The organism is Caballeronia sp. LjRoot34 (assembly GCF_964253815.1).
Taxonomy (GTDB): domain Bacteria; phylum Pseudomonadota; class Gammaproteobacteria; order Burkholderiales; family Burkholderiaceae; genus Caballeronia.
In genome coordinates, this window is sequence record NZ_CAXUSB020000003.1 from 1493157 (window position 1) to 1608499 (window position 115343).

General features: G+C 58.7%; 94 protein-coding genes and 5 pseudogenes (1 of these 99 only partly in view). 56 read left to right on the forward strand and 43 right to left on the reverse strand.

What is annotated here, in order from left to right:
• The 8 genes in view from ACSQ36_RS37610 to ACSQ36_RS37645 are tightly spaced (at most 54 nt apart) and all read right to left on the reverse strand, a layout consistent with a single transcriptional unit that may run on beyond the window.
• A protein-coding gene (locus tag ACSQ36_RS37610; RefSeq protein WP_436186035.1) for an acyl-CoA thioester hydrolase/BAAT C-terminal domain-containing protein crosses the window boundary here: on the reverse strand, window positions 1-205 show its start. 1142 nt of this gene lie to the left of the window's left edge; the window shows 205 of its 1347 coding nt (coding positions 1-205); its start codon is at window positions 203-205; its stop codon lies off the left edge, out of view.
• A 7-nt stretch (window positions 206-212) separates the two neighbouring features.
• Window positions 213-1790, reverse strand: a complete 1578-nt coding sequence (locus tag ACSQ36_RS37615; protein WP_436186036.1) for an ABC transporter substrate-binding protein — start codon at window positions 1788-1790, stop codon at window positions 213-215.
• 54 nt (window positions 1791-1844) lie between these two features.
• Window positions 1845-2858, reverse strand: coding sequence for an ABC transporter ATP-binding protein (locus tag ACSQ36_RS37620; RefSeq protein WP_436186037.1), 1014 nt, complete (start codon window positions 2856-2858; stop codon window positions 1845-1847).
• Entirely contained in the window at window positions 2855-3901 is a 1047-nt protein-coding gene (locus tag ACSQ36_RS37625) for an ABC transporter ATP-binding protein (protein ID WP_436186038.1), read from the reverse strand. The genes ACSQ36_RS37620 and ACSQ36_RS37625 overlap by 4 nt, the downstream gene beginning before the upstream one ends.
• On the reverse strand, window positions 3898-4833 hold the full coding sequence (locus ACSQ36_RS37630; protein ID WP_436186039.1) for an ABC transporter permease: 936 nt from the start codon (window positions 4831-4833) through the stop codon (window positions 3898-3900). The genes ACSQ36_RS37625 and ACSQ36_RS37630 overlap by 4 nt, the downstream gene beginning before the upstream one ends.
• Window positions 4830-5804, reverse strand: a complete 975-nt coding sequence (locus tag ACSQ36_RS37635) for an ABC transporter permease (RefSeq protein WP_436186040.1) — start codon at window positions 5802-5804, stop codon at window positions 4830-4832. The genes ACSQ36_RS37630 and ACSQ36_RS37635 overlap by 4 nt, the downstream gene beginning before the upstream one ends.
• Window positions 5801-7276: an NAD(P)-binding domain-containing protein gene (locus tag ACSQ36_RS37640; RefSeq protein ID WP_436186041.1), complete on the reverse strand. Its 1476-nt coding sequence runs from the start codon at window positions 7274-7276 to the stop codon at window positions 5801-5803. The genes ACSQ36_RS37635 and ACSQ36_RS37640 overlap by 4 nt, the downstream gene beginning before the upstream one ends.
• On the reverse strand, window positions 7273-8262 hold the full coding sequence (locus ACSQ36_RS37645) for a LysR family transcriptional regulator (RefSeq protein WP_436186042.1): 990 nt from the start codon (window positions 8260-8262) through the stop codon (window positions 7273-7275). Before ACSQ36_RS37645 ends, ACSQ36_RS37640 begins: the two co-directional genes overlap by 4 nt.
• A 523-nt stretch (window positions 8263-8785) precedes the next feature.
• Here ACSQ36_RS37645 and ACSQ36_RS37650 point away from each other — a divergent pair.
• Together ACSQ36_RS37650 and ACSQ36_RS37655 are read left to right on the forward strand one after the other, a co-directional pair.
• Window positions 8786-10840, forward strand: coding sequence for an alkyl/aryl-sulfatase (locus tag ACSQ36_RS37650; RefSeq protein WP_436186043.1), 2055 nt, complete (start codon window positions 8786-8788; stop codon window positions 10838-10840).
• A gap of 43 nt (window positions 10841-10883) precedes the next feature.
• Window positions 10884-11423: a hypothetical protein gene (locus tag ACSQ36_RS37655; RefSeq protein WP_436186044.1), complete on the forward strand. Its 540-nt coding sequence runs from the start codon at window positions 10884-10886 to the stop codon at window positions 11421-11423.
• Between the two features lie 478 nt (window positions 11424-11901).
• Here the strand turns inward: ACSQ36_RS37655 and ACSQ36_RS37660 are convergent, their stop codons facing one another.
• Window positions 11902-13371: an NAD-dependent succinate-semialdehyde dehydrogenase gene (locus tag ACSQ36_RS37660; RefSeq protein ID WP_436186045.1), complete on the reverse strand. Its 1470-nt coding sequence runs from the start codon at window positions 13369-13371 to the stop codon at window positions 11902-11904.
• On the reverse strand, window positions 13368-14651 hold the full coding sequence (gene gabT / locus ACSQ36_RS37665; RefSeq protein WP_436186466.1) for a 4-aminobutyrate--2-oxoglutarate transaminase: 1284 nt from the start codon (window positions 14649-14651) through the stop codon (window positions 13368-13370). Before gabT ends, ACSQ36_RS37660 begins: the two co-directional genes overlap by 4 nt.
• Before the next feature lie 125 nt (window positions 14652-14776).
• On the opposite strand from gabT, the gene ACSQ36_RS37670 reads away from it, so the two are divergent.
• Window positions 14777-16264, forward strand: a complete 1488-nt coding sequence (locus ACSQ36_RS37670) for a PLP-dependent aminotransferase family protein (RefSeq protein ID WP_436186467.1) — start codon at window positions 14777-14779, stop codon at window positions 16262-16264.
• Between the two features lie 36 nt (window positions 16265-16300).
• On the opposite strand, the gene ACSQ36_RS37675 is transcribed toward ACSQ36_RS37670, so the two are convergent.
• Window positions 16301-16633 (reverse strand): helix-turn-helix domain-containing protein, encoded by a 333-nt coding sequence (locus ACSQ36_RS37675; RefSeq protein ID WP_213765957.1) that lies wholly within the window; start codon window positions 16631-16633, stop codon window positions 16301-16303.
• Window positions 16630-16975 (reverse strand): annotated as a pseudogene (locus ACSQ36_RS37680) (type II toxin-antitoxin system RelE/ParE family toxin). Before ACSQ36_RS37680 ends, ACSQ36_RS37675 begins: the two are co-directional and overlap by 4 nt.
• 201 nt (window positions 16976-17176) lie before the next feature.
• Between ACSQ36_RS37680 and ACSQ36_RS37685 the strand changes: the two are divergent.
• Window positions 17177-17647: a MarR family winged helix-turn-helix transcriptional regulator gene (locus tag ACSQ36_RS37685; RefSeq protein WP_213765958.1), complete on the forward strand. Its 471-nt coding sequence runs from the start codon at window positions 17177-17179 to the stop codon at window positions 17645-17647.
• Window positions 17648-17684: 37 nt separating this feature from the next.
• Here the strand turns inward: ACSQ36_RS37685 and ACSQ36_RS37690 are convergent, their stop codons facing one another.
• The 5 genes from ACSQ36_RS37690 to ACSQ36_RS37710 form a co-directional block, all read right to left on the reverse strand.
• The gene (locus ACSQ36_RS37690; RefSeq protein WP_436186046.1) at window positions 17685-19955 is read right to left on the reverse strand and encodes a molybdopterin cofactor-binding domain-containing protein; all 2271 of its coding nucleotides are present in this window, start codon (window positions 19953-19955) and stop codon (window positions 17685-17687) included.
• Between the two features lie 129 nt (window positions 19956-20084).
• Window positions 20085-20729 carry an N-carbamoylsarcosine amidohydrolase gene (locus tag ACSQ36_RS37695; RefSeq protein WP_213765960.1) on the reverse strand — a complete coding sequence of 215 codons (645 nt, stop codon included), beginning with the start codon at window positions 20727-20729 and terminating at the stop codon, window positions 20085-20087.
• Window positions 20730-20754: 25 nt separating this feature from the next.
• Window positions 20755-21789 carry a 2,5-dihydroxypyridine 5,6-dioxygenase gene (locus ACSQ36_RS37700; RefSeq protein WP_436186047.1) on the reverse strand — a complete coding sequence of 345 codons (1035 nt, stop codon included), beginning with the start codon at window positions 21787-21789 and terminating at the stop codon, window positions 20755-20757.
• Between the two features lie 49 nt (window positions 21790-21838).
• On the reverse strand, window positions 21839-22666 hold the full coding sequence (locus tag ACSQ36_RS37705) for an alpha/beta fold hydrolase (protein WP_436186048.1): 828 nt from the start codon (window positions 22664-22666) through the stop codon (window positions 21839-21841).
• Window positions 22667-22744: 78 nt separating this feature from the next.
• Window positions 22745-23497 carry a maleate cis-trans isomerase family protein gene (locus ACSQ36_RS37710; protein WP_436186049.1) on the reverse strand — a complete coding sequence of 251 codons (753 nt, stop codon included), beginning with the start codon at window positions 23495-23497 and terminating at the stop codon, window positions 22745-22747.
• Between the two features lie 318 nt (window positions 23498-23815).
• On the opposite strand from ACSQ36_RS37710, the gene ACSQ36_RS37715 reads away from it, so the two are divergent.
• From ACSQ36_RS37715 to ACSQ36_RS37765, 11 genes are all read left to right on the forward strand, one after another.
• Window positions 23816-24976: an FAD-dependent monooxygenase gene (locus ACSQ36_RS37715; protein WP_218627348.1), complete on the forward strand. Its 1161-nt coding sequence runs from the start codon at window positions 23816-23818 to the stop codon at window positions 24974-24976.
• A gap of 89 nt (window positions 24977-25065) precedes the next feature.
• Window positions 25066-25575 (forward strand): (2Fe-2S)-binding protein, encoded by a 510-nt coding sequence (locus ACSQ36_RS37720; protein WP_436186050.1) that lies wholly within the window; start codon window positions 25066-25068, stop codon window positions 25573-25575.
• Window positions 25576-25621: 46 nt separating this feature from the next.
• Complete coding sequence (locus ACSQ36_RS37725; RefSeq protein ID WP_436186051.1) at window positions 25622-28396, forward strand: c-type cytochrome; 2775 nt, start codon at window positions 25622-25624, stop codon at window positions 28394-28396.
• Between the two features lie 106 nt (window positions 28397-28502).
• Window positions 28503-28985 carry a MarR family winged helix-turn-helix transcriptional regulator gene (locus ACSQ36_RS37730; RefSeq protein WP_436186052.1) on the forward strand — a complete coding sequence of 161 codons (483 nt, stop codon included), beginning with the start codon at window positions 28503-28505 and terminating at the stop codon, window positions 28983-28985.
• A gap of 397 nt (window positions 28986-29382) precedes the next feature.
• Window positions 29383-31305 (forward strand): ABC transporter permease, encoded by a 1923-nt coding sequence (locus tag ACSQ36_RS37735; protein WP_436186053.1) that lies wholly within the window; start codon window positions 29383-29385, stop codon window positions 31303-31305.
• Window positions 31302-32087 (forward strand): ABC transporter ATP-binding protein, encoded by a 786-nt coding sequence (locus ACSQ36_RS37740; protein WP_213765967.1) that lies wholly within the window; start codon window positions 31302-31304, stop codon window positions 32085-32087. Before ACSQ36_RS37735 ends, ACSQ36_RS37740 begins: the two co-directional genes overlap by 4 nt.
• The gene (locus tag ACSQ36_RS37745) at window positions 32087-32815 is read left to right on the forward strand and encodes an ABC transporter ATP-binding protein (protein ID WP_213765968.1); all 729 of its coding nucleotides are present in this window, start codon (window positions 32087-32089) and stop codon (window positions 32813-32815) included. The genes ACSQ36_RS37740 and ACSQ36_RS37745 overlap by 1 nt, the downstream gene beginning before the upstream one ends.
• Before the next feature lie 100 nt (window positions 32816-32915).
• Window positions 32916-34133 carry an ABC transporter substrate-binding protein gene (locus ACSQ36_RS37750; RefSeq protein WP_436186054.1) on the forward strand — a complete coding sequence of 406 codons (1218 nt, stop codon included), beginning with the start codon at window positions 32916-32918 and terminating at the stop codon, window positions 34131-34133.
• Between the two features lie 120 nt (window positions 34134-34253).
• Window positions 34254-34544 carry a nucleotidyltransferase family protein gene (locus tag ACSQ36_RS37755; protein ID WP_436186055.1) on the forward strand — a complete coding sequence of 97 codons (291 nt, stop codon included), beginning with the start codon at window positions 34254-34256 and terminating at the stop codon, window positions 34542-34544.
• Window positions 34545-34673: 129 nt separating this feature from the next.
• Entirely contained in the window at window positions 34674-34994 is a 321-nt protein-coding gene (locus ACSQ36_RS37760; protein WP_255631508.1) for a toxin-antitoxin system TumE family protein, read from the forward strand.
• Entirely contained in the window at window positions 34991-35332 is a 342-nt protein-coding gene (locus ACSQ36_RS37765) for an HVO_A0114 family putative DNA-binding protein (protein ID WP_213765971.1), read from the forward strand. Before ACSQ36_RS37760 ends, ACSQ36_RS37765 begins: the two co-directional genes overlap by 4 nt.
• A gap of 225 nt (window positions 35333-35557) precedes the next feature.
• Here the strand turns inward: ACSQ36_RS37765 and ACSQ36_RS37770 are convergent, their stop codons facing one another.
• The 3 genes from ACSQ36_RS37770 to ACSQ36_RS37780 form a co-directional block, all read right to left on the reverse strand.
• Window positions 35558-36121, reverse strand: coding sequence for a YSC84-related protein (locus ACSQ36_RS37770; RefSeq protein ID WP_436186056.1), 564 nt, complete (start codon window positions 36119-36121; stop codon window positions 35558-35560).
• 392 nt (window positions 36122-36513) lie between these two features.
• On the reverse strand, window positions 36514-36780 hold the full coding sequence (locus ACSQ36_RS37775) for a hypothetical protein (RefSeq protein WP_213765973.1): 267 nt from the start codon (window positions 36778-36780) through the stop codon (window positions 36514-36516).
• Window positions 36781-36999: 219 nt separating this feature from the next.
• A complete protein-coding gene (locus ACSQ36_RS37780; protein WP_436186468.1) occupies window positions 37000-39366 on the reverse strand; it encodes a DNA polymerase II in 2367 nt (788 codons plus the stop codon).
• Window positions 39367-39650: 284 nt separating this feature from the next.
• On the opposite strand from ACSQ36_RS37780, the gene ACSQ36_RS37785 reads away from it, so the two are divergent.
• Genes ACSQ36_RS37785 through ACSQ36_RS37800 form a run of 4 tightly spaced genes read left to right on the forward strand, consistent with a single transcriptional unit; the run spans window position 39651 to window position 44893 of the window.
• The gene (locus ACSQ36_RS37785; RefSeq protein WP_436186057.1) at window positions 39651-41324 is read left to right on the forward strand and encodes an ABC transporter substrate-binding protein; all 1674 of its coding nucleotides are present in this window, start codon (window positions 39651-39653) and stop codon (window positions 41322-41324) included.
• A 1-nt stretch (window position 41325) separates the two neighbouring features.
• On the forward strand, window positions 41326-42255 hold the full coding sequence (locus ACSQ36_RS37790) for an ABC transporter permease (RefSeq protein WP_436186058.1): 930 nt from the start codon (window positions 41326-41328) through the stop codon (window positions 42253-42255).
• Window positions 42252-43115, forward strand: a complete 864-nt coding sequence (locus ACSQ36_RS37795) for an ABC transporter permease (RefSeq protein ID WP_436186059.1) — start codon at window positions 42252-42254, stop codon at window positions 43113-43115. Before ACSQ36_RS37790 ends, ACSQ36_RS37795 begins: the two co-directional genes overlap by 4 nt.
• Entirely contained in the window at window positions 43112-44893 is a 1782-nt protein-coding gene (locus tag ACSQ36_RS37800; protein ID WP_436186060.1) for a dipeptide ABC transporter ATP-binding protein, read from the forward strand. Before ACSQ36_RS37795 ends, ACSQ36_RS37800 begins: the two co-directional genes overlap by 4 nt.
• 75 nt (window positions 44894-44968) lie before the next feature.
• On the opposite strand, the gene ACSQ36_RS37805 is transcribed toward ACSQ36_RS37800, so the two are convergent.
• Together ACSQ36_RS37805 and ACSQ36_RS37810 are read right to left on the reverse strand one after the other, a co-directional pair.
• The gene (locus ACSQ36_RS37805; RefSeq protein WP_436186061.1) at window positions 44969-46333 is read right to left on the reverse strand and encodes an LLM class flavin-dependent oxidoreductase; all 1365 of its coding nucleotides are present in this window, start codon (window positions 46331-46333) and stop codon (window positions 44969-44971) included.
• Window positions 46334-46405: 72 nt separating this feature from the next.
• Window positions 46406-47758 carry an LLM class flavin-dependent oxidoreductase gene (locus ACSQ36_RS37810; protein WP_436186062.1) on the reverse strand — a complete coding sequence of 451 codons (1353 nt, stop codon included), beginning with the start codon at window positions 47756-47758 and terminating at the stop codon, window positions 46406-46408.
• Between the two features lie 1267 nt (window positions 47759-49025).
• Here ACSQ36_RS37810 and ACSQ36_RS37815 point away from each other — a divergent pair.
• Complete coding sequence (locus tag ACSQ36_RS37815) at window positions 49026-50324, forward strand: acyl-CoA dehydrogenase family protein (protein WP_436186063.1); 1299 nt, start codon at window positions 49026-49028, stop codon at window positions 50322-50324.
• A gap of 173 nt (window positions 50325-50497) precedes the next feature.
• Here the strand turns inward: ACSQ36_RS37815 and ACSQ36_RS37820 are convergent, their stop codons facing one another.
• Window positions 50498-50701, reverse strand: a complete 204-nt coding sequence (locus tag ACSQ36_RS37820) for a cold-shock protein (RefSeq protein WP_031356584.1) — start codon at window positions 50699-50701, stop codon at window positions 50498-50500.
• A gap of 147 nt (window positions 50702-50848) precedes the next feature.
• Here ACSQ36_RS37820 and ACSQ36_RS37825 point away from each other — a divergent pair, with 147 nt between their 5' ends.
• Window positions 50849-51118 carry a hypothetical protein gene (locus ACSQ36_RS37825; RefSeq protein ID WP_436186064.1) on the forward strand — a complete coding sequence of 90 codons (270 nt, stop codon included), beginning with the start codon at window positions 50849-50851 and terminating at the stop codon, window positions 51116-51118.
• A 205-nt stretch (window positions 51119-51323) separates the two neighbouring features.
• Window positions 51324-51635, forward strand: coding sequence for a hypothetical protein (locus ACSQ36_RS37830; RefSeq protein ID WP_436186065.1), 312 nt, complete (start codon window positions 51324-51326; stop codon window positions 51633-51635).
• Between the two features lie 669 nt (window positions 51636-52304).
• On the opposite strand, the gene ACSQ36_RS37835 is transcribed toward ACSQ36_RS37830, so the two are convergent.
• The 4 genes from ACSQ36_RS37835 to ACSQ36_RS37850 all read right to left on the reverse strand — a co-directional run bounded on the left by ACSQ36_RS37835 (window position 52305) and on the right by ACSQ36_RS37850 (window position 57498).
• The gene (locus tag ACSQ36_RS37835) at window positions 52305-52889 is read right to left on the reverse strand and encodes a carboxypeptidase regulatory-like domain-containing protein (RefSeq protein ID WP_436186066.1); all 585 of its coding nucleotides are present in this window, start codon (window positions 52887-52889) and stop codon (window positions 52305-52307) included.
• 257 nt (window positions 52890-53146) lie between these two features.
• A complete protein-coding gene (locus ACSQ36_RS37840) occupies window positions 53147-55405 on the reverse strand; it encodes a YjbH domain-containing protein (RefSeq protein WP_436186067.1) in 2259 nt (752 codons plus the stop codon).
• Window positions 55406-56381: 976 nt separating this feature from the next.
• The gene (locus ACSQ36_RS37845; protein WP_436186068.1) at window positions 56382-57104 is read right to left on the reverse strand and encodes a flagellar brake protein; all 723 of its coding nucleotides are present in this window, start codon (window positions 57102-57104) and stop codon (window positions 56382-56384) included.
• Between the two features lie 7 nt (window positions 57105-57111).
• Window positions 57112-57498: a flagellar transcriptional regulator FlhD gene (locus ACSQ36_RS37850; protein WP_436186069.1), complete on the reverse strand. Its 387-nt coding sequence runs from the start codon at window positions 57496-57498 to the stop codon at window positions 57112-57114.
• 441 nt (window positions 57499-57939) lie between these two features.
• On the opposite strand from ACSQ36_RS37850, the gene ACSQ36_RS37855 reads away from it, so the two are divergent.
• From ACSQ36_RS37855 to ACSQ36_RS37890, 8 genes and pseudogenes are all read left to right on the forward strand, one after another.
• Window positions 57940-59355 (forward strand): undecaprenyl-phosphate glucose phosphotransferase, encoded by a 1416-nt coding sequence (locus ACSQ36_RS37855; RefSeq protein ID WP_436186469.1) that lies wholly within the window; start codon window positions 57940-57942, stop codon window positions 59353-59355.
• A gap of 120 nt (window positions 59356-59475) precedes the next feature.
• Window positions 59476-60552: a dTDP-glucose 4,6-dehydratase gene (gene rfbB, locus ACSQ36_RS37860; RefSeq protein WP_436186070.1), complete on the forward strand. Its 1077-nt coding sequence runs from the start codon at window positions 59476-59478 to the stop codon at window positions 60550-60552.
• A 2-nt stretch (window positions 60553-60554) separates the two neighbouring features.
• On the forward strand, window positions 60555-61448 hold the full coding sequence (gene rfbA, locus ACSQ36_RS37865; protein WP_436186071.1) for a glucose-1-phosphate thymidylyltransferase RfbA: 894 nt from the start codon (window positions 60555-60557) through the stop codon (window positions 61446-61448).
• Window positions 61433-61984 carry a dTDP-4-dehydrorhamnose 3,5-epimerase gene (gene rfbC, locus ACSQ36_RS37870; RefSeq protein ID WP_436186072.1) on the forward strand — a complete coding sequence of 184 codons (552 nt, stop codon included), beginning with the start codon at window positions 61433-61435 and terminating at the stop codon, window positions 61982-61984. The genes rfbA and rfbC overlap by 16 nt, the downstream gene beginning before the upstream one ends.
• The gene (gene rfbD, locus ACSQ36_RS37875) at window positions 61981-62886 is read left to right on the forward strand and encodes a dTDP-4-dehydrorhamnose reductase (protein ID WP_436186073.1); all 906 of its coding nucleotides are present in this window, start codon (window positions 61981-61983) and stop codon (window positions 62884-62886) included. Before rfbC ends, rfbD begins: the two co-directional genes overlap by 4 nt.
• A 144-nt stretch (window positions 62887-63030) precedes the next feature.
• The gene (locus ACSQ36_RS37880; RefSeq protein WP_436186470.1) at window positions 63031-64200 is read left to right on the forward strand and encodes a DUF1972 domain-containing protein; all 1170 of its coding nucleotides are present in this window, start codon (window positions 63031-63033) and stop codon (window positions 64198-64200) included.
• 148 nt (window positions 64201-64348) lie between these two features.
• Window positions 64349-65779 (forward strand): mannose-1-phosphate guanylyltransferase/mannose-6-phosphate isomerase, encoded by a 1431-nt coding sequence (locus tag ACSQ36_RS37885; protein ID WP_436186074.1) that lies wholly within the window; start codon window positions 64349-64351, stop codon window positions 65777-65779.
• Window positions 65780-65846: 67 nt separating this feature from the next.
• Window positions 65847-66348: pseudogene (locus ACSQ36_RS37890) on the forward strand (transposase); the annotation flags it as partial.
• 372 nt (window positions 66349-66720) lie between these two features.
• On the opposite strand, the gene ACSQ36_RS37895 reads toward ACSQ36_RS37890, so the two are convergent.
• Complete coding sequence (locus tag ACSQ36_RS37895) at window positions 66721-66927, reverse strand: hypothetical protein (RefSeq protein WP_436186075.1); 207 nt, start codon at window positions 66925-66927, stop codon at window positions 66721-66723.
• A 265-nt stretch (window positions 66928-67192) separates the two neighbouring features.
• On the opposite strand from ACSQ36_RS37895, the gene ACSQ36_RS37900 reads away from it, so the two are divergent.
• The 15 genes and pseudogenes from ACSQ36_RS37900 to ACSQ36_RS37970 all read left to right on the forward strand — a co-directional run.
• Window positions 67193-67666: a hypothetical protein gene (locus ACSQ36_RS37900; protein ID WP_436186076.1), complete on the forward strand. Its 474-nt coding sequence runs from the start codon at window positions 67193-67195 to the stop codon at window positions 67664-67666.
• Between the two features lie 329 nt (window positions 67667-67995).
• Complete coding sequence (locus ACSQ36_RS37905) at window positions 67996-68811, forward strand: glycosyltransferase family 4 protein (protein WP_436186077.1); 816 nt, start codon at window positions 67996-67998, stop codon at window positions 68809-68811.
• A gap of 289 nt (window positions 68812-69100) precedes the next feature.
• The gene (locus ACSQ36_RS37910; RefSeq protein ID WP_436186078.1) at window positions 69101-70282 is read left to right on the forward strand and encodes a polysaccharide biosynthesis/export family protein; all 1182 of its coding nucleotides are present in this window, start codon (window positions 69101-69103) and stop codon (window positions 70280-70282) included.
• A gap of 11 nt (window positions 70283-70293) precedes the next feature.
• Complete coding sequence (locus ACSQ36_RS37915; protein WP_436186079.1) at window positions 70294-70737, forward strand: low molecular weight protein-tyrosine-phosphatase; 444 nt, start codon at window positions 70294-70296, stop codon at window positions 70735-70737.
• Between the two features lie 11 nt (window positions 70738-70748).
• On the forward strand, window positions 70749-73010 hold the full coding sequence (locus ACSQ36_RS37920; RefSeq protein WP_436186080.1) for a polysaccharide biosynthesis tyrosine autokinase: 2262 nt from the start codon (window positions 70749-70751) through the stop codon (window positions 73008-73010).
• 26 nt (window positions 73011-73036) lie between these two features.
• Window positions 73037-74470 carry an O-antigen ligase family protein gene (locus ACSQ36_RS37925; RefSeq protein ID WP_436186081.1) on the forward strand — a complete coding sequence of 478 codons (1434 nt, stop codon included), beginning with the start codon at window positions 73037-73039 and terminating at the stop codon, window positions 74468-74470.
• Window positions 74471-74489: 19 nt separating this feature from the next.
• Complete coding sequence (locus ACSQ36_RS37930) at window positions 74490-75716, forward strand: lipopolysaccharide biosynthesis protein (RefSeq protein ID WP_436186471.1); 1227 nt, start codon at window positions 74490-74492, stop codon at window positions 75714-75716.
• 226 nt (window positions 75717-75942) lie between these two features.
• Entirely contained in the window at window positions 75943-77187 is a 1245-nt protein-coding gene (locus ACSQ36_RS37935) for a polysaccharide pyruvyl transferase family protein (RefSeq protein WP_436186082.1), read from the forward strand.
• Window positions 77168-78364 (forward strand): Coenzyme F420 hydrogenase/dehydrogenase, beta subunit C-terminal domain, encoded by a 1197-nt coding sequence (locus tag ACSQ36_RS37940; protein WP_436186083.1) that lies wholly within the window; start codon window positions 77168-77170, stop codon window positions 78362-78364. Before ACSQ36_RS37935 ends, ACSQ36_RS37940 begins: the two co-directional genes overlap by 20 nt.
• A gap of 47 nt (window positions 78365-78411) precedes the next feature.
• Window positions 78412-79503 (forward strand): glycosyltransferase family 2 protein, encoded by a 1092-nt coding sequence (locus ACSQ36_RS37945; protein WP_436186084.1) that lies wholly within the window; start codon window positions 78412-78414, stop codon window positions 79501-79503.
• 143 nt (window positions 79504-79646) lie between these two features.
• Complete coding sequence (locus ACSQ36_RS37950; RefSeq protein ID WP_436186085.1) at window positions 79647-80795, forward strand: glycosyltransferase; 1149 nt, start codon at window positions 79647-79649, stop codon at window positions 80793-80795.
• Between the two features lie 8 nt (window positions 80796-80803).
• Entirely contained in the window at window positions 80804-81925 is a 1122-nt protein-coding gene (locus tag ACSQ36_RS37955; RefSeq protein ID WP_436186086.1) for a glycoside hydrolase family 99-like domain-containing protein, read from the forward strand.
• A 429-nt stretch (window positions 81926-82354) separates the two neighbouring features.
• Complete coding sequence (locus ACSQ36_RS37960; RefSeq protein ID WP_436186087.1) at window positions 82355-83674, forward strand: IS5 family transposase; 1320 nt, start codon at window positions 82355-82357, stop codon at window positions 83672-83674.
• A gap of 424 nt (window positions 83675-84098) precedes the next feature.
• Window positions 84099-84332 (forward strand): hypothetical protein, encoded by a 234-nt coding sequence (locus tag ACSQ36_RS37965; RefSeq protein WP_436186088.1) that lies wholly within the window; start codon window positions 84099-84101, stop codon window positions 84330-84332.
• Between the two features lie 137 nt (window positions 84333-84469).
• Window positions 84470-84652, forward strand: a pseudogene (locus ACSQ36_RS37970) (dTDP-glucose 4,6-dehydratase); the annotation flags it as partial.
• 77 nt (window positions 84653-84729) lie between these two features.
• Here ACSQ36_RS37970 and ACSQ36_RS37975 read toward each other — a convergent pair.
• The 3 genes from ACSQ36_RS37975 to ACSQ36_RS37985 form a co-directional block, all read right to left on the reverse strand.
• The gene (locus ACSQ36_RS37975) at window positions 84730-85425 is read right to left on the reverse strand and encodes a hypothetical protein (RefSeq protein WP_436186496.1); all 696 of its coding nucleotides are present in this window, start codon (window positions 85423-85425) and stop codon (window positions 84730-84732) included.
• Window positions 85426-85427: 2 nt separating this feature from the next.
• A complete protein-coding gene (locus ACSQ36_RS37980; protein ID WP_436186089.1) occupies window positions 85428-86507 on the reverse strand; it encodes an acyltransferase family protein in 1080 nt (359 codons plus the stop codon).
• 659 nt (window positions 86508-87166) lie between these two features.
• Window positions 87167-89215: an acyltransferase family protein gene (locus tag ACSQ36_RS37985; RefSeq protein WP_436186090.1), complete on the reverse strand. Its 2049-nt coding sequence runs from the start codon at window positions 89213-89215 to the stop codon at window positions 87167-87169.
• A 326-nt stretch (window positions 89216-89541) separates the two neighbouring features.
• Between ACSQ36_RS37985 and ACSQ36_RS37990 the strand changes: the two are divergent.
• The 3 genes and pseudogenes from ACSQ36_RS37990 to ACSQ36_RS38000 all read left to right on the forward strand — a co-directional run.
• A pseudogene (locus ACSQ36_RS37990) lies at window positions 89542-89835 on the forward strand (IS5/IS1182 family transposase); the annotation flags it as partial.
• Between the two features lie 1732 nt (window positions 89836-91567).
• Window positions 91568-92683 carry a helix-turn-helix domain-containing protein gene (locus ACSQ36_RS37995; protein ID WP_436186091.1) on the forward strand — a complete coding sequence of 372 codons (1116 nt, stop codon included), beginning with the start codon at window positions 91568-91570 and terminating at the stop codon, window positions 92681-92683.
• A gap of 321 nt (window positions 92684-93004) precedes the next feature.
• Complete coding sequence (locus ACSQ36_RS38000; RefSeq protein WP_213765995.1) at window positions 93005-93250, forward strand: hypothetical protein; 246 nt, start codon at window positions 93005-93007, stop codon at window positions 93248-93250.
• 87 nt (window positions 93251-93337) lie between these two features.
• Here the strand turns inward: ACSQ36_RS38000 and ACSQ36_RS38005 are convergent.
• Together ACSQ36_RS38005 and ACSQ36_RS38010 are read right to left on the reverse strand one after the other, a co-directional pair.
• Window positions 93338-93697 (reverse strand): annotated as a pseudogene (locus tag ACSQ36_RS38005) (sugar phosphate nucleotidyltransferase); the annotation flags it as partial.
• Between the two features lie 92 nt (window positions 93698-93789).
• Window positions 93790-94815: a GlxA family transcriptional regulator gene (locus ACSQ36_RS38010; RefSeq protein ID WP_436186092.1), complete on the reverse strand. Its 1026-nt coding sequence runs from the start codon at window positions 94813-94815 to the stop codon at window positions 93790-93792.
• A 423-nt stretch (window positions 94816-95238) separates the two neighbouring features.
• On the opposite strand from ACSQ36_RS38010, the gene ACSQ36_RS38015 reads away from it, so the two are divergent.
• The 3 genes from ACSQ36_RS38015 (at window position 95239) to ACSQ36_RS38025 (ending at window position 97986) form a co-directional block, all read left to right on the forward strand.
• On the forward strand, window positions 95239-96213 hold the full coding sequence (locus tag ACSQ36_RS38015) for a hypothetical protein (protein ID WP_436186093.1): 975 nt from the start codon (window positions 95239-95241) through the stop codon (window positions 96211-96213).
• Between the two features lie 179 nt (window positions 96214-96392).
• Window positions 96393-96701, forward strand: coding sequence for a hypothetical protein (locus tag ACSQ36_RS38020; RefSeq protein WP_213765999.1), 309 nt, complete (start codon window positions 96393-96395; stop codon window positions 96699-96701).
• A gap of 439 nt (window positions 96702-97140) precedes the next feature.
• Window positions 97141-97986 carry a protein-L-isoaspartate O-methyltransferase family protein gene (locus tag ACSQ36_RS38025; protein ID WP_436186094.1) on the forward strand — a complete coding sequence of 282 codons (846 nt, stop codon included), beginning with the start codon at window positions 97141-97143 and terminating at the stop codon, window positions 97984-97986.
• Between the two features lie 22 nt (window positions 97987-98008).
• Here the strand turns inward: ACSQ36_RS38025 and ACSQ36_RS38030 are convergent, their stop codons facing one another.
• Window positions 98009-99415: an FAD/NAD(P)-binding protein gene (locus ACSQ36_RS38030; protein WP_436186095.1), complete on the reverse strand. Its 1407-nt coding sequence runs from the start codon at window positions 99413-99415 to the stop codon at window positions 98009-98011.
• Window positions 99416-99717: 302 nt separating this feature from the next.
• The gene (locus ACSQ36_RS38035) at window positions 99718-101097 is read right to left on the reverse strand and encodes an LLM class flavin-dependent oxidoreductase (RefSeq protein ID WP_213766002.1); all 1380 of its coding nucleotides are present in this window, start codon (window positions 101095-101097) and stop codon (window positions 99718-99720) included.
• A gap of 306 nt (window positions 101098-101403) precedes the next feature.
• Here ACSQ36_RS38035 and ACSQ36_RS38040 point away from each other — a divergent pair, with 306 nt between their 5' ends.
• Window positions 101404-101742, forward strand: a complete 339-nt coding sequence (locus ACSQ36_RS38040) for an HU family DNA-binding protein (RefSeq protein WP_301952118.1) — start codon at window positions 101404-101406, stop codon at window positions 101740-101742.
• Window positions 101743-101847: 105 nt separating this feature from the next.
• On the opposite strand, the gene ACSQ36_RS38045 is transcribed toward ACSQ36_RS38040, so the two are convergent.
• The 3 genes from ACSQ36_RS38045 to ACSQ36_RS38055 are packed head-to-tail and all read right to left on the reverse strand — an operon-like array spanning window position 101848 to window position 105314.
• Entirely contained in the window at window positions 101848-103026 is a 1179-nt protein-coding gene (locus ACSQ36_RS38045; protein WP_436186096.1) for a fumarylacetoacetate hydrolase family protein, read from the reverse strand.
• 54 nt (window positions 103027-103080) lie between these two features.
• Window positions 103081-104898 (reverse strand): IlvD/Edd family dehydratase, encoded by a 1818-nt coding sequence (locus ACSQ36_RS38050; protein ID WP_213766004.1) that lies wholly within the window; start codon window positions 104896-104898, stop codon window positions 103081-103083.
• Window positions 104899-104945: 47 nt separating this feature from the next.
• Window positions 104946-105314 carry an NAD(P)-dependent oxidoreductase gene (locus tag ACSQ36_RS38055; protein WP_436186097.1) on the reverse strand — a complete coding sequence of 123 codons (369 nt, stop codon included), beginning with the start codon at window positions 105312-105314 and terminating at the stop codon, window positions 104946-104948.
• Between the two features lie 350 nt (window positions 105315-105664).
• Between ACSQ36_RS38055 and ACSQ36_RS38060 the strand changes: the two genes are divergently transcribed.
• The 4 genes from ACSQ36_RS38060 to ACSQ36_RS38075 all read left to right on the forward strand — a co-directional run bounded on the left by ACSQ36_RS38060 (window position 105665) and on the right by ACSQ36_RS38075 (window position 110469).
• Window positions 105665-107062: an MFS transporter gene (locus tag ACSQ36_RS38060; protein ID WP_436186098.1), complete on the forward strand. Its 1398-nt coding sequence runs from the start codon at window positions 105665-105667 to the stop codon at window positions 107060-107062.
• Between the two features lie 105 nt (window positions 107063-107167).
• Complete coding sequence (locus ACSQ36_RS38065) at window positions 107168-108163, forward strand: LacI family DNA-binding transcriptional regulator (protein ID WP_213766036.1); 996 nt, start codon at window positions 107168-107170, stop codon at window positions 108161-108163.
• Between the two features lie 149 nt (window positions 108164-108312).
• The gene (locus ACSQ36_RS38070) at window positions 108313-109056 is read left to right on the forward strand and encodes a FadR/GntR family transcriptional regulator (protein ID WP_346730554.1); all 744 of its coding nucleotides are present in this window, start codon (window positions 108313-108315) and stop codon (window positions 109054-109056) included.
• Complete coding sequence (locus ACSQ36_RS38075; protein ID WP_436186099.1) at window positions 109057-110469, forward strand: FAD-binding oxidoreductase; 1413 nt, start codon at window positions 109057-109059, stop codon at window positions 110467-110469. It begins immediately after the preceding gene.
• A gap of 252 nt (window positions 110470-110721) precedes the next feature.
• Here the strand turns inward: ACSQ36_RS38075 and ACSQ36_RS38080 are convergent, their stop codons facing one another.
• From ACSQ36_RS38080 to tam, 5 genes are all read right to left on the reverse strand, one after another.
• The gene (locus tag ACSQ36_RS38080; RefSeq protein ID WP_436186472.1) at window positions 110722-111729 is read right to left on the reverse strand and encodes a ketopantoate reductase family protein; all 1008 of its coding nucleotides are present in this window, start codon (window positions 111727-111729) and stop codon (window positions 110722-110724) included.
• A 2-nt stretch (window positions 111730-111731) separates the two neighbouring features.
• Window positions 111732-112805 carry an alpha/beta fold hydrolase gene (locus ACSQ36_RS38085; RefSeq protein ID WP_436186100.1) on the reverse strand — a complete coding sequence of 358 codons (1074 nt, stop codon included), beginning with the start codon at window positions 112803-112805 and terminating at the stop codon, window positions 111732-111734.
• Window positions 112802-113836: a M14 family zinc carboxypeptidase gene (locus tag ACSQ36_RS38090; protein ID WP_436186101.1), complete on the reverse strand. Its 1035-nt coding sequence runs from the start codon at window positions 113834-113836 to the stop codon at window positions 112802-112804. The genes ACSQ36_RS38085 and ACSQ36_RS38090 overlap by 4 nt, the downstream gene beginning before the upstream one ends.
• A 73-nt stretch (window positions 113837-113909) precedes the next feature.
• Complete coding sequence (locus ACSQ36_RS38095; protein WP_436186102.1) at window positions 113910-114359, reverse strand: hypothetical protein; 450 nt, start codon at window positions 114357-114359, stop codon at window positions 113910-113912.
• Window positions 114360-114495: 136 nt separating this feature from the next.
• On the reverse strand, window positions 114496-115266 hold the full coding sequence (tam, locus tag ACSQ36_RS38100; protein ID WP_436186103.1) for a trans-aconitate 2-methyltransferase: 771 nt from the start codon (window positions 115264-115266) through the stop codon (window positions 114496-114498).
• Between the last annotated feature and the right edge of the window lie 77 nt (window positions 115267-115343).

Consider the following 115343-nt stretch of genomic DNA (forward strand, 5'->3'; position numbering starts at 1 on the left):
CACCTTCGACCGGCACATCCCGGGCAACGTCGATGACGCCGTGATCATCGGCACGAAAGACCGCGCGACTTGTCCAGACCGTGCCCGCGCCGCGTACGGTCTGCGTGCGAAGGGTCAGCAATGTACCCGCGCGCGCGCCGGTTACTGCAATGCGCCGCGCAACGTCAATCAGATCGTCGTCCGGCGTAGCCGTGATGTTGATCATGATGGCCTCAACTTCCGCTGCGCGTAACCATCATCGCGGTCGTGCGGTCGCTCACTATCGGCGTCACTTTCAGGCCTTTCTTTGCAGCCCAGATGTTTTCGTAGTGAAAGAGCGGAATGATGCCAACGTCGTCGCTTACCACCTTCACTGACTGCTGCAAGATGGCCTCACGTTTCGCTGAATCGAACTCGGCCGTGGCGGCGTCGAGCGCGTGGTCAACGGCCGGGCTGCTATAACGGCCCCAGTTCGACGAACCAATGCCCTTCTTTGGATCAACGGTGCCGAGAATATTGACGAGCGCATAGCTTGCTTCGCCCGTGCCGTTACCCCACGCAATCATGCTCACCGCAAACTCATTCTTGTTCGCGCGGCTGGCGTAACTGGCCCACGGCATGACCTCGACCTTCGTCTTCACACCAATGCGCGTCCAGAATTGCGCCACGGCCTGCGCCGTTTCGGGCGCTTGTGGATAACGATCGTTAGGCACGCTGAGCGTCAACTGGAAGCCGTCCGGGAAGCCTGCTTCGGCCAGCAGTTTCTTTGCCTGGACCGGGTCGTTCGGGATGTCCTTGACGTCCGGGTTATAACCGAAGGTCTTGGCCGGCATCCACTGGTTGGCGACCGTTGCGGCGCCCTGGAGGATGCGGTCGGTGATGGCGGGACGATTGATCGCGAGCGACAACGCGCGACGCACGCGCACATCGAGCAGCGGGTTCCTGGCCAACGGCTTGCCGGCATTGTCAGTAATGTACGGGCTCGGGCCTTCACGGAAACTTGGCTGAAGTATCAGCACACGCAGGCCCGGATACGCGAACACCGATATCTTCGGCGATTGCTTGAGACGCGGGAGATCGGAGACCGAGACTTTATCGATCACGTCTACGTCGCCCGACAACAACGCCGCCGTACGTGCCGCCGCATTGCTCACGTAGCGATAATTGACCTTGTCCCAGATCGGCTTCGTGCCCCAGTACGCGTCGTTACGCGTCATCACCACGCGGTCGCCCGGCGTGTACGAAACGAATTTGTACGGCCCTGAGCCGATCATCGCGCGACCGGAGTTGTAGTCTTCCGTCGTCGCCTTCTCGCCCACGTGCTTGCTCACAATATGTACCGATGTCAAATTCAGCGGCAGGTCCGGCGTGGGCGAGCTGGTCTTGATGATCAACGTGTACGGATCAGGCGCCGTGGCGGACGCGATAGTGCGCAGATACCCCGCGAAGGTCGCGATGGTCCCCGGCACGTTGCGGGCGCGCTGATACGAATAGATCACGTCGTCCGCGGTGAACGGCGTGCCGTCTTGCCACTTGACGTCGTGTCGCAGCTTGAATTCCCACGTGTCGTTGCCGGTTGACTTCCAGCTTGTCGCGAGGCCGGGCGCAAGGACGTTGTTGTGATTCTCGACCAGCAGATCCCAGAAGTGCAGGTCGACGGAACGGTCGCCCGCGTAGTTGTTCAGTTGCGGATCGAGCGACGAGAGCGGATCGGCAAACGCAATATTGAGCGTTTGCGCTGATGCACCTGAACTGAACAACGCCGCAGTGGCGAGCGTGGCGGTCAGCGTGGAAAGGACCAGGCGTTTCACGATGCAATTCCTTTTTATTGAGTGTGTTCTGGATTGAAACTTGGTGAGCGTCGTTTAGTGAGCGTCGTTCAGGTGACACGCGCTGACATGCCCGATGGCGATGCCACGCAAGCGCGGCACTTCGGTTGTGCAACGCGGCATGGCATGCGGACAGCGCGGATGGAAATGGCAACCCGACGGTGGTGAAAGCGGGCTCGGCATTTCGCCGCGAATAGCGGTGAAGTGCTTCTTGCGCGCATCTATACGCGGAATTTCGGCCAGCAAGGTCTGCGTGTAAGGATGATTCGGATGCCGGAATATTTCTTCCACGGGAGCGATTTCCACCACCCGTCCGAGATACATGATCACCACGCGATCCGACAATTGTTCGACCACGCCCAGGTCGTGGCTGATGAACAGGTACGTGAGATTAAGTTGCTCGCGCAGGTCCATGAAGAGATTCAGGATCTGCGCTTGTATCGATACATCGAGGGCGGCCACCGCTTCGTCGCAGACGAGCATGGACGGGTTGACCGCGAGCGCTCTCGCAATGCCGATGCGCTGCCGCTGACCACCGCTGAACTCGTGCGGATAACGGTCGGCGAGCGACGGGTCGAGGCCCGCGCGTTTTAACTGCGCCGCCACGTAGGCGTCGAGATCGCTGCGCTCGATCATGCCGTGAACAAGCGGTGCCTCGCCGACGATATCGCGGATACGCCTTCTCGGATTCAGGCTGGAATACGGGTCCTGGAAGATCATCTGGATCGCGAGCCGCGCGGCACGGAGTGCCGCCAGTGACATCGTTGCGCGGTCCTGTCCATCGACCAGCACGTCGCCTTCGGTCGGCGCGATGAGACCCGAGACAATACGGCCGAGCGTCGACTTTCCGCAGCCTGATTCGCCGACCAGCCCGACCACTTCGCCCGGCGTGATCGCAAGATCGACATGTTCGACTGCTCGTGTGACCGCTTGCGCCGCAAGCACGTTGCGCTCACGTAACCAGCGTGTTGCGGCGTTCTCGTCGCGTTCGCCGAAGCGCTGGCTGACCCCGCGCAGTTCAACGAGCGCGCGTGTTTTGATCTCGCTCATGCGGTTGTCTCCGTGCGGACATTGGTTTGCCGGCCGGGATGAAAACAGCGCACGAGATGCGTGCCATGCTCGGACGCTTGTGCGGCCGGTGAGGGTCCAAGCGCCGGGGGCGTCGAGCAGACCGACGTGGCTCGCGTGCAGCGCGCAGCGAACGCACAGCCCGGCGGCAATGAACGCAGGTCCGGCGTGATGCCTGCAATCTGCGTGAGCCTTTTGCCACGCGTGTTGAGGCTCGGCAAGCTGTCGATCAGACCCGCCGTGTACGGATGCTGCGGACGGTCGAGCACCGCATCCACGGTGCCCTGTTCAACGATCCGGCCCGCATACATCACGGCGATGTCATCAGCGAGGCCCGCCACCACGGACAGGTCATGCGTGATCCAGATCAGCGACGTGCCTTGCGTGCGCACGAGCGTTTGCACTTCGGACAGAATCTGCGCCTGGATGGTGACATCGAGCGCGGTAGTCGGTTCGTCGGCGATGATCAGGTCCGGCTTGTGCAGCATCGCAATCGCGATTGCCACACGCTGGCGCATGCCGCCCGACAATTGATGCGGATACGCGCGCAGCCGTTCGTCGGGACTGGCAATGCCCATGGCCGCCAGCGCTTCGCTTGCCTGCTCGCGCGCGGCGCGCCGGCTCACGTCGCGATGCGCGCGCACCGCTTCGATCATCTGTGCGTCCACGCGCTGCACCGGATTTAGCGTGGACATGGGGTCCTGGAACACCATCGCGATACGGCTGCCGCGCAGGCGCCGCATCTCCGCTTCGGGCAAGCCAACAAGGTTTTTCCCCTTGAACAGGATCTCGCCGCCGACCACGCGGCCAGGGGCATCGATCAGTCCCATGATCGAGAAACCGGTCACCGATTTCCCCGATCCCGATTCGCCGACCAGACCCAGCACGCGACCGCGCGCGAGCGTCAGCGAAACGTCTTCGACAGCGGGCAATTCGCCTTCGCGCGTGAAGAAGCGCGTTCGCAGATGGCGGACTTCGAGCGTGTTGTCCGCGGTATGGAAATCATGGAAAGCAGCGGCGCTCATTTCACGAACCTCGGATTGAGCAACTCGCGCAGACGGTCGCCGACCATGTTGATCGACACCAGCATGGCGAGCAACGCAAGACCCGGATAGACGCTGGTCCAGTATTCGCCCGAGAGCATGGTCTGGTAACCATTGGCAATCAGCAGTCCGAGCGAGGGTTCCGTGATCGGCACGCCGAGGCCCAGGAACGACAGCGTTGCTTCAAGCGTGATCGCGCGCGCGACTTGCAGCGTGCCGACCACGATCAGCGGCGGCAGGCAGTTCGGCAGGATGTGAACGAGCACGATGCGCCAGTTGGGGATCGCGAGACTGCGCGCGGCTTCAACATATTCGCGCCGTGCTTCGACAAGCGCTTGCGCTCGCGCAGTGCGTGCGTAATATGCCCATTCGATCAGCACCAGCGTGAGCACGACGTTGGTCACGCTCTTCCCCAGGAACGCGAGCAGCATCATGGCGACGAGGATGGACGGGAAGGCGAGCAGCAGGTCCACGAGCCGCATGATGAGGCTGTCGACCTTGCCGCCGGCGTAAGCCGCGATCAGCCCGAACACGGTGCCGACCACGCCCGCGATCACAGCCGATCCGAGGCCTACGGACAAGCTCAGGCGCAGGCCGTAGAGCATCGCTGAATACAGATCACGACCTTGTCCGTCGGTGCCTAGCCAATACGCATGCGTGCCGGCGCCGTTCATCGAACCGGGGGGGAGGCGGGCATCGAGTACATCGAGCTGCAGCAGGTCGTAGGGATTTTGCGGCGTGATCAGCGGCGCAAAAATGGCCGCGAGCACTAGCAGTATCGCGACGATCAACGCGGCCATGGCTGCGGGCGAACGGCCAAAATCCGCGACGAGCTGACGCCACGGAGACTGACGGCGTTTGAGCGCGCCGCGCACGGGCTCTCCCGTTTTGGGAATCAATGGAGCCGTGCTCATCGCGCACCCTCCAGCCGTACGCGCGGATCAAGGAACTTGTAGAGGATATCGACGAACAGATTCAGCGAGACGAACATGCAGACGACTACGATCATGTACGACAGGATCACCGGACGATCGAGTGCGTTGATGCTGTCGAGTATCAGCTTGCCCGCGCCCGGCCACGAGAACACGATCTCGGTGACGACCGCGAATGCGATGGTCGAACCGAACTCCAGGCCGATCACCGTGATGAGCGGAATCAGCGTATTGCGCAGGATGTGAACGAGCACGATGCGCGTAGGCGACAACCCCTTGGCGCGGGCAAAACGCACGTGTTCCATCGGCGTGACTTCACGCACGCCGGCACTCGTCAGACGCAAGACCAGCGAGATCTTGAAGAGCGAGAGATTCAGCGCGGGCAGGATCAGGTGGCGCAAGCCGTCGAGCGTGAGCCACGACCACTGGACGCCGAACAGGCTCGCAGTCGCGCCGCGTCCGCTGGCGGGCAGCCAGCCGAGCTTCACGCTGAACAGCATGATGAGCATCAGGCCGACCCAGAACGTAGGCAGGGAAAAGCCGACAATACTGCCTGTCATCAGCATCTTCGAGAGCGGATTGCGCGGATGCAGCCCAGCGAATAACCCCAGCGGAATACCAATCACGAGCGCCAGCAGCAGCGCCGAAACAGCGAGTTCCAAGGTCGCGGGAAGGCGTTGCAGAATCAGGCGGATCGCGGGTTCGTTATAGACGAAACTGTTGCCGAGGTCGCCATGAATCGCACTCGCGAGGAAGGCCAGATACTGTTTCCAGAGCGGCTGGTCGAGGCCCAGTTGGGCGATGATGCGTGCCCGGTCGACCTGATCGACGTCCTGCCCGATAAGGATATCGATAGGATTGCCAATCGCATGCAGACCGACGAACACGATCAGCGTCATCAGCAGCACGACGAACGCCGCCTGCGCGATTCGGCGAATGAGCCAGCCGCTCATTGGTCCTCCGCATACTGTGGCGGTGCTTCGGCCGGTTGCCATTCATCGCCGTAGAGTTCGGGTTCGGCATACGCCTCCAGTGCTGCGTAATGCTGCTCAACGTCCTCGCGATACAGGAGGCTTGCTATACCTTGGGCAAGCCGTTTTGCACCTGTGCTGATCGCGGGGATATCGCCGGAGACAGCGCCTTGCGAGAGCGACGCGGGATAGCAGAAGCAGTGGATGCGCGACAAGCCGGGGCAATCGCCGGGCGATTTCTCGATGAATTCAAATGCCGGTCCGACATCGGGCGAGTCGGACAACTCGGTATCTTCGTCGCCGGGGGGCGGTGTGTAGCGATCGGCCCAGGTGCGGATATAGGCGCTAAACGCGGCGAATTCCGGGCGCGCGGACCAGTCGACCTTGAAGCCCGTGGAGACCACGAGGAAATCGGCCGCGAAAGTGCCTCTGGGCGTGTGGATCGAGAGACCGCTCTCCGTGCTTTCAACCGACAACACCGGGCATCCAAGGTTAAAACGTGCATTCGGATGACGCGATACCCGCAACGTACTGCCGCGCGGCGGCGGTACCTGCAGGGTATTGATGTAGTGGCGGATCTTCCATTTCCACGCATCGGGCAGGGTCTGGTGGCCATGCGTGAGGCCCGGATTACCTGCCCCCTTACCCTTGTTTATGCGTGGAAGATCCTCCCGCCTAATCAGCAAATCGACGCTGGCCGCGCCCGCTTCGAGCGCCGTGGCGGCGCTGTCCATGGCGGAAGATCCGCCGCCGACCACGGCCACGCGCTTGCCGGCCAGCGTGGTGTAGTCAGTGGTGTCCGATGAATGCGCCCAGCGATTGCGCGGCAATCCTTCGACAAACTCCGGCAACGCAGGCCCGCCCAATCCGTCGCGTCCGGTAGCGAGCACGACGCGTCGCGCATAGACCTCGAAGCGGCGATCGGACGTTCGTATACTTAATACGACGAGACCATCGGCACGCGGCGTCACGGCTTCAATAGTGTGTCCGTTGCGGACATCGAGTGCGAGCACGCGGCGATACCAGATCAGATATTGCATCCATTGCAGGCGGTCGATCTTGTCGAGCGCTTGCCATGCCGGCGTGCCGAATTGAGACTCGAACCACGCGCGAAACGTCAACGCAGGCAGCCCTAAAGCGGGGCCTGTCAATTGCTTCGGTGAGCGTAGCGTTTCCATGCGGGCGGTCGTGGCCCAGGGGCCCTCCAGTCCCTGCGGCGAGCGGTCAAAGATAATCGCCCGCACGCCCAGCAACTTGAGCGCGGCGGACGCGGCCAACCCCGCTATGCCGCCGCCGATCACCGCGACGTCCAGCACTTCGTTACCGTTGTGCGTCTTGCCCGGCACCCATTCGCGCGCGGGCAATTCGAGCAGGGACAGGTCTTCCGCGAGGCGCGCTTCGAGCGCCGCGAGGCCGGTCGGATGTGTCGATGATACGTTTTTGTCGAGGCTCACGTCGCGGGCTCTTCGGTCGGATTAGGGGTGTCTTCGGGCTCGCCGTAAAGCGCTTGAAGAATGGCGCTGTGCTGGTTTGCCTCGTGGAGGACAAAGTCGGGCAGGATCTCGGCGGCAGCTTGCGCCAGTGCTTGAGTCGCGGCGAGGGCCGCTGCATTCGGCGGCCGGAACTCAGGTGTGATGACGCCGAACAGGAACGCGATGCGGATATCCAGCGGACGGATCACTACGCCATCGACAGGCAATCCAAGTGCGGTCACCGGCTCGAGCACGGCGAGGCCGAGTCCTGCGCGCACCGCGCCGAGCGCGTTCAGCGACGAGTTGGTTTCGATCACGCCGGCCGTGCGCACGCCCGCGTGCGCGAATGCCGAGTCGAGCCTTGGCCGCAGGCGGTAAGGGTTCTGCATTGTGACGAGCCGGCGATTCGCAAAATCGCTCAACGCGATGTGCGGCGCGCGCGCGAGCGGATCGTCGGCGCGCACGGCGGCAACACACGCGGCTTCGCCAATCCAGTGCACGAGCACGCCGCGATGTTCGAGGGGCAGGCTTGAGACACCTATATCGACGATGCCGCTCAGCACGGCATCGACTACCTGTTCGGGGGCGGCGCTACGCAGATGCACGGACTCGAGCGGATGGTCCTCGTTGAGCAAGGCTAGCGCGCGAGGCACAAGCCCGGCGGCAAGCGCCGCTGTGGCGGCAATGGTGAGCGGAGGTGGTGCTTGCCGTGCGATCTGTTCGGCGCGCAATTTCACCTGACGCAAGCTTGCCAGCGTGCGTTCGACGTCCTGGTAAAGCTCGGATGCCTCGCGCGTGGGTGCAACACGCGGCCCGAAACGCTGGAATAGCGGATAGCCGATTTCGGCTTCCAGCTCCTGGATCGAGCGCGATACCGCGGGTTGCGAGCGCCCGAGCAAACGCCCGGCGGCAGTGACGCTTCCGGCGGACATGACAGCGGCAAACGCTTCCAGTTGACGGATTTCCATGGGTGCGCGACGGTCGACCGGTTAGATCGATGAATGCATAAAACGCATTCTTACGCGCCTAGCATGTAAAATGCAAATGATCAAAAATGCTTTACATAGTGCTCGATCTGGGAAGCTGCTGCAAAGGGCCGCGGGTGCTCATCAGAACCGCTTGGCGCGACCGACCTCGAATGCTGCAAAAAGGAAAACGCCGGCGCGAATGGTTTATCACTACAGCTCTATTAAATTTTTTTAACGTTTCAGCGACCCATTGCAAGCGCTAGGCGAAACGAGCGTAAATATCAAGAGAAAAATTTTTCGCCAATCTCACCCAAACGCTGCGAAAAAACGATATTGGTCGAGGCAGATTTCAAGGCATCCCAATGCACCTTATCAAACGCTTGATCAGGGATTGAATCAGTTTGTTCGGTGTACTGATACAAGTTTGCAACAATTGATAAAGCATTGATTGCAGGACGTTAATTACAAGTGCCTATCAGGCGATCTGCCAGTAGGACAATCGGAAACCCAGGAGGTAATTCATATGTCCGACGAAAAAATACCGGCTTCCGTGAGCAAGCGTAGAGAGTTTCTTCGGGGTGTTGTCACGGTGGGCGTTGCATCAGGTTTAAGCGCGGTAGGCGGCGAGGCGCTGGCGCAAGGCGCCTCGCCCGCCATGCCAACCGGGATTGGTTCAAAGCCACCGACCAAGGCAACGCTGGAAGCAAATTCGGTTTATGCCAATCAATTAGCTTTCAATGACACCCAGGATTTCAAGGATGCGAGCCGTGGTTTGATCGCCACGTTGCCTAGCCCCGGCATTATTCCGAGTTCCAAGGGCGGCGCGGCCTGGGACCTGGGGCAGTTTGCGTTTATTACGGGTGGTCCGGAAAATAACGCACCGGATTCAGTCAATCCCAGTCTTTGGCGAAATGCCAAGCTGAACATGAATCACGGTCTGTTCGAAGTGGTTGACGGTATCTGGCAGGTCCGGGGTTATGACCTTTCGGTGATGAGTATTATCCGCGGGGATACCGGCTGGATTGTCATTGATCCTTTGATGACCGCGGATGTATCGGTTGTAGTATGGAAGCAACTGGTAATACCGCATCTTGGCGACCGGCCGATTACGCACGTTATTTATACGCACAGCCATGCGGACCATTATGGTGGCATCCGCGGTATTGTCGACGAAGCCGATCTGAAAGCGGGCAAGGTAAAGATATACGCTCCGGCTGGGTTCACCGAGGCTGCAGTGGGCGAAAACGTCATCGCGGGTAACGCGATGAGCCGGCGGGCCGCGTACATGTACGGCAATTTGTTGCCGCGAGGCGTGGACGGTGTGGTCGACGCGGGACTGGGCAAAACGACGTCCATTGGCGCGATTACGTTGCTGGTGCCGACCGACTTCGCCACCGAGACTGGTCAGAAGCTGACGTTGGATGGCATTGAAATGACGGTCATCATGGCGCCGGAATCCGAGGCGCCGTCGGAATTCATGTTCTACATTCCGAAATACAAGGCATTCTGCGCCGCTGAAGACGCCACTCACACGCTGCATAACCTGTATACATTGCGCGGTGCAAAAGTACGCGATGCCTTGTTGTGGTCGAAGTACCTTCAGGCTGCTATTGATATGTTCGGCAGCGACATGCAGGTGTTGTTTGCTTCGCATTACTGGCCGACGTGGGGTAATGACCGGATCATTGCCTTCCTGAAAGCGCAGCGTGACATGTACCGGTATTTGCATGACCAGACCATGCGCCTGGCCAATACCGGCTACACGCCTCTTGAGATAGGGGAGATGCTGCGGTTGCCTGACACTCTGGCAAAACAATGGTACTGCCGTAGTTATTACGGCACTGTTTTCCATGATGTGGTTGCGCAATACAACTTGCGCCTGGGCTTTTTCGATGGTGTGCCCGCAAATCTTCATAGATTGCCGCCTGTTGAGAACGGCAAGCGTTACGTGGAATTTATGGGTGGCGCAGATGCCGTCTTGCAGAAGGCGCAGAAATACTACGACAAGGGCGAGTACCGCTGGGTTGCTGAAGTGGTGAACCACGTTGTGTTTGCCGATCCACAAAACGTCGCTGCCAAGCACATGCTCGCTGACGCGTATGAGCAACTTGGTTACCAGTCGGAGGCATCGAGCTGGCGCAATTTCTATCTGACTGGCGCCATGGAACTGCGTAATGGCGTGCATAAGGTGCCGTTTGGCAGTTCACAAAGTCCTGACACGATCCGGGCGATGCCGCTGGAAATGTTCCTGGATTACCAGGGTGTTCGCTTGAATGCAGAACGCGCGGCGGGCAAGTCGATTTCATTCAACTTCATCATGACCGACACGCAGGAGAGTTATCTGGTCGGTGTGGAGAATTCGGCGCTGCACTACTCGAAGGGCAAGACTTCGGACACCGCCGACGCTTCCGTGACCATGTCCCGGACCGATCTTAACGACGTGATGATGGGCGTCACGACGATGCAGAAGCAGATTATTGCGGGCAAGGCGAAGATTACCGGCAACACGCAGAAGCTGGGGGAATTCGTATCGTGGCTGGATAACTTCGACTTCTGGTTCAACATCGTGACGCCATGAGGCCCATTTAGGTTCATGCGGCGCTTGCAAAGGAATTGAGACAATGTGCTCTATCTGTGACCTCAAGATTGAATTTAATGTGGATCATCCCGGATCGCTGACGGTGGCGGTCGCCACTCGCGAAGCGATTGATGCGGGGGTGCTGCCGGAAAAAGTTTTCGATGGTCCGCTAGCCAATGTGAAGTTGCGCGTGGCGGCCATTGATACGTTGAAAGCGTTGCAGCACCGGCTCGAGTCGTCCATGCCGGTGAGCGAGTTGATGGCGCTGCCGGATTTCTATGTTTTGCTGATTGAAATAGGGACGTGGGGATTTTTCCATGCGACGGAGACCGGGTTTGATCCTGACTGCAGTCCGGAGCCGCCTGATGTGACTGCGGAAAACCAGGAGGACCGGGACGTCGTCTTTATTGCAACGGAAATTGCGATGGAGGCGGTGATCGAGGGTAGGCTTTCGCTAGAGAAGGCCTTTGCGGACAACCTGATCGTGCTGGACGCGGGGGCTGCGCATGCAGCGTTGCTGCATGCGGCGCTCAATACGACGTTCCCGGTAGAGAGCACGGAGCGGGTTACGGTTGAGGTTTGAACAGAGCGGTACTGCGGCATACCCGTGCCGCAAGTACCGCTGATGGTAGGCTGCGCGCTGCTCCGGGTACGCGTATCGGAGGGCGGTTCTCCGCGGATAGCGCGGGGTGCCCCTTGGGCAGGTTCAATCACTGGTGGCGAAGCGTGTGGGTATCCGTGTTCGGAGAAAGAGGGGTTCACACATCCTCCGCTCTGGCGAGCACCGTGCTTTTGGGGCACCTATGAATCAAAACTGCACGCTGTGGACACTTAGGGTAGCGTGTTTGAAAGCGCTTTCTTTGCTTCGTTTCTTTGTCGCTTTGGACAAAGAAATGACGTGCCGCCACGCACAGTGGCTAACAGTGATAAAGAGAAAATCCGACTCTCGCAGACCACTAACGCCGAAAGCATCAACCCGGCATCAACCCCGACCGTCCGCCCCGAAGAACCCCAGCCCAAACCACCCCAGCCCAAGCCACCCCCTCAAGTGCGAACGTCCCTCAAACGGCCATACACAAATACTTGATCACCAGATAGTCATCGATCCCATACCGCGACCCTTCTCGCCCGAGCCCTGACTGCTTAACCCCGCCAAACGGCGCGACTTCGTTAGAAATGAGTCCGGTATTAATCCCGACCATGCCATATTCCAGCGCTTCGGCGACACGCCAAACTCTACCGATATCGCGGCTATAAAAATACGCGGCTAATCCAAACTCGGTATCGTTAGCCATGCGAATCACTTCGTCATCGGAAGAAAACCGGAACAACGGTGCGAGCGGCCCAAACGTTTCTTCCTTCGCGATCTTCATCTCTGAAGTCACTCCAGCCAACACGGTCGGTTCAAAGAAGCCGAACCCAAGCGCGTGCCGCTTGCCGCCAACTACGACCTTGGCGCCTTTGTCCAGCGCGTCATGAATATGCGATTCGACCTTCTGCACGGCGGCGTCGTTAATAAGCGGTCCGAGCAAAACCCCGCTATCCAACCCATTGCCCACCGTGAGCTTCGCAACGGCCGCGCCCAGCTTGGCGGAAAATTCGTCATACACCCGGTCATGAATATAAAACCGGTTCGTACACACGCAAGTTTGCCCACTGTTGCGATACTTCGACGCAATAGCACCCTCGACTGCGGCATCAATATCGGCGTCATCGAAAACGATAAACGGCGCATTGCCGCCCAGTTCCAGCGACACTTTCTTGACCGTCGGCGCGCTTTGCGCCATCAACAGACGGCCGACCTGCGTTGATCCTGTGAACGACAGCTTCCTGACGATAGGATTGCCAGTCAGCTCGGCGCCGATCGACTTCGGGTCACCCGTCACGATATTCAGCACCCCCTTGGGCAACCCCGCGCGCTCGGCCAGCACGGCCATGGCGAAGGCGGAAAACGGCGTTGCCTCCGCGGGCTTGACGACGATCGAACAACCGGCTGCGAGTGCCGGACCTACCTTGCGCGTGATCATCGCGCTCGGAAAATTCCACGGGGTAATAGCCGCGCAGACGCCGATCGGCTCCTTGGTCACCACGATGCGTTTATCGGCGGCGGGCGATGCCAGCGTGTCACCCGCGACGCGTTTGCCTTCCTCCGCGAACCACTCGATAAACGATGCCGCGTAGACGATCTCACCCCGCGCTTCGGCGAGCGGCTTGCCTTGCTCGCGGGTGAGGATCATGGCGAGATCATCGGCGTGTTCCAGCATCAGTTCATACCAGCGGCGCAAGACGGCCGCACGTTCCTTCGCGGTCTTCTTGCGCCAGAGCGGCCACGCGGTGTTCGCCGCATCGATCGCGCGACGCGTTTCCGCCGCGCCCATCCTGGGCACATGACCGAGCGACTGACCGTTCGCCGGGTCGATGACTTCGAAGGTGGAGGCGTCGTCGGCGCCTTGCCACTCGCCGTCGATGAACGCGTCGTGACGCAGCAGCGCCGGGTCTTTTAACAGCATGGGTGAACGTTGCGCGCTCATGCTGCGACCCCCACTTCTTCTGTCAGGACACGTTCGAGAATAGCGAGTGCTTCATCAAACACGGCGTCCTGAATGGTCAGCGGAAACAGGAACCGGATCACGTTGCTGTACACGCCGCAGATCAGCAAAAGCAGGCCACGTTCAAGCGCCAGGGTCTGCACGCGCTTGGCGAAAGCGGCATCGGCTTCGCTGGTGCCCGGCTTGCAGAATTCAACGGCGATCATGCCGCCGGGGCCGCGCACATCGGCGATCTGGGGTACGTCTGCCTTAATCGATGACAGCCGCGACTTCAGCTTGTCGCCCAGTCGCACGGCACGCTCGCAAAGCTTCTCTTCATCGATGATCTCAAGCACCGCATGCGCCGACGCCACCGCCAGCGGATTGCCGGCATACGTGCCGCCAAGACCACCGGGCGCTACCGCGTCCATCACATCGGCACGGCCGACCACGCCCGACAGCGGCATACCGCCCGCCAGGCTTTTGGCGATGGTCATCAGGTCCGGCACGACGTCGTAATGTTGCATCGCGAACAACTTGCCCGTGCGCGCGAAGCCGGTTTGCACTTCATCGGCGATCAGCAGGATGCCGTGGGTGTCGCAGAGCTTGCGTAACGCGCGGACGAATTCCACGGGTGCCTGATAGAAACCGCCTTCACCCTGAACCGGTTCGAAGATGATCGCGGCAACGCGCTTGGCCTCGATATCCGCCGCGAAAAGATGCTCGATAGCGCGCAGCGAATCTTCCGTCGTGATGCCGCGCAGCGGGTTCGGGAACGGGGCGTGGAATACGTCGGACGGGAACGGCCCGAAGCCGATCTTGTAGGGTGCTACCTTGCCCGTCAGCGCCATGCCCATGAACGTGCGGCCGTGGAACCCGCCCGTGAACGCGATCACGCCCGGCCGGCCCGTCGCGGCGCGCGCGATCTTGATGGCGTTTTCGACGGCTTCCGCGCCGGTCGTGAAGAACGCGGCCTTCTTTGCATAGTCACCGGGTGCGCGCGCGATGATCTTCTCGGCGAGCGAAACATACGATTCGTAAGGGACGATCTGATACGCCGTATGCGTGAAGCGCTCGAGTTGCGCGCGCATGGCCGCGACAATTTTCGGGTGCCGATGTCCCGTGTTGCAAACCGCGATGCCCGCCGCGAAGTCGATGAAACGGCGGCCTTCCACATCCCACAGCTCGGCGTTTTCCGCACGTTCGGCGTAGAAATCGCACATCACGCCGACACCGCGCGGCGTGGCGGCATCTTTGCGGGCTTTAAGGTCGGCGTTCTTCAGGGTCTGGCTCACGGGCATCGCTCCTTGGCGGGTTTTTAGGCGGTGCCTCGACTATAGTAAGATTTGGCTCTTTCAATCAGAGCCATTTCCGCGTTTTTATAGGAGCCAATTATTCGATGGCCGCGATGCGTGCAAGCATGTTGTCCGACTGGCTCGCTCAGCGGATTGAACGAACGGGCGGGCTGCCCATTTATCGGCAGTTGTATGGCTTGTTGCAGCAGGCCATTCTGTCGCGGGAATTGCCGGCGGGAACCAAAGTGCCGTCGTCCCGATTGCTAGCGAGCGAGCTGGGTCTCGGCCGTAATACGGTCACGCAGGTGTACGAGCAACTCGCGCTGGAAGGCTACGTGTGGTCGGCAACCGGGCAGGGCACGTTTGTCTCGGACAGCGCGCCGGACGATATAGTGGGCGCGGAATCCACGGCGCCCGATGCGGCCCCGGCGGAACCGCGTGTGCTGTCCGCGCGCGGCGCACGGTTGTTGCAAGGGGCGGGTGTGTCGCAGCGGCAAGGCGGCGCGTTCATGCCCGGCGTGCCCGATGTGTCGCGGTTTCCAGCGGCCGTCTGGAGCCGCTTGCAATCCAAATACTGGCGTCGCTTGCCGCCCGATCTGCTGACCTACGCGCCCGGCGGCGGTTTGCCCAAGCTGCGTCAAGTGCTCGCCGATTATTTGCGGACCTCGCGGTCGGTGCGTTGCACGCCGGAGCAAATTATCGTGACGACGGGGATTCATCAGTCCATCGATCTCGCCGTGCGCCTGCTGTCCGATTCAGGCGATGTCATCTGGACCGAAGACCCGTGCTACTGGGGCGTGCGTAGCGTGTTGCAAGTGTCCGGGCTATCGCTCAAGGCCATTCCCGTGGATGCAGAGGGCATCAATCCTTCTGTGGACGATCTTGCAGACCCGCCCAAGCTGATGCTGGTCACGCCGTCGCATCAATACCCGCTCGGCATGGTGATGAGTCTCGCGCGGCGGCGGATGCTGCTGGAGTTCGCGCGGCAAAACGGCTGCTGGATCATCGAGGACGATTACGACAGCGAGTTTCGATACGGCAGCCGGCCGCTCGCGTCGCTGCAAGGACTCGATACATCGGGTCAGGTGATCTACGTGGGCAGCTTCGGCAAGACGCTTTTCCCGGGGCTGCGGATTGGCTATATCGTGGTGCCCGAGGGGTTGTCGACGAGCTTTGCGACGGCTTCCGCCGAGTTGTATCGCGAGGGGCAGTTGTTGCAGCAGGCGGTGCTGGCCGAGTTCATCGCGGAGGGGCATTTCACATCGCATATCCGGCGGATGCGCGGAATCTACGGGCAGCGTCGCCAGATCCTGCTGGACACAATCAGGAAGCGGTATGGCGACGCGTTGCAGATTGTCGGTGGCGATGCAGGGCTGCATCTCGTGCTGCGTTTGCCTGATGGTGTGGATGATCGCGAAGTGGCGAAAGCGGCGCTCGCGGTCAATATTGTGGTGCGGCCGCTATCGGGTTATTTCTTGAGGCCGGGCGAGGGGATGTCGGGCTTGCTGATTGGGTACGGCTGCGTGGCCGAAGAGGAAATCGAGCCGGCGTTTGAAAAGCTGGCGACGGTGCTTGACCCGGCGTTGGGCATTAGCGGGTAACACGGTCCCGACTTTCCCATTCCCAAGATTCGGCGATTAACCGATTGCCAGCCGGACCGGCTTTCCCACTCTGCTTAGCATCTCGACCAACGTATCGATAGTGAACTTGGCCGTCTTCTTGTTCACCACGTCGGATACACGAGGCCGCGACACCATCAGGATCTTTGCTGCCTCCGCCTGCTTGAGATGATGCTGCTCGATCCATTCAGCAAGCTCCGACATCAATTGTTCCTTGAGCTGCTGCGTGTCGTTGATTTGCTTGCGCGAAGCGGCCTGAAGCAGCTTGGCTTCCTCGACCGAAAACCCGAGTTCACGGAACAGATTTGCGCCCGGTTTTGTCACATGGCGGATTTCAGTATCGATCGTCATTGATTGATCTTCCTTGCGTTGGCCACGGCGCGATAGCGCGCCTCGGCGATTTCTTTATCCCGCTTGCTGGTTGCCTGGGTTTTCTTCTGGAAGCAGTGCAGGACATATACCGCTTCCTCGAACTTTGGCTACGTACATCACCCGGAAAATGCCGCTGCTGTCCCTGATACGGATTTCCCGAGCTCCAGCACCCACCTCCCCAAACGGCTTCCAGTCCTCGGGGTCCAACCCAGACTGAACCTTGCTCAACTGGAAGCCGGCATCCCTACGTGGCTCCTCTGGAAACTCCAGTAGGTCGTCGTAGGCGGACCCTACCCAACGGATTTCTTTCTCCGGCGTCATGGCGTCCTTATGTATAAAATTTTATACTATTTTCGCCGGAACTCAAGGGTTTGTCATCGTGGCGTTCTGACGCGGGTCGGAACACCCAGGGCAGGGCGTTACAACGCCGCTATGATAAAAAGGGAAGCACGGTAGGACTGGAGAAAACGGTGCGCCGCCGTAATCGAAGCATAATAGAACGTGTACCCTACAATTCTTCCCATGTCCAAAAAACCGCCCACCCCTGCGGATGTTTCCGCGAGCGAGGAGTATCACTTCTCCGAGCAGATCGGCCACTTGCTGCGACGCGCGTACCAGCGCCACGTCGCCATCTTCCAGGCGGCCATTCCAGATTCCGACCTGACCGCGGCGCAGTTCGTTACGCTGTGCGCGGTCAAGGAGCAGCAATCCTGTTCGCTTAACGACATCGTCAAGGCGACAGCAATCGACCAGGCCACCATTCGCGGCGTAGTCGAGCGTTTGAAAGCGCGTTCGCTGATCGTGGTCTCGCCTGATCCGCTCGACGGCCGCAAGCTGCTGGTGCGTACCACACCGGAAGGCCTCGCGCTGATCGACCAGACCGTGCCCTTTGCCCGGCAAGTAAGCGAGCAAACGTATGGGGGGTTGAACCCGGCGGAGCGGGTTGCCATTGTGTATCTGTTGCGCGCCATGACGCGGGCGGAAGATAGCTGAGCTTGTGCGTATCGATAGACAAGCCGCTGCTACGCGCTTATCGGTGCTCGACAGGCACCCGCGCTGCGGCGGCCTGCAGCGTGGCCCTGACCGCGTCTGGCGTGAATGGCGGTTCGCGGAAGCGCACGCCGGTTGCATCGAATAACGCATTGGAAATAGCAGGCGCACCGGGGAGCGAAGCGGACTCGCCGGCGCCGAGCGGCGGCTCGCCTTGCCGGTCCACCAGCACCACGTCCACGGGGGGCAGTTCGGGGAATGTCAGGATCGGATAGCTGCCCCATTCCTTGCTTGCGACCAGACCGTCGGTAAAGCGCACACGCTCCTTCATCGTGCGGCTCAGCGTCTGGATCACATTGCCGTGGATCTGATGGCGCACGCCGTCGGGATTGATCACGGTGCCCGTGTCCTGACCGACCGTCACTCGCTTGATGCGGATTTCTCCGCTGACTGTATCGACTTCCAGATCGACGATCCACGCCGACCAGGCCGCACCGAAACCGGGAAAGCGGCTATGCACATACCGTGCGTACGCCACGCCGCGCCCTTGAAGCACGCGTTCGCCGGTATCGCGAGATGGACGGCGTCCGGCACGGGCTTGCCAGCCTGCGCGTTCGGCAACCGCTTCAAGCAACGCCACGGCCCGCTCGTCCTTCAGATGACGCAACCGGAATGCCAGAGGATCGGCGCCGGTCTCGAACGCGAGTTCATCGATGAATACATCGTGGGCGAAGGAGTTCGGCAGCGCGGAAACACCTCTGAACCACGACGCCCTGACGAGCGGCGCCAGGTCGTGGCAGACGAAACGGCGATGCGCGAAGGTGTAGGGCGTCACCGCGGTCCGGTCACCCATTTCAAAGATGCGCGGCTCGGCCGGCGTCGCGCCGGTGAGCAGCAGGGCGAGCATGGGCGCATCGTTCGACGGATAGCGCGAGGCGAAGGTATAGCCCAGCGTGTCGCCGCTGCGTGACACCGTGCCGGTGACATCCACAACTTGCGCCGTGCCCTTGGGCTCCCACTGATGTTCGTCAGCGCGCGACAACTGGACCCGCACCGGCTGGCCCATGGCACGCGAGAGCAGGAGCGCGTCGCCGGCAACGTCGTCGGCGCAATTGCGGCCATAGCACCCAGAGGCCTCCATGCGGACGATATCGATATCAGCTTCGTCCCGCTCGACCAGACGCGACAAGTCGTAGCGCAAGGTCTGCGGGTTCTGCGTGCCCGACCATACCGTGATGCGCCCGTCCTGATAGTCCGCGAGGGCGCAGGACGGCCCGATCGAGCCATGCATCTGGTACGGCCAGACATAACTGCGTGTAAGCGTCGTCGTGCCGGCTTGGTCCTGCACGCTCTCCACGTCGCCCTCTTCGAGCAGCAGGCGCCGCTGGGCCGGAGCCTGAGCGATGGCCTCTGCAGGGTTATCGAGGGAGGGCAGCGGCGGCAGCGGGCGCCAGCGGACACGCAGCGCACGGGCCGCGCGAATCGCCTGTTCCTCGCGCTCGGCCACCACCCCGACGAAGTCACCGATCACGACCACGCCGCGCACGCCCGGCAGCGTATCGACCGATGAACGGTCCACGTCGATCAGCGTCTTGCCGACGAACGCACCGCCATCGTGTCCGGCATACGGTGGCCGCACGACGCGCCCGTGCAGCATGCCGGGCACGCGCATGTCGTGGACGAAGGTCAGGGTGCCGGTGGCCTTGGCGGGCAGATCGACGCGCGGTGTCGCCCGCCCGACAATCCGGTAGGTTGACGGGTCCTTAACCGCGACGGATGAGTCGATGGGAAGCGAGATTCGCTGCCCCTGTAGCAGCTCGCCGAAGCTAATGCGGGTCTTGTCCGGAGCAATGACATAACCGTCATCGGTGGCAAGGCTGGCGGCATCGAGCCCCCAGCGCTCTGCTGCCAGCCCGATCAACACGAGCCGTGCTTGCGCCGCGGCAAACCTGAGCGGCACGGCGGATATCTGGATGGTCGCGCTGGCGATGGTCGGGCCCTGGTTGGGCACTTGAGCGGAGTCGCCGAGGATCATCTTGACGCGCGGGGCCGGCACGTCGAGTTCCTCCGCCACGATCTGCGCGAGCGACGTGCGGATGCCAGTGCCAAGGTCGACGTGACCGTTGAACGCCAGGATGCTGCCATCGTCGAGCACCGCGACGAAAATTTCCGGCGAGTCCTGAACGTAGGAAGACCCGCTGCCCGGTTGACCGGGCGCGGGTTTTACCGGCGCGAGCGGCTGCCTGACGATAGTCAGGCAGCCGCTACGCGCGAGCAGTTCACCTCGGGTGAGCGCTGCTGCAGTGGGCATGATGGTCCCTGAAAATGCCGCTTCATTCGACTAAACCGCTTCAACGATTAGCTTCAACGCTTGGGGCTTCAAGATCAACGATACGCTTTCGCATCGTACCCGCTAGCGTTATCTCTGCAAATCCTGCGCTCAGGCGTGCCGTTGCTCTATCGTGGAAAGGGCTTCGTCGAGCGTCATGACAGCGGCATATTTTTGTTGCATGTCGAAGAGATTCGCATCGTGCGGGCCGATCGCCCGGTCGCCGACGCAGTCCGACACAACCAGCGGACGGAAACCATGCGACATCGCATCGACCACGCTTGCGCGTACGCATCCGCTCGTGACTGCACCCGCCACGATCAACGTTTGCACCGCACGCTGCGATAACCACGGCGCGAGTTGCGTGCCGAAGAACGCGGAAGGCACGGTCTTGCGCACGACCAGTTCGCCCGCTGCTGGCGTCAGCTCAGGCACGATCGCGCTGTTCGGATGGTCTTCGGTGAGCGTCGCCATGCCTGGCACTTTCAGCGAAAACACGTTGTCGTCGCTACCATCCGCTGCGTACACAATGCGGCTGTGCGCAACCGGCCAGCCATGCCGGCGCGCGGCGGCCAGCAGGTGTACCGTGCGTTCGATAGCCGGTCCGATGTTGCCGCCGCCGAAGGTCTTGGGGTCCGCGAAGCCGACCACGAAGTCGACAATCAGCAAGCCGATATTGCCTTTCACAGGCAAGGGCGTGCCGAATCCCTGCTGTTTGTACACGCCCGATTCGGCGTGGCTCTGGATGTCGCTCATTCAAACTCTCCGCATGGTGGTTGTTCTATCGGTCCATTACCACGCCATCGCGGACCACGGCTTCGCCATCGAGCATCACGTCGCAATGGCGCAGGGGGATGTCGATGTGACACGTGGTCGTACGCTTGCCGCCCGCTTCATTGTTGGGGCCGAGCGAAAACAGGAAGTTGCCTTCGAACGCGCGCGCATCCATGCCGATGGTCGCCTCGCGGTCATACAGTCCGAGCGTCGACCAACGTGCACGCGGCTGTAAACCCCAGCCGATATGCGAGATTGCGTAGCCTTCCGGATCGTTGAACGAGGCCATGTAGTCGCTTAGCAAGGCCGCGTCCACGCCGCCGTCAATGCGCGTGGCGTAACCGTTCTCGACCGTCAGCGTGATCGGGTCGTTCACGTACTTTTTCTGCGGCAGCAAGATGTCACCGCGATCGATCACGATCTGGCCGCTCGCTTGTCCGTCGTTCGGGAACGTGAGCACAAAACCGCTTGGCCAATGATCCCAACGGCCGGGTTCATCGACGAAACCGTACTCGGAGATAGCGGGGAACTCGCCCAGCGGACACACCAGTTCCGTGCCCGCTTTTGACTTGACGCGCATTTCGCGCGACGCCTTGATCCGCTCGGCCGCTGCCCGCACGCGGGTGCGATCGGCTTCAGTCGGCACGAGCCGCGCGAGCACTTCGGGCGGTTCGACAGCGAGCAGGATCTTCGTGCCGGTCGCGAGGATCTCGTGCTGCTCAGGCGAGAACAACAAGGTCATCAGGTCGAGTACGAGATCGCTCGCCTTCAACGCAGCGATAGCGGCCAGGTTGCCGGTCAGAGGCGTGGTGCCGAGATACGCGAGGGAGTCGCGGCTCAGGGCTTTTTCGCCATTCACCGGCAGGAGGTCCAGCCGGTTGACGATCGCGCCCATGGACTGCGTCGCGATCAGCGCGCTTGAAAGCGTTTGCGGATGCGTGGATGCGCTGGTGAGGATGGTGACGGTCTGGCCCGCTTGCAACTTCGACAACGTCAGTACCTGCTTCCATGCTGCGATCATTTCGTAATCGCTGATTGGCATGTTGACTCCTGAAGAATAAGTGTCAGTGTCGGCTTGTCTTGCGTTGCACTTAGACGAGCTTTGCGCCGAGGAAATCGCCGAAGGCTTCATAGAAGCCGGCTTCGTTGTCCCACGGAATCATGTGGCCTGCATTCGGTACGCGCGTATGCAGCAATCCGGGGCTAAGCGTCTGCATTTCCTGCACGTCTTCGTCGAGCACCACGTCGCCGCGCGCGGCGGTGATCAGCAGTGAAGGTACGCGAAGCAGGGGCAGGTCGGCGTGGATGTCGTCAGTATGGAAACCTTCGAACGACGTCAGCATGCCGCGTTCATCGCAGGTATGCAGCCATTGCGCGCGTGTACGCAACTGGTCTTCGGTCCAGGTCGGGCAGAAAGCGCGCATGCCGTCGGCGTCGATGCCTTTCAAAGCCAGGCGGATTGAATCAACGTACCACGACAGCTTCGCCGGATACGCGCGGCGGCCCGGACCCGACACCGGCGGATCGACGAGCACCGTGTGCGTCAGGCCCTTTGGCGCGCTGCGGGCGGCGCGGATCGCGATGCGTGCGCCCATTGAATGCCCGACAAGCGCATAGTGTTCAAGGCCAAGCGCTTCAGCGAGCGCGATGACGTCGGCGGCTTGCGCATCGAGGCTGTAGTCGAGCGTCGACGATGCTTCTGATAAACCGCGGCCGCGTACATCGAGCACGTAGGTATCGAACTGGCGGCCAAGCGTTTCGCCGACAAAGCCCCACGTGACCGCCGGGCTGGTAATGCCCGGAATCAGGATCACGGCGGGACGGCCGGCACGCACGCCCTCTGTACCTCCGTAGCGCAGGTAATGCTGGCGAATGCCGTTGGCGTTGATGTTCGCGCCGTAGAGAAGAGTTGAGTTCATCGCGGAGTCCGTGGATGGATCGAAAGCTAGGTGTCGAAAGCGATTGGTAATCGATCATTCAGCCGATCGTTAAGCCGCTCAATAAGCGCCGGAGAGCAGTGCGCCCGCGCCTGGCACCACACGCTCGAGATCCAGCTCGCGCAGCATGGCGTAGGTCGTGGCAATGGCAGCGGTGATGACCGGCTTGCCTGTCATTGCCTCGACTTGCGGCACTGCGGCAAGCGATGGCATCTGCACGCAGGCCGACAAGACGATCGCATCCACATCTTGATAGGGCAGGGTTTTCACGATGTCCGGCAACAGCCGGGGATCGTGGCGGCCGACATCCAGATTGTCGGGAATCTCGAGCGCCCGGTAGGCGACGACTTCAAAACCCTCATTGCGGATGTAGTCCACGACCAGTTCGGTCAGCGGTTTCATATAAGGCGCGACCACCACGATGCGCTTGGCCTTGATGACCTTCAATGCATCGACCAGGGCGCCCGCACTGGTGATGACCGGCGCGGCGCCGCCGTTCTCGACGGTGCGCTCATGCAGCCGCTTTTGCGACACGCGGTGGTAGCCGTGTCCCATCGCCATGATTGCTACCAGGCACGCATAACCGATCACGTCCACGCGCGCGTCGCTAAGTTCCAGCGCGCATCGGTCCGATTCCGCATCCATGGCCGCGAGCTCTTCCTTGACCACCTTCTTCATGCGCATGCGGCTGGAATGAAACGTGAAACGCTCCGGGCGGATGGCTTGGCGGGCGAGCAGCATGGCCGGAATTTCCGTTTCCATCGTCGTGTTCGAACTCGGCACGATCTGGCCGATGCGCAAGGTCTTCGTCATCTAGTCGACTCCGTATGTCTTGGGCCGCCCGCGGCGGCGTTGTTGGTCTGGCAAGCGATGCAACAATTTGATTCGATAAAGTCTAGTGTACACATTGGAATTTAACAAGATTCCGAAAACATTTTTTAATGGTGCAAGTATGCTTTAGATTGGTGAAAACCCTTATTAAATGCACATATAAAGGGATAAAGCGCACCTGTATAGACTCAATGCAAATTTTCTTTACTCAAAAAAATTCAATGTGTACACTCAATATAGGTTTATTCAACAGGCTCGGCTGAACGACTTTCGGCGAGCGCCAGACATGGAGAGATCATCATGAGCAAACCCCGTATCGCGATCATTGGCGCGGGCCTTGGCGGGACAGCAGCAGCGGCGTTGATGCAACGCGCCGGGTATTCGGTTCGCCTTTACGAGCAGGCTCCCTCATTTTCGCGTCTCGGCGCGGGCATTCACCTCGGCCCCAACGTGATGAAGATCATGCGCCGCATGGACTGTGAAGACGCGCTGAACGTCATGGGTTCGCACCCGGACTTCTGGTACAGCCGCGACTGGAAAACGGGCGAAGCCATCGCGCAGATTCCGCTGGGCGATTTCGCGTTGAAAGAATATGGCGCGTCGTACCTGACCGTGCATCGCGGTGACTTCCATGCGCTGATGACCGAAGCGGTTGCGCCTGGCACGATCGAGTTCAACAAGTGCCTGAGCGGAATTGAAGAGGTGGACAACGAAGTGCGGCTGACGTTCGCCGACGGCAGTGTTGAGACCGCGGACATTGTGATTGGCGCGGACGGCGTGAACTCGAAGATCCGCGACCATCTGCTCGGCGCGGAACCGCCGCGTTATACGGGTTATGTTGCGCATCGCGCGGTATTTCCCGCGTCGCTGCTCGGCTCCGATCCTTTCGATCTGTGTGTAAAGTGGTGGTCGGAAGATCGGCACATGATGGTGTATTACGTGACGTCCAGGCGCGATGAAATCTACTACGTGACTGGCGTTCCACAGGCTGAGTGGCCGGCAGGGCAGTCGGTTGCGCCCAGCAGCCGTGACGAAATGCGCGAGGCGTTCGCGGGCTATCATCCGTCGGTGCAGAAGCTGATCGACGCCACGCCCGAAGTCACGAAGTGGCCGCTGCTGGAACGTGATCCGCTGCCGTTGTGGAGCCGCGGCCGACTGGTGCTGCTCGGCGACGCATGCCATCCGATGAAACCGCATATGGCGCAGGGCGCGGCCATGGCGATCGAGGATGCGGCAATGCTGACTCGCTGCCTGGACGAAGTCGGTGCAACCGATTACGCCGGAGTGTTCGCGTTGTATGAAGCGAATCGTGCGGAGCGTGCATCGAAGGTGCAACTGGTCTCGCATAACAACACGTGGCTGCGCACTAACGAAGATCCGGCATGGGTGTTCGCTTATGACGTGTTCAACGAGCCCTTGAAGTCGCCGTCGGCCAAGCAGGCAACAACTGCCGCCGCCTGATATTTCGACCCGGCTGCGCGCGGCAGTGTCTGGATAAGCTGCCTGTCTAGAGACATCGCCGCGCGCGGTCTTGATTCGATGACTTGAAAATGAGCGTGTCTGCTTCCGCAACACCGGTTTCCGGACCGTTGACGCTGACCGTCAACGGCAGCACGCGCACGGTCGATGTGACCCGCGACACGCCCTTGTTGTATGTGCTGCGCAACGACTTCGAACTGAACGGGCCGAAGTACGGTTGCGGTCTCGGCCAGTGCGGTGCGTGCACGGTGCTGCTGGACGGCGGCCCTGCACGTTCGTGCGTCGTGCCGGTTGCGGCGGCTATTGGACGTGAAACGCTCACGCTGGAAGGGCTCGGAACGCTGGACGCGCTGCACCCGATCCAGCGGGCTTTCATCGATGAACAAGCAGCGCAATGCGGCTACTGCCTTAACGGCATGATCATGAGCACGAAGGCGCTGCTCGATCGCAACCCCACGCCCGATGACGACGACATCCGCGACGCGCTGCGCTTCAACCTGTGCCGTTGCGGCACGCACATTGAAATCATGAAGGCCGTGCATCGCGCGGCCGAATATCTGAAACGCGAACAAAAACGCTGATTCATTGGATCCCCTGTAATGGACGCCCTGTAATGGACCCGATGTAATGGACGCCGTGCATGAAGGAAGTTCTGGCGGACCCGTGCTGATGCCCGAGTCGATGCTTCACGCGTGCGTGCTGGGAAATGCCGACGCTGCGCTGCTCGCGTTTGGGCACAAGCTGGAGGTGCAAGCTGGTGTGCGCTGGGTGGTTGTGGGCAACGTGGCCGCGTTCGTGGCGGAGCGTTTCGAGCAGGCACACGACGCTGCTTGCCGGCTGGTGTTATCGACTCGTGCGCAGCATGCCGGCGACACCGCCTCGTTACCCGTGCAACACTCAGGCTTGCAGCAGGAAGCGCATTACATATGGCCGATTCCGGCGGACAGGTTGGTGCCGTGCGAGGCCATTGCGCGCAACGAGGCCGGGAGTATCGCGGTCTGGAGCAGTGCTCCCGAGACTGCGGATCTACGGGCGAAGCTTGCCGCTATCACGGGCCTGTTGCCCGACCGCTTTGCGCTGCATTCCCTCGATGAGTACGGTGATCCGCTAATCGCCACGCATGCCGCGCTTGCTGCGGTTGTTTTGATGGCGGAGACTGGCCGGGCGATATGCGTTGGCGGTTATATCTCGGTGTCTCAGGTCAGGGAGGCAGAAGTATGCGTCGCGGCGTCGCTGGACGGCGAAGGCGCGCTGCTCGACTGGCGCTACATGGCGCGAACGCCGGGCTTAACCGGCGGAGAAGCCGTTGCGCAAGATCCCGGTCCTTATTCGTCATCCCGTGCCACGTCGCTTGTCGATGACCCCGCCGCGCTGATTCCCGGCTCGGCGCATACCTTTGCACGCGAGTCTTTCGTCGATGAAATCGCGCGCGATCATCATCGCGATCCGGTTTCGTTTCGTCTCGATCACCTCGATCCGGTGGAGTATGGCGGCGCGAGGGAACTGATCGACACGGTGGCGCAGCGGGCAGCGTGGAACGCCGGTAAGCCGGATCGCAAGACTCGCCGCGCGAACAACGAAGTCGCACATGGCCGCGGTTTCGCGTTCGACAAACACGATGCCGCATCCGGCGATAACCCGACGCCCGACTATTCGGCGTGGATCGTCGATCTCGATGTAAACCGCCTGACCGGTGACGTTGCGCTTAAGCGGGTGGTAGCGGGGCGGGCGAGCGGCCGGCGCAGGATTGGCCGGTTGAATGGAATTCCGGCCCGGCAGATCGCTGCTGTGGCTTCGCGTGCCCTGGGTCTGCAACTCACCGCGCGACCCTCGCACGACGAGACGCCGGGTGCGCAAGCCGTATCGCATGAACTTGCTCCCGCATCGGCGGCGAGCAGCGAGGTCGCTACGCAGGTGACGGCCAATGATCGTCTGGAAATCGATGTCTCGCCAGCGGCAGCGGCTATCGCCAATGCGCTTTACGATGCAACCGGTGTGCGTTTTCGGGCGCCGCCCTTCACGCCGGAACGCGTGCTTGCGGCGCTTGGGCGTACCCGCGAGCCGGAAGGGGCGATCGGCAGCGGACTGAGGCGCGTAAAACGCTCGCTGTGGACCGCGCTCGCGGCCGGTGGGGTGGGCAGCCTGATCGGGTTGGCCTGCGCCGCGTGGCCCCTGCGTGCTCCGATTGAAGCGATCGCCCGCCCGGCTGCATCGACCTGGTCCGATGCCACCATCGCCCGCGGCCGCCAGATTGCCGAGTTCGGAGATTGCGCGGTCTGTCATACGGCGCCCGGCGGCGTGGTCAATGCCGGTGGCCTGGGCCTGGAAACGCCTTTCGGCATGGTCTACACGACCAACCTGACGCCCGATCCGAAGACGGGTATCGGCAACTGGTCGTTCGCCGCGTTCGACCGGGCGATGCGCCAGGGCATTTCACGCGACGGCCATCATCTATATCCGGCATTCCCCTACACCGCGTTCACGAAGATGAGCGAGGCCGACATGACCGCGCTGTACGCGTATTTGATGTCGCAGCCGGCGGTCGAAAATACGCCGCCCGCCACGCGCTTGCCGTTTCCGCTGAATCAGCGCGCACTGGTCGCTGGATGGAATGCGCTCTATCTGAAACAGGGCGAGTTCAAGCCCGACCCAACGCGTTCGGCGTTGTGGAATCGCGGCGCGTATCTCGTGGATGGCGCCGGACATTGCAGCGCGTGCCATTCGCCGCGCAATGCATTCGGGGCGGAGAAGGGCGGTCGCTTGTACCTGACAGGCGGGAGCGCCGAAGGCTGGGTGGCGCCGTCGCTTGTCGCCAATTCGAAAGCGCCTGTGCGATGGACCGAGCAGGCGTTGTACGACTATCTGAAGACGGGCTTCTCGCATGAACATGGCGTCGCGGCTGGCCCGATGGCGCCGGTCGTCGCGGGCTTGTCGACGCTGCCGGAAGAGGACGTGCGCGCGATGGCGCATTACGTGGCGTCGCTGTCGCCGCAGCCGGCCGCTGTTCCCGCTGCTGTTCCTGTTTCAAAACCCACGCACGATCCCGCCACGGACGCCGTGACCCTGCAGGGACTCGATAGCGGCCGGCGGATCTTTGAGGGCGCATGCGCCGTCTGTCATGCTGCGACGGGTGGCGTCGGCAACTTCGGCGTGCGTCCGCTGCTCTCGCTGAACACCAGCGTGAGCGAAGCGACGCCGGACAATCTGCTGAACGTCATCCAGAATGGCATTGATGCGCCCGCAACCGATGCGCTTGGTTACATGCCGGGCTTCAAGGATTCATTCGACGACCATCAGATTGCCGATCTCGTGTCTTATATCCGGGCTTCATTCGCACCGAATGAAGCGTCGTGGAAAGACGTGGCTCAGGCGTCGGCGCGAATCCGGAAACACGTGCATTAGCGCCAGGGAGAATGTTGCTCCGGTTACCTTGACGAATTGCGCCGGCCGGTCCGCGCGAGCGGCTATCCCCGTCCCACCATTCCACCTCACCGACATTCGAACTATCATGGCGCCTTCGAAGCTTCCTTCCGGTTCATCGCAAGCTGCACAGGACGCCGTGTCCCGCTATGAGGTGTCGGAGCAGATCGGGCATCTGCTTCGCAAGGCCTATCAGCGCCATCTCGCCATCTTCAGCCAGACCATCGACGACCCTCAACTGACCGCCGTGCAGTTTGCGGTATTGAGTGCCAGCCGAAGGCTAGGACCATCTTCAATGAGCGACCTGGGCAAGGCGACCGCGATCGATGCAGCCACAGTGCGCGGCATAATTGAACGTCTGAGGACACGCGAGTTGATCGAGTTGCAGACAAATCCCGACGACCGCAGAAAGGTGACGGTGCAACTGACGCGGGCGGGTGAAAGCCTGGTTGAGCAGATCACGCCAACCGCCTTGCGTATCAGCGAACTGACCATGGGCGAGCTGAACGAAGCGGAGCGAGTGGCCGTGCTCTATTTGCTGCGCAAGCTAAGTGCGCCCGATGCCGAGTAAGCGCGATTGTGTTCAGTGCGTTTGCGCGGTTATGGCCGCGCTTAATATTTAGCCGCTTCATTTGGTGCAATGTCATCCGCTGCTTCCTCGCATTGCACCAATAGCGGGACCGTCGCACCGGAAAAGCGATTATGGCGTGTACGCTGATTTTATAAGGTGCAGCACAACCAGCATCCTTGCATGGCTGTCAGCTTAGCGTTAGCTATAAAGCCCGATAAAACAAGGGATAAACGCCACGATACCTAGTACAAGTCACTAGCTATAAAGTGGGCATGGTCATTGCATAGAAGACTAGAATTAGAGTGTGTACATTTGTATCAGCAGGCAAAGACATCGCTGTAAAAAGCAAGCTTGCGGACATGTACACCTTGATGAATCTCGAGCGATAGAGGCGTCGATGCTTTCGAATCTGGCTATACAACTCATCAACGGACTAGCGGACGCCTGCGCCATGTTTCTTGTCGCGTCCGGTTTGTCGTTGATCTTCGGCGTGACGCGAATCGTCAACTTCGCGCACGGCTCGTTCTACATGCTTGGCGTGTACGTGGCCTATAGCATCGCCAGCCGGTTTGGTTCGACCGTCGCCGGTTTCTGGCTTTCGATGCTTGCAGCCGCGCTCGTCGTTGCCGTGCTGGGTGCGCTGGTCGAAGTGATCGTGCTCCGTCGCATTTATCAGGCACCCGAGTTATTCCACCTTCTGGCGACCTTTGCGCTGGTGCTGATCTTTCGCGACGCCGCGCTGTACATCTGGGGCCCGGAAGACCTGTTCGGGCCGCGCGCTCCGCTGCTCGGCGGCGCAGTCAATCTGCTTGGCCACGCATTGCCCACCTACGACATTGCATTGATCGTGATCGGTCCCGTGGTGCTGGCTATCCTCTGGTTCGGTCTGACTAAAACGCGCTGGGGCACGCTCGTGCGCGCGGCGACCGGTGACCGGGAAATGCTTGGTGCACTCGGTATCAACCAGGCCTGGCTATTTACGGGCGTGTTTTTTATCGGCGCATTTCTCGCGGGTCTTGGCGGCGCGCTTCAGGTGCCGCGCATGTCGGCGAATCTGTCGCTTGATATCGATACGATCGGCAATGCGTTCGTCGTGGTGGTGGTCGGCGGAATGGGCTCGATTCCCGGCGCGTTCGTGGCCGCGTTGCTGATCGCGGAGATCAAGGCGCTATGCATTGGCATAGGCGACGTCACCATTGGCGGCGTGGTGTTTTCGTTGAGCAAGTTTACGCTGGTGGCCGAGTTCGTAGTGATGGCTATCGTGCTAGTCGTGCGGCCGTGGGGTCTGCTCGGCCGCGCGCAGGCCGCGGTTCGCACCATGGCCGCCGCTGAAACACCACTGCGTCCCGCCGATACCCGCCTGAAAATTTTCGCTGGTCTTGTGCTCGCCGTACTTGTGCTCGCACCGCTGCTTTCAGGCGTGTTTCCCTACATGCCCGTGCTGCTTGTCGAGATCCTGATCGCGGTTTTGTTTGCGACGAGCCTGCATTTCATCATGGGTCCGGGCGGCATGCATTCGTTCGGTCATGCCGCGTATTTCGGCCTGGGCGCGTATGGCGCAGCGTTATTCCTGAAGGTCCTGAACCTGCCGATGGAGGCCGCGCTCGTGCTCGGCCCTTTGCTTGCGGGCGTCGGGGCGATCGTGTTCGGATGGTTCTGTGTGCGCTTGTCGGGCGTCTATCTCGCGATGCTGACGCTGGCCTTCGCGCAGATCGTCTGGTCGATCGTGTTCCAGTGGGACGCGGTGACCGGTGGCAGCAACGGCATTCTCAATCTGTGGCCGTCGAGCTGGCTCAGCTCGACGGTGGCGTATTACTACGTGACCCTGGTGTTCGCTGTCCTGGGCGTCTGGCTCCTGAGGCGAATGTTGTTCTCGCCCCTCGGTTATGCCATGCGTGCCTCTCGCGATTCCACTTTGCGCGCTGAAGCCATTGGTATCGATGTGAAGCGCGTGCAGTGGGTCGCTTTCATTATCGCGTCATTGTTCTGCGGCCTCGCGGGATCGCTGTATGCATTCTCCAAGGGGTCGATCTCGCCGGAAGTGATCAGCGTCGGGCGTTCGGTCGACGGGCTCGTCATGGTGCTGCTGGGAGGCTTGCAGACACTCACTGGGCCGATTGTCGGCGCGGCGGTGTTCACCTGGCTTCAAGATACGGTCGCGCGTCAGACGGACTACTGGGAGGCCCTGCTGGGCGCAGCGATTCTCGTGCTGGTGATCGCGTTCCCGCAGGGGATCGTGGGGTTCGTGCGGGATAAGCTCGGCTCGCATAAAAATGCCGATGGAAGCGTGGCCTCCCAACCCGCCAAGGAGGCCCTGTGACCCTTCTGCGCGTCTCTCATCTTGCGAGGTCATTCGGCGGCGTCAAAGCGGTCGACGACGTTTCCTTCGACTTGCACGCCGGCCAGTTGCTCGCGCTGATTGGTCCGAACGGCGCCGGCAAGTCGACTTGCTTCAACATGCTCAACGGACAGTTGAGACCGAGTTCAGGCTCGATCCTGTTCGACGGCCACGAGATCGCCGGCAAACGTCCGCGCGATATCTGGCGTCTCGGCGTTGGCCGCACCTTCCAGATTGCCGCGACCTTCAATTCGATGACGGTGATTGAAAACGTGCAGATGGCGCTCGTTTCGCGGGACCACCAGCTATTCAACTTGTGGAAACCGGCATCGTCCATTCACGCCGATGAAGCGCTCGCCCTGCTCGAACAAGTCGGCATGGCGGCGCATGCGAAGCGTGCGTGCGGCGTGCTGGCTTATGGCGATGTGAAGCGCGTCGAACTGGCCATTGCACTTGCCAATAAACCGAAACTCCTGCTGATGGACGAACCGACGGCGGGCATGGCGCCCAAGGAACGCAACGACCTGATGGCGCTGACCAAACAACTGGTGATCGACCACAAGCTCGGTGTGCTTTTCACCGAGCACAGCATGGACGTGGTGTTCGCTTACGCCGACAAGCTGATCGTGCTTGCTCGCGGCAAGCTGATTGGCGAGGGCGATGCGGAAACCGTCCGCAACGATCCGCGTGTGCGCGAAGTGTATTTCGGCACGGGAAAATCCTTCACGCCGCGTGCATCGCTTGCAGCAGACGGGGTCGCCTGATGAGCACATCCACGCAAGACAAGAGCATGTTGAAAGTCTCCGGCCTGAACGCGTTCTATGGCCGCGCGCAGATCCTGTACGACGTTGAACTCGAAGTCGGCCGCGGCGAAGTGGTCGCACTGATGGGCCGCAACGGCGCAGGCAAATCGACCACGATGAAAGCGCTGATGGGCATGCTGCCGTCGCGTCAGGGTGCGATCCATTTCTGCGGGCACGACATCGCGAAGTTGCCACCGTACCGTATTGCACGACTCGGCATGGGCTTCGTGCCCGAAGACCGGCGCGTGTTCGGCGATCTGACAGTCATGGAGAATCTCGATACCGGCCGCCAGCCGCCGCGCGACGACGCACCCCGCTGGACGCCTGAAAAACTGTTCCGCCTGTTCCCGAATCTTGGCGAGATGCCGAATCGCCCGGGCAGCCAGATGAGCGGCGGCGAGCAGCAGATGCTGACCGTATCGCGTACGCTGATGGGCAATCCCACGCTGGTCCTGCTCGATGAACCGTCGGAAGGCGTGGCGCCAATCATTGTCGAACAGATGGCGAACATGATTCTCGAGTTGAAGCGCGAAGGGCTATCCATCTTGTTGTCCGAGCAGAACATGCATTTCGCCGAACTCGTCAGCGATCGCGCGTATGTGCTCGAAAAAGGGCAGATACGCTTTAGCGGCACGATAGACGAGCTCGCCCGCGATGAAGGAGTGCGGCGAGCCTATCTGAGTGTTTAAGCGCGCAGCCCAAGCAAAGATCGACCAGGGGTATCTTTCAATCAGCCTTAGCCATGTCATTTAGCATTCAACCTAGCCGCTTTATCCGGAGAGAAAAACTATGACCACGCGTGTTGGATCGTTGCTGCGCTTAACCGCCTTCATGGTTGCGCCCCTGGCCACCGCTTTGGTGTCAGTTGGCGCTGCCGCTCAGACCATCAAGATTGGCGAAATCAACAGTTATAAATCGCAGCCTGCGTTCCTCGGCCCGTATAAGAATGGCTGGAACATGGCGCTCGATGAGGTCAACGCGGCGGGGGGTATCGACGGCAAGAAGCTCGAAGTCATCTCGCGCGACGACAACGGCAATCCGGGTGACACCGTGCGCGTGGCGCAGGAACTGGTCACGGGTGAGCAGGTCTCGTTGTTGTTCGGCGGGTTCCTGTCGAACACTGGCCTGGCGCTTGCCGACTATGCCAAGCAACGCAAGGTTTTCTTCCTGGCTGCTGAGCCGCTGACCGACAAGATTGTCTGGCAGGACGGCAACAAGTACACGTACCGGCTGCGTCCGTCGACCTACATGCAGGTCGCGATGCTCGTACCTGAAGCCGTCAAGCTGCACAAGAAGCGTTGGGCGGTTGTCTATCCGAACTATGAATACGGCCAGTCCGCCGTGGCGACGTTCAAGCGTTTGCTGAAAGCGGCGCAGCCTGACGTTGAGTTCGTTGCGGACCAGGCGGCCCCGCTTGGCAAGCTGGATGCCGGCGCGGTTACGCAAGCGCTCGCGGACGCGAAGCCCGATGCAATCTTCAACGTCGAGTTCGGCGCCGACCTGGGCAAGTTCGTGCGCGAGGGCAATACGCGTGGCTTGTTCAAGGATGTATCCGTGGTGTCGTTGCTGACGGGCGAGCCTGAATATCTCGATCCGCTCGGGTCCGAGGCGCCGGTTGGCTGGATCGTGACGGGGTATCCGTGGTACTCCATCGATACCCCTGCTAATCGCAAGTTCGTCGCGGCCTACGAGACGAAATATCACGACTATCCGCGCGTTGGATCGGTGGTGGGTTATTCGGCGTTGATGTCGATTGCGGATGGCCTGAAGAAGGCCAAGTCGACCGATCCGGACAAGCTTGCGGCGGCGTTCAAGGGCTTGAAGGTCGATACACCGTTTGGTCCCATCACGTACCGCACACAGGACAACCAGTCGACGATGGGCGCGTATGTGGGCACCTCGGCGTTGAAGGACGGCAAGGGCATCATGACGAACTATCGGTATATCGATGGTGCGAGCGTCCAGCCTTCCGATGCGGAAGTGGCGAAGCTGCGCGCAGCGGATTGAGTTGTTGCGCTGTGTGTGAAAACGGCCCGCGGAAGCGGGCTGAATGTGTTGGTTCGCGGTTTCGCACATGATCTTGGCCTTGGCGCCCGACCGATGTTAACCAGCTAAGGAGTTCGTTCGATGAAACCGTCCGTTGCACTCGATGCGCACCGCGCGGAAATCCGAGTTATTGTCGAGGCAAATCGCGCCGTCAATGCGCGCGTATTTGGTTCTGTCTTGCGCGGGGAAGATACCGAAGACAGTGATCTGGATATCTTGGTCGACCCGGAACCGGGGATGACCCTGTTGAATATCGGTTCGATCCGGCGCCAACTGGCACAGTTGCTTGGCGTGTCGGTAGACGTGCTGACTCCGAACGCACTACCGGACAAATTTCGTGAAGCCGTGGTCGCTGAGGCGGTGCCGGTATGAGTCGGAACAAGCAACCCTTGCCGGATTAGCTGCAGCAGGAAGCTACACCATCAATATGGACAAGGCTACGTTCAAGGCGAGTGAGCTTGTATGCGACGCTGTGATTCGTAACAAAGTGCGTTGGAGTAATTGACAACACTTGAAAGTGTTGTTATCATGTCCAACATGAAAGCCACCTTGTTACTAAAAGAGCGTCATGCAGTCAACGAGCAGGCTTTTGCCGAATTGCTTGTTTGGAAGGTGCCTGAGCCGTTGCGTGGCAGCGCTCACCTGTTCAAATACAGCCTTGCCTATATCGTCGTGGGCGAGTGCGTTTTGCGATACGACAACGAGCGCGGCAAGGGGGATCACCGTCACATTGGCGACGTTGAAACCCTCTACTCTTTTTCGACACCTGCGCAGCTCCTCGTGGATTTTTGGGCTGACGTAGACAACTGGAGCCCATCATGAAAACCGTAACTCTAGGCGTCGCCTCGCGCGAAACCGTCAACAAGCGGTTTTTGGCAGCGTTCGAAGGCAAGGCGCAAGGCGCATACATCACATTCGAATCGCCGGAACTGCTGTTCCAGACGCTTACACAAATGCGTTGGAACATCATCAAAGCCACTACGGGGACCGGGCCGCTATCTATTCGTGAGATTGCTCGTCGCGTGGGGCGAGACGTAAAAGCCGTGCATCGAGACGTGCATGCGTTGCTTGATGCCGGAGTCATCGAACGTAACGCAGAGGGCGCGATAGTGTTCCCTTACGAGGCCGTCCACGTCGATTTCATGCTGCAAGCAGCATAGGAAGACAAGGTCATCCCGGTACGAGCTTTGGCTGCCAGGATTTCGATCTGAAGATTACGAAGGACTTTTCCAACACGGTGTGCGTGCACTCGACCACCGACAAGAAGGCGCTGAGGTTCGGCACCTTCGATTTTCAGATGTATACGGCCGCGTACCGGTGGGGTGCCGGGAACGCGCCCGATGAACCATAAGGATTACTCGCCAATCATCTGCACGACCAACCGCTCACGGACTGAGCTTGGAAATTTTCTGGCCCTGAATGCCGACCCCGGCCATCAGCCCTTGCTGGCCATAAATGAACGCATAGACGTCCGATTGCAGCGTAGTCGATGTCAACGATCGGGCCGTGCCGGAATCCACGATAACAACGCTTGGACCTGCGCCAATCGACCAGCCGCCGCTGGTTTGCAGATACTTGATGGCCGAATCGGTCGTGAGGAACATGGCTTCCTGGAACGATTGTGCGCCGGCTTGCAGGCCATACGAAACCGACGTTGCGTTGTAGTAGCCCATCACTTTCCCATCCGCGCCGAACATCACGCCGTTTCCTTCCTCGGCTCCGACGATCAAACCGGCCTTGAGTATCTCCGGAAATACGAGCACCGCTTTCGCTCGGGACTGGAGCAACTTCGCATTGGGCGTAGTGCTATACAACTGCTGCAGTGCTGCGCGCGCTTTTGCCTCCAGATCGGGGTCGACCCCGTTGGTCGGGGGTATTTGCGAAGTCGAGCAGGAGGTCGCAAGCAGCAACAGCAGGTTAACGAGGATCAGTCTGATGCATTGGGCCATGAGGTCAACTCCGCTTGCAGATCGGTCGTATCCGGTTGAATACGGCCTGGGGTGGTTCGCTGGGTATTCGATGCAGATGCGCTTTATCAATGGTAGTGACGGTTAGCGTTTTTAATTTGGAACGTGTCCCCGCGCGCGGGTGAATAACTTGAGTCAACAAACTGACCAACTGCCGTTGCTGTTATTGAAATGATTGAATATTTAATGTCCTTATTTGGAGTATTCAAGAAAACATTGCGAATGTTGGCGATTGTCGACGCGCTTAATAACAATAGGCGTGTTCATCGCCTGGATCAGCCAGGACCGCGTTGCACCAAGCATAACCAGCCTGGATGATCGGCAAATTCAATCTGTGAAGACTCAGTGATCAGACCCGGCGGTTCTCGCTTAGATTAAATCGAGGGTTTAATAGGGTAGGAGGTTATATCAAGCATTGTCATTTGGCAAAGCATCAGGGACTCAATAAATAATGGAATTAATATCGCAATTCGTTTCGGTATTTCAATTTTTTGTGCGGCGAGTATATCCACCGACAACGCAGATACAAACACCCCGACCCGTTCCGGGTCTCGAAGCCCCATATCCGACGAGATCTGCCCGGCAGTTACGACCATCGCGGCGGCTCGGCAGTTCTTTGCCGGTTTCGATGCGTCCGTCATGCCGGTCGTCCCTATCGCTCCACCTGCGATTCCCGCGCTCGAAGCCAATGACGCTTGGGGTTCAGGAAGCGGGTGAGGGCACCGCGGGAACGACGCATACGGCTCTTGCCCCGCTCATGACGAAGCAAGAGCCCAAGCCCGAACCAAATCAACACCTTGCCTAACCTCCCCAAGACTTGTCCACAGCCTTGCCAACAGTTTCTGTGGATATCGTCGTGGCTAAAACAACTCGTGCTGACCGGAGACCAGCGTCTGGAAGTCGCTTTGCAGAAGCGGCAAGATAGCGTCGGCGATGGGCTGCAACTGCCGTGTCATGTAGTGATCGTAGTCAATGGCAGCTTGCAAGGTTTCAAGCGGTTCCGGTCCCGCGCTCGTCATCACATAGCTGATCCAGCCGCCGCGTTGATACTGCAACGGCCGGCCGCGCTCTCGGTTGAACTCATCAGCCAGGCGAGCCGCGCGGACATGCGGCGGCACGTTGCGCTCATACGCATCCAGTGGCCGGCGCAGGCGCTTTCTATACACGAGCAACTCATCGAACTCGCCGCTCAGCGTGCGCCGCACGTAGTCGCGAACATAGTCCTGATACGGCTCGCCCTTGAAGATTCGCAAATAGAGTTCTCGCTGGAATCGCTGCGCGAGCGGGGTCCAGTCGCTGCGAACGGTTTCAAGTCCCTTATAGACCACCTCTTCGCTACCATCGGGCAGAAGGCTAAGACCGGCGTAACGCTTCTTGCTGCCTTCTTCCGCGCCACGAATCGTCGGCATGAAAAACCGGCGATAGTGCCGCTCGAATTGCAGTTCAAGGGCGCTCTCCAGGCCGAAGCGCTCTCGCACATGATCCTGCCACCACGCATTCACGCGTTGGACGAGCACCCCGCCAATGCGCGCCGCTTCTTCCTCGCTTCGAGCGTGCTTTAGCCAGACGAACGTTGAATCCGTATCACCGTAGATCACTTCGTATCCTTCGGCTTCAATCAACTCACGCGTTTTACGCATGATTTCATGACCGCGCATGGTGATCGACGAGGCAAGGCGAGGGTCGAAGAAGCGGCATCCGGTGGAACCCAGTACCCCGTAGAACGCGTTCATGATGATCTTCAGCGCTTGCGACAGCGGCTGGTTGTGCTCGCGCTTGGCTTCCTCTCGACCTTTCCAGACCTGATCGACAATGGCCGGCAGACTATGACGCGTGCGCGAGAATCGTGCGCCAAGAAAACCGGGCACCGAGTGCAGATCGTCGGGATGGCGCAAACCGTCCACCAGCCCGACGGGGTCGATAAGGAACGTGCGAATGATCGAGGGGTAAAGGCTTTTATAGTCGAGAACCAGAACTGAGTCGTAAAGGCCCGGACGCGAATTCATCACGAATCCACCTGGACTTGCCGCACCGGCAACATCGCCAAGATTGGGCGCGACGAAGCCTTGCCGATGCATCCGCGGCATATACAAGTGCGTAAAAGCCGCCACAGATCCACCGCTGCGATCAGCCGGCAGGCCGGTGACCGTTGCACGCTCGAGCAGGAAGTGGAGCAGTTCAGTCTTCGCAAAGACCCGCGTGACGAGCTCGCAATCCTTCAGGTTGTAGCGTGCGAGAGCAGGCTTGTCTTCATCGAAACGACGCTGGATTTCATCCATCCGCTGGTACGGGTTGTCGATGGCCTTGCCTTCACCCAGCACGCTCTGCGCGACATACTCGAGACTGAACGAAGGGAAGCTCCATGTTGCCGACCTGAGCGCTTCAATGCCATCGATCAGCAATCGTCCCGCCGCGCCTGCGAAGAAATGGTTTTGAGTGAGACCATGCTGCCGCCATTCCATCACGCTCCCGCCGCGACCCAGCCGCAGTGGAACCTGGTAAAGCTGCGAGTGTTCCTGCAATACGCGCAGATCGAACTGAACCAGGTTCCAGCCGATGATCGCATCGGGATCGTGCTTCTCAAGCCACTCGTTGAGTTTTTCCAGCAGGAGTGGGCGGCTTTCGCAGTATTCAAGCTTGAAGTCGATGCCGCTGCTGTCGCCGTTAGGCGGTCCCAGCATATAAACCTGACGCTCGCCGCAGCCTTCGAGCGCGATGGAATAGAGCTCCGTTTTCGCGCTGGTTTCTATGTCGAGCGAAACCAGTTTCAAGTTCGGCCTATAGCCAGGCACGGGCCTCAACTCGCTGTTCAGAAGCGGACCGTCTCCGTGAGACTCGCCGGTGAACACGACCGGCGCCGTGATAAAGCGCTCCATCATGTAGCGGTCGGGCGGAAAGACATCGGCTTCGTACACATCGACGCCACCTTGCTTCAAGCGCCTTTCCAACCCCGTCAATTGCCGATATTGCTTGCTATACAGGCCCAGAACCGGCCGATGATTAAAGTCGACGAGATCCAGCGGGCGGAGCTTCACCTGCTTCTCGCGCTGCAAGACTATTTCGGCGCGCTCGCGTTGTTCAGCCGGAATGAACGCGACCGAATCCTGTGGGCGCAAGCGCAGGTGGCGGGGACCCTCGTCCGTCGCCAGCCAGAATTCGACCTCCGTTCCATCGGCGGTGTCCCGCCAATGCCGCGTCAGAATAAAACCTTGTTGATGCCCGCTCAGATGCTCACCTTGAAAAAACGTGTCTTCGGTATGGATTTTAGTGGGTGCGCGACTTTCCTGTCCGGTTTGCCGCTTCCCACGCTCGGTCTGAACACCCGAGCGTAAGCCAATCCTTCCGATCGATATGAAATCGCATTCACTATCCATAGAATAATTGCTACGTTTGCGATGCCTGTCTCGCCGCCTACGATGCAAGGTCAATTTTCGCGTGATCGCCTCAAGCGACCGCATGACCGCAGCGGACCCTTCCACGGGCCGCTCGACCTTCGACAGGATCCGGTTAGATGAACGCAAGACTTCTCGCGCTCGTGGGCGTGACGACCCTCAGTGCCGGTTTAGTACTGAGTGGCTGCAGCAAATCCGAATCCGCTTTGCCTCAGCAACAAACGTCAGCCAAACCGGTTTCGGGCGGCGCGCTCACGTGGGGTGTCACGACGGAACCCGCGTGCTTCGATCCCCATCGTTCATCGCAACAAAACGCGTTCTGGGTGATCCGCAATTTCATCGATTCATTGATCAGCAAGAAAACCGACGGTACCTACGCGCCGTGGCTGGCCAAGTCATGGACGGTCGCGGACGACGGCAAAAGCTACACGTTCACGCTGCGCGACGACGTCAAGTTCACCGATGGCACTCCGTTCAACGCGGCAGCGGTCAAGGCCAACTTCGACTACATCCTGAACAATGTCAGCACGACCTCGGCATCGGCTTCGCTACTGGTGCATTTCGACCATGCGGAGGTTGTGTCGCCGACGGTGATCAAGCTCGTCATGAAGCAGGCCGATTCGACGACACTCGAATCGCTGTCGAGCGTGAAGCTCGGTTTCATTTCGCCTAAGGCGCTCGCCGAGAACAAGGACCTGTGCGGGGGCGGACCCGGCATCGTCGGGACCGGACCGTTCGTATTCAAGTCGTATCAGCGCGGCCAGTCAGCGGTCTTCGAACGCAATCCGGACTATCAGTGGGGACCCGGGAACGCGCAGCATCAAGGCCCGGCCTATCTTGATCGCGTCACGTACCGCTTCCTTCCGGAAGCCGCTGTACGCACGGGCGCGCTCAGTTCGGGGCAAGTCGATCTGATCGAAGGCGTGCAGCCCACCGATATCGCCGTATTCGACAAGGTCGATGGATTCCAGTACCTGACCGGTCCGTCGGCGACGACCTCGTTCACGCTCAACATCAATTACACCGTTGCGCCCGCGAACGATGTACGCGTGCGCCGTGCGTTGCGCGACGGCTTCGATCTCGACGGGATCGTCAAGAGCGTGTATCTGGGTACGGTGCGGCGCGCTTATTCGAACATCGGACCGGACAACGCGGACTACGACGCGAGTCTCAAAGGATCGTGGGGCAACAAGATAGCCGAGGCTAACAAGCTGCTCGACGATGCCGGCTGGACGCAGCGCGACAGCGACGGTTTTCGTACGCGCGAGGGTAAGCGGCTCTCCATTGAGGTCGGCTATCCGCAGCCCTACGTACGCGACAGCCGCGACGTGCTGATTCGCGCGGTGCAGTCCGAGTTGCGTCAGAACATTGGGCTTGATCTCGGCTTGCGCATCACCACGGCAGGTGACTTTGCCAACCAGAAGGCGACCGGCAACTGGACCATCTATCCGAACACCGACAACCCATCGGACGTCGCCATGGAGCTATGGGACATGCTGGGTGACCAGGGTTTCCTCTACAACGCCATCAAGAATCCCGACACAACCCTGGTCGACGATATCAACCGTGCCCGTCTCTTGCCCGTGGGCGAGGAGCGCCGCAAGCTGCTCGCCAAGATCCAGACGCGTGCGGTGGATCAGGCGTTCATTGTGCCGCTTTTCGCGCCGGCTTATCACCTGGCCGCGAAGTCGAACGTGCATGGTATCGGCTTTGAACCGGAACTGGACGGCCCGGCGAGTTCTTACGACCTGTGGGTCGAGGCACAGACCGGGCAGGCCAAGCAGGGAGGCTGAGATGCTTCAAAAGATCGTTACGCGCTTGCTGACCGGTGTGCTCGTGCTGTGGCTTGCGGCTACGGCCGCGTTCGTGGCTATTCACGCATTGCCCGGACGTATCGAAGATGTGCTTGCCGGGGATCTGGCGTATCCCGGCTTGCGCGAAGCGATCGCGGCGCAATGGGGACTCGATCGCAGTCTTCCCTGGCAGTACGGGCAATTCCTGCTGCGGCTGGGTCATGCAGATCTCGGCACGTCGTTCGTGATGCAACAGCCTGTTTCTGCCGTGCTGCGTAGCCAGCTTTTGCCGACAGCGGAGCTGGCGGGATCGGCCGGGCTGCTGGCCATCGTGCTGGCGATCCTGATTGCCACGCTGACCGCCGGGTCGGCATCGAGACAGGGTGCATGGGGTACTCGTATTGCGTCGGTGCTCGAACTCACGTTCACCTCCACGCCGGTATTCTGGCTCGGCATGTTGTTGCTGATCGTCTTCTCGTTCCAGTTGCGCCTCTTCCCGGTGTCGGGCGCGAGCGGCTGGCGTTCGCTCGTGCTGCCCGCGGTCACGCTGGCGTTGCCGACGGCGGGCATCTTGTCGCAAGTGATGCGCGAGGCGCTTGAGGCGGCGCTGGAAAAACCCTTCGTCACCACGATCCGTGCGCGGGGCGTAGGCGAGCTTGCGCTGCGCTTTCGGCACATTCTCCGGCATGCATTACTGCCAGTCGTGACGCTTGGCGGCTGGCTCATCGGCAGCCTGCTCGGCGGCGCGGTGATTACCGAAAAAATGTTCGGACGGCCCGGCATTGGCAGCGTGACGCTCAATGCGGTCACCGCGCAGGACGTGCCGGTCGTACTCGCCGTGGTGCTGCTCGCGGCCTTCGTCCACGTGGTGATCTCGACGCTGCTCGATGTCGCCTATCTGTTCATCGACCCAAGGTTGCGCAGCCAATGAGCGAGATCATTTATCCGGCCCCGCCCGCCAAGCGGTCTTCGGAGTGGTCGATACAGACCATTCCCCCAAGCGTATTGCTTGCTGGCATGTTCTTGCTGGCGCTAGCCGTTGCCATTGCTTATCCACCGCTCGTCACGCACTTCGATCCGCTCACAAGCGACATCGCGCAGACGCTCCAGCCACCCGGCGCGCAGCACTGGTTCGGCACCGACCGCATTGGCCGTGATGTTTTCTCCCGGGTGATCTACGGGGCGCGTTATTCGCTGCTGATCGGACTTGCCAGCATGCTCGTGAGCCTGGCAATCGGACTTGTAATTGGCATGACGGCTGGCCTCGGAAAACGTCTCACCGATGAATCCGCTTCGCGCGTGTTCGACGTGCTTTCGGCCTTTCCTCCCATCCTGTTGTCGCTGTTCGTCGTGACGTTTCTCGGTCAGGGCATCGTCAATATTGCGATCGCGGTAGGCATCGCGGGCATTCCGAAATTCGGGCGGGTGCTGCGCAGCCAGACACTCGTGGTGCGGCGTGCCGACTATGTCACGCACGCTGTGAGCTATGGGCTCTCGCGCAGCCGCGTGTTCCTGCGTCATGTGCTGCCCAACGTGCTGGTTGTCGTGCCGGTGATCGCGACCATCGACATTGGCAGCGCGATCATCGCGGTATCCGGTTTGAGTTTCCTGGGGCTTGGGCCGCAGCCGCCGACGCCCGAATGGGGCGTCATGCTCGCCGAAGGCCGCGACGTGTTGCGGGTCGCGTGGTGGCCGAGCGTATTCCCCGGGCTCGCGATTACGCTGACCGTTATCGCGTTTTCGGTGATCGGCAAGTTTTTGCAACGCAAGGTCGAGGGACGAACGCGATGACAGCCACCGAGCATCAGCCGAAAAAACTAGTCGATATCCGCGGCCTGACCATTCGCTTTTCGGGCGCCAACGGGGGCGAACCGCTTGTGCGTGGTGTCGATCTTTCCATTCATGCCGGCGAGTGCGTGGCACTGGTGGGCGAGTCGGGTTCGGGCAAGAGTCTGACGGCGCGTTCGCTGCTTGGTCTGGCGGGACCGCATGCATTGATCGATGCCAGCCAGTTCGATATCGATGGACGCCAGGCGCTGCGCTTCAGCGAGCACGATTGGCGCTCGCTGCGTGGCACCTTCGCAGGACTGGTGATGCAGGACGCGCTCGTTTCGCTTGATCCGCTGCGCACGGTGGGTGCGGAGATAGGCGAGGTGCTGGTGCATCATCGGCTCGCACGGTCGCGCCGCGAACGCCGGGAGCGGGTTCACGCGGTGATGCAGGACGTTGGTATTGCCGAGCCGGAACATCGCTCGAATCAGTATGCGCACGAGTTGTCCGGCGGTTTGCGGCAGCGGGCGCTGATTGCCTCGGCCATAGCAGCGGGACCCGCGCTCGTGATCGCCGACGAACCGACTACGGCGCTGGATGTGACCGTGCAAGCGCAGGTCCTCGCGGTTCTTGCGGCGCGTCTCGAACAGGGCGTGGGTGTGCTGCTGATCAGCCACGATCTGGCGGTGGTCGCCGGTGTGGCCGATCGTGTGCTCGTAATGCACAACGGTGAAGTGGTCGACAGCGGAACTACCGAGAGCGTGCTGAACAATCCTTCGCATCCGTATACGCGGCAGTTGCTGGCCGCGCAACCGTCGGCGCAGTCGCGAGGGTATCGGCTAAGTTCGGCGCGGTTCGTGACGGCAGTGACGGCTCACGGCGAAGCCAAAGGGGACACCGCCGCCAACGCGCCGCTGGTCGTGCGCGAGCCCTTGCCGCCGCGACGTGCCCGCTCGCAAAAGGTCGTGCTGCGCGTTGAAGGTATCGGCAAGCATTATTCGCGGCGTGGCGCACATCGCGGCGAGACTTTTACTGCGCTGCAGGACGTCTCGTTCGCCGTGCATGAAGGGGAGGTGCTGGGTATTGTCGGCGAGTCCGGTTCCGGAAAAAGCACCTGTGCGAACATTGTTCTGGGACTGGTCGAGCCGGATGCCGGCAACGTTGAATTTCTCGATACGCGCTGGAACGGCAACGGAGTCTCCGAGCGCTCGCGCCGTGACTTGCGGCCACGCCTTCAGTATATTCCGCAAGATCCGCTCAGTTCGTTCGACCCGCGTCATACAGTGGGCCAGTTGCTTGAAGAAGCGTTGTGGTCGAAGCGCTTGTTGAAGCCGGCGTTGCTTGCGAAAAGCGTCGGGCTGCTTGAACAGGTTGGACTCAGCGCAGAGTTTCTCGACCGTCGCCCAACGTGGCTCTCAGGTGGACAGAGGCAGCGCGTGGCAATCGCGCGTGCGCTTGCTCCGGAGCCTGCACTGATTGTCTGCGACGAGCCTGTGTCCGCCCTCGATGTTTACGTCCAGGCACAGGTGCTCGACTTGTTGGCGGAGTTGCAGGGACGGCTGCATACGTCGTTGCTGTTCATCTCGCACGATCTCGACGTCGTGCGTCATATCAGTGATCGGGTGCTGGTCTTCAAGGATGGCCGCATTGTCGAAGAAGGCGAGGCCGAACGCGTGTTCGCAGCACCTGAGCATGCGTACACGAAGCTTTTGATGTCATCGACGCCGGCGTTTCGGCGTTCATACCTTGATGACAAGATCAGGACCGAAGGCCAGTTACCGGAGCACGAGATGTACTGACGGCTCCGCGCTTTAAAGAGCTGGCGGCTGCGGCCGGGCAGTGTTCATGTTGAACTCCCGCCCGACTCTGTCTCTTCAGGCCGCCACCGCGCCTGCCTTCTCGGCAGAGTACTGGTTAGCAGGCCGCGCAAGGCAAAGATTAGCGCGCAGCGTCCGGCCTTCATACTCCGTCCGAAACAGCCCACGGCGGCGCAACTCCGGCAGCACCAGTTCGATGAAATCAGTCAGGCTGCCCGGCAGAACCGCGGGCATGACGTTGTAGCCGTCGGCCCCATATTGGACGAAGCGTTCTTCCAATTGATCCGCGATCTGCTCAGGCGTTCCGACCACTTGCCAATGTCCGCGTGCGCCCGCCACGCGCAGATAAAGCTGGCGAATTGTCAGATTTTCGCGCCGTGCCAATTCAAGCGTAAGCAGTTGACGGCTCTTGCTCGCGTTCGTTTCCGGCAGCTCGGGAATCGGGCCATCGAGCGGGTAAGCCGACAAGTCGAAACCACCGGTAAGGCCCGAGACCAATGCGAGACCTACCGCCGGGTCGATCAGCGATTGCAGATGCTCGAACTTTTCGCGCGCCTCGCTTTCGGTGCGCCCGACAATGGGCATCACTCCCGGCATGATCTTCAGCTCATCCGGATGACGCCCATGTTGTTCGAGGCGGCCTTTGACATCGGCATAAAAATCGATCGCGTCCTGAAGGGTTTGCTGCGCCGTGAAGATAACCTCGGCCGTACGGGCGGCCAGCGCCCGGCCAGCTTCCGATGATCCTGCCTGCACGACCACCGGCTGACCTTGCGGCGAGCGAGCAACGTTCAATGGCCCCTTGACCTGGAAAAAGCGTCCTTTGTGATCGAGGACGTGACGCTTGGCGGGATTAAAGAAACGGCCTTGCTCCTTGTCGCGCAAGAATGCATCGTCCTCCCAACTATCCCAAAGCCTGTCGACGACTTCTGCAAACTCGGTCGCCCGATCATAGCGCTCGCCATGATCGAAATGCTTGTCGCGATTGAAGTTCTTCGCTTCATGCTCATTCGACGAAGTAACGAGGTTCCATCCCGCGCGGCCGCCGCTGATATGGTCGAGCGATGCAAATTTGCGGGCGATGTGATACGGCTCGTTGAAGCTGGTCGACGCCGTGCCGACCAGACCGATGTTCTCTGTCACGGCAGCCAGTGCCGACAGCAACGTGATGGGCTCGAACTGCGCGATGTAGCTGTGAGCGGTGCGGCTCAGGAAGTCCAGGTTATCGCCTCGGGTGCCGACGCCATCGGCGAGAAACAGAAGATCGAATTTCGCTGCTTGCGCCGCTTGGGCAAGCTGCACGTAGTGCCGGAAATTAACGCCGGCGTCAGCCTGGGCGTCCGGGTGCCGCCACGCGGCAATGTGATGTCCTGCAGGATAAAGAAAGGCGCCTAGGCGCAGTTGTCCGGTTCGCTTGGCCATGGAGTGTGGGATCGGGATGCTTCGTGAAAGGGGACGCCGTCGTGCGTGAATTAGCTTGGTGCGGCTGCATGCTCAGGCGCTTTTGCGCCATAAGTGCTGGTTCTCCGGACGCGCCAGACCGAGATGCTCGCGCAGCGTCGTGCCTTCGTAGGCGGTGCGAAAGATGCCGCGCTGGCGAAGGATTGGAACGACGCCATCGACGAAGTCCTGCAATCCACCCGGCAATGTATCGGGCATGAGGTTGAAGCCGTCGGCGGCGCCGGCCCTGAACCAGCGTTCGATGTCATCGGCGATCTGCTCGGGCGTGCCCACGATAACGCGATGACCCCCGCCTCCCGCAAGCGCCCGAATGAGTTGGCGCACGGTGTAGCCGTGCTGCCGGGCTTGCGCCAGCGTGGCGTGAAAGAACGTGTGGTTGCCGTTGCCCTGGCCGGGCAGGGACAGGTTGTCCGGTAGTTGCTCATCCAGCTTGAGACGATCTGGCGTCACGCCCAGGACACCGGCCAGCCGGGTGAGGCTATAACTCCATGGAATCAGGTCCACCAGTTCATCTCGGCGACGCAAGGCTTCGGCCTCCGTTGCGCCGATGATCGTGGTCAGTCCCGCCAGTACCTTCACGGCGTCGGGACCCCGCCCAAAGGCTGCTGCGCGCGCCTTCAGATCGCGTCCGTAGGCTAATGATTCGTCGAACGATTGCGAGGCCGAGAACACCGCCTCGGCATGGCGCGCCGCAAGCTCGCGGCCGTCGCCGGAAGCGCCGGCTTGCACCAGCACCGGATGTCCTTGCGGCGAACGCGGCACATTCAACGGACCTTGCACCGAGAAATGCGTGCCTTGATGCGAGACGGGATGAACCTTGGCGGTATCGACGAATAGTCCGCTCGTTTTATCGCCGATGATCGCGCCGTCTTCCCAACTGTCCCAGAGCGCCTTGACGACGCTGGTGAATTCCGCGGCGCGTGCGTAGCGCTCGGCGTGATCGGGCACTGCGTCGCGGCCGAAATTGCGTGCCGAGCCCAGGTCCGCGGTCGTCACGACGTTCCAGCCGGCGCGACCGCCGCTGACATGGTCGAGCGTGGCGAAGCGGCGCGCGATGTTGTACGGTTCGTTGTAACTGGTGGACGCGGTGCCGATCACGCCGATATGCGAGGTTGCTGCCGCGATGCTGGCGAGCAGGATGGTCGGCTCGAGCGCGGTGATCGGGCGAAAGTCGATCTGGTCGGCGATGGAGGCGTTGTCGGCGAGAAACACGGCGTCGAAGCCGGCTGCTTCTGCGATTTGCGCGACCCGCACGTAGTGACGGACGTCGATGAACGCTTGAGGATTGGCGTCGGCCAGGCGCCATGCGGACGGAACGAAACCCGAATGCAGGATATTGACGTTGAGGTGAAGTTGTCGCGGGGGAGTGTTGGGAAGTTGGGTCATCTTGCTCTAGCGCTTATTAGCTGACTTTGGATTCTTGATCGGACAGCCGCGCAAAGCGACGAATAAATCCGCCGATCGATATACGATAAGGAGATTTCGCTCGCGCCGGTGGACGGGGGGTGGGTTTTGGGGTTGGTGGTTGGGGGTTATGCCAGGGGTGGTGGTTTCGGGGTTAGTGGTCGGGGGTCTATGCCGGGTTGGTGCTTTCGGCCTTAGCGGTCTGCGAGAGTCGGATTTTCTCTTTATCACTATTAGCCACTGTGCGTGGCGGCACGTCATTTCTTTGTCCAAAGCGACAAAGAAACGAAGCAAAGAAAACGCTTTCAACCACGCTACCCTAAGTGTCCACAGCGTGCAGTTTTGATTCATAGGTGCCCCAAAAGCACGGTGCTCGCCAGAGCGGAGGATGTGTGAACCCCTCCTTCTCGCGAATCCTGACACGAACACGCTTCGCCCCGTACGCTCTCGGGCAAGCACGAATTGCCCGGGAACCAGCACGGCCTCACGCGTCTTTTCGGTTTCGTTTTTTGGTGCGTTGGCTACGTGGTCTGAACAGTTGTTTCCGCCCGCAATGGCATCTCGCGTATTGGTACTTCCGTGTTTGTATTTCCGTATTGGTACTTCATTTCTTGGCGGGTTAACTGCGTGGACCACGCGCTTATTTTCGCGACCTCGTTTTCAGCAGGGTTGGCGACGTGGTTCGAGGCGCGTACACATTTGGTGGTTGGTCGTCCGCGGATAGCGCGGGGTGCCCCTTGGGCAGGTTCAATCACTGGTGGCGAAGCGTGTGGGTATCGGTGTTCGGAGAAGGAGGGGTTCACACATCGGTGGCTCTGGCGAGCACCGTGCTTTTGGGGCACCTATGAATGAAAACTGCACGCTGTGGACACTTAGGGTAGCGTGGTTGAAAGCGTTTTCTTTGCTTCGTTTCTTTGTCGCTTTGGACAAAGAAATGACGTGCCGCCACGCACAGTGGCTAATAGTGATAAAGAGAATATCCGACTCTCGCAGACCGCTAAGGCTGAAAGCACCAACCCGGCATAGACCCCGACCACTAACCCCAGAACCCCCCCCCGGCACTAACCCCGACCGCCAACCCCGGAAACCCAGCACCCCGACATCGACCCACCCACAAACCCTAACCCCCCCGGGCGACGCCCACAAAACCCGACATCTACATATGGTTAGCACCTATCGTTCGTTGCCGGCAGCTTGGCGTGACACTTATCCTCATCAGTTCGCACCAGTTCAAATTGTGGAGAAGTGAATGACGACGTCAGCACCGGCGGACGCTGCGCTTTACGCGCGTTTCGCGGAGATATTCGAGCAGATCGGTAAAGGCACCATAGAACGCGAGCAAGGCCGTGAACTCGCTCGCGATGCCGTCCAGAGTTTGAAAGACAGCGGCTTTACCGCCTTGCGGGTACCACGCGAATATGGCGGCAGCGGTGTTTCATTGCCGCAGTATTTCCGTCTTCTGACGCGTCTGGGCGAAGCCGATTCGAACCTGCCGCAGATCATTCGCGCGCATTCCGGTTTCATCGAGCAGCAACTGGAAACCGGCGATGACGCAACACGTGAGCGCTGGCTAGGTCGCATCGCGAAAGGCGAGACTATCGGAGCGGCTACGTCGGAGCGCACCGGCTCCACGCACAACAGCGTGACCGTCACATCCGACGCGGATGCGGGCTTTGTTCTGCTAAACGGCGAGAAGTACTACAGCACGGGTACGCTCTATTCGGAATGGATCAACGTAGCCGCGCACGATGCGCAGACCGATCTCCACGTGCTGGTTCGAAGCGATGCACCAGGTGTTGCGCGCACCGATGACTGGGACGGTTTCGGCCAGCGTCTGACCGCCAGCGGTACAACACGTTTCGATAACGTACGCGTTCCGGTCGATCAGATCCTGTCGCGCTACAAGGCGTCAGAGCCCCGCCGTAATTCCTTGCTGACCGCTTTCTACCAGACCGTGCACCTGGCGACGCTCGCGGGTATTGCACGCGCGGTATTGCGCGATGGCGTGGCCTTCGTTCAGGGCCGTACCCGCACGTTTGGTGTAGCGGGGCAGTCGAGCCCGCGCGACAATCCGCTGGTGCATCGCGTAGTGGGACGCCTCGCGAGTCTCGCGTATTCGGCTGAAGCGCTGGTTGAGTCGGTAGCTGCGGCGCTCGACCGGGTGCATCGGGCGCGCAACGCGGGGGTGGCAACGACAGCGGACTACATTGCCGTCGATATCCAGGCTTACCAGGCCCAGCAGATCGTGCTTGAGCAAGTGCTCGAGGCAGCCACACTGTTATTCGAAGTGGGCGGGGCGTCAGCGACGAGCGAGGCACGCCGGCTCGATCGCCACTGGCGCAATGCGCGCGTGATTGCTTCGCACAATCCGGCGATCCAGCGTGAGGCTGCGGTTGGTAATTACCATTTGAACGGGACCGCGCCCGAGGAGCGATTCAGTCTGTCGCATTCCGCCGCGGATACAGCCGTGCCCGCCTTCAAACAAGACGCGGCGCATGGAGAGAAACCGGTGATGCAGGACGACGCATTTGCCAGGACTGGCAGATAGGCAGATAGAACGAACAGAAGGGAGACCGGGGTCTTCGGACCTCGATCGCGGCTGACACGCTACCGCGTGTTGGCGCGCAAAAAAGTTACTACGGGGTGCGGCCAAAGATGGCCGCACCCCGTTTTCATCCGCGTAACGGTTGAAAACCAGCCGCCGTGACGGCCGGATCAAGCTCAGGCTGGCACGATGTTCGATGCCTGCTTGCCCTTGGGGCCCTGCTTTACTTCAAACGTTACCTTCTGGTTTTCTTGAAGGCTTTTGAAGCCTTCTGCCTTGATTTCCGAAAAGTGTGCGAACAGATCTTCGCCGCCGTCATCGGGTGTGATGAAGCCGAAGCCTTTTGCATCGTTGAACCATTTGACCGTACCGGTTGCCATGAGCGTATCCAAAATTTAGAGCTAACGAGTGAGAATAAAACCAGAGCGCCGAGCCGCGTCGCATTGCATTGTTGTGACAAGACTTCTCTAAGTCCATGAGCGCGTCCGTAACAAACAGTCGCTGCGGCGCTATGCGCTTTTGGAATTATGGCGAATCAATTGTACGCCGCGCCAATAATTATTGAAGCTTTCCAAACCGGAAAAGCCGAAATGGCTGCGGAATGCGAAATTCAGTCGGCCAGAGAGCCGGCGCCGAGCCCAAATAATGGGCCTTTCACAGACTTCAGTCGTTCTTCAGTAGTTCGTCTGGACAAAGGGATTATCCAGATTGATGGCGCCAATGCCCAAAACACGGAACTTTCTGCCGCCAATATTCCGGAGTTTCCCAATTTTTCCTCATCTCTCGTAATCCGCTAATTCGACACGGATGTGTGCACAACCACTTTTTTGCCGTTTGTCGGAATCGCCCATGCAATTTTTACAAACCCCGGGCGGCTAGCTCAAGTATTTCGAGTCGACGGTAATTTCCCGTCCCCCAAGCACCGAACCTTGGTGCGTTATTCGCCTTCGGACAGTCCAATATGCGCGGCGTCGAGTCACGGCTGTTCGTGACTGCACGGCAATGAATGAAGTTGGTCTCGACGGGCAAAAAATTCCAAAGCAGCGATCGACACCGCTCAATGACAAGCGATCTGCCCAAGCGGCGATCACCCTGCATGCGCGCGTTCGCGGGTTGCGGGCCGCAATCCACGTTTCGATTCTCTCTGTCAGATCGGCTGGCAACGTGTGTTCGGTTTCGCTGGCGCTCCCTATGAGCATGAAAAGGTCGGATTTCGGCAAGGTTTCGTTTTTTGAGGGCAACCCGTATCTGTCAGGATTAGCAACTGCTGCCGGGCTTTCGACTTCCTCTTTTCATGTGACTGAGTTCCGATGAACCGAATCAAATCCAAGATCGCCTGGACCGCCAATCGACAAAAAACAATGACCGAACCAGCAGATGCCCCGCCGGTCAGTCGGAGTGCCGCCAGCAATGTCGGTGTCCCTGTTTGTCCAGGCTGCGACATGGTTCTAATGGCGGGTATCGGGAAGGGGTTGGCGCGCGGCTTCTCCCTTAGATGCCCTATGTGTTATCTCGTGTGCACTAGCAGTTAGCAAGTTAGTTGACGCGACTCTGCTTTGGTTTCGACGAAAGCGAGCCCGCGATGAGTCAATGGAAACACTTCGACCGGGGCATGGTCGCCTATGCATAGGTTGGTATTTATGCCGCAAGCGAGGCTTGCGCGCCTGGTCAAGATCATGCCCACGCGTGGACTGAGCTGACATGCGGCGATGGTATGCCCGGTCAAGCGTTTCGTTCCGGGGTTCGTTACGTGCTCGAACCGCCGTGGGAGTTCGGGGGCGACTCATCACGCAGCAACGACATTCGCAAGAAAATCCGCAAGCCGGTTTCTTCCGCACAATGATGTAACGACGTATCCAGGATCGATATCGTAGACGTGTAGTTTCGGAGTGAGGCACATCCTGGCAGATCGGGTCGCGCCATAGTACCGGTTTGGTACCCGGCCACAATACAGCGCAGACCCGGACGTTCCGCATGCCGACCTTACTGCGTGGTGGTACCCGTGCCGCCGGTACCACCCGTGGCACCTCCGCCCGGTGTGCCACCTGAAGAGCCGCCACTCGCAGCAGTACCTGCTGCCGTCACCGCCGCAGTCAATGTTGCTACTGGCTCGCCAGTGACGTTGATCGCACCAGCCGCCGTCAACTGATCAAGATCCTTATCCTGGCCTTGGCCGACCGTGAATGCCGTTGTCAGGAACGCCGACGACGATAACGTGATGCCATAGGTATCCTTAACAATCTTCGCAACTGCCGTTTCCGCGTTGGCGATCGTCGAACTATTTGAGAGAGCGCTTTGATAGGTCGAATTAGTCGGAAGAGCGGCAAGCAAGTTATCAACAGTCGTGCCCAGCTGGCCTGCCAGATAGCTCAACAGCAGCTCGGTCAGCGACGTGATGTTTACCGTTCCGGCGCCTGGGGCGAAGGAGTGCAGCGTCGTCGCACCGCCGCTCGCGGTGATCGTGCAAGGACCATCGAATTTGAACGTCACAGAAAATGCACCGTTTGCATCAGTGGTGGTATTGGCCGAACCGTTCTTGCAAACAAATGATATTGCACCGTTTTGCATGGGCGCGCCAATAGCAACGGTGCCGTTGATTGTGCCGTTGGGGGAGCTGCCGCTGCTGCCGCTGCCGCCGCAAGCAAATAGCGTACTGGTAGCGAGAGCGATCGATCCAAACTGCAAGCAACGCAATACCGGCGTGTTAAAGCGATTCATGGTTTTCCCCAAAAAAATTAGTCTCAGTCACCAGGCTTCACCGCCTGTCCTGTACTTGCACTTACCCGGCAATTGCCCGCCGCGCGGGGACGGTCGATACGCGATTTTCATGGGCTCGTCTGCGCCGATGGGGGAGTGGCGCCCGGGACCACATATCGGAAGTACGCGTCGCGCATCCGATATAGCTGTGTCGCGAAATATCCAGCGCTGAATCTCCCGCTGTTCAGCAGATCCTGCTGCGTGCTGTAGTCGAATCCGAGGGTTTGAGCCGCGTTGCCCGCTATGTAGTTGGTTGAACCGACCCGTGTGCGGAAATCTTGCGTGAACTGCGTCGCGCCGGAGAGCTGCACGAGGCCCGGCTTCATGCCCTCACGTGGCGTAAGCGGGAAGCTGATCGCTGCACCGACAAAGCTGCCGTGGCCGCTATGGTCGCCGTGGATGCTCACCGAGACATCGTCGAACCAGCGTGTCACGGTGAGCAACGGTCCCTTGTCGCCGCCGACATATCGCGCGGCGCCTGCTTCGATCCACAGGTTCCACGATGGCTGAACCCATCGATAAGTCAGCACGGCGTTCTTCACATCTGACAACGTATCGTGCGCGGGCTCGCCATGCAGGTAAGCGAGCTGTAACCGGATCAGGTCCGGTCTGCCCGGCACGAATGCTGTCGTCTCGTTCTCGACGCCGAGATAGTCGTGTTCGAACTTGCCTATTGCCGTGACGTTGAATATCTGCGGCGCGATCCAGAAGCTTTGAGCAAGCGCTGCCGTGGTCAGGCCACCGCGCAATCGGTATTGACTAAAGACGCGGCCGTTGTTGAGGTTTTGGCTGTTGAATAGCGGCGCAATTGTGTTTGTATAAAACTCAGCCCCGCGCCAGAGCGGAACGAAGGTCTCAACACTCGCACCCACCGAATAATCGAAATTGCCGTATTCCGTACCAAAGAGATAGTTCGTAATTGGCTGAACACGAACGCGGACGAGCCCATGCTTGTGCTCGTCGCCATGCCAGGCGACCTGGTCCGAATCATAGGTCGGACGCGTGCGCATCGTCAGGGAGGCGTTGACCGCCGCTTGCGCGCCGTTCTTTAAAAATTCTGCGTAAGCGGCCCGTGAGACGCTAACTTCGCCGACCGGTTGATTCGCTTTCTTGATCACCACGCGCAGATGTCCAACGTTTGCCGGAGCCTCGGCCGTTGCCACGCCGAATACAATGCCCAGCGCATCTGCTTCGTTCTGGTTATATCGATGATTTTCGTATTCAACGATCAGGTCGTCGCCCACCATGCCGGCGCGCACCCGTTCGAGTCCAGCCGATGCAAGACGCTGGACAATTTCGTCCAGCACGGCGGGGTCAGGCGCAACGGAAAGTGTGCGCGCGAACGAGGTGGTGGGCGTGGCGTTGTCGTCAAGGCTCGCCATCGATGAGCGCGTTGCGGACGCGTATGCAACCGATGCGCCCTTGAAATCAGGCGGGTGGTCTACCCATGCATTCGACAGCGACACACTGTTGAACGCCGACGGCGCAGTGTCGATGGGCGTGGGCACTTCAGCTATCGGAGGCGGCGCGTTCTCGCATAGGTCGCCGGTACAATTTGTAGCCGTGAATCGCTGACCGAATGGGATTTGCACCGCAACTGCAAAGGAGGTTCTTGGCGCAACGCCATTTGTGGCCTTCAACGAACGAACCAGCGTCCCGATCACGCTTGCATTTGCCAGCCAGGGGATTGAGGGCGAGCGATAGCGCAGGCCGGCGTAAGGCGTTTTAGAATCGTCTTCCGCTAGTACCGACAAACCGGTGTTCCAAAGCGATACCTCTGCCCCCCCGAAGGCGCCGCTTAGCCGATCACCCTGGCCGTAGCCGGCAGTCAGTGCGAGCGGACCGAAAGTCTGTGATACCACGCCATACTTTGAACGAAAATAATGGGTTTGGCCCCCGATGTCGGTGATGCCAAATGCAATGCTTGGTTGATACCTGAAAAAAATCGGTATCTGGACTTTCGCGTTCGCCATCAAGTGACGAAAGACAAAATGCTCCTCGTCGGCGAATTGGACGTGGGTGTCCGCTGGGTAGTTCGCCAGGCCGCCGGATACTTCCACATACGGAAAAAGCCCAATGCCAGCCCAGTACACCTGCGAGCCGGTCGCGGCCCTCCCGTACCGGGGATCAATATAGTCATTAGCCTGTGCTTCGAAAGTGCCTTGCGGCAGAACGAAAGCCGACGGGATCGTCAACCCCCCTGACTGGCCTAGCGACGAGAGCGTCGGATCAGCCGCATATGCCGACGTGGAAAATGCAAGTACGACTCCAAGGAGATGTGCCTCCCGAACGAGGCTATGCTGATCGCATCGTTTTTTTTTATGCATGTGATCCAACATCGAAGCCGTGCATCGATTTGATCATTATTTAGTTATATTGAACAATTATGGGAGGGAGTGAGCGGATTGGTTCACGCGATTCCAGCGAGCGATGCACTGCTTTCACTGACGGTAAAAACAGGCAACGTTCAATTGGTCGTCATCAGCCAAAGGGGTGTCATCAGATGTGCCAGAAGGGACGCACCTCTCGTGTGGAAAGTAACGATTAGATAAGGTCGCATGGCTTATGAGACTGCGCACAGCGTTTGCAGTAGTTTGCATTTTCGCTGCTTGTTTTCGCGCCGCCTATGGCCGACTGTCGATGTAGAACTGTAAGAGAAGGTAATTGATTCGATCCGACATAACCTTGACGTCTTTCGCCAATGGGATGGTCCTAAAAGCGCAGCGAGGTGGATGCGAAGAAGGTCCAAAAAAAACCTACTCGCCCGGTAGCGGGCGAGTAGGAAACCGAGGTTATATCGCTCGACTGAGAGGCGAGCAAGGGAACTTTAAGCGATCAATGAATGCGGCGAAAGGCCCTTACATAAGAAGACAAGATTTTGACGCTTTTGAGCATATCCTTGGGAAGGCGCACTGCCAGTGGCATCCAATAGTTCGTGTGGGACGGGGCGATGATTTTTTCGGCAAGCAACGTTTTATTGCGTGCAAGACTGGCACGTTCGAAAATAACGAGCTTTGCTAAATCACCCTCCGTAGAGGATCCAGAAGATTAGGGTTGCAAATTATTATTTAATCGGAGCGCGCCGCAGTCGATTTGTTTTAGCAGTGAGTTGACTTCACCACGCGACGTGATTTTCGTGCAAGCAGGAAAAAGGCCGACAGCATGTGTCGGCCTAAATGTTTCCGTTGTCCGGGGAATCGCCGAAACTTCAGAGAATGCTCTCTTAGAGCGGCGCCTGACTACGCCTCGGCCATTTTCATGGCAATTGCCGCCGAGATACGTACGGCAGTGTATGCCTCCACGTCACGGCATCAATCGGCGCTCCAACTCCAGTCGGGCGATCAGACGTTGCAGCACATTTTCGGTGTGTCCTGGCAGCGACAAAAACTTGAAACCAAGAATGAAGCGTGGGCTTCTGGCAATACCATCGAGGTCGCGATAGGACACAAACTGGAGGTCGAGCGAGATAGGACTTTGGCCGCTGAAATGAAGCTCGGCGTCGCGCACGATACTGCCCGTGTCAAGGTTGCCCAGATGGTCATCTATCATGCGTAGAGCAACGCCACTAAGCGACAGGTCGACAATCTCTGCACGGAAGCGCTCGCCGTTTGCTAGCGAACCGCTGCAGAGGTAGGGATCCAGTACGGGTGTCCGGACCCGGAAATACTCACGTCTCTGCCTGCAAAGAAGGACCGATGGAAACCTTCCCTTGAAGGCCGCCTTCCCTTCGAAGGAGACAGGTTGCACGCCGTCGACCGAAAATTCCATACGGATGCCGCGCGGTGCCGCGTGGAAAATCCAACGGACTCCACTGAGTGTCACTTCGAACTTTATTTGATCAGCATTCGAATCAAATATGAATGTCCGCGCGGCAATGTCCACATCGAGGATGCGCGTGATGGTGTGCTGTTCTCCATAGTCGGCTGTCAGGTTGTCGAGCCGATGGGCAAGGCTACGCAACAGTCCGCCAATTTCAAGCGGGTTGCTTATAGAACCGTCGTTCCAACTGTCACTTTCGGGAATCATTTCTCCGCTAGATCCGTGCCATCAGGTGTGCTGGATCGGAGAGACGAATCTCGCAAAGGAGATCGCTACGATTAGACAGGTTTTCGATTTGGGCTTCTGTCAACTGGCTGATCAGAACGGCGGTTTCGTCAGACACGCCGAGCAACTGGCCGCCCTTGATATCTCCCTGTCTTAACGCGCGTTGCGCAAGCAGCAGATAGGACCGGTTGAATTCTGATATTGCCTGCAGCATGCCGCTATTCTCTTTAAGCACCGCTCGCTCCAGATGATTTTTAGCCAATTTTCGATGCCAAAGGGTAATCGAGGGTTGGGGCGTTGGTCCGACATAAGCATGGTCTTTTTTGCCAGACACAGGCGTGCCGGTAAAGTCGTCCTGTGCGCCGCTCGTCCACAAACGAGTGGCTCAACTGAATGTCCGAAATCATCGAGATGGCGTTCAGCGACAAGTTTTTGACTGACCTTGTCACACGTGCGCGGCGATGATGCATGCCAACAGTGATCAATCGGTACTTGAGGTCCTTGGGTTTGGCGATGGGCGATTCGGGTCCTTCCGGAAGCCCTGTCAGATCGCATGCTGCCGGTGGTGGCGCGGGCGCAAGACTATACCGAAGACGCACTATAAGCATCAGGATCCCAAGAATACACATCGTCCCACGCTTAGGTATCCGCACTGTTGCGGGCGGCGTTTCCCGTCGTTGAAAGTCGGGCGTAGATCAAGGCATCGATTAGGACCAGGCACGGGTGAGCGGGAGTCAGTGATCTGGTTGCGCTCAGAAAGCACGTAATCAGAAATTTGATTCTCTGACACTGGTTGGCAGCTATCGGCTTAGCGAGCATAGACACGCGAGCACGATTCGAGGGGAGAAACGGGGTGAAGGGATTTCTAGCGCGTATATGCGATGTCGTGTTGATCATGGCGGGAGCTGCTGCAGCTGATCGGTTGACCTTCGGGACCGTCATGCCACATCGGCTTTCACACGTTGTATTCGTCGCCATTGCGCTTGCTCTGGCGGCTAACGTGCTTCCCGCATTCGGAATCTATCGATCATGGAGAGCACGCTCGATGCCCCAGTTGGCAATGCGCTTGTTGCTCGCATGGGGAGTCGTGCAGGCTGCGGGAACTTTGGTGATTCTGGGTTTGGACAGGTTGGAAACCGTGCCGATGACATGGCTGTTGTACTGGACAGGTCTGACGGGGGCTGCTTTTGTCGCGGTGCGGATGTCGATTTACGCCACGCTGGGTTGCTTCAGGCACGCGGGACTGGACGTTCGGCCCGTCGCTGTTGTGGGTTGTGGGGCTCACTATCACCGGATAGTGAGTGACATTGAAGAGAATGCGACCTCCGGGTTCCGAATCGCGGCGAGATTAGACTGGAAAGCAGGTGAGACTAGTGAGCCGTCACGATCCGTCACGCCGGTATTCCACCAGCTGGATGCGCTGGCGGCACACGTGCGTGAGACCGCTATAGGGGAGTTGTGGCTCGCTTTCCCTTTGTCAGAAGAACGGCTGGTGCTTCGATGCATCGAGCTGTTCCGCGATACGCTCGTGAACATTCGTTTCCTCCCTGACATTCAGGGTCTTTCGGTCAATCGCGGTGGGGTCTTGAATCTGTTCGGCGCACCGGCAATCAGCCTGTCTGCGCAGTCCATGAGTCGAGATGCAATGACAGAGAAAGAGACATTCGATCGGCTCTTCGCTGCGGTTGTCCTGCTTGTCATATCGCCCGTTCTGGTTGCTATCGCGATTGCCATCAAGCTTTCTTCTCGAGGCCCCGTGCTATTCAGGCAGAAGCGAAAGGGACTTGATGGGCGAGTGTTCACTATCTACAAGTTTCGCACGATGCGTCCTCACGGTCAGGCGCATGGCGTAGTACAGCAAGCAACGCGCAATGACCCGCGCATCACTGCGGTCGGGCGTTTTCTGCGCCGCACGAGTCTTGACGAACTACCGCAGTTTTTCAATGTTCTGCGAGGTGAGATGTCGGTGGTGGGGCCGCGGCCGCACGCTCTTGAGCACGACGAGTTATATAGACCGTTGATTGAGGGATACCTCGATCGATATCGTGCGAAGCCGGGTATAACCGGCTGGGCGCAGGTCAATGGTTTCAGAGGGGAGACCGACAAGATCGAGAAGATGGTGGCTCGCGTCGAGCACGATCTTTACTACCTCCAACACTGGTCGTTCGCGTTAGATATGCGCATTGTGGCTGCAACAGTGTTGAAGGGGTTTACTCACAGTACGGCTTATTGATGCGCCTACGGAACCGTGTGTCAGATTGCCTGCGGGCGAGCGGCTGATGGCTATGCGGTGACGACAAAGAATTGGTCAGACATTCGAACCATGTATAAACAGGATTGCTAAGGGTTATCTATGATTCTTGTGACTGGAGGTGCCGGGTTTATTGGCGGAAACTTCATACTCGACTGGCTGCAGAGTTCCGACGAGACCGTGGTGAATGTCGACAAACTGACTTACGCAGGCAACCTTTCGACGCTTGATTCGCTGCGAGGCAACCCGAACCATATTTTCGTACGCGCGGATATCTGTGATCGCGCCGCGATCGATGCGCTGCTGGCAGAGCACAAGCCTCGTGCGATTCTGCACTTTGCCGCGGAAAGCCATGTGGATCGCTCGATTCATGGCCCGGCGGATTTCGTGCAGACGAACGTCATAGGTACGTTCACGCTGCTCGAAGCAACCCGCGCCTATTGGAGCGCGTTGTCCGATCAACTGAAGAACGCGTTTCGTTTCCTGCATGTCTCTACTGATGAGGTCTATGGCTCACTCTCATCGACCGATCCACAGTTTTCGGAGACCACGGCTTACGCACCGAATAGTCCTTACTCGGCAACGAAGGCTGGTTCGGACCATCTGGTGCGTGCATATCACCACACCTATGGCCTGCCGGTTCTGACGACGAACTGTTCCAACAATTACGGGCCCTATCAATTCCCCGAAAAGCTGGTTCCGCTGATGATCAACAACGCCGTCGCGGGCAAGGCGTTGCCGGTCTATGGAGACGGTAGGAATGTACGCGATTGGCTATACGTTGGGGATCACTGCAGCGCGATTCGCGAAGTGCTGCTGCACGGAAAGCCGGGTGAAACCTATAACGTCGGCGGCTGGAATGAAAAGACCAACCTCGAAGTGGTACACATGCTGTGCGATCTCCTGGATCACCTCAAGCCCCGCACGAGCGGTTCGTACCGAGAGCAAATCACGTACGTGAAGGACCGCCCGGGACACGATCGCCGCTACGCAATCGATGCACGCAAGCTTGAGCAACAGCTCGGCTGGAGGCCCACAGACACGTTTGAGACTGGAATGAAGAAGACTGTGCGGTGGTATCTGAACAACCAGGCGTGGTCCGACGATGTGGCTTCGGGCGAGTATAGACGGTGGGTTGAAACCAACTACGCGCAGCGCGAACTTACGAGCACGGACTAATCATGGCGCGCAAAGGAATTATTCTCGCAGGCGGCTCGGGCACACGGCTTTATCCAATTACGCATGTGGTGTCGAAGCAGTTGCTGCCTGTGTACGACAAGCCGATGATCTACTACCCGCTATCAACCTTGATGGTGGCCGGTATTCGCGATGTGTTGATCATCTCGACGCCGCAGGACACGCCCAGGTTTGAGGCAATGCTCGGTGATGGCAGCCAATGGGGCATGAATATCAGCTACGCGGTGCAGCCGTCGCCAGATGGGTTGGCGCAGGCATTTGTCATCGGGCGCAGTTTTATTGGTGACGATCCGTCGACCTTGATTCTCGGCGACAACCTGTTCTATGGGCACGACCTTGCCAGGCAACTGGCGAACGCGGATGCCCGCGCCGATGGGGCGACCGTATTTGCGTACCACGTGCAGGATCCGGAACGCTATGGCGTGGTCGAATTCGATCGGGATTTCCGTGCAGTGTCGATCGAAGAAAAGCCCGTCAGACCGCGTTCGAACTATGCGGTGACCGGGCTGTATTTCTATGACAAAAACGTCTGCCATATCGCGGCCGACATTACACCGTCCGCCCGCGGCGAGCTTGAGATTACGGACATCAATGCGCGTTATCTGGAAGACCAGAAGTTGAACGTCGAGATCATGGGTCGCGGCTACGCGTGGCTTGATACGGGGACCCACGACTCGCTGATCGATGCCGCGACGTTTATCGCGACCTTGCAAAAGCGCCAGGGACTGGTGGTCGCTTGCCCCGAGGAGATCGCCTACCGCCGTCACTGGATCGACGACGAACAGTTGCTGAGGCTTGCTACGCCGCTCGCGAAGAATGCATATGGCCAATACCTGCTAAATCTTCCTACGGACCAGGTCGCATGGCCATCAAAGTAACCGCTACCGCGCTTCCCGAAGTCAAGCTCATTGAGCCAAGGATCTTTGGCGACGATCGGGGCTTCTTCTATGAAAGCTTCAATGCGTTCGAATTCTCCGAGCAGGTTGAGTCGGGGGTGAATTTTGTGCAGGACAACCATTCTCGATCCACACGTGGCGTATTGCGGGGACTGCATTATCAGATCGAGCACGCGCAGGGGAAACTCGTGCGGGTAGTGCAAGGCGAGGTGTTTGATGTCGCCGTCGATATCCGCAGGAGCTCGGTGAATTTTGGCAAGTGGGTCGGGGTACATCTGTCGGAAGAAAATCATCGTCAATTGTGGGTTCCGGCAGGATTTGCGCATGGGTTCGTGGTGCTCTCCGAGGCCGCACAGTTTCTCTATAAGACCACTGACTATTGGTACCAGGAACACGAGCGTTGCATCGTCTGGAACGACCCGGAGATCGGCATCGAGTGGCCGGGCGACTTTGAACTGCTGCTGGCTGAAAAGGATGCTGCAGGGAAACGCCTGTCCAACGCGGAGTGCTATTTGTGAGCACATCCTCGACGTTGTGCCTGCCAAAAACCATTCTACTAACCGGCGCACAGGGCCAGGTCGGGTTTGAACTCGTGCGCAGTTTGCAGGGACTAGGTCATGTCGTAGCGCTTGATCGTAATAAGCTGGACCTTGCCGATCTAAATGAAGTCCGTCGCGTTGTCCGTGAGATCAGGCCGGCGATGATCGTAAATGCCGCTGCTTATACCGCCGTCGATAAAGCCGAAAGCGACGTGGATGCGGCAATGCGCCTGAACGCCGAGGTGCCGGCTCTGTTAGCGGTTGAGGCGAGGCGGCTGAATGCGGCGCTCGTTCACTATTCGACGGACTATGTGTTCGATGGCGCCAAGAATGGGGCCTATGTGGAAGACGACGTTGTCAATCCACAGAACGTGTATGGCAGGAGCAAGCTCGCGGGCGAGCAGGCAATCGCTGCTGCCGGCTGTCATCACCTGATATTCCGCACGAGTTGGGTGTACGGATCGCGGGGGAAGAACTTCTTCCTGACGATGTTGCGGCTTGGCGCGGCGCGGGAGGAATTGAACGTGGTGGCGGATCAGTTCGGTGCGCCGACATGGTCGAACACGATTGCCTCGTTGAGCGCGAATATCTTGGCGCAAGCGATTGGGAGCGGTCGTAGCGACTGGTGGTCGCAGCATTCGGGGATTTATCACCTGACGGCATCCGGCGAGACGTCGTGGCACGGCTTTACCGAAGCTATCTTCGAACTGTCTGGTCTGGAAAAGAAGCCGCGTGTGAAAGCGATCCCGGCTGTGTCGTATCCGACCTCGGCGGCTCGACCCGGCAACTCACGGCTGTCGAATGATAAAACCGCAGCGAGCTTCAGAGTGTATGCGCCTGACTGGCGTGAGGCATTGGGGTTGTGCATGACGGGGAATTGAGCGTTGGGGCGTCGGAGCGGCTTTTAATACTGGCCGCTTCGACTTGCTTCATATAGCACTCCTGAAATTTTTAGCAGATAGCAACCGATGCGACACCCGCTTCAGGGCACTGCAGCGTAACCCGACGGCAATAAATCTGTGACCATGGATAAAACAATAGCGATTTTAGGCACTCGCGGAATTCCCGCGAGCCACGGCGGATTCGAGACGTTTGCGGAGCGACTGGCTCTTTATCTAGTCGAGCGGGGATGGCGCGTCACGGTCTATTGTCAGGGTCTGGAAGGCGACGAAATCCGTTACGAGGACGTGTGGAAGGGTGTGCACCGGATTGTCATACCCGCGCGCCGGCAGGGTGCATTGGGAACGATGGAATTCGACTGGCAGTGTGTACGCGATGCGGCAAGACGCAAGCCTGATCTCACACTCACCCTGGGTTACAACACGGCGGTGTTTTGTCTCTGGCTGCGGTTGATGGGGGTCACCAATCTGATCAACATGGACGGTCTTGAGTGGCATCGGCAGAAATGGCGTTTTCACGAGCGAGCGTGGCTCTGGGCTAACGAACGGATTGGCTGTTGGGTCGGAAACCACCTGATCGCGGACCATCCGGCGATTGCCGACCATTTGGCGACCAGAGTCACACGCGCAAAGATTACGATGATCCCTTATGGCGGAGATCGCGTCGATTGTAGTGATGAGGTAACTTTGGAGCTGTATGGAATTCGTTCGGATAACTATGGGATTGTGATTGCGCGCCCCGAGCCCGAAAACTCGATACTCGAGATCGTCCAAGCATTTTCGAAACAACGTCGGGACGCGAAGCTTGTTGTGCTCGGGACCTTCGATTCAGATCGAAATGCTTATCACCAAGAGGTGATTAGTGCGGCAAGCGAAGAAGTACTGTTTGTCGGTCCGATCTATGAACGTTCGACATTGAATGCTTTGCGGCAGCACGCGAGATTTTATTTGCACGGACATCGGGTGGGTGGGACGAATCCGTCGCTGGTGGAAGCTTTGGGTGCAGGCAACGCCGTCATCGCGCACGACAACGTGTTTAACCGATGGGTTGCGGGTGCGCATGCTCGTTTTTTTGACTCAGTGAGCAAGTGTGAGGAACACATGTCGGCGTTGTTCGGTAATGACGAAGAGGTCAGTGTGATGCGTGCGGCGACGATTGCGCAGTTCGAATCGGGTTTTCAGTGGGAGCGCGTGTTAGGCGCGTATGAGGCGTTGTTTCACAGGCAGATGGGATTGGGTGTGCGGCTGGGGGGCATGGCACCGGCGCGGTCGGAATCGGTTGATGGGCGCTTGTGATAACAAGGGTGCACGTAAATGACGAACCAGCGACTATGAGCTTACTTTCCAGTGCGAGTAATACTCGTGAGATATTCCCGTCAACTCCTAAGCTGGGTAGGCTTAGGATGTCTCGCGCAGGATACCCGTTTCGACCGGCAAACTTGTCATGAACATTTATCCGGTCATTCTATGTGGAGGTAGTGGCACGCGCTTGTGGCCGATGTCGCGGGGTGCCTTTCCAAAACAATACCTGAAGTTGACCAGTGACAAAACGTTGGTACAACAGACGGCATTGCGTTTGCAGGGCATGAGCGACATTTCGGCACCGGTCATCATTACCGGGAATGATCATAGATTCCTGGTGGCGCAGCAGTTGCGAGAAGTCGGCGTGGTGCCCTCGTCAATCGTGCTCGAACCAGCTCAGCGGAACACCGCGCCTGCCGTTGCGGTCGCTGCGCTGCTCGCGATACAGCAATCTCCCGACGCGCTATTGCTGGTGCTGCCTTCAGATCACGTGGTTCAGCAGGAGGCAGCGTTTGCTAATCTGGCAGCGACTGCGGCGCAAGTCGCTAGCAGCAGCCTCCTGGTCACATTCGGCATTCAACCGACTGAACCTCACATCGGTTACGGATACATTCGAAGCGGTGCGTCGCTCGCAGGCGGTGACCAGGTTTTTAAGGTCGATGCTTTTGTTGAAAAGCCGGATCTAACGACGGCGGAGCGCTTCATCCAAGAGGGTAACTACTATTGGAACAGCGGCATGTTCATGATGAAGGCGTCGACCTATATGGATGAGCTGCGCAATCACGAACCTGAAATCGCACGGTTCGCGGAGCAGGCGTTAGAGAAGGCCGCGCATGACGACGATTTTGTACGCCTCGACTCTGTATCGTTCGCTAAGTGTCCGAGCATGTCAGTCGATTATGCGGTTATGGAAAAGACCAACCGGGCGGCTGTGATCGTTTCAACTGATTTAGGTTGGAGCGACATAGGTTCTTGGACGGCGCTCGCGGCTCTCGCAAAGCTAGACGAGCACGGTAACGCATTCGTCGGCGATGTAATGACCGAGGACGTGACGAAGTCGTATGTACGAGCGGACTATCGCATGGTGGCAGCTATCGGATTAGACGACATTGTCATTGTCGAGACGGCCGACGCGGTATTGGTTGCGCATAAGGACAAGGTTCAGGACGTAAAGAAAATCGTCGAGCGCCTAAACGCGTCTGGACGAGACGAGTCGGTCACCCATCGTCGCGTGGTGCGCCCGTGGGGTTCCTACGAGGAAATCGATCGGGGCGCTCGTTTCCAGGTCAAGCGAATCGTGGTGAACCCGGGCGCTCAGTTGAGTTTGCAGATGCATCATCATCGTGCGGAGCACTGGATCGTTGTAAAGGGTACGGCACTCGTCACCAACGGCGACACGGAAAGTATGCTGACGGAAAACCAATCGACATATATTCCACTGGGCGTCGCGCATCGGCTGCGAAATCCCGGCAAGATTCCGCTTGAACTGATCGAAGTGCAGTCGGGTGCTTATCTAGGTGAGGACGATATCGTGCGGTTTGAGGACGTATATGGACGTGTGTCGGAGAGCTAAAGGAAGGTCCGCATAAATCGAGCATATTTGAGTCGCCAACTAGCGCGACGACTGCGACGATTACGGAATGAGACAAGCTAATCTGGGATTGGATTTGACGACCAAACGAACACGCAAGCGCGAGTTCCTCGACAAGATGAACCGGGTGGTTCCGTGGCGCGAATTGGTGGCGCTGATATCACTGCATGCACCCGAAGGTAAGCGAGGGCGGCCGCCGTTTCCAGTGGAGACGATGTTGCGGATCCAGCAGTTGGTTCACCCTGAGCGATCCTGCAATGGAGGAAGCGTTGCACGACGTCCCGCTGTTTCGAGAGCTTGCTGCGCTGGATAGCTGGAACATGCGTCTGCCTGACGAGAGCACGATCTTACGATCCAGGCATCTGCTTGAGAAGCATGAGCTTGCGGCCCAGATGCTCGAGGCGATCAATGGGGTGCTTGGCCGCAAAGGGCTGCTGCTCAAAGCGGGTACGGTCGCCGACGCTACGCTGATCCCAGCGCCCAGCTCGACCAAGAACGCGAGCGGTGAGCGCGATTCCGAGATGAGTTCGGCCAAGAAAGGTAATCAGTGGTGTGTGTCACGAACCTGAGCGCAAGCTTGGGATGCTGTACCGAAGATGGAAGTAGCTCAATTTTTGGTCCGTATTCATGCAGTTCCCAACGCTAAAACCACTTTCGAGATCCACCAAATTTCGAATGTGGAGAACAGTCAGGCTCAAAATGATTTGTTCAGACTTTCTTTAGGTAAATTGAGGTCGTAAGGACCTGCCTGCCCTGATCCGCCAAGCAGAGTTTTGTGCGCTAATCCGCCAACATCTTGGCAGTTTACGTCAGTCACATTACGCCGGTTAGCGGTCTATGTATGATGCGCTGCAACCGCAGAGAATTCTCATTGCTGATAAGCCATTTCTAGGCCTCCAACGGCTACGGAAGATTCATGGCGTCTATTTGGTCTCGACGATCCGGATGAGCGAGGGGTCTTCGTCATAGGGAAAAGGAAAAAGTGCGTGGCTGGAGACATCGGCGTTGTACCGAAGGATCTTCGGTCGCTTAACGGCGGATAGGTTCCAGAAGTGTTCCAGATATCCAAGAAATCTCTGCAGCGAAATCGAAGGAAAATGCGCCGTATGCGCCTGCTTGTATTCGGGCATGGGTGCTCGCGTTGTGCTCGCTGCCGATTCGGCAGGACGTATGCGTGCTCGGCAAGCTAATTCAAGCAACATTCGGTTCTCGTTGTAGTGGTTACGTACATAACGGGGATGAAGCCGAAACGGCGTGTTCAAGGCGACATCACAATCGAGATTTGCGAGACCAAGAGTTCCGCCTCGCTTCACGCGTCCTATCGAGTTGGAGCCGGTTATGTCAGGTAGATGCATTAGGAAAATAGCGGTTCACACGGGGGTTGTTAGTCTCCTCATGACTATCCATCTCGCCAGCGCGCAGTCTCTGCCAGGTATCCTCGGCCGCACGTCGGATGGATCGTGCGCCAAACCGGGCGGCTGGACACCGCTCTGCGGGAGTGATCGTCCACTTGGGCATTTCGCACCGACCTCGTCGTTCGACCGCGCCAACGCAGGACTGAGCGGCGGACTCGGCGGCGGAGTGACTCGTGGCGAGTCGCCGCTCGCGGCGTTACATGCGCGCATCAGCGGCGACCAGCCGATGCTTTCTCGGCGGGATTCATCCGGCAATTCGAATCAGTTGGGCTTGGGAAGCATAGGGGGTGGAAGCGACAGCTATCGCTGTCTCAACGGAGGATGCGCTGAACCAGCAGGCGATGAACCCGTTGGCGTCCGATTGTCTGAGCGAAGGCTTGCTGGCGGGCGGAAAACCTCTGCCGGGTTTGACGTGCAAGGCGAGTCGGGTGGCGCCGGTACGAGCGGATATTAAGCGCCATGGATATTGGAGGTTAGTGCATGACTGCGATCAAACGTGTCTTGTTTGTCCATCAAGGCGCGGAGCTTTACGGATCCGATCGCACGTTTGTGCAATCGATTCGCGCCTGTCGCGAACGATTTCCGTGCTGGAGGATAACGGTTTTTTTGCCCGAGTGCGGGCCATTGGTAAATGCTCTCAAGCCGCTTGTGGATGACATCGTGTTCGTCGACATGATTGTTCTCAGAAAGAGCACTGTCAAATCGTTGCTGTTGCATCCGGAAAAATTGATTGTCCGAGTTAGTGCGGCCTGCCGCGCAATTAAGTCGCACGACGTTGTCTACGTGAATACGATCGTCGTCATCGATTTCATCCTGGCGAGCCGGTTCTCGAGAACGCCAGTGATCATACACATGCATGAACTACCCACGGGCTTCCTCGCGAAGATTTTTTCGGGCCTGCTCTGGTGGGCGAAGGGAAGACTGATCTTCAATTCGCGTGCCACGCGCGAAAGTATCGCGCTGCTGGGAAACAAGCAGTTCGCAGTGGTCGAAAATGGGGTCGCGGGTGGTGAGGACAAGCAACGAAAACACGCAGATTGCGTGAATCTGCTCATGATCGGCAGGTTGAATTCATGGAAAGGGCAGGATTTGCTGTTGGACGCTTTGGGACAATTGCCGCGCGCGCAGCTCGACAAAGTCAAGGTCCGCTTTGTCGGCGGAGTCTACAAGGACCAGCATGCGTTTCGCGATGCCGTCGTCGCCCAATGCGACAGGTATGGCTTGCGCGCGATCGTAGAATTCTACGAGTTCGCGCCAGTTCCGGCGGACCACTACCGGTGGGCGGATGTGGTGGTTGTTCCGTCCAGGCGCCCAGAGCCTTTCGGCCTAGTAGTGATCGAGGCGATGAGCTTCGGCTGTGCGGTGATAGCGGCAAGGAATGGCGGGATGAAAGATATCGTTACTCACGACGCATCCGGTCTTTTCTTCGAGCCGGACGACGTCGAGGAACTTGTAGCGTGCATCCAGAAGTACCTCGACATGCCCGCACTTGCGCGTTCGCACGGGAACATCGGTCGCGCCGAATTCCTGAAACGGTACGACGAGCGCATCTACATTAGAAAGATTCAGGACTTTCTCGCGAATGTCGCGGGTGCCTGACCGTCTTTACTTTATTGGAGGTTGTTATGGAAGCACTGGTTCCTGTCAAAAACAGTGAACAAGAGTTGACTGGCGAGGTCGTGTGGCGGCGGGTAAACGGAGTATTGCAAACGAATAATCATAGAAGTTTACTCTGATATTTTTTCCGATCGGAAGCGATGAGAAGGCCGCTGCAAGCAGTTCTTCTATCGGAAGCTATAGGCAGGATGCGCTAGGTTCCCTGATTTATAGCCGATATTCTCGACCGCTTGTTTTGCCAAATTTTGTATTCCGATGCAAGGATGTTTGTATGCAATTTACGATTTTGATTAGGAAGTTGTGCAATGCCGTCATGTGGATATCCGTATCGTGTTTCCTGGCTTCGTGTGCGTTTTCGCCGGGGATGAAGTTCGATGCGGGCTATGAAGGTGGCGCGGCGAACGGTTTGTCGTCAGCGGAAGTCACGCCAATTACGCTCGCTATGATCCAGGCTTCCCAGCAGTCTGGCGAGCGTCCACTTGCTGACGGACTTAAACAGTTGCTTGGCGTGCCCGCACCGTACCTGATTGGTCCGAGTGATGTACTGTCGATCGTGGTCTGGGATCATCCTGAGCTGGTGTACCCAACACTAACCTATGGTGGTTCCGGAAGCATGGGTATCACCGACCCTGGTGATGGGCAAAGCGCACTGGCCGTTGCAGGCGGCGGAGGCGGAGGAGCCGCGAGCGTACCCGGCTACGTCGTGAGTCCGGATGGATTCATCCAGTTTCCCTACATCGGTCTTTTCAAGGCGAGCGGTCTGACGCAATTGCAGGTTCGCGAGAGGTTGATCCACCGCCTGTCCGAGTTCGTGACTGCACCACAAATCACCGTGCGCGTGACGTCGTTCCGCAATCAACGTGTGTTTATCGACGGCCAGGTCAAGTCACCGGGCGTACAACCGATCGACGACGTACCGATGACGCTCGTCGAAGCGCTCAGCCGGGCGGGCGGCGTGCTGCCGAGCGGTGACGCGAGCGACATTCGCATCAGCCGCGCAGGCAGGACAGTTGAAGTCAGTCTGCCGGATCTGCTAAAACGAGGTATAGACCCGGGCCGTATCGTCCTGAAGGACGGTGACATTGTGCACGTCTCGCCCCGCGAAGACCGCAAGGTCTTTGTTGCCGGGGAGGTGTTGCGCCCGGGGCCGATGCTCTTACGAGACGGTCATCTCTCGTTGAATGAGGCACTTGGTGCCGCGGGAGGTGTCAACCCCCAGACGAGCGATCCAGGCCAGATTTACGTGATAAGGCAGGTCGGGAAAGGCAAACCCGAAGTATTTCACCTTGACAGCAAATCGCCCGTTGCATTAGCGATTGCAGACGGTTTTGACCTTAGGGAAAACGACGTAGTGTATGTCGACGCAGCATCGTTGACCCGCTGGAGCAGAGCCACGAGCCTGATGTTACCTACCACGCAGCCATTCGTCGGCACTGCCACTGCACTCAGATAGCGGGTCCGACAATGAGATCCATACTTGTGGTGTGTGCAGGAAACCTCTGCCGGAGTCCAATGGCTGCGGGATTGCTGAAGCAAGCGCTGCCCGAGTGCCTGACGGTGTCGGCGGGATTTATCGCGGTGGACGGCGAGCAAGCCGACTCCATCGCCATCGACGTCATGGGGAAGCGGGGCGTCGACATCAGGGAACATCGAGCGTTGCGATTGGCACCGTGGCTCGTCAGTCAAGCCGACCTAATTCTTGTTATGACTCGAGAACAGAGGAGTGCGTTGTATCGTCAGTTTCCGCTGGCATCGGGCAAGGTCTTCCGCTTGGGCGAGCATGGTGGATACGACGTGCCAGATCCCGTGGGGCAATCCCGCATCGTTTTCGAGCAGGTCTTCGATCTCGTAAGTGTGTGTGTGGAAGCATGGGCCGCCCGCATTGAAGCCGTCAGCAAAATAACCTAAGACGTCCAGCTATGAACCGATTCGAACAACCCGCCTTCGGGCCTATGCCGCAGGACGACGTGATCGATCTTGCGAGCTATATCGACGTACTGATTGCAAAGCGCTGGCTCATCGTCAGGATCGCCGCCGCGATTTTTATCATCGGTGCCGTATTTGCCTTTCTGACCAAGCCGCTCTATGAGGGCAACATTTTGGTGCAGGTGGAGGAGAATCCGAACTCGGCGAAAAACCTGCTTTCCGATGTCTCGTCGCTCTTCGACGTGAAGACGGAAGCGACTGCGGAAATTGAAATCCTGCGCTCACGCATGGTTGTGTCAGAGACCGTCGACAATTTGCGTCTCTTCATCGACGCCAAACCTAAGCGCTTTCCAATCGTGGGTCGATTAATAGCACAGCATAACCACGGGCTTTCCGAGCCGGGTATCTTCGGTATCGGGGGCTTCGCATGGGGGCGCGAGTCGCTGGAGGTTAACACGTTCAACGTGCCACGCGAGATGGAGGGCGACAAGTTCGCGCTAACGGCACTGGCCGGCGGGAGATTCCGGATCAAGCAATCATCCAACCTTGACAATCCGCTTGAAGGTCGCGTGGGTCAGTTGCTGCGTGCGCAAACGCAAGACGGACCGATCGACGTGCTTGTGGCAAAGCTCGACGCGAAGCCGGGCGCGGAATTTACGCTCGTGCGCAGATCACGCCTCAAAACCATCGAAACCCTGCAGGATGCCATGGACATCGCTGAAAAGGGTAAGCAGAGCGGGATTATCGGCGCATCGCTTCGCGGGCCTGAGCCGGTGGTCATAGCCGCGACGCTAAACGAAATCGGGCGACAGTACGTCAAGCAGAACATCGAGCGTAAGACGGCCGATGCCGAAAAATCCCTCGCGTTTCTCGATGGACAGCTTCCGGTAATGAAGCGCGCGCTGGAGCAGGCTGAGAGCGAATACAATGCCGCCCGCAATCAACGGGGCACCGTCGACCTGAGTGAAGAGGCTAAATTGGCGTTGGCACAAAGCGTTGATGCGCAAACGCAGTTGTTTAGCTTGAAACAGAAGCGGCAGGAACTGATCTCACGCTTTGCGGTGAATCATCCCATCATTCAGGCGGTTGACAAGCGGATCAGCGCGTTGTCGAACGAGGTCGACGCGATCGCTGGCCGCATTAAGCTGATGCCAAATGTGGAGCAGGACATTCTGCGTCTCATGCGAAATGTGGAGGTGGACACCGAGTTGTACCAGGAACTGCTGCAAAATGCCGAACAGCTTCGGGTGATCAAGGCGGGGAAGGTGGGCAACGTGCGCCTTGTCGATCCCGCGGTGGTACCCGAGGAAGCGGTGTGGCCGAAGCCATTTTTGATATTGCCGATCGCCGCGCTGCTCGGGGTGGCGGCCGGGGTGGTCGTTGCTTTCGTCCGCAACGGCTTGATGGGCGGGGTGACCGATCCTCAAGAAATCGAACGGCACACGGGCCTGAACGTCTATGCGACGATTCCCTTCAGCAAGCGCCAACAAGCGATGGCTTCCCAGCTACGTGAGAAGAATGGGGGACTGCTACTCCTGACGCATGAGGATTCTTCGGACCCTGCCGTCGAGAGCTTGCGGAGCTTGCGGACGGCATTGCAGTTTGCGACGCTCGACGCCAGGAACAACCTACTGCTGGTAGCAGGGCCGTCACCGGGCGTCGGTAAGTCATTCATTTCTGCGAACTTGGCCTCGGTCCTGGCCTCTGCGGGCAAACGCGTTCTCCTTGTCGACGCCGATTTGCGCAAGGGCCGCCTGAACCACTACCTTGGCCAATCCCGCACAAACGGCCTCACGGAATTGATCTTAGGAACCGTTTCCGTCGAGCGGGCCGTTCGCAAGGGCGTCGTACCGAACTTGGACTTCCTCCCGAGCGGCACATTTCCGCCGAATCCCGCGGAGATGCTGTTGACGAGTAGCCTGGGGAAATTGCTCGATGAATTCAGCAAGCAATATGACGTTGTCCTGATCGATACGGCGCCGGTGCTCGCGGCGGCGGATGCCGGCATTCTGGCGGCTAGGGCTGGCGCAGTTTTTCTCGTGACTCGGGCTGACGAGACAACGATCGGTGAGGTGCAGGAAGCTACGAAGCAGCTCGTCAATGCTGGCGGTGAGGTGAAGGGCGTCCTGTTCAATGGGCTTGCGGCTCACACCGGACGCTACCGGTACTCGGGCAAGTACAGCCGCTACCGTTACGCCGACTACCGCTATGCGCCAGAACTTGTGTCGGACCAGTCAAACGGGAAATCCTCGTGAGCAACACATGATATGGATAATCGCTCATGCGTGAATTTCGTTCTGTGAATGGGGCGCCACAGATGCGTGCCACTTTGTCCGCGTGGCGAGGGGAGCACCGCATCGATGTGCTCGACCGGCTGCTCGCGTTGTCGATGTTTTCTTATATTGTGTGGCCTTTCTACCTGAAGATGGGCTCGTCAAAAGGGGGCGGCCTGACACCAACCAAGCTGCTATTTGCAATTTGGTTGGTGGTCGCATTACTCGGTTTTCTAACGATGCCACGGCGTTTTTCGGAGGCGTTCCGCTCCATTCGCAGTAATCGAATTCCGCTCTGCCTGTTGGTGTTGTTTGTTTTCATCCGTGGGATGAGTTGCTTCGTCGCTCCGGACCACGACTCGTCGTTCAAAGAGTTTTTCAGTACGGACTTGACATTGTGCTTTCCCATGTTCGTCATTGCGCTATTCACTGTACGGTCATGGGCATCGATTGAACTGTGTATGCGGACGTTCTTTGTCGCCGCCGTCCTTGTCGCGCTTTTCGGGATCATCGAGTGGCTTGCCAAAACGAATCCGCTTACTGCCACGCTTCAATCGTCCGATGCCGATGGGCTGATGATGATCGCGATGGACAAAACGCGCGATGGTATATACCGGGCGCAGTCGACGTTCTTTCACCCGCTCTCGTTTGGGCAGTTCTTGGTCATTGCGACTTCACTGTCGTTCTATTTCCTGACCGAGCGCTGTGTTGGTGTGCATAGGAGCACGCTACGCGCCGCACAGATAGTGTTCGCTGCCGCTGTGTTTTGCACTAACACGCGGTCGTCGGTCGGAGCGCTGTTGCTCGTTCATCTCGTCGTGATGCTCGGGGGCTCGCGTTCTTTCATCGCGCGGATCCCGGCCCGACAACAGCAGCTGGCCGCGGGTGTCATAGTGTTCGGGACCGCACTGACCGCTATCGTCGGCGTTGTCGGGCTTATTGTGATCTACGCGATCGGCCGCTCCGCAACTGAACAGGCAAGCAGCTCCGTGCGTTGGGACATGCTACAAGCTGGCCTTCCGATTGCCATTGACCATTTATGGCTCGGTTTTGGTGAAGGTTTTGGGTCAGCAGCTCTAGGTTTCCAAGGTTCGAACGACGCGTTCACCGTTGACAACATGCCACTGCTTCTAGCTATCGATTCCGGGATTTTCGCACCCCTATGTCTCTACGGGGCACTTGGACTCTGTTGCATCCGCTTCATGTCGGCACGACGCTACGCAAAAGACGCTCGCGCGCGGCGCTGTCTGGCGTTGGTGTCGCTCGCATTGATTTCATTCATGTTGACTTCGATGATTAGCTCGCTCATCCAGAACCTCGGTCTCATCTATCTGCTTTGTGCCATCGGAACAATCTGCCGCTACCGCGTAGTCAATGACGCGGCGCGTGAGCGGAGGATGCGCACGGATTTGATGGCACGCGGGCGGTTGCCCCGTGCTTAACGAATCCGCTCGAAATATCGTGCTGAACGGCATTTCTGTTGCGTCGCGAACAGCGGCTGGCACTCTCGTGTTCGTGATCAACGCTCGCGTATTTGGCGCAGAGAGTTTTGGCATTCTTATGTCATGGTTTGCAATTGGCTCTTTCTTTGCCATCCCAGCGAACTATGGTCTGGTCCCTGTCGTTCTGAGAGACTGCTCAGCGAACCCCGACCAAGCGATGGACATCATGTCGAACCTTTTGTCGCTGAAGGTGGTTCTTACCGCGATCACGCTGCCGTTCACGGTGGCGTTTGGGCTGGTGGTTGATCATGGGTTAGTGTTCGTTTTGCTGGCATGGACACAGATCGCCGATACCTTTATCGATTTTTTCATGGCGTCGCTGCGAACGAAAGGCCTGTTTCGGTACGAGGCCATCTCGTATTCGACCTACTCAGTCGCGTCGCTCGCCGTGATTTCGGCAACCGCTGTGGCGACGCATTCGCTGGAACTCGTCTCGCTGTCCTTCCTGCTTTGTCGGCTCTCGTTCGCCATCGTCACACTCATCCAAGTCGAATCAGCTTTTGCGACAAAGCTGCGCCGGATTTCGACGCAGCGGGGGCTGTCGGAGCTGCGTGGCCAATGGTCGTATGCCGCCGACGTATTGATGCAGGCCACCATGACCAGCATAGATACGGCCATCCTGCGCATTGTCGCCGGTCCGGTCGCCGTCGGCATCTATCAGGCGGGCACACGTGTGGCTTATGGTCTCCTCACCGTCGTCACCGTGCTGACAAACGTCCTGATTCCCAGGACGAGCCCGCGGGTTCACATGCCGGGAGCCGTCGCGGCGCTCGTGCGGATAATCTTGGTCTTTGCAAAGGCAGGGCTCGTTGCCGGGATGGCGAACTACGTTATCGTCGCGCTCGTAATGCCTCACGTGTACGGCGCCGCGTTTGCCGCCGTGACCGGACTGGCTCCTGCGCTGAGCCTGTTCGTAGCGGCGCGATTCGCAGCATCGGGTACCGGTATCACGCTCGTTTTGGTACGACATACGCGCGCACGCATCGCATCGTTGTTGCTGGGTTCAACCTGCCTTATCAGCCTTAGCTTTGTCCTCGGCTCGCGCTATCGCGAAGTCGGCGTAGCTTGGGCGCTCGTAGCGAGTACGGCGATCATGGGCACGGCGATGTTGTTCTTCTGTGCACGCTACTTGTGGGCGCGATCGAGGCGGGAGCGGCGCGATCCCACGATGACGCTGGACTATTGAGTGCCGGTATGAATTTTACTTACAAGCTTTGGCGACGTCGTGTCGATAGTGCTGCTAGCCGAGACACTTTGGAAAGCTCGGCAGGCTGGCGCTTGAATTTATCGATGTGCAATGGGGCGCCTAGCTTGGCGCACGGTGACATCGAGTGCTGTGAGATTCGCGACAAGCGGTGCGGCAACTCTGCCCTGCGCGCCCAGTCAGGCTACAAAGCGGTGTGCAGCCAGCTGTGCTGCACGATGCCGACCCAAGGGAAAATTGCTCAATTTGGTGGAACATGTCTGATCTAAAAAAAACGCTTACTGTCGGCCTTGCATGGCAGAGCCTCGGTTCGGAAAATCTCGGCGTTGGCGCGTTGGCGCAGTCGCAACTTGCGATACTGCGCGCGGCGGCGGTCCGCGCGAAGGTGACGATGAGGTGTATCGAATTTTGCTCTTCCGGCGCCAGCCCGACTTTAGCTGACGCGCTCGACTGTGAAGTAGCAGATGTATTTTCTCCAAAAAGAATCTTGCTTCGTAGGTCACGATTTCTCAAGCAGTTGAAGACCTGCGATGCGGTTCTGGACATTGGGGAGGGCGACAGCTTTTCCGATATCTACGGTAGCAAGCGCTTTTTCTTTCTCAGCCTTTCGAAATGCCTTGCGCTGGCATATCGGAAACCGCTTGTGTTGAGTCCGCAGACGATCGGCCCGTTCTCGGCCAGTTGGGTCCGGCTGGTAGCACGGCTGATCATGTCGCGTGCCGAACGCGTCTTTGCGCGCGACCGGCTATCGATGGACGTCCTACGTGTTGTTGGACTAGAAGCGAAGTCGGAGGAGCTCATCGACGTAGCGTTTCGCCTTCCTTTCGAGCGAGATCTGCATCGGTCGCCGGGTAGGGTTCGAGTCGGTATCAATGTCTCGGGGCTTTTGTTTAATGGCGGGTATACGGGAGCAAATCAGTTCGGCCTGGTTGTGGATTATCTCGGGTTGATAACCCGTCTCATCGAACATTTTACGGCGATGCCGGACGTCGAGATTCATCTCGTGGCTCATGTGCTGGCGAACCACCTGCCCGTCGAAGATGACTACGCTGCGATTCTGACGTTGAACAAACGGTTTCCGGATATCAAGGTGGCGCCACGCTTTGCGTCGCCCAGCGAGGCGAAAAGCTACATCGCCACGCTCGATTTCTTTACGGGCGCACGCATGCACGCATGCATTGCGGCGTTCTCAAGCGGCGTGCCGGTTGTGCCGATGGCTTACAGCCGCAAGTTCAATGGTCTTTTCGATACGTTGGGGTATCGGCATGTCGCGGATATGCGGATAGATGATACGGATACGGCGTTCCGTACGATCGTCGATGGGTTTGCCGAACGAGCACGACTTCGGGAGGAAGTTCGCGAGGGCAATGCCATCGCTCACGACAGATTGCAACGATACGAAGACTACTTGGTCCAGCTCTTGGAGAAACTGCATGCCAAACGTCGTCAGTAAGGTAGTCGCTTCCGGCCTATGCAGCGGATGCGGTGCGTGTGCGGCGGCTGGCAGCCGTGGCCCGGTGCAGATGAAGCTCGATCCAGACGGTTTTTTGCGTCCACTGGTCGAGGGCGAACTTTCCCCCGGATTCACGCATGCATTTCGCAGGATTTGTCCTGGACTGACGCTGCGCCTGCGCACTGACGCGCCGCAGACACACGCAGAATGGGGGCCTATTCATGGGGTTCGCACGGGCTGGGCGGTGGATCCGGAAATTCGCTATCGCGGCTCGTCTGGCGGCGTCCTGTCGGCTCTTCTGATCTATCTGCTGGAATCAGGGAAGGCCGATTTCGTGGCACACGTGGCCGTCTCTACGGACGATCCATTGCTTAACATCCGCCGCATCAGCAGGACGCGCGACGAGGTGCTATCCGGCGCAGGTTCCCGCTACGCGCCGGCCGCGGCGCTGGATGATATCGACGCACTGTTCGAGCTGGGTGGTCGCTTCGCGTTTGTCGGAAAACCGTGCGACGTTGCGGCCCTGCGTGCGTACCTTGCGGTTCATACGGAACGAGTCTCGCAGGTCGTAATGATCCTGTCGTTCATGTGCGCCGGCGTACCTAGTATGGCCGGCACCCATGAGGTGCTGGCGGCGCTGGGAACCAACGCTGTGGAGACAGCGAGTTTTGTGTACCGCGGGAATGGTTGGCCCGGGTTCGCCACCGCGCGTACGTTCGATGGTCGCGAACTAAAGATGGATTACGCCGCATCTTGGGGGAAGATCCTAGGTAAGCGCCTGCAGCTGCGCTGCAAGGTTTGTCCGGATGGAACCGGGGAGTTTGCTGATATCACCTGCGCAGATGCATGGTACGGTCCGGGCGGTTATCCAAATTTTGAAGAGCGTGCAGGTCGTAGTCTTATCATTAGCCGTACACACGCGGGGGAGGATTTGGTTCGCGCTGCGCTTGCCGCGCAAGCGGTTTGTGCACAGGAATGCGCGATCGATGCGATCGCGGACATGCAGCCGTACCAGCTTATGCGCAAGCAAGTGGTGCTCGGAAGGCTAGCTGCCGTGATGGTACGGCGGAGGATCATCCCTAGTTATAGTGGCCTTCGGCTTTGGCGCGCCGCGCATCGCGGCGGCTGGGGTGGAGTTCTCAGGAACGCGCTGGGCACGTTCAGACGGCTCGGCTGATTATGCGCGTAACGAACCGGGTCAACGAATCGTCCAATGTTGCTATCGTGCTGCTCAACTATAACGGCACAGCCGATACGTTGGCGTGCATTGACAGCCTGTTAGCTTCCGATAGTCCATTCAGACAACTAATTGTATGCGACAACGCTTCGACCGACGGATCGCTCGTGCGTCTATGGGCCGGGATTCGCGATCGGACGGCTGCTTTCGAAGCTGCGTGGTCTCGCTGGCGATGCCCCAAGCCTTTCGCTCTCGCGGCAATCGATCGCACGAGTGTACGCGGCGGAGCTTCCTCGGATGCTTCTGTAATTTTAGTCGACAACGAGAAGAACTGGGGATTCGCGGGCGGCAACAATGTCGGCCTACGGCTTGCGATGCGCACGCCCGACATTGAATTCTGTTGGTTGCTCAATAACGATACGACTGTTTATCCAGATGCATTGAGCGCGTTGCTTCGAGCATCGAGGCGGCGGCCTTCCGTCGGCCTGTGGGGGGCGACGGTGCTATACAAAGAACCAGCGGGACAGGTGCAGGCATTGGGTGGCGGGATGCTCAACCGGCGCACTGCGAAAACGCGCCATCTTGGCGCGTTCATGCTGGCCAGCGAGGTCCGGATGGACGATGCAGCCGCGACGAACGTTGAGTCCAACATGGCTTATGTGCTCGGTGCGTCGATGTTTGCCAACCGCAGTTGGATCGAACGGGTGGGGCTCCTCGACGAGCGCTATTTTCTCTATTACGAGGAGCTGGATTGGGCATCCCGTGCGACTGGCATCATGTCGATCGGCTACGCCCCTGAGTGCATGGTCGTACACAAGGAGGGCGCTTCAATCGGGACGGCTCCTTCGGGAGGATCAGCGATTTCGGTTCATCACCTGCATCGCAGTCGTGTCCTGTTTGCACGCCGCTTCCGATCTCACTGCCCGTCGCTGTCGATCGTGTTGCTCGCGAGCGTGCTGGAACTGGCCAAGTATTGTATGAAGGGCAAATGGCTGCTCGCCGAGGCCGGTTTCGCTGGCCTGTTGGCGGGCATGAGGCCGGTCCATGTGAACGGTGATTGGCATGAGGGCGACACTGGAGACCTACGGATATCGGGCTCCACCGCAGAGTTCTCAGTTCGAAATGGGCGGGACACTTGAAGCTTCTGATTGTGTGCAATGACGTGCCATGGCCGCCAAACAGCGGCGGTAGAGTGGATATCTGGCGGCGCCTGCGTGCGTTCCGGGCGGCTGGGATCCAAGTCAGTCTTTTGTGCTGGTGCGACGGGGCACAGGATGCGGATTTGACCGTAGAGGTCATGCACGAATTGTCATTGTACTGCGAAGGAGTTAAGGTTTTTCCGATTCGGCGCAGCGGCTACGCACTGTTGCGTCGGCTAGCTTGCCTATTGCGCATGCCTTCCCATGTTGCGTCGCGCTGGGTGGCTACGCCTCGTGCAACGGTGCGTAACTGGGCGGCCGAGATGGCTCCCGACGTCGTGCTGCTCGATGGCTTGTACGGCGGAGCGATTGCGCGCGATTTGGCTCGTGTCTTGTGCGTTCCTCTACTGTATCGGTCGCATAACATCGAGCATCTGTATATGCGTGCGCAGTTCGACCTTGCGCGGACGTTCAAACAGAAGCTTGGTTTGGCGCTGAACCTGCTCGGATTGAAGCGCTTCGAGCGCGCGACTTTCGGCGCTGCACGATGGGTCTTCGACATCTCAATCGATGATCGCATGTATTGGCAACGCGAGGGCTTTGATCATATCGACTGGCTGCCGCCCTTGGTCGATGATGAATTCAAGAAGAGTCTGTCAGAGATGACCGACAAATCTATCGACGTGCTCTATTTTGGTAACCTAAACACGCCGAATAATCTAGATGCGCTCGCGTGGCTGGTGCGCGAGGTTTTGCCTGCAGTCGACGGACCGGCACTTCGGGTCGTCGTCGCCGGATCTCGGCCAAGTGCATTGGCCATTGAGACGGTGCAGATTGATCCCCGCATCCATCTTGTTGCCGACCCAACTGACATCGCTGCACTTGTCGTAAGGGCTCGGGTTATTGTCAACCCGATGCTCGCCGGCAGCGGCGTTAACTTGAAGAGTGTGGAAATGCTGTTCTCTGACGCCCATCTTGTCAGCACGGCGATCGGGGTCAAGGGGTTGCCGCCAGAAGTGAAGCGCTGTTTCTCTATAGCCGATCGGGCCCCTGAGTTCGCCACGGCGATTGTCAAATGTCTGCAGGCGGGGCCCAGTGCAGCCGCCAATCAGGAGCGCGCTCTCGCTCGCACAAGTTTCTCAGCCCAAGGTGTGGTCGAAATCGTTACAAGACATCTTACCCAATCTGTCAAACACCACTCGATTGGCGATCGCGATGAAGCAGGCCGAATCGAGAAGCCCGTTGTGAGCGAGCCGCGATTGACGGCAGATGAAATGAAACAATTGAAATAAGGCAGACCATGACAATCAATCGCGTTCTTAACGGGGCGGCGGTGCTCGTCGGATCCCTTCTAGTTTCCGTTCTCGCTTCTGCGGCTGATCTACACGCTGTCGAGTCGCCCGGCACGCGTGTGGGCGTTTTCTACTTTCCAGGCTGGAAGGACAATGCGATTGGCGCGCCGTCGCCGCGCCCGTGGGACCGAATCAAAGCGTTCCCGAAACGCGAGCCCCTGCTCGGGTGGTATCCAGAAGGCGACGACGAGGTGATGGAGCAACAGCTGAACTGGATGCGTAGCCATGGCGTGGATTTCGTCGCGTTCGACTGGTACTGGAATGGAAAACGGCCGATGCTCGATCAGGCGGTTGCTGCCTATACTCGTGTACATACCGCCAAGCCGGGGTTTGCTTTTATGTGGGCAAATGGTGACGGGGGTGTGCGCAGCGAAGAGGAGTTCGACGAGATGATCCACTATGTCCTCGATAACTACGCCAGGCGACCGGAATACCTGACTGTGGCTGGGCAGCCGGTAATTTTTGTCCAACTTGGCCGCTCACTGGACGACAAGGCGCGGAGTTTCGGCAGTTCGGCGCAAGCCCTCATTGCCCGCGCGCAGCGTGTCGCCGAGGACGACGGGTTGCCAGGCCTATTTTTTGTAGCAGGTACGCCAGCGGACCCAGAATTTGCGACAAGCAAGGCTAAGTCTATTGGGTATGCTGCATACTTTTCGTATAACTATCATTCTGGACCAGGTAACCGGATCGGTGACGATGTGCGTTTCAGCCACACCTATAACGAACTTGATGACGGCTACCGCGCGCAGTGGAAATGGTTCATGGCCAATGGTGACCTGCCGTATATTGTGCCGATGACGTCGGGATGGGATAAGACCCCGTGGGGCGGAAGCCTCGACGCGGCGCACGACCGATCGGTCAGTACGCCCCGTGAGTTCCAAGCTCATCTCGAAGCGGCCCGGCAGTTGATCGACGCAAATCCAGCGAAGACCCTTCGCATGGGCATCGTCTGTTGCTGGAACGAATACGGCGAGGGTTCAATCGTCGAGCCCACAAAGAATGATGGCTTCGCATATCTGAACGCTATACAGGCTGTGTTCGGCAAACTTCAATCTTCTTCCAACCCATGAAAGTGCTGCGGATACTCGCACGCGAGGCGTGCCCGCGTAACACAGCGATTTTGCGACCTTCGCCGCGCATCTGCGGCTTTACTTTGTCAGTCAAGAATGGTGTGTCGTTGTCCACTACCAGCAAGAATGCGCAGGACTCGTCGTCGAAGACAGCCGGACAAGCATCGAGCCGGTTCGCATTCCCGTCATGGGAGGGGGACTGGACTCGAGGAGGCCCTAGACGCGCTGCGCAACACTGCGATCTGTGCCAGCGCTCAGCCGTGTTCAGTGCGTTGCTGCGTCTGAGAGGTGCGCCAACCCTAATTAGTCGGCCCTGAACAATCGCCAAAGCCTTTACTGACGGGCGTTTAAGGGCGAAACCGGATTGCTGGAATTGCAGGATACGGGCATATTAACGCTTGAAACCCTGCAAATTCTGACGAGGTCCGAATGGGTCCGAAAGCGCGTGTGACAGAGCAAGATTTCTTCCGCCAGCCGCTGCTTGAACAGATCAATTTAAAGCATCCTCTGGTGCGTTTGGCCAGTCTGATTGATTGGGCACGGCTGGGCGCAGCGATGAGCGAGAGCTTCGTATCCCGTGCCGGACGACCGGCGACTTCACCCCGCCTGATCGCAGGGCTGCTTTATTTGCAACACGCGTTCGACCTGTCCGACGAGGAAGTCGTATGGCAATGGGTCGAGAACCCTTACTGGCAGGTCTTCACCGGCGAGACGTTTCTGCAAACCGAGCCGCCGATCGATCCGTCGAGTCTGACACGCTGGCGCAAGCGTCTCGGTGAAGCGGGTATCGAAGAGCTGTTGGGGGCGACGATTGAGGCGGCCAAACGTGCAGGCGTGATCAAGGCGTCGAGCGTGAAGCGCGTGATCGTCGACACGACGGTAATGCCCAAAGCAATTGCCCATCCAACCGATTCACGCTTGCTGGAGCGGTGCCGTGAACATCTGGTCAAGGCCGCCGCCCGCCACGGCATCAAGCTCAGACAGAACTACAACCGCGAGGCGCCGCGCCTGGCACTGCAGATTGGCCGCTATGCGCACGCCAAGCAGTACAAGCGCATGAGGAAGACGTTGCGCACGCTGCGCTCGCGCGTGGGCCGGGTGATGCGCGATGTCGAGCGGCAGATCGGTCGAGCATCGGACTCAGGTCGCGCTGCGCTGCTGGAGTTGATTGCCCGTACGAGGCGGATTCTGTCGCAAAAGCCCAAGGACAAGAACAAGCTCTATGCGCTGCATGCACCGGAAGTTGAGTGTCTGGCCAAAGGAAAGGTTCGCACGCCGTATGAATTTGGTGTGAAGGTGTCGATCACGACGACTCACAAGGAAGGGCTGGTAGTCGGCGCGCGCTCGATGCCCGGCAATCCGTACGACGGGCACACGCTGGCTGAGGCGTTGGAGCAGGCGGCAATCCTGAGCGATGCGAGCCCGGAAGTGGCGATTGTTGATCGCGGCTACAAGGGCGTCACGATCGACGGTGTGAAGATCTACCACCCCGGTTTGAGGCGTGGCATCACGCGTGGACTAAGGGCGATGATTCGACGGCGAAGCGCGATCGAGCCGGCCATTGGTCACATGAAGACGGATGGCAAACTCGATCGGAACTGGCTCAAAGGCGCACTAGGCGATGCGATACACGCGGTGCTGTGCGGCGCCGGCCACAACCTGCGGATGATCCTCAGGAAGCTGCAGTTTTTTTACGCCTTTATGCTGGCCCTGTTGTTGAACACGCTCGCTTGCAAGTCCCTTTCGTGACTCAACCCGCAGCGAGCAAAATCTATTGTTCAGGGCCGACTAATTAATTTGGACGACATCGAATGGTCACGGGCTAAGTGAGGCAGGGTTGGAAAGACGTCGTTTTATCTTAACTAGCAGGCCGGGTGCTGGCTCGGCAATTGCCATATCGCCGACCACCCGGAAATCAAGCACTATCTGTTGAGCCGAGTGAGGGCCGACAGGATCACGACGATCCCCCGTGGCACTCCGGCAGTTCTCGCTGCTCCGCTAACCGCCGCACGCGCTTAATCTCTCGTGGCCGGCTGTTTCCTCACGGTAATCGCGCCGCTAGAACCCCAGGACTCTGCCCTCGATATCGTGCGGGGTTTTTCGATGAAGTCGCGGCCACAATCTCGTAGTGCTGGAAAATTATGCGCCATCCGGTAACGCCTATCATTGAGCGGTGCTTGACGCAGCAAGCAGTGAAGTCGTATTTGTCGGCGCAATCTACGACAGAGCGGTGGTCGAGGCAAAGAGATTTCATCGTGCCGCTTACATGCGCGGCCACAAAGTCGCTGGAACCAAGCCGTCCCTTGTCGAGGCGGTGGGTACGGGAAACGCCGTCATCGCGCGCGACAACCGTTTTAGTCGCTGGGTTGCCACCAATGGTGCCCGGTTTTCCGGCTATCCCGATTAACTTTCCGTTGTTCTCGACGAATTGCTCGGCGACCCGAAAACGCCGGCCGGGATGCGCGCGAGGAGTTGCCAGCGTTTCGAGGCCGTGCTGACCTAGCGAAGGGTATGGCACAGCATAAGGCGCTGCTTTCTGATACGTCGGACGAAGCGGTGCTGAATGTAGACAAGCTGACCTACGCCGGCAATCTGGGTACGCTCGGGTCGCAACAGGCAAATCCCCGGCATGTGTTCATACGAGCCGATATCTGCGATCGCGCTGCACTCGACGCGCTCTTCACCGAGCGCAAGCCGCGCTCCCTGCTGCACTTCGCTCCTGAAAGCGAGGATGCAATTACCAGCTACTCGCGTCAAATAACAAGGTGCGCTGGTTCACTGCTTTTCTCTGCTGGGTGCCTCTGTCAAGGGGATTCTCCAATGGCTTTGGATATTTTGTCGAATATCCGATGCGCAATCTCAATCATGCCCCGATCACTGGGGTGCATCCCCACGCCGGGGTTGTCGATTTGGCGCTCGTTCCGCGCAACATTCTCGGGGATGGACGACAGTCCGGAAATATCGACATAGATGCCTCCGGCGTTCCGGCAGGTTTCCTCGATGATCTTGTCGATCGCTGGCGATGTCCACCATGTTCCTATGCATGCAAGCACGCCGTTGCGGGGCTTCGATGCCTTGATTACATTGGAGTACACGGGAGAAAAAGTATCTTCGGTACCTTTAGGAACGTTGTCTCCGAGTTCGATGACGATCACTTCATAATCCTGCGGATGCAGTGCGGCAAGCGTCTGAATAGAATAGGCAGAAGCCTTCGTTTCGATGTCGCTCGCATTGATGCGCGTTACACGCCACGGACCCGAGCTCGAGGCCGTGGACAGCAGATCTGCGAGTTGCGAAACATAGTCAGCGCCTAGCTTGCTCGCGGCCATCCCCCAGTCTCCGGTCCATCCTAGTGTGGACGACGGCCCGTGACGCGTGATTGAGTTTCCGATGGCCAATAACCCGTGGTTTCCGGACTCGGCAGGTTGAGTGTTCGCGTTCACTGCGAATTGTGCGAGAAAAATGATGACCAGGATTCGAATGACGTTGCGGTAAACCATTCCTATTCCTTTGCAGCTAAAGACAGGCCCGGGTAAGGACCGGTAAGTTTGTTCAGAAAATCTGCAGCCCTTCGGCTAAGCGGTTTTTCTATCCAATTGAAAACACATTGTCCGAGAAAGACGGACGCGGAGAATGCGGCCAGTATCAGGATGGGGATCGAATGAACATGCATCTTGAACAGGACGACACAAATAGCGGGCGCTACGATCGGATGTATCAGGTACAGGGAATAGGATCCTCCGCCGAGCCTTACAAAGAACGCTTTGAATTTTGGGGCAAAAGTGAATTCGACCGACAGGAGCGCCGCCACGATGAGAACCGCTCCGATATTGAAGTTCAGGAAAAGCCGGTGCAGGAGCATGCTGACGTCGTCACTTGCAATACAGATGATTCCGGCTGTGAGGGCTACCGCAGCCACGTAACGCGGCAGGCGATGTCCTCGCTTATACATGCTGGCGAGGAACATACCCGCCACGAAGAGAAGGTTTATATCATTGAGACAGACCCGCGAGGCTGCAGTCTGTGGGGATACAAACAACGCCAGCGAACACATGCTGATAATTATTCCCGAAGAAAACAAGACGGGTTTTTGGCGGAGTAGAAGGGAAAGCGAAAAAATATAGTAGAAGAGCATCTCATGCAGGAGTGTCCAGGCGACGCCATGAATCGGTCGAACATCCCCTTCGGAGTTCGTCATCGGAATCAAGAAGTAGGACCCGAGCGTATGAAGGATATCGGGTCTGTTGTGCAGCACTGCGGCCGGTACCGCAATTGCGATCGCTACCTTAAAGGTCGTGATGACCCAGTACAGTGGGAATATCCGAGCAACGCGCTTTCGAAGGAAATAAGCCGCACCCTTAGCATTCCGTTCTAGCCTTGACCCTGATAGCGCCATGACGAAGCCGCTAATGACAAAGAATAGTGGTACTCCGGCTTCGCCGACATGCCATACGTGCAAACCGGGATCAACACGCTCATGCAGATAGAACGTTATATGGGTGATCAGTACCACTGCGGCTGCGACGAAGCGCAGCACCTGGACATTATTCTCGTACTCAGTGGTTGGGCGTGTCGGCGTCATGGGTTATACCTGAGTGGAGTGGCGTGAGTCGAATGAAGGTTGTGATCTTCCGCTCCGCACGTTCGCGGGGCGCCCCATGCGGTGGAGCATTCAGCTGCACATGACTGCGTCGGATAATCCTGCAACGCAATGGCCACGGATTCCAGGCAGTTTTCCACCGCACCAACGTTGACATAGGAGAGGCCAATCATTGCCTCTTTCGATATAAGCGACCCTGGTGGCGGCTCAACGATACACCAAGCGAATGATTCGATTCCGTCAAAACATGGAAGTACGCGGCTAATCCATTTGCGGCCCTTAGTTAGACTGATAGATGCAAATACTCAATTCAGCACGATTAGTCTTGCCGTGTCAAAAAAGTTTCGGCTAGCCGCCGCTCCACTCTTCCGGAATTGATCCTGCTACTAAAATTTATCGACTTTTCATAACACCGTCTTCGGGCCGTTTAAATGTTTTCGCTGTGCGATTTTCATCATTGCTTCTCAGTTCTTTGCAAACCTTATTTTATCCGGGCATACCTTTGCGTATTCGCCAAAATTCGTGGCGAATTCAGCCACACCACACTACACAATCCTTGACGATGTCGGCACGATTCTTCCGTAGGACAGATTAAATTATAGATTTACTTTCTTTTGCAATCTCAGAAGTCAGAAACGCTATTATAAGAAGGGGTCTCCACTGACAAAGGCGGAGAAAGACGGAAGCAATAGCATATTTGAGAAGTAACTGAGGTGATCACCGTCGAAAAGTAGCGGCTTACCGTCTCGGTACGCATGACATTCATAGCCAGGGCAAAGCACTATCATCGGATCCCAGACTGACAAGCCAGGAATGGCCGTTTGCATCTGTTTGTAGGATGCCAACACCGGTGCACGCAAGTCGTCTAAGAGCGAACGCGGCACTGACATCCCTTGAGAGCAGATCGGGTTCTCTCGGTTGAACCAGTCAGCGCAACGATAAGGGATACTCTCAAGCATTGGCGTAGGTGCTTCGAATACGATGCGCGCGCCACGTGCTGCGATTTGCCTCAAGATAGGGATGGCATTTTCGACATCCCTTTGTCGGTGTTCCTCCGCAATCGGGCTGAACATCACGTTTTTAGCAAAATCGACCCCAAAAAATGCCCATTGGTCGACCATGCGCGGTAGCCGTAATGATGCCAAAAATACGATATCTCCGGGTTTGATGAGCGGAAGCATATCAGCGACCGCGGCGTCGTCGAACGCTTGGCAGCTCACTTCGCGCCCCGGCACAGGCAGTAGGCTGATGAATGGGCAACCAGCTTTGTTGTACACGTAGACTTTGGCCCCAGTCCGGATAGCGAATTGCTTCAACATCCCCGTGTAAGCGATCGCGTGAGAATCACCTAAAACAAAAACATTGTGTGGGAACGTGACTGGAGCGTCGCAACGCGAACGTTCGTTGATCCAGAAAACTCCATCGTTAAAAGATCGTTTTGATGAGTCCCCCACCGAACAACCGTTGTTGCCATGTGCCAAGTGCGGACCTTCTGGATACCAAACATCCATGTTGCGCGACACGGTACTGAGTGAAATTCTAGGCTGAGCGTACGAAACCGCCCCTGAAAGTAGGCAGCCCGAGAATACGAGTACCGCCCCCGCAGCAATCAACCTCGGTTTCTGCACTTGCTGGGCGGCTTTTCGGGGTGGCTGCTCGACGAAGTAATACGACAAAATGGCAAGAACTGTAGCCGTACTCAACGCGGCAAACTGCCAAACGTACGAATCGAGTCCGACCGTCCATCTGAACAACACGAACACGGGCCAATGCCAGAGGTAGAGCGAGTAAGATATCTTGCCGACGAAAACCATTATCCGGCTTGTCAGCAAGCTATGTGATATTCCGCCTTTACGCCCGTGTAGAGTACCCAAGATCATCGCTGTTCCCGCTACAGGAAGAATACCCGCCGGGAACGGCGCTGCATCCGATCGTGCAACTATCAGGCCCATGACCAACAAACACAGCCCAAGGTCAGCTGCCATTCCGCACCATGCCAGATAAGGGCTTTTCTCTCTAAACGAATGGCCACGTATGTGCATTATTTGGAACAGCAACACACCGGCTCCGAGCTGCCAAAAGCGGGACCAGATCATATAAAAGGCCTGCGTTTTGTCGGTTCGTCCAAGCCATATTGCGCAGATGAACGAGGCGATCACCGCCGTAGCAAAAAGGCAGATTGATGCCGCACGGCTGCTGCGCAGCCACAAGATAAACAACCACGGAAACACAAAGTAGAACTGCTCCTCAACCGCGAGCGACCACGTGTGCGTGAAAGGATTGAATTCGACAATGGGGGAGAAATAGTTCCCAGCATTGGCAGCAAGGACAAAATTTGACAGGCCGAGGAAGGCAGATAGGCCCGTTTTGTTGTTCGTATCCGAAAGCCATGCGTGCGGTATCAGCAGTGCCGACGCGACAAATGTGACAAACAAGCAAACGACGAGTGCCGGTGCGATACGTATTAGGCGCCGCGCATAGAAGTAGGTCAAAAAGCGAGTTAGGTTGGCTCTTCCGATATCGCTGACCGATATTGCGACGACGAAGCCAGAAATCACAAAAAAAACGTCGACTCCTGCGAAACCACCTGGAAGCCAGTTCGGATTCAGGTGGAATGCGATAACGGAAAGCACAGCAATGGCGCGTAGGCCGTCAATGTAAGACGCGTGGAAGGGCCTTTTTTTGATCATTTTTCGTAAGCGCTTTTAAGTCGGACTGTTTGTTGAGCCTGCTAGCAGGCGAATCCATTCTGGGCACGTGCATGCGATCCGGCCGCAGTGTCCGCCACCTCGTTATACACAACCGTTGCCCATTTTTAAGCGGGGGACCGGAGACCCTGGAAATAACGGGATTCGATCTGTACTCAGTTGGAAACCGTCCAGCGAGGCAAAAAAGCAGCAAGCTATAAGTCACTGACGACGAGATGAGTTTAACCGACCGCAAATTCCGAAAACGGACAAGGGGTTGTCTTTCTCGGACGTGTCTTAGCGCAAACCTGGGTAATCGCATCCCGAATGTGGCAATCGTGAATCGCGGTTACAAGGGCGTACCAATCGACGGCGTGAAGATTCACCGCCCTGGCCTGAAGCCGTGGCATCACGCAGTGATGCCACGGCGCAGCGCGATCGAGTTTGCCATCGGTCGCATGAAGACGAATGACAAACTCGATCGGAACTGGCTCAGAGGTGCCCTTGTCGATGCAATGCCCGCGATACGGTGCGGTGCCGGCCACAGCTTGCGGCTGATCCTCAGGGAACTGGGGCTTTGTTACGCGCTTCATTCCCATCTTCTGGTGAATTCTCTTGAGTGAAAATACCTCCGTCGGATAAACCAGCCGCCAACAAAATCAATTGTTCAGGGCCGACTACCTACGTTTTCGGAGCCGCGAGCGTGAAACTTCGACAATGGTCACTGAAACGATAAATCCCAAAACACAAACGGGGCCCCAAATAGCCGCGAATACTGCATGTCGCCATTGCATAGTTTCCTCCGATTGGTTGAGAGAAGTCTGACGGCGGTAGTACGGGAGGTCTGTGCGGCAGGAAACTTTCGTCATGGGTCGACGGCACTTCCCAATGCACACTAGGACAATCGCGACTTACGCAAGCGCGTGAGCATGCAATTTTCACCACCAGGTCGTAACGCGCCGCCTTCCGACGTTGCTCGGCGGGTAAGCAAGCTCGGTCGCTATCCTTCTATACCGCATCGAAGATGCTTCCGTTTCTGCCGCCCTTAACGTGACGGTTTCGATGGTGAAGTGCAACAGGGGTTTCGAGGTTAGCCTGCTGAAGCAGGAGACGCTCCGAAAAATATTTACTTCGAATGGCCCCATAAGCGCTAAGCGACGTTCAGCCAATTCCCCACAACAAAGCCTGCGGCCCGCGTATACGCGCTAGCTTCCCGTGACTGCGTCGGACGGCCGCCGCTTTGTGCTTCGACACAAGCTCAATCGGTTGATAAATCTTGGGGAAACAGATCAAGCACGAGCTTGTGCGTTGGCGGTTCCGATAGTCGCCATGGTCTGTTTTTTTCGTTGTTCATCACACGTACAGTATGCCTAACTCCCTTCGGGGAAAAGAGACACACGGTGGCCGCTCGGGTTTCGGATGTGTTCATATCGATGCTCGCACAATGTCTGGGATGGCCGCGAGCAATCTCAGGGTGATCGCTTTGACGCATGCTTCCGACTCGGCGTCCGGGCTCGAAGCATCCTCGTTGTTCGATTCTGGTGTCGTGTGCTAACCCCGAGCCAAGAAGCACCGGAGGAGCGTGGGTTATATGTTTGTCTCAGTTTCTGTTTTTAGTATGAGGCGCGTCAACGGCAACGCATAAGGTCTCTATCTCAACCCGTTGACAAATGCACTTATGCGCTTTATGGCACTTAACGGCTGAGTATTCTCTCGTCAAAGCGGTCATCGCGGAGTCTCGGCGTTCGGCTCCGACGCGACAGATGCTGTCCCGAAGGCGAGCATCCGCAGCACGCCCGTATTTCAAACGGGGGCCATCAAGCCAGTGGATGCATGCGCAAGCAGAGGAAGCCGGTACTCGGCCGAACCATGGCCTTCACGCAATCAAACGACCATGGCGCGCCTCAACCACCTCTAGTTGGCTAGCCAGTGCGGATATCAGGCGTATTTGCGCCCCTCACGCACCACCAAATAGCTGGCACCGACGAAAGTCAAAGTCGAATTTCTTTCCTCGTTGACCCAGTTGACATACTTACGTCAACGACGGCATACCGCGTCCGTCCGAACCTCCCCCTCCCCCCTCGAATCCAACGCAACCCCCGCCCCAACCATGTCGACTAAGCGCAAGCCATATGGCGTGAACACGCGGCGAATCTACCGGTTAATTCCGCCAAGCATATGCGCCTAAGAGTCATCTATGAATGTAATTATTGTAATAATTATGCCTAATATTCATATGATCAATGAATTGAAATGACATAAAAAAGTGTCATAACACATTGAAAATAAAAGAAAATATATGATATTTCATATGAAATTCACTTAACTATAAGTAAAACTGACTCCGACAAAACATTGCCCATTTGCGCCACGCGTAATTATTACTTTTTCAGAAATGTATCATGCGCTGCAACAAATAAGAAAACCTATCAACCGCCATTGAGAGCAGTCATGCACACTCAAACGGAGCCATCCCTTTTCCGGGGTACGGTGGCTCAAATCAGACTGAACGATTCACCAGGCCGGAACGGCCAGATAGCCATTGTGTTGTCTGATGGTTTCTCTCTTCTAGACGTCGGTCTCGTAGCCGAGGTATGTCAACAAGCCAACCTGGCGAAGCAAGCCGAGCGTCCGGTAGGGATCGGGTCGTCAGTTGTTTTGCTTTCCGCCCGAGGCGGTTATGTAAAGGATTCTTCATCGGTAGGCATACGCACAGATGCCATCGATGAGCATTTAGGTCTCCGCTTCGATGGTGTCTTCATCATGCTGGGAACCGAGCGCGACATTGCACTAACCGATTCTTCAATGATGGGACCGCTTCGCAAGTTGCTGTCGAATGCAAGCATCGTGGAATGGAACGATCACGCATCCAGATTGGTCGAGGCGACGGGATACCGCCGTCACTCCTCGTTCGGCATAAGCGAGTCCGGCAGCCAATATCAACGTCACTCCATCGCGGCGCAAGAGGGCACACGGTTTGCGCGTCGCGATGTAAGCAGTCCGCTCGCTGCAGCGCTGTCGCTGATTCCGGAAAATTTGAGCATTGAAATTGCGCGGCGGATTACCCGCCATGTGACGTCACCGAACCTGGATTTCCCCCACTTGGAAACGGACGCATCTGACGAGATCGATGCGACGCACCGAGTGCAGAAAGCCGGGCAATGGCTTCGCGAGAACTGCAAGCGTTCTATTTCGATTGCGCAGGCCGCGGAAGTCGCGGGGATGAGCGAGCGCAACTTTCTCCGCCGTTTCAAGGTCGAGACAGGGGTGACGCCATCAGAGTATTTGTTGAATGCGCGCTTCGAGATCACTTGTCACCTCCTCAAAAAGACGACGCTACCGGTCGATAAAATCGCGCGTCGCTGCGGCTTGGGGAGCGGAGAACGGCTTTCGCGTATCTTCCGGCGTCGCATGTCGCTCACGCCGAGTGAGTACCGCGCAGCTCATCGCGGACAGCTCGAGTCGGAATAGAAATCTAAAAGTCTTTGCGCCAGGCGGCGGTCATCGGAACGTAGATGCGCGCGATGATGCGGAGCATTGTCGACCTCCAAATGCTACCCGTCGCCAAACGTATTCTCCTGGTGCACTGCTTGTAAATCCACGCCTGGCGCTTGATGAGGCGCTGGGCTGAGAAGGCTACGAGGACCCTTGTCCCGAACGCTTCCTTGCGCACGCATTCTGAGAAAAAGCGAAGTACACCGAAGACAAATAGCCCCGGAAGCGAACCGATCTGAGCTGCGTCGTGGTCGCAAGTATCTGGTGTCCAATCTGCAACTGACCTGGAGCAACGAGATGGATAGTTTGCTGATATTGACGCTGTTCAAGAAGATGGCCGAAAACCCGGCCTACGGCCAACGTCCGTCGGAAACGGTTGTTTCATTGGCGAGCGTTCTTGCTCGCACGCACGGCATTGTCGGCGATAGCGACTGGGAAGCCATTGCATCTGCGGGCGCGCTACTGTGGCGAGCGCAGAAAGAGGAAATCGAAGCGTCCACGTTCCTCGCCGAACTGATGAGAACGATGAGACGCGGGCATTGAAGCTGTTGGGCCGCGGCGTGGCAGCGGCATATTCATATTTTCTGACCCGCCTGACAAGGCATTTTCTGCGAGGAAGCCGCCAACTAATCAAACATGCAAAGCCGACATGAACGCCGATAAATAGGCGTTGAAATCCTTAGCCACTTCCGGATGGCGCAGCGCGAATTCCACTGTCGCTTTCAAATAACCCAGCTTGCTGCCGCAATCGAAACGCGTGCCGTGATACTTGTACGCCAGCACTTGTTCGTCAGCGAGCAATGACTGGATTGCGTCCGTCAGTTGCAGCTCGCCGCCGGCGCCCGGCTTCAATGCACGGATGTGATCGAAGATGCGCGGTTTCAGCACATATCGCCCGACCACGCCCAGATTCGAAGGCGCAACTTCAGGTTCCGGCTTTTCCACAATGCCCGACAGCTTGAAGATATTGTCTTCCCATTCTTTCCCATCACGCCGGCATTATCACTGCGCTCAGAGAGTGAGTGCCGCTGGACCGAGCAGCGCCGACACCCAACGACGCTTCGTGGCCTATCCTTCCGAGCTCAGCCACTACCGAAATCCTTGCGTGCGCAATTGCGGTAGTCGCTCGCGGAAATTCCCAGGCGGCGCTTGAATATCTTCGCAAGCCGAGTGCCGCTGCGCATTCCACAGCGGCGCGCGACTTTGTCGATAGGCAAGGTTGTTGTTATCAACAACCTGCAAGCAATGTCGAGACGGGTGTGTAACAAATACTCGGACGGCGGCATGCCAGTTTCGGCCTTGAAATGCCGAAGAAATGTACGTTCGCCCATCGACACGCTTTGGGCAATGTCGTCTACCGTGATGGGTCGGGCACAATGTTCTTCTATCCAGCGCGTCGCCTCCTTAATGGTCGATGCGACGTTGGCGTTGGGCAGGTCCCCGAGGAGCGGCTCGAGCCAGCGGCCGGAAAAGGGCATCAGGCGCTCTGCGATGCCTTCGGCTGTTTCATAGTCGAAATCAGATTTAATGAGCGACAGAGCAGTGATAACCGGTGAACCTGCGTTGACGTCGATCACCAGGTCGTTGCCCAGCGCCGGACTGGGCAGCTTGCCTGCCGGCCGTATAGGAATGATCATGCCGCGAGCATTGGGCAGGTTCGCACCTTTGAGCAGGAGCGTGCCGTTCCCCGCCGCCTGCACGACGCGGACCGTCTGGAATACGTGCCTGAGCCATTCTCTTGTCCGGCTATCGCTAGCAGCAATCGACGCGCCTTCTCCGCCCGCAATGAACAGTGCGTCGTATCCGGACGACGAGGCGCCCTCCACCGGACTGGTCTCCATGCTGATGGAGTTTGAACATTGAATCCGGCCGCCCTTGCTTGACAATAAGGATACCGAATAATGAGGCATCTGACCCGACGGCGTTAACGCGACCGAGTTCGCTAGGTCAAAGGACTCGACAATCAAACCGATCTCGACGAAAGAGCAGTTCTCGTAGACCAGGATCGCGATCCGCTTTTTGGTCGCGTGTCCATGCCGTCGGGTTCCTTGCTCGATCGAGACTACCTGTCTCGCGTTCGACCAGGATCTTGCGCCCTCTAAGTTCATCTTTTTCTCGTTTGTGTGTGTGTCCTAAAATCATTCTAGCCAACAATGAAATGTTGCTTTATCAGCTGTCTCAAAAGGGATACGTATTGTCCGAAATGGTTAAGAAGACCTATCTATAATTGAGAAAAATTTATATAAAATTGGTACTAAATATGCTATGAATTTGCCATAAAAAAGTGCCGTGGAGCGCGGTCTACAAAGGCTTGAAGAGGCGTTCAGCGGACTAAACACGTCTTCCTACTTAGATGGTTGGAATTGCATTCCTCAATTGTCTTTCTAATACCAGGAACCCATTTCGCGTCGGTAAATATTATCTTCGACTCGATCAATGGCATTCGTTCCATTTCGAACATTCCCATCAAGATAGTTGCGCCGCTGAATAGGTCCATGCCGCTATGGCGCCGCTTGGGGGCTGAGATCTTCGTGGGCGTTGACTTTATTGAAACGGAACCGAGCGGCGGGACACCGACTGCCATTGCTGTTACATCGTCTCATCTCCTCTCAATGATGCAGCGCGTCGGAACGGACATCTCCGCGGCCGCTCCAGGAAATTTTTATGTGTTCGTCGGCGTCGAGACCTATGCGGATGCATTCACCGAATGTGCATTCACGCTTGGACGTAGATTCGGCGCTGGATCTGTCTTTGCGTTGGACACACGCGGTGAAAACCCGGCTGAGTGTCCGGTCGATAGTGAATGGAACGACCGGCGTTCGCTGGCTTCCCGTGCGACATTGCTTACCTTCGATGTACGCGGCGAAGTCAGGACCGCTAGTCAGACGCCGATGAAAGTCTTAGCCGATCCACGACTCGGTAACGTCTCGACGGCGGCGAGGCAGCGTGCCCGGCGGGCAATGAACGTGTCGGACGGCGACTTCGCGCTGGCTGTCGTCAGCGACGAAACTTCGATGACCGACACCGCTCGCGTGGCCCGGCAAACCGCGCTCATTCTTGCCCTGATGCAAACCCCAAACTCGCGCTTGCTGATCGCCGGCGGGCGAGACAAGGCGGTAGCGCCATGGCTCGCAGATTTGTCGTCGATGTTTCCCGGGCGGACCCGGTTTGCCGGGACGTGTCCTGATGAGAGGGGCGGTATCTACGCAGCCGACCTGTTACTCGTTCCAGGAGGCGAGCGAGGCATTTCGAACTCGCTGTGCTTCGGCGAGAACGCTGGAGGACCGGAGGCCGTCGAGAGGGTGCGTGAACATCGAATCGTCGTGCTCGAAGAGGACGCGAATACGGACGCCGTGGACGACTTCGTTCAGGCGGTGGGTCTTCTGCCTGCGCGAGCAGGCCGCGGCGTTGAATTGCTTCGAGATTCGTTCGTCCAGAGCTTGCGGACAAGGATGCACATGAGGTTCGGTCGAAGTTTGTACCACGCGATAACCCTGGTTCGATAAACGTGCGATATCGATACCGATATCGACATGGCTGGCGCGTTCCACGTTTCGGGCTGGTGGTTCGCGACGGGTTACTCGCTGCCGGGGTTTTGCGGCGTTGCCTGCGGATGTCTGTACATAGTCCAATAGCGGCCGCAGCTAAGGTCTTGCACACCCGCTAGTTCTCTAAAAAGGAAACCATGGATTCGCAGGTCGGCGTGTTCGGCGTTGCGTGGTATATGCGGGAAGACTACGACAGGAGCCGCGCTATGCTGATCGACGGCGATACGTTGCCGCGTTCATACCAGGAGTGGAAGGAGCAGGTTGAACGTTTGCGCGAACGCTTGGTTAGCCAGGGAATCCTCGTGGTTCAGGCGTACATCGACCCGGATGTTTTCCCCGATTGGTGCATCTCCAACGGCTGTCGACCAGACGCACAGGGGCGTGACATATTTGCCGCGAGTATGGCGTGGCGCGTCATGATGGAACAAGGCCGCTGTTTCGACTAGGTGCATAGGTCCGAGGGCTTGAAATGGGCGTAGGGGTGGGGAGAGCGGATCGCGAAGTCAGAACACGGTTTGGAAACGATGTGTTGCCGGATCGGCCCGGTGTTCGACGGAAAATCCAGCAGACATTTAGGATATCAAAATAACTATACGTACTATAGAAAGTCCATTCGAGGGATGCGGCGCTCGAGTTCAGTCGCTGGATGATGACCGTTTTTTGCACGGGTGTTCAATTGAGCACTGACTTTGACGAAAACGCGCCTGATCCTGGCTAGTTTCGGAAGCTCGGCCTTAACCGCAGGGTGGCGGATCCATGCACCGCATCATCAAGCATCTTGACGTCAGCCGAAGGCATTGCCACGATAGATGGCGTCAGTGAAGCCGGCAACGCCGAAGGGCCGCGAAACCCTGCTTCCCAATCATCTGAGGGTAAGGGGTTGTTGTGATTCGTAAGCAAAAGGGGAATATCGCGGAAGCCAGGAGGTCTTACGCCAGGCTCATGGCGGCCGCGAGCAAGACCAGCGATCCGAGGCTTGAGCGCGTTTTCGAACTCGTGCCCCGTGAAGCATTCCTGCCACCCGGCCCGTGGAAGATCATGGTGGACAACGAGTACTTCGACACCCCCAGCGCGGACCCTGTTTATCTGTACCAGAACGCCCTGGTTGCGCTCGATGCAGCCAAGGGAATCAACAACGGCGAGCCGTTCCTTCACGCCGCGTGGCTCGGTTTGGCCGCGCCGCAACGGGGCGACGTGGTGTGCCATATCGGCGCTGGTTCCGGTTATTACACTGCCATTCTTTCCGTGCTCGCGCTGCCCGGCGGCCACGTAGAGGCGTTCGAAATCGAACCGGGCCTGGCTGAGGCCGCGCGCAAGAACTTGCGGGCGTTCGAGGGCGTAACGGTGACGCAAGGCGACGCGACCAAGCTGCCTTTGCCGGCGTCCGATCTGATTTATGTGAACGCAGGCGTCCTGGCGCCGCCGCGTTCGTGGCTTCAGGCGCTGCGTCCGAAAGGCCGCTTGATCTTCCCCTGGCGCCCGTCCGATGAAGTCGGACTAACCCTGCTGATCACACGAACGGACGCGGGTTTTGACGTGGAACCGCTGATGAACGCGTGGTTCATTGCCTGCGTCGGCGGGGCATCGACTGCGGATTTGTTCGTGAAGCCGCCAGACGCCCACGCGGCACGGTCCGTCAGGTCGGCATGGCTTACGTCAGAGCGTGTACCGGACAAGACCGCGGTTGCTGCTTACCAGCACGTCTGGTTCTCTTCGTCGGTCTTGGGTTGACGTATGCAGCTACGCGCACGCCTCAACGCGATGTATACGCGAGCAGGCTGCCATCCTTGAGCACCCGTTCAAGATGCCGCGCGATGTCGGGTGCGCCGGTCATTTCACCGAAGCTTCCACGCGTCATCGGGCCAAAGGCCAGCAGGCCGGGCGACACCTCGCCGTCCACATTCCGGAGTTGACTCCGAAGATCGGTATCGAGTCCGATCCGCACCGCATCCAGCCGCGCGAGCCCACCCTCCAACAGCGATTTCACAAGCGGATTCCGGTCGATATCGCGTGCCGGTCCCGTGCAGAAAACCACCGCATCGAAATCATGCTCTTCATGCGTGCCGCCCGGAAGTCGCAGGCTGGCGCGCAAGTGCTCCGCCACGCGTCTGATCCCCACGATACCCGCCGTGGTCACGCTCATCTGACCGCTCTCGATGGCCCGCTCTATAGCAGCATGAATTTGCGGCGCGATGCGAAAGCGATGCACATCCCAGAACGCCAACAGCCTTTTCACCACCCGGGCTTGTTCGCGTGAAGGCAACGCGTTCCAGATTCGGGGAAGATCGAAACGCAGGGCGTCGGCGGCGGGTTGCCAGCCGATGCGAGCCTCGTCGCGCGCGATCCTTTGTCTGAGCTTGCGCACGAGTTCACGGGCGCTGGCGGGTGGGGCGGCGTTGCCGAGGAAATCGGCGGCATCGGAGAAAAGTCCGTGCGGCTGGGCGCGCAAACCCCGGCGCGAAATTGCCGTGATGGGTCCGGTGTGCTTGCGCTCGATCAACGTGACGGCCACGTCCGCCATCGTCAGGCCGGTGCCGACCAGCAGCACGGAAGCATCCTGCGGGATCGCGCGCAACGCGTCCGTTACCCACGGCTGCGTGATCAGCCGGGGATCGTGAAGCGCTTGTTCGTCGATGACGCCCGGTGGTTTCGAAGGCGTATGGCCAAAACACAGCGCAACGCGATGTGCATCCAGATGCGAACCGTCGTCGAGCGTGACGGTATAACCTGAATCGATCTTGCGCACCCCAGTCGCGGCCGCTCGCCGATGCTTCACGCGCACATGCGAGGCGGCCTCGGCCACGACGTCGTTCAAGGTCGCGGCGACATACTCTCCGTATCGGGCACGCGATACGTAGTAGCTGCCCTGGCCGTCGCTGCTGCCGGCATCGATCAGGTCGTGTGCCTTGAGCCAGCGCGTGGCGTGCGTGGAGTCGCCGGCGAACAGGCTCATCCGGTCGCTCGGTACATTGATCCGATGCAGCGGGTCCGACGTTCCATAGGCGATACCCCGGCCGAGTTCCGTCGACGGTTCCACAATGGTGAAGTCGAGACCGACGTCAACCGGGCAGGCACGAATGGCATGAATGACGAAGGCGACGCCGGTGAAGCCGCCACCGATCACGACGATATTCAACGGGATGTGTCCGGGAGTGTTCAAGAGAGTGCTCATGATGCTGGAGCGTCGAGGATACCTCAGTCAATACTCCGGGTGAACGCTGTGTAAAGCACGAAATTCGCTAAGCTTCTGAGGATTGGTGTGATGAAACCGAGATGGAACTTGATCGGTTGCGAGCCTGGCGGCACTGTCTTCTCAGCAGAAATCGGGCTGAGCGAAGCCCGGTAGTTTGTATTGGATGCCTAAGGATTGGCTCGAAGCTTGGACACCACCTATAGCCGGCCCGACGGTTATCTTGCCGAGTTTGCTACAGGGCCGGTGCTGGCGTGGCAACGCCCCCGCCATCACTTCGCGTGGTCCCGGCGAAACGACGCACCCGTATGCTCATCTGGCAACTTCGCGCCGCGGTTGAACAACTTCTCGCGCAGGGTTCCGTCGGCGTAAGCAGTCTTGTAAACACCGCGCGCCTGCAACTCGGGAATCACGAGGTCGATAAAATCCTCGTAACTTTCGGGCGTTACCGTACGCGTCAGATTAAAACCGTCGACGCCAGCTTCGTCCATCCACGATTCCAGCGCGTCAGCCACTTGCACCGGATCGCCGACGATAGTCGTGTACCGCCCGCCGAGTTTCAACTGATCGAGCAGGCGCCGTACGGTCCAGCCGGATTGTCCGTCCGTCACGCGCTGCACCGACGACTCTATGCCGCGGCTTTTGTGACCGCCCGGTGGTTCGAGTTCGTCGTCGAGACCGATCTTCGAATAATCAATACCGCTGCCCGCCGCAAAGTGCGCCAGTCCCGCTTCGGCGCTCGCGTGGCTCGCGTACTCGGCGAACTTCTCCTCGGCTTCGGCCGTCGTGCGTCCCACCACGACGGTGATACCCATGAACACCTTGAGACCAGCAGGGTCCCGGCCTGCCTCGGCCGCTTGCTTGCGTAGTGCATCGACGAGTTTGCGCGTGCCTTCCTTGCTCTGGCTCGATACGAATACGCACTCGGCATGACGGATCGCGAACGCCTGGCCCCGTCCCGACGAACCCGCCTGGAACAACACAGGCGTGCGCTGCGGCGAGGGCTCGGACAAGTGATAACCCTCGACGTCGTAGTAGCGGCCATGATGGTTGACCTTGTGTATCTTCTGCGGATCGGCGAACACGCGTGCGCTGCGGTCACGCACGACGGCATCGTCTTCCCAACTGCCTTCCCAGAGCTTGTACGTGACGTCGAGGTATTCGTCGGCGCGGTCGTAGCGTTCGTCGTGGGCAATCTGCTCGGTGAGGCCCATCGCGCGCGCGGCGCTGTCGAGATAACCGGTCACGATGTTCCAGCCGATCCGCCCCTCGGTAAGATGATCGAGCGTGGAAAAACGTCGTGCCAGAAGATAGGGAGCTTCGTAAGTGAGGTTCACCGTGACGCCGAAGCCAAGATGTTGCGTGACGGCCGCCATGGCGGAAACCAGCATCAGGGGATCGTTGACGGGTAACTGTATGGATTCCTTCAGCGTCAGGTCAACCGACGCCTGATAAACGTCATACGTCCCCACAATATCCGCAATAAAAAGTCCGTCGAACAACCCGCGTTCAAGCAACTTTGCAAGATTTGTCCAGTATGAAAGCTTTCGGTAATCTTGTGATTGGTCACGCGGATGCGTCCACAAGCCATGATTGATATGGCCGACACAGTTCATGTTGAACGCGTTCAGGAGGATCTTTTTCTTGCTCATGGGAGTGGTGCGCGAAGGACTGGCGGAGGAAGGGGAGCGAACGAAGGCCACAAAAACCGCCTACATAAAGCGGTTTTAGCCGCGTTTCAACGCTAAAGGCAACAAGAATGCTTACACAGCTTCAGTGCGTTGCAAACTATTGAATTCGAATTTGCATTCCATGATGCTGCGATTTATCGCGCTATAGTGCGGCCCGTCGAGCCAAATCGTAGAGGCCATGAGGACCGGACCAGAACCAAACCAGGGACAAACCTGCAACAAATTCGCAAGAAAACGGATTTGCCTCTAGCGTGCGCGTCCGGTAAGGTGACGCTTCCGCCATGCAACTCGCATGGGCAGTGCGTTGTACCCATCTTTGAGAAAACAGAAATGAACAAGCAAGAACTCGTTGACGCCGTGGCGTCCGCCACCGGCACGAGCAAAGCCGCAGCCGCGGAAGCTATCGATGCATTTATCTCTACTGTCACGCAAGCCGTTGTCAGCGGCGACAGCGTTCAGTTCGTCGGTTTCGGCACCTTCAGCACCGGCGCACGCGCCGCGCGCACGGGCCGTAATCCGAAGACGGGCGACACCATCCAGATCGCTGCTGCAAAGACGGTCAAGTTCACGGCCGGTAAAGCGTTCAAAGATCTCGTCAATCAGTAAGAATGACGGATGCGTCCTTGCAGCGTTTCCGGGCAAGGACGTGGTCGAGCGGCGCCCGGCCCCGCCGGACGAATGCGCCGTATCGATCCAATCGTTGATTCAGCGTCAGGAAGTGCGCGTGTTTCCAAGCACACCGCGCGCCGCCAGGTTGCTATAAAGCGCACGTACCCCGAACGTCCAGGGCGTAATTTCCGTCGATAAACGCACGGTGTTCACGATCGCGCCCAGCGATGGCGTAGAGATCGTCACCACGTCGCCCAGATGATGCGTGAAGCCGCCACCGGGCGTGTCGCGGTCCTTGATCGGCGAGAACATCGTGCCGAGAAACAACATGAAGCCGTCCGGATACTGGTGATGCGCGCCATGCGTCTGCGCAACCAGATCGGCCGGATCGCGGCTGATCTCGCGCATGTGGCTGATGCCGTCCAGCACAAAACCATCGTCCGCGCCTTCAATGCGCAGCGACACGCTCGCCTCGCGCACGGTATCGAGCGTAAACGCGCCGTCAAACAGACGCACGAACGGACCGATCGAACAGGAACCGTTGTTGTCCTTAGCCTTGCCGAGCAGCAAAGCGGAGCGGCCTTCAATGTCGCGCAGGTTCACGTCGTTGCCGAGCGTCGCACCCACGATTGTGCCCGCGCTGTTGACAGCCAGCACGATTTCCGGCTCGGGATTGTTCCACTTTGAAGTCGGATACAAACCCACGTCCGCACCGAATCCAACCGAGGACATGGGTTGCGATTTGGAAAATACTTCGGCGTCCGGACCAATTCCGACTTCCATGTATTGCGACCACGCTCCGCGCCGCTCGAGTTCGGCCTTCAGTTTTTCCGCCGCTTCAGAGCCGGGTTTTATCTTCGATAAATCCGCACCGATCAACTCGTTGATCATCGAGCGGGTTTCCTGCGCCTTGCTGGCATCGCCGCCCGCGTGTTCCTCGATCACGCGTTCGAGCAGGCTCACCGCGAAAGTCACGCCGCACGCCTTGACCGCTTGCACGTCGCACGGTGCGAGCAAATGCATTGCATGGGTGGATGAATCGAGCGACGCGCTTATCAGCGCGTTGACGGACCCTAGCGATTCGCCTGAAGCGTGGCGTGCGATTTCTAACGCATCGTCGCGATCGAAAAGATCGGCGGTGGTGGCGACCGTTGATGTGATATCGAATACTTCGCCGCGCCGCACGACGATCACCGACGGCCCGTCTATGGGCGCGGGCCGCCAGACGCGGCCGATCAGCAGCGCGTCGTCAAGGTCGGAGGGGAGGTAAGCGTGAGGCATGTTGTCTGTCTCCAGAAAGTTTCCAGAAGGATGATGGCCAGGCGTCGGTGCGCCTTAGTGGTTGTGGCGCGATTCGCCGCGCGTCTCGACGATGTTCAGGTACAGCGTGGCCGGTTCGAGGCAAGCGCCGCTACCTTGCTGCCCGACCATGCTCCGGTAGATTTCTTCCCACGGCGTCATGTTCTTCAGCACGGGCGGCTTCCAGGCCGCGCGGCGTTCGGCAAGTTCAGCCTCGGGGATCATCAGGTCGACCTTGCGCGTCTTCAGGTCGATGCGAATCCTGTCGCCCGAAACCAGCAACGCAAGGCCGCCGCCAACGGCCGCTTCCGGCGATACATTGAGAATGGACGGACTCGCCGACGTACCGCTCTGACGGCCGTCGCCGAGCGTAGGCAGGGTGTCGATACCGCGTTTGAGCAGAGCCGCCGGCGGCTGCATGTTGACCACTTCCGCGCCACCTGGAAAGCCGACTGGACCGCAGTTACGGATCACCAGAATCGAACGTTCATCGACGCCGGTTTCCGGGTCTTCAATGCGCGCGTGATAATCCTCAGGGCCTTCGAACACGACCACTTTACCCTCGAAGACGTCGGGATGATCCGGGTCGGCGAGGAAGCGCTTGCGGAACGCCTCGTCGATCACGCTGACCTTCATGACGGCGCTGTCGAAGAGGTTGCCTGACAGCACGACGTAGCCGGCTGACTCCTTCAGCGGGTTCGCGTACGCACGAATCACCTCGCGATCGGGCGCGGGCACAGCGGCGAGATCTTCGGCCAGCGTGCGCCCCGTCACCGTGCGCACGGCGCCGTTGAGCCTGCCCGCATCCAGCAGTTCCTTCATCACGGCCGGCACGCCGCCGGCCCGATGAAACGCTTCGCCGAGGAAACGTCCGGCGGGCTGGCAGTCCACCAATAATGGCACCTCGGGACCGAGCCGCTGCCAGTCTTCCAGCGTGTGATCGACACCCATGTGACGCGCGATGGCGATCATGTGAATCGGACAATTCGATGAAGCGCCGAGCGCGGCCGCCGCGACCACGGCGTTCTCGAATGCGCCCTTGGTCATGACGTCCGACGGACGCAGATTCTCCGCCACCATGCCGACGATACGCTTACCAGTTGCATACGCCATCCATCCACGCTCACGATGCGGCCCGGGAATCGCCGCGCAACCGGGCAGCGACATGCCGAGCGCTTCAGCAAGCGAGTTCATGGAGAGCGCCGTGCCCATCGTGTTGCAATGCCCGACCGAGGGCGCGGAAGAAGCCACCATGTCCATGAAACCGGGGTAGTCGATCTCGCCTGCGGACAAGCGCTTGCGAGCGTCCCAGATCACCGTCCCGGAGCCGGCAAGCTTGCCGTGATACCAGCCGTCTAGCATCGGTCCGCCCGACAGCACAATGGCGGGAATGTTGACCGTAGCGGCGGCCATCAGGCACGCGGGCGTGGTCTTGTCGCAGCCGGTGGTGAGGACCACGCCGTCGATCGGATACCCGTGCAGGATTTCAACGAGACCGAGATAAGCGAGGTTGCGATCGAGCGCGGCGGTGGGGCGCTTGCCTGTTTCCTGGATCGGATGCACAGGGAATTCGAGCGGAATGCCGCCTGCGTCGCGGATGCCGTCGCGTACGCGGCTCGCAAGCTCGATGTGATGACGGTTGCAGGGGGCGAGATCCGAACCCGTCTGCGCGATGCCGATGATCGGCTTGCCCGACTGCAGCTCTTCGCGCGTGATCCCGTAGTTCATGTAGCGCTCGAGATAGAGCGCGGTCATGCCGGGGTCGGCGGGATCGTCGAACCAGCGGCGGCTGCGCAGACGCGGTGTGGCGGTGTCGTTTGTGTCGTTTGTATGGGTGGGGTTGGACGGGTTCATAAGCGTGAATGTCTCAGGTTTGTTTTGTAGGGGGGCGGCTGGGCGGCTTAGCGGGTGTATTGAGTGTATCGAGTGTATTGCGTGTATTCGGTGAGCAGCGGTTCGCCGTTGAAGAGCGCTTGTAGATTGTCTCGAACGAGGCTGGCCATTGCCGTACGGGTTTCTACTGTCGCGCTGGATCTGTGCGGTTGCAGCATGACGTTATCGCGTTCGGCGAAGCACGGATCAATCGATGGTTCATTCCAGAATACATTGCGTGCCGCGCCGCCGAAGCGATGGTCGCACAGATGTTGCAAGAGCGCAGGTTCGTCGCTGACGCTGCAGCGAGCGATGTTGAGCAGCATGCCGCATGCGCGAATGGACCCGAAGATTTTCCCGCCGATGCTTGCTTGGTTCGGCTGGGGTGAACCTGACAAAACAGGCGGATGTCATGTCGTTCCAATTGACGCATGTCATCTTCTGAATACCGGTCGACCACCCGTAAATCCGGCTTGCGCACGTTGTTTCCTCATGCTAAATTGGTTTTCATTTGTTACCGGTAACAGTATCAAAAGCATACCGGGATGTCCAGAATAAAAGAGACACGACAGAGCGGGTACCGCCGACGTCATGACAAACGCGGCATGGCCAACGCGAACCAACGCGAACCAACGCGAGGCCCGCGCGAACACTACGAATTTTTATCTGCTGCGCGGCGGTTCGGAACCCGCGCGGCTTTAGAACGTAGATGCATAAAGAGGCGTAAGCCAATAATCAGGAGACAGAATTGAATTCTCAGCCGTCAACCCTCGCAGGCGATCCAAGGCCATCGGGCAACGAGCATGCCGATATCGCGTCCACACCCGTTTCAGCCCGGCAGTTGCAACGGGCAACGCTTACGGGTGCCGTGGGAAGTGCACTTGAATACTATGACTTTGCGATTTACGGCCTCGCGTCCGCGCTTGTGTTCGGCCATATCTTTTTTCCATCGCTGGGCGCGACCGCCGGTTTGATGGCGAGCTTCGCGACCTATGGCGCGGGTTTCCTCGCGCGCCCGTTCGGCGGCCTGTTCTTTGGTTCGATCGGTGACCGGAAAGGGCGCAAGTTCGTGCTGCTTGCGACTATTGCCATCATGGGTGCATCGACTACGCTGATCGGCTGTTTGCCTGCCGGTTCATGGGGTGCGGTATTGCTGGTGCTGTTGCGGCTTGCGCAAGGTTTCGGCGCGGGGGCGGAACAGGCCGGCGCCTCGACGCTGATGGCTGAAGTTTCGCCTGTCAAGCGGCGCGGTTTCTTCGCGGCGTTGCCGTTCGTCGGCGTGTTCGCCGGGCTGGCGCTTGCAACGTTCACGTTCAGCGCCATGCAAAAGCTGCTCGGCGACGAAGCCATGCTTTCATGGGGATGGCGCGTGCCGTTTCTCGGAAGCGTCGTATTGATCGGCGTTGCAATCTGGATTCGCCTGCGCCTGCGTGAAAGTCCGGTGTTCGCGAAGCTGGAAGCATCGCGCGAAGTGATCCGCTCGCCGATGAAAACCGTGATAGCCACGGCGCGCCGTCCCTTGCTTGCGGCGACGCTGATGCGTTTTGCGGAGCAGGGCGGTTCGACGATCTACAACACGATCGTGATTGCGTTCCTCGGCGGTTTTGTCGCAACGAAGATTGGCGTGCCGCGAGGCGAACTCGCTGCGATCGGTACGACGGGGGCGTTGATTGCGAGCATCGTCAGTATTGTCACCACGCCGCTGTTCGGTGCGCTATCAGACCGGATCGGACGCCTGAGGGTTTATCGTGGCGGCGCGATCTTCCTGCTGATCTGGTCGGTGCCTTCATGGTGGATGATCAGCACGGGCAATCCGGTCTGGGTCACTGTTTCGATGGTGGGTGGTCTGGCGTTTGGCGCCAACAGCATGCTGGGTGCGCAGTGCGCCCACTTTACCGAGCTCTTCGGCAACCGCTATCGCTATTCGGGCGTCGCGCTGGCCCGCGAACTGGGCGCGGTTTTATCAGGCGGCATTGCACCGTTGCTCGGTGTCTATCTGATTGGTTTGTCGGGCGGCGCGTTCTGGGTGATGGGCGTGTATATGGCGGTGCTGTGCGTATTGACGCTTGTCGGTACGTTCCTTTCGACGGAGACGCGCGAGCGCGACCTAACCTTGCTTAACGACGCCGTGGGCAAGGGCAGTTAGCGCATCCAGGCGGCCCCGCGGCTTAATCCGTGCCGGCTCGCGCGGTATGATATCGGGCGTTATTCAACGAGACCAGGCGAGTCAATGTCAGAGTTCATGCCGACGATGGCGGATGTCGCGCGCGAGGCCGGTGTGTCGAAGATGACGGTGTCGCGCGTGCTGGCCGACCGCGATGTATCCGTAGCCATGCGCGAGCGCGTGCTCGCGGTGATCAAGAAACTGGGCTATGTGCCCGATGCATCGGCGGGAACGCTGTCGTCCGGGCGTTCGCCGTTTATCGTGGCGCTGGTGCCGTCCATGTCGAGTTCGAACTTCGCGGACACTGTCCACAGCCTGAACGCGACAGTGACCGCGCATGGCCTGCAACTTCTTCTTGGTGACACCGACTACGACCCGAAGCAGGAAGAACAACTGCTGCGCGTGATGCTCGCGCACCGGCCGGAAGGCGTGATGTTGACCGGATCGTTTCACACCGTTGCCACCCGCGCGATGCTCAAGCGTTCGAAGGTTCCGGTCGTCGAAACATGGGATGTGCCGCGCACGCCGATCCAGCAGGCGGTGGGGTTTTCCAATGTCGATGCCGCTTGCGAAATGATGCGGCATCTTCATGGGCGGGGGTATCGTCGGATCGGGTTTATCGGCGGTGCGACCGGGCTTGACCGTCGCGGCCTGGACCGGCAAGCGGGGTATCGGCAGGGCTTGCGATTGTTCGGGCTCGGTGAGGCGAGGGTGATCGCGCATGGCGCTTCCCCCGTGACCATGAGCCACGGCGGCGAGGCGTTCTCGCGGTTGCTGGATGCATGGCCGGATACTGACGCTGTGATGTGCGTGAGCGATATGTCGGCGTTCGGCGCGCTGATGGAATGCCACCGGCGCGGGATTTCGGTTCCCATTCAGATGGCGGTGGCCGGGTTCGGAGACTTCGAAGTGTCGCGATATTGCTATCCGAGTATTTCGACGGTGGCGGTCGATCCCTACGCGATCGGGCGCATCGCGGGCGAGATGTTATTGGCTGGGGCGGCTGCTCGCAAGAACGGGTTGGAAGGGCTTTCGGAGAAACGGCGAGTGGAGTTTCAGGTGGTCGCGAGGGAGAGTACCTGAGGCCGAATTAATATCGGTCTGGCGGCAGGGTGCGAACGGAAGCCGGCTTACCTCGGCGACGTCAGGATCTTTCCCATTCACTCGCCAAAAGTTTTCATATAACATGCAAACCGGATAACCTGAAACAAACGGCTGAAGCCCGGAGCCCCGTGACAAAAGCCCTAACCCTGACTCAGCAAGTCGCCCAGCAAATGACTGGCGACATTCGCGATGGGATTTACCCGGTAGGCACCAAGCTCCCGTCCGGCAAGGATCTGGCGGTGCGCTTCGGCGTCAGCCAGTCCGTCATCCGCGAAGTGACGGAGCGCTTGCGCTCGAATGGGCTGATCGACAGCCGGCAGGGCGCGGGTTGTACGGTGAAGGCGCGCACGGAAACGGGCGGTTTCCGCGTCCCTCACGCGGTCGGCGCGGACCGGGCGGACCTCGCTGACGTCTATGAGCTGCGGCTCGATCTGGAAGGCGCAGCAGCGGCGCTGGCTGCCGTGCGGCGGACTGACGCCGACATTGACGCGCTGGCGGCCATTCTCAAATCGCTCGCCGACAACCTCTACACCCCGGACCACGCGGTGGAGCTGGACATTGCGTTCCACGTCGCGATTGCCGATGCCACCCACAACCGCTACTACGTCGATCTGCTCCAGTACCTCAACTTGCAGATCCGCCAGGCGGTGCAGACGGCTCGTACGCATTCGCTCGCGCGTCAGCGTCTGCCCGATGAAGTGCATCGCGAACACGTGCGCGTATTCGACGCGATCCGCGCCGGTGATCCTGTGGCCGCGCGCATCGCGGCGACCTCGCATTTGCAGAACGCGGCCGCTCGCCTGAACCTCACGATCCGCGGACGTGACGCACTCAACAGCGCCGCCACCCCAAGTCCACTGACGAACGAATAAATGACCGACTCCTCTTTCCCCCAACGTCTGATCGACAAGCTCGGACCCGACGCCGTTATCACGGCCGCCGACGACATCGCACCGTGGCTGTCGGACTGGCGCGGCATGTACACCGGCCACGCACAAGCGGTCGTGCGCCCGTCGAGCACGGAAGAGGTTGCCGCGGCCCTCGCGCTCTGCTCGGACGCTCGCGTCCCGGTCGTACCGCGCGGTGGCAACACGGGCCTGTGCGGTGGCGCCACGCCCGATGCCAGTCCTGTGAACGTGATCCTGAGCCTGGACCGGATGCATGCTGTTCGCAGTATCGATACGATCGGCAACACGATGGTCGCGGAAGCCGGCTGTATTCTCGGCAACCTGCGGCGAGTCGCAGCCGACGAACACCGCCTGCTGCCGCTCAGTCTCGCCGCCGAGGACTCGTGCCAGTTGGGCGGCAATTTGTCGACGAACGCGGGCGGCGTCAATGTCGTGCGCTATGGCATGACGCGGGAACTGGTGCTCGGACTCGAAGCGGTCCTGCCGAACGGCGAGATCTTTCACGGCCTGCGCACGCTGCGCAAGGACAACACCGGTTATGACCTGAAGCAGTTGCTGATCGGCGCGGAAGGGACGCTCGGCGTCATTACCGCCGCGGCATTGCGGCTCTATCCGCGCAACGACGTGCGCGTGGTTGTGCTGGCGGCCGTGAATTCGTCGCAGCAGGCGCTGGATCTTTTCGAACTTTTGTTCGAACGTGGCGGCCCGCGCATGCAGGCGTTCGAATTCTTCACCGCCGAATGCCTGGACATGGTGCTTGAACAAGTCGATGGCATGCGCGCGCCGTTCGCCGAGCGTCATCCGGCTTACGTGCTGATCGAACTCGCCGATACCGTCGATGAAGCCGCGTTGCGCGAGCTTGTGGAAACGGTCATTGGCGAGGCGCTCGAACGCGAGTTATGTATTGATGCTGCGGTATCCGAATCAATTTCGCAGGTGAACAGCATGTGGCGGCTTCGCGAGGAAATCTCCGAAGCGCAGCGCGCCGATGGTCCGCATGTGAAGCATGACGTCTCGCTGCCGATTGCTTCCATTCCCGCGTTTCTTGCCTCGGCGGGCGAGCGCATCGACAAGCATCACGCCGGCGTGCGCCTGATCGTGTTCGGTCATTTCGGCGATGGCAATCTTCATTACAATCTCTCGCGTCCGGTAGGCGCGCCGCGCGATTTCTTCAAGCTTCATGGCGACGGATTGACGGCAGAAGTGCTGGACGAAGTGGCACGTTATGGCGGCAGCATCAGCGCGGAACATGGCATCGGACAACTCAAGCGCGAGTATTTCAGCCGCTATAAAGACCCGCTGGAAATCCGGCTCATGCGCGAGATTCGAAAGGTATTCGATCCTCACGGCATCATGAATCCGGGCAAGATTTTCTGACAAGAACATGGGCGCTCGCTGGTTATCGCGAGCGCCTGCCAAACGCATTGATACGATAAAAAACGTCCCGCCCTGCAACGTGGCGACGACCAACACTATCCAGCTTCCCTGGGAAGCGTTGCATCGCGAGATCCTGCGGTTATGCCCCGGCATTCTTGACGAGGTAGCGACATGAACATAGCCGCTGCATTCGCCTTACGCTCTGGCGCTTACCAGAGAGAACTTTAATATGACGCGAGCAGATGCAGATGCCTAGCGCGTCGGTGCGTTGGCCTTACTAACCAGACTGGCATTCAACTGACCGGCAAGCCCATACAGCACGCTAAGAAACGGCACCGGGATTCCAGCCTTCGCCGCCAGCTCATGAGGCGCACCCAGGATCGCTTCGACCTCCAACTGACGGCCCGCTTCCACGTCCTGCAGCATCGACGTCTTGAACGCACCGAGCTTGCGTGTTTGCGCATTACGCGCCTGTGTTGTCATGTTCAGTTCAATACCGATCTCTTCGCCGATCCGCCGCGCCTCTTCCATGATCGACACGACAAGCTGCGCCGTCAACGGGTCGTCGAGAATCACGTCGGCGGTCGAGCGCGTGATCGCGCTGATGGGGTTCATGGTCATGTTGCCCCACAACTTGGCCCAGATATCGCTGCGAATCTGGGTCGACGCCGTTACGTCGAATTGAGCGAGACGGAGCAATTCCATAGCACGGGCGGCCTGATCGGTGACGCCCGCAGCGGCGGGTCCGACAATAAGCTGGTTGCCATTGCCCTTTTTAATCACGCCGGGACCGGCTATTGAAGAGGAAAGATGCACGACACAGCCCGAGACCTGCGACGGCGGCAGGGCCGTGGACACCACACCTGCCGGATCGACCGATTCGAGCCGCTGCCCTTCAAGATGGCCACCGAATGAGTTCAGGAACCACCAGGGCACGCCGTTCATTGCTGAAACAATATGTGTACCCGCGTTCACGAGCGGCGCCAATGAACTGGCGGCTTGTATCAGCGCGGGTCCTTTCAGGCAGATGAACAGCAGGTCCTGCGGCCCGAGCGAGCCGGGTTGATCGGTCGCGTTGACATCGACCACATAACGGTCGTCGCCTTCCATGACAGTCAGGCCATTGCTTTGTATGGCGTCAAGATGCGGCCCGCGCGCCAGGAGGTTCACTGCGACGCCGGCACGCGCCAGACGAGCTGCAACGATACCGCCGATAGCACCACCGCCAACCACGGTGATTTTGATGGATTGTTGATTCAAATTCAAATCTGTCCCCTGTATGAAGCGTCGATATGAGCGACGCGTCGAATGAGCGCGGCAAGGACATTCTCCCCAGCGCCATGCGCAGGCGAACACTGTAGCGAATCCCGCGTGCTGCGTTTCACGATTTTATCGGTGATGGGCCGCGCCTTTCCACGCATGGAATGCCTGATGACCTGAATCTCGCAGGCGCGATACAGCGCCATAGCAAAGCGAAAGCGTGAGCAATCGTGATTCCGTGCGAGAGCAGCCGGTGGTTCTGACGGATCGGCGCGTTCCCCGGACACAACCGGCGGTTTATCCGCCAGACTTTCCAAGTTGCGCAGCCAGTCGGCGATCGCCTTGCTGGTCCAGAGCGGATCGTCGTGGGGCAGGTCATGTCCAGCCCACGTATGCACGGCGTGAGCTGTTCCCCAACGGGCCGCTATCCGCGTGGAGCAGACCGGATTGACCAACCGGTCCGCCTTCGATGAAAGCAGCAGCGTAGGGCAAGCTGGCGCATGATTGCCGGCACGAAAGCGCGCCGCGGCCCACAACTGGCGCAGACCGTTCGCCGCGCTCACTCCGGCGCTCTGCCTGATCGCGGCCCATGCGGCGATATCGGCGGACTGGGTATCCACCCGGTTGCACGTCAGGTCGTGGATGATCATTTCGCACGTCATGGGACGCGCCCATGAAGCAGCGACGCGCATGAGCGCGGGCCAGACCTCGGGTCGAAGGCGCTCGGTCATGGTGCTAAACGGCCGCATGCTGGTATTGATGAGCACCAGCCGCTCGATCTCTTCCGGATGGCGCTGCGCCCAGCCGGTCGCGACCATGCCGCCGAGCGACATGGCAACCAGCCGATACGGCGGCAACAGCCCGGCATCGGCCGCACGCGAGCGGACGAACTTCACCATGTCGGCCACATCGAGTGGAGCGCTCAGCGCGTTCTCGAGGCCGTTCCCGGGCAGGTCAAGCAGCGTGATGCTGTGTGCATCGCCGTTGAAATCCGCTTCAACACGCAGTTGCTCGGGAAACGATCCCCAGTGACGACCCTCGCGCGTGAGTCCGCGCAACAAGATCCATGTGCTCATCGTGAGGATTTTCGCTGCCAGTGTTCAATGGCGCGCTCAAGAATCTGTTTTCTCGCGTCGCCCTTGGGGAGCCATCTATTCGATGCAAACGCCGCGCGGGTCAGGAAGTCCAGGAAGTTGGCGTGACGGCGCAAGACCCGTTCGACCCGATGCGCCTTGACCGGATTGAACATGCCGAGGCGCGAGAAGATCTGGCTGGGGTTTTTCCGGATCCAGCGCCATGAACCCAGTTCCAGGGTCATCGGTAGGAATACGTTGGGCGCGGGCGTCTGGTCGTAGGCACAGTCCCACAAATCGCCGTGAAGCAGGTATTGGTGGCTTTGCGGTTCGAACGCGTAGCCGTGATGCGGATAGGCCTGTTCGAACATGGTCTTGAGCTGATACATCTCGGGGAGATGGGGCATTTGCTGCTTCGTTCGCGCGTAAGGGAACCAGATGCTGTCGTCCCAGCCGTAACCTGAATGACAGTCGAGCGCAAGGCTGAGCGGGCGGCTCATGAGCTCCTGCTTCACGACGTCGAGCAACGCGGCGCTCTCGAGTTCCAGAGACCCCTGGACCGGACCGCGATACCACGGCAACCACGAACCAATACGCTGGCCGCCCGCAAGGAAGGGGACCCGCCCTTCGGCGCTTTGAGGGGCATTGCGCATCAGGTCGACACCGTTCGGATTCGAGCGGGTTTGTGCCCACATGCCCCCCGGATTCACGATCGGCATGAAGACGAGCCGCACCGAGCGTAACTGTTCGTGCAGCAGTTCGTCCCACTCGAGACGCCGCAGCAGCGCGCGCATGTAGTCGAGGATCAACTGCGTACCGATGCGCTCCAGGCCGTGTACGCCGCCAAAAAAGCCAATGGCGGGCGCTTCGGGATCATTCGATCCGATCGCGGCAGTAAGGATTGGGAAGGAGTGTGCGCCGGCGCGTACTTCGCCCACTGTGCGCGATTCAAAGCGTGCGCTGCCGGCCGCGAGGATGGCATTGAGGTCATCGAACTCCGCAAAGCTTGCGGAGGCTACGCTTAATGGTCTCATGCCCACGGCCTGTTTTTCGATGCGTCCTGAGGTGGCCGGAAACAGAGTGGCCGCCTCAGGACGCCTGGTACGCTCAGGACTTGCCTGGCCTTCCTGTTTTGACTGTCTCGACAGCGGCAACAGCCGCAGTGAGTTGCTCGATGTTAGCGCGCTCAAGTATGAGCAAACCCGCCCGCAAGAGCTCGCCTTTTTTGACGTGCACGCCGTTGGCGAGGCATTTTTGCTTCAACAGGCCGATTTTGTCGTAATCGGACTTGGGCATCGTAAAGCTGTCACGCACGACCTTCTCTTTTTTCGGCCGTTTGACTTTTTCTTCGGATGCAGCGGACTCGACAGGCGCCGCTTTAACTTTCGTTTTAGCAGGCGCTTGCGCGGCCTTACCCTGGGGTTCTTTTGCTACCTCGACCGCTGCTTTGGCGGTTGACTTGCGTTTGCTTGCTGCCGGTTCGGCAGCAGCCGTTTCCGTAGTCTTGGGAAAATGAAAAGCCTTCTTGCTAGGGGCCTTCGTAGCGGGTCCGGGCATGAAATCTCCAGTTGAGTAAAGGTATAAACAGTATATACGCTTTTCGAAATGGCTCGCGCGAGGGTTTCGAGGCGTGTGTCCATGAGCGATTTACCGGGTTCGCCGATGCGAACAACGGTCAATTCCAGTGCCAGGCCTAGCGGGCGGCGATCACGAACAATCGGGGGAACGGCAGCAGCACCGTCCCGTCCGCTAACGCGGGATAAGCCAGCCCAACCGCCGTCTTGTAACGCTCCAGAAACGCCAGCCGTTCATCTTCAGCAAGCGGTTCCAGAAACGGCCGCAGGCCGCTTCCCTTGAACCACTCGACGACCGCCTCCGCGCCACCCGCTAGGGCATGATGGTAAGTAGTCCGCCAGACATCCGGTTTCGCACCGCAAGAACGAAGCAGTTCGAAATACCACGCCGGACTGGCCATCGGCGTCCGGGCCTTTGCAACCTCCAAGAGCTTGCCGGCCCAGGGGCCGTCGGCCGCAATCTCACGCATCAGCCGATGTGCCGGCTCCTCGAGATTGTCCGGCATCTGAACCGCGAGACTGCCGCCAGGTGAAAGCTTCGCGACGAGCGCGGGAAACAAGCTGGCGTGATCGGGCAACCACTGCAGCACTGCGTTCGCGAGGATCACATCGAACGGACCGGGGGCATTCCATGCCTTGATATCGGCGATCTCGAAGTGAACTTGCGGCAGCCGCTTGGCGGCTGCTTCGATCATGTCCGGTGAGCTGTCGAATCCGCTTGCCGTAGCGTTGGGAAAGCGCGCTATGAGCGCTTCGGTCGAATTGCCGGGACCACATCCTATGTCCACGACAGTGCGCGCATCGATGTCCGGAACGGCAGCGAGCAGATCGCGTATGGGACGATTACGCTCGTTTTCAAAGGTTACATATTGCTTGGCAGACCAGCTCACTGTGTAATTCCTCGATAGATAGATGACAGTGCCGCACGGTTTCGACGGGCTTCATTCAGTAGCCGGACACCGCGGGC

Coding starts and splice junctions, on each gene's coding strand:
- ACSQ36_RS37620 (WP_436186037.1), bottom strand. CDS start 2,858: ATGAGCGAGATCAAAACACGCGCGCTCGTTGAACTGCGCGGGGTCAGC.
- ACSQ36_RS37715 (WP_218627348.1), top strand. CDS start 23,816: ATGAGCAAACCCCGTATCGCGATCATTGGCGCGGGCCTTGGCGGGACA.
- ACSQ36_RS37775 (WP_213765973.1), bottom strand. CDS start 36,780: ATGACGGACGCATCGAAACCGGCAAAGAACTGCCGAGCCGCCGCGATG.
- ACSQ36_RS37690 (WP_436186046.1), bottom strand. CDS start 19,955: ATGCCCACTGCAGCAGCGCTCACCCGAGGTGAACTGCTCGCGCGTAGC.
- ACSQ36_RS37960 (WP_436186087.1), top strand. CDS start 82,355: ATGGGTCCGAAAGCGCGTGTGACAGAGCAAGATTTCTTCCGCCAGCCG.
- ACSQ36_RS37695 (WP_213765960.1), bottom strand. CDS start 20,729: ATGAGCGACATCCAGAGCCACGCCGAATCGGGCGTGTACAAACAGCAG.
- ACSQ36_RS37825 (WP_436186064.1), top strand. CDS start 50,849: ATGGCGAATCAATTGTACGCCGCGCCAATAATTATTGAAGCTTTCCAA.
- ACSQ36_RS37915 (WP_436186079.1), top strand. CDS start 70,294: ATGAGATCCATACTTGTGGTGTGTGCAGGAAACCTCTGCCGGAGTCCA.
- ACSQ36_RS37700 (WP_436186047.1), bottom strand. CDS start 21,789: ATGCCAATCAGCGATTACGAAATGATCGCAGCATGGAAGCAGGTACTG.
- ACSQ36_RS37625 (WP_436186038.1), bottom strand. CDS start 3,901: ATGAGCGCCGCTGCTTTCCATGATTTCCATACCGCGGACAACACGCTC.
- ACSQ36_RS38090 (WP_436186101.1), bottom strand. CDS start 113,836: ATGAGACCATTAAGCGTAGCCTCCGCAAGCTTTGCGGAGTTCGATGAC.
- ACSQ36_RS37765 (WP_213765971.1), top strand. CDS start 34,991: ATGAAAACCGTAACTCTAGGCGTCGCCTCGCGCGAAACCGTCAACAAG.
- ACSQ36_RS37790 (WP_436186058.1), top strand. CDS start 41,326: ATGCTTCAAAAGATCGTTACGCGCTTGCTGACCGGTGTGCTCGTGCTG.
- ACSQ36_RS37675 (WP_213765957.1), bottom strand. CDS start 16,633: ATGACGATCGATACTGAAATCCGCCATGTGACAAAACCGGGCGCAAAT.
- ACSQ36_RS37720 (WP_436186050.1), top strand. CDS start 25,066: ATGAGCGTGTCTGCTTCCGCAACACCGGTTTCCGGACCGTTGACGCTG.
- ACSQ36_RS37975 (WP_436186496.1), bottom strand. CDS start 85,425: ATGGTTTACCGCAACGTCATTCGAATCCTGGTCATCATTTTTCTCGCA.
- ACSQ36_RS37705 (WP_436186048.1), bottom strand. CDS start 22,666: ATGAACTCAACTCTTCTCTACGGCGCGAACATCAACGCCAACGGCATT.
- ACSQ36_RS37645 (WP_436186042.1), bottom strand. CDS start 8,262: ATGGAAATCCGTCAACTGGAAGCGTTTGCCGCTGTCATGTCCGCCGGA.
- ACSQ36_RS37980 (WP_436186089.1), bottom strand. CDS start 86,507: ATGACGCCGACACGCCCAACCACTGAGTACGAGAATAATGTCCAGGTG.
- ACSQ36_RS37770 (WP_436186056.1), bottom strand. CDS start 36,121: ATGGCCCAATGCATCAGACTGATCCTCGTTAACCTGCTGTTGCTGCTT.
- ACSQ36_RS38010 (WP_436186092.1), bottom strand. CDS start 94,815: ATGAACTTAGAGGGCGCAAGATCCTGGTCGAACGCGAGACAGGTAGTC.
- ACSQ36_RS38045 (WP_436186096.1), bottom strand. CDS start 103,026: ATGCCTCACGCTTACCTCCCCTCCGACCTTGACGACGCGCTGCTGATC.
- ACSQ36_RS37815 (WP_436186063.1), top strand. CDS start 49,026: ATGACGACGTCAGCACCGGCGGACGCTGCGCTTTACGCGCGTTTCGCG.
- ACSQ36_RS37655 (WP_436186044.1), top strand. CDS start 10,884: ATGTGCTCTATCTGTGACCTCAAGATTGAATTTAATGTGGATCATCCC.
- ACSQ36_RS38095 (WP_436186102.1), bottom strand. CDS start 114,359: ATGCCCGGACCCGCTACGAAGGCCCCTAGCAAGAAGGCTTTTCATTTT.
- ACSQ36_RS37725 (WP_436186051.1), top strand. CDS start 25,622: ATGGACGCCGTGCATGAAGGAAGTTCTGGCGGACCCGTGCTGATGCCC.
- ACSQ36_RS37900 (WP_436186076.1), top strand. CDS start 67,193: ATGACTATCCATCTCGCCAGCGCGCAGTCTCTGCCAGGTATCCTCGGC.
- ACSQ36_RS37925 (WP_436186081.1), top strand. CDS start 73,037: ATGCGTGAATTTCGTTCTGTGAATGGGGCGCCACAGATGCGTGCCACT.
- ACSQ36_RS38050 (WP_213766004.1), bottom strand. CDS start 104,898: ATGAACCCGTCCAACCCCACCCATACAAACGACACAAACGACACCGCC.
- ACSQ36_RS37795 (WP_436186059.1), top strand. CDS start 42,252: ATGAGCGAGATCATTTATCCGGCCCCGCCCGCCAAGCGGTCTTCGGAG.
- ACSQ36_RS37635 (WP_436186040.1), bottom strand. CDS start 5,804: ATGAGCGGCTGGCTCATTCGCCGAATCGCGCAGGCGGCGTTCGTCGTG.
- ACSQ36_RS37755 (WP_436186055.1), top strand. CDS start 34,254: ATGAAACCGTCCGTTGCACTCGATGCGCACCGCGCGGAAATCCGAGTT.
- ACSQ36_RS37745 (WP_213765968.1), top strand. CDS start 32,087: ATGAGCACATCCACGCAAGACAAGAGCATGTTGAAAGTCTCCGGCCTG.
- ACSQ36_RS37940 (WP_436186083.1), top strand. CDS start 77,168: ATGCCAAACGTCGTCAGTAAGGTAGTCGCTTCCGGCCTATGCAGCGGA.
- ACSQ36_RS38075 (WP_436186099.1), top strand. CDS start 109,057: ATGACCGACTCCTCTTTCCCCCAACGTCTGATCGACAAGCTCGGACCC.
- ACSQ36_RS37750 (WP_436186054.1), top strand. CDS start 32,916: ATGACCACGCGTGTTGGATCGTTGCTGCGCTTAACCGCCTTCATGGTT.
- ACSQ36_RS38085 (WP_436186100.1), bottom strand. CDS start 112,805: ATGAGCACATGGATCTTGTTGCGCGGACTCACGCGCGAGGGTCGTCAC.
- ACSQ36_RS37800 (WP_436186060.1), top strand. CDS start 43,112: ATGACAGCCACCGAGCATCAGCCGAAAAAACTAGTCGATATCCGCGGC.
- ACSQ36_RS37840 (WP_436186067.1), bottom strand. CDS start 55,405: ATGCATAAAAAAAAACGATGCGATCAGCATAGCCTCGTTCGGGAGGCA.
- ACSQ36_RS37920 (WP_436186080.1), top strand. CDS start 70,749: ATGAACCGATTCGAACAACCCGCCTTCGGGCCTATGCCGCAGGACGAC.
- ACSQ36_RS37885 (WP_436186074.1), top strand. CDS start 64,349: ATGAACATTTATCCGGTCATTCTATGTGGAGGTAGTGGCACGCGCTTG.
- ACSQ36_RS37810 (WP_436186062.1), bottom strand. CDS start 47,758: ATGACCCAACTTCCCAACACTCCCCCGCGACAACTTCACCTCAACGTC.
- rfbC (WP_436186072.1), top strand. CDS start 61,433: ATGGCCATCAAAGTAACCGCTACCGCGCTTCCCGAAGTCAAGCTCATT.
- ACSQ36_RS37845 (WP_436186068.1), bottom strand. CDS start 57,104: ATGATTCCCGAAAGTGACAGTTGGAACGACGGTTCTATAAGCAACCCG.
- ACSQ36_RS37805 (WP_436186061.1), bottom strand. CDS start 46,333: ATGGCCAAGCGAACCGGACAACTGCGCCTAGGCGCCTTTCTTTATCCT.
- ACSQ36_RS37910 (WP_436186078.1), top strand. CDS start 69,101: ATGCAATTTACGATTTTGATTAGGAAGTTGTGCAATGCCGTCATGTGG.
- ACSQ36_RS37685 (WP_213765958.1), top strand. CDS start 17,177: ATGTCCAAAAAACCGCCCACCCCTGCGGATGTTTCCGCGAGCGAGGAG.
- ACSQ36_RS37730 (WP_436186052.1), top strand. CDS start 28,503: ATGGCGCCTTCGAAGCTTCCTTCCGGTTCATCGCAAGCTGCACAGGAC.
- ACSQ36_RS37820 (WP_031356584.1), bottom strand. CDS start 50,701: ATGGCAACCGGTACGGTCAAATGGTTCAACGATGCAAAAGGCTTCGGC.
- ACSQ36_RS37710 (WP_436186049.1), bottom strand. CDS start 23,497: ATGACGAAGACCTTGCGCATCGGCCAGATCGTGCCGAGTTCGAACACG.
- ACSQ36_RS37880 (WP_436186470.1), top strand. CDS start 63,031: ATGGATAAAACAATAGCGATTTTAGGCACTCGCGGAATTCCCGCGAGC.
- ACSQ36_RS37955 (WP_436186086.1), top strand. CDS start 80,804: ATGACAATCAATCGCGTTCTTAACGGGGCGGCGGTGCTCGTCGGATCC.
- ACSQ36_RS37650 (WP_436186043.1), top strand. CDS start 8,786: ATGTCCGACGAAAAAATACCGGCTTCCGTGAGCAAGCGTAGAGAGTTT.
- ACSQ36_RS37670 (WP_436186467.1), top strand. CDS start 14,777: ATGCGTGCAAGCATGTTGTCCGACTGGCTCGCTCAGCGGATTGAACGA.
- ACSQ36_RS37630 (WP_436186039.1), bottom strand. CDS start 4,833: ATGAGCACGGCTCCATTGATTCCCAAAACGGGAGAGCCCGTGCGCGGC.
- ACSQ36_RS37835 (WP_436186066.1), bottom strand. CDS start 52,889: ATGCAAAACGGTGCAATATCATTTGTTTGCAAGAACGGTTCGGCCAAT.
- ACSQ36_RS37830 (WP_436186065.1), top strand. CDS start 51,324: ATGAATGAAGTTGGTCTCGACGGGCAAAAAATTCCAAAGCAGCGATCG.
- ACSQ36_RS38020 (WP_213765999.1), top strand. CDS start 96,393: ATGGATTCGCAGGTCGGCGTGTTCGGCGTTGCGTGGTATATGCGGGAA.
- ACSQ36_RS37895 (WP_436186075.1), bottom strand. CDS start 66,927: ATGCCCGAATACAAGCAGGCGCATACGGCGCATTTTCCTTCGATTTCG.
- ACSQ36_RS37660 (WP_436186045.1), bottom strand. CDS start 13,371: ATGAGCGCGCAACGTTCACCCATGCTGTTAAAAGACCCGGCGCTGCTG.
- ACSQ36_RS37785 (WP_436186057.1), top strand. CDS start 39,651: ATGAACGCAAGACTTCTCGCGCTCGTGGGCGTGACGACCCTCAGTGCC.
- ACSQ36_RS37735 (WP_436186053.1), top strand. CDS start 29,383: ATGCTTTCGAATCTGGCTATACAACTCATCAACGGACTAGCGGACGCC.
- rfbB (WP_436186070.1), top strand. CDS start 59,476: ATGATTCTTGTGACTGGAGGTGCCGGGTTTATTGGCGGAAACTTCATA.
- rfbA (WP_436186071.1), top strand. CDS start 60,555: ATGGCGCGCAAAGGAATTATTCTCGCAGGCGGCTCGGGCACACGGCTT.
- ACSQ36_RS38065 (WP_213766036.1), top strand. CDS start 107,168: ATGGCGGATGTCGCGCGCGAGGCCGGTGTGTCGAAGATGACGGTGTCG.
- ACSQ36_RS38000 (WP_213765995.1), top strand. CDS start 93,005: ATGGATAGTTTGCTGATATTGACGCTGTTCAAGAAGATGGCCGAAAAC.
- ACSQ36_RS38035 (WP_213766002.1), bottom strand. CDS start 101,097: ATGAGCAAGAAAAAGATCCTCCTGAACGCGTTCAACATGAACTGTGTC.
- ACSQ36_RS37985 (WP_436186090.1), bottom strand. CDS start 89,215: ATGATCAAAAAAAGGCCCTTCCACGCGTCTTACATTGACGGCCTACGC.